Below are 101,174 nucleotides of genomic sequence, written 5' to 3'. Positions count from 1 at the left end.
ACGGGCCTTGGCGTGCCCAGGGCCAAGCGCGCCGCCACCATCTATGACGTGGTGGTCGAGGGCATGCCGCTCTCGCACGCGGTGGTTCAGACTCAGGTGCCGGGCCTCGACATCATTCCGGCCCACCATGACCTGTCCGGCGTCGAGATAGAGCTGTCCCAGGCGGACCGTCGGTCCTACCGTTTGAAAGACGCGCTCGCCAAGGGCCGCGCCGATGGGTCGATCAATCATAGCTATGTGTTGATCGACTGCCCGCCATCGCTCAACCTGTTGACGGTCAACGCCATGAGCGCGGCCGACGCCATCCTGGTGCCGCTGCAGTGCGAGTTCTTCGCGCTTGAGGGCCTCAGCCAGCTATTGAAGACGGTGGATCTGGTGAAGGGGAGCCTGAACCGCGCCCTGGAGATCCAGGGTATCGTGCTGACCATGTATGACCGGCGCAACGCCTTGTCCGGCCAGGTGGCCGCGGATGTCCGGTCGCATTTCGGCGGGCTGGTCTATGAGACGGTCATACCCAGGAACGTGCGCGTGTCTGAAGCGCCGTCCTTCGGCAAGCCGGCCCTGATCTATGATCTGAAGTGCGCGGGCAGCCAGGCCTATCTGAAGCTGGCTCGCGAGGTGGTGGCGCGCGAAAGGCGCCGTCGCCTGAGCCAGGAGGAACAGACGCGATGAACGAGCGCCATCGGGGATTGGGCCGGGGCCTTTCGGCCCTGCTGGGCGAAGCGGAAGAGGCCGATGACGGCGATGTGCGGCCGGCGCGCCCTGACGCCAGCGCGCCCATTGAGCTGCTGAAGGCCAATCCGGACCAGCCGCGCCGACACTTCAACGACGCCGACCTCGAAGAGCTGACCGCCTCGGTCCGCGAGCGCGGCATCCTGCAGCCGATCCTGGTCCGGCCGGATCCCGAGGGCGGCGAAGGCTATCAGATCGTGGCGGGGGAGCGCCGCTGGCGCGCCGCCCAGCGCGCGGGCCTCCGCGACGTGCCGATCCTGGTGCGGACGCTCGACGACGCCCAGGTGCTCGAGCTGGCCATCATCGAGAACGTCCAGCGGGCCGACCTGAACGCACTGGAAGAGGCCGCCGCCTATCGCGACCTGATGGAGCGCTTCGGCCATACCCAGGACGCCGTGGCCCAGATCGTCGGCAAGAGCCGCAGCCACGTGGCGAACACTCTGCGACTTCTAGCCCTGCCCAAGAGCGTCGAGGAACACCTGCTGGCGGGCCGTCTAACGGCCGGTCACGCCCGGGCCCTAATCAACGCCCCGGATCCAGAGGCGCTGGCGGAGCGGGTCGTCCGCGAGGGCCTGAGCGTTCGCCGCACCGAGGCGCTGGCCCGCGAGGAAGAAAGGCCTCGGAAGCCTCCGACGGGGCCTAGGCGGACGGAATCCGACCCCGACAGCGCCGCCCTGGCCGGGGATCTGTCCGACGCCCTGGGCATGTCCGTGGAAGTCAGAGACCGCGGCGGCAAGGGCGAGCTGGTCCTGCGCTACGCCTCCCTGGAGCAGCTGGACGACCTGGCGCGGCGTCTGATGCGTTCGTGAGGAGACGGCTGCCGACAGAATATCCCATTGAGATATTGGGTATATTCTCAGCTCCAGCCTAGAGTCCCTGGCGCCTGGCCTTCAGCGCGATCATCAGGAACAGACGCTCGGCCAGAAGGGCGTCCGGGCTGCCGGCGCGCTTGCAGGCCCGGTCGGCCTCGGTGATTTCCAGGCGCACGGCCTCGATCTCGGAGGGCGTCCAGCCGTTCACCTGGCGCAAGAACTCACGCTCCTGCTTCCAGAAGACGCCGGCGGCCTTGGCCGCCTCCTTCAGCCCGGCGCCGCTCTTCGCCAGAACCATGACACGGTGGAGCCTGGCCAGATGCTGACCGGCGGCCCGAACGGCGGCCGGGCCGGACTCGCCCTCGTCGAAGGCGCGGCGCAGGCCCGATTGGGCGGGCCCCGGACGGCCGCCGAAGGCGTCATTGGCGGCCTCGAACAGGCTGGCCTCCGGCTCGACGCCCAGCACCTCCTTGACGGCGTCCAGATCCAGCGTGACGCCCGAGCCTGGCCCCGCATAGAGCGCCAGACGCTCGATTTCGCTGCGGGCGACGCCGCGCTCCTTGGGCAGGCGGGCGACAAAGGCGTCCAGCGCCTCGGCCGTGATGGAAATGCGGTCCGCCGCCAGCCCTTCGCGCACGAGCCGGGCGAGATCACCGGCCTCGTCCTCGTAGCAGGGCACGCAGGCGCAGGCCGACAGCTTCTCGGCCGCCTTGCGCAGGGCGGACTCGCGGCCCAGGGCCCCCGCCTCGATGAGGAAGAAGGCCCCCTCCGCGCCGCCGGCCTGGTCCGCATGGGCCTGAAGCGCCGCCGCCGCCGCCTTGTCCGGGCCGGCCTTCTCGGTCGAGAGCTTCAGCCGGACCAGACGCCGGCCGCCGATCATGGACAGGGCGGTCAGCTCCTCCTCCAGACGAGCGGGATCGGCCTCCACATCCGTGTCGGTCAGGACGGCGACCCGGAACGGATCGTCGAGGTCGGGGGCGATGCGTTTTGCGAGCGTGGCGGCCCGCTCGGCGGCCACGCCCCGGTCACGGCCGTAGAAGAGCGCGGCGGCGAACTCCGGTCCCGGCCCCTTGAGCAGGCGCTCGACGTCCGGGCGTTTGGACAGAATCACGGCTGGGCGGGCGCCAGCGTGCCGTCGGCGAAGCGCGTCGCCAGCTCGGAGCGGATCATGTCCGCCGCCAGCGCCGCGGCGCGGTCCTGGCCATCCTGGCGGGCGATGAGGCCTGCGTAGGGCTGGTCCGAGGCGGCGTAGGTGACGGTGGCGGTGACGCTGCCGGCGGCGGCCTGACTGCTCCCTCGGGACAGGGTCCATCCCACGATCCAGGCCAGTTCATAGCGCGTGGCGGAATCATCGGCGCGCGCGCCGATCCCGCTGCGCAGTTCGGAGATGGTGGTGGTCAGCACCCAGTCCGCGCGGCCCGTGGCGCCCAAGGCGTCATCGAGACGCTCCTTGAGGATCCGGCCTTCGCGGGTGTCGGGCGTAACCACCTGAATATCCCGGAGGTTTTCGACCACGCCCGGCTCCGCGTAGAGCGGATGGAATCCACACCCCGCGGTGAGGGCCCCTGCCGCCAGGGCGGCGGCGAGGAGGCTGCGGCGGATCATTCGACGTAGCGCCACGGCGGCTGCTCCCAGGCGGGCCGGGGCCTTACCCGGCGACCAGATTGACGATGCGGTCCTTGACCACGACCACCTTTCTGATGGTCAGGCCCTCCAGTTTGGACCGAACCTCGGCGTCGGCCAACACCCGCGTCTCCACCTCGGCCGGATCGAGGCCCGGCGGAACCTGGATTTCGGCGCGGCGCTTGCCGTTCACCTGAACAGGCAGGGTGATCAGTTCGTCAGCGGCGAGGGCCGGGTCGAAGCTGGGCCACGGCGCGTCCACCACCATGCCGGGCTGGCCCAGGCGGGTCCAGGCCTCTTCGGCCAGGTGCGGGACGAAGGGCGCGATCAGCCGGGCGAAGGCGCTAAGGGCCTCAAGCCGAGCTTCGCCGCCCGCGCCCGCGTGCTGGCGCAGGATCGGCAGGAACGCGTAGAGCCTGGCGATGGCGGAGTTGAAGCGGAAGCCCTCGACCCCCTCGGTGACGGCCTTGATGGTCTTGTGGGTCTCGCGGCGCAGGACGATGTCCCGCTCCGGATCCGCCGGGGCGCCCGGCGCGAAGCTGTCGAACTCGGTCCAAGCGCGCTGAACGAAGCGGCTGGCGCCCTCAATGCCGCCCGGCGTCCACTGCACGTCCCGCTCGGGAGGGCTGTCGGACAGGACGAACAGGCGCCCGGCGTCGACGCCGTAGGCGTCGACGATCTCCTGCGGCGCGACGACGTTCTTCTTGGATTTGGACATCTTCTCGATGTCGCCAATGGAAAGGGCGGCGCCTGTGGAGACGCGCGTCGCCGAGCGCTTGCCGTCCACCGTCTCGATCCGCACGTCGGCGGGCTCGACCCAGCGAGGCTTTCCGCTCTCGTCGCGGCCCTCGAAATAGGTCTCGTGGACGACCATGCCCTGAGTAAAGAGGCCGGCGAAAGGCTCGCGCACCTTCATCAGCCCCTGGTCGGCCAGGGCGCGGGTGATGAAGCGGGCGTAGAGCAGATGCAGGACCGCGTGCTCGACGCCCCCGATATACTGGTCCACCGGCAGCCAGAAGTCGGCTGCCGCGCCGTTGATCGGCGCATCCGCATGCGGGTCGGCGAAGCGCGCGAAATACCAGGAGCTGTCGACGAAAGTGTCCAGCGTGTCGGTCTCGCGCCGGGCCTGACCGCCGCACTGGGGGCACGCGGTGTGCTTCCAGGTAGGATGGCGCTCAAGCGGATTGCCCGGCTGGTCAAAGGTCACGTCCCTGGGCAGCTCGACCGGCAGCTGGTCGTGGGGCACGCCCACCGGACCACAGGCCTCGCAGTGGATGATGGGGATCGGACAGCCCCAATAACGCTGGCGCGAGACGCCCCAGTCGCGCAGGCGGTAGACGGTGGCGCCTTCGCCCTGCCCTTGCGCTTCCAGGCGCGCGATGGCGGCGGCCTTGGCGGGTTCGACCTCAAGCCCGTCAAGGAAATCCGAGTTGAAGATGACGCCCGGACCCACATAGGCCTCGGTCCCGACCTCGAAGGTCGCGGGATCAGCGCCGGGCGGCAGCACCACGGGCGGAACGGGCAGGCCGTACTTGCGGGCGAAATCCAGATCGCGCTGATCGTGGGCGGGACAGCCGAAGATGGCCCCCGTGCCGTAGTCGGACAGGATGAAGTTGGCGATCCACACCGGCACGGCGCGGTCCGCGTCGAAGGGGTGCTGGACCCGCAGGCCCGTGTCGCGGCCGATCTTCTCGGCCTGCTCGATCTCGGCCTGGGAGGCGCCGCCCTTGCGGCACTCGGTCAGGAAGGCCGCCAGCTCGGGATCATCCTTCGCCAGCAGCTCGGCGACGGGATGGTCCGGCGCCAGGCCCAGGAAGGAGGCTCCGGACAGGGTGTCGGGCCGCGTGGTGTAGACCTCGAGGCCATCCTCGAAACCGGCGGGGGCTTCGCCCGCCCAGCGCCAGGTCAGCCGCGCGCCCAGCGAGCGCCCGATCCAGTTCTCCTGCATCAGGCGGACCTTGTCAGGCCAGCGATCAAGGGTCTTGAGCCCCTCCAGCAGGTCGTCGGCATAGTGGGTGATGCGCAGGAACCACTGGGTCAGCTTGCGCTTCTCGACCATCGCGCCTGACCGCCAGCCACGACCGTCGATGACCTGCTCGTTGGCCAGCACGGTATTGTCGACCGGGTCCCAGTTGACCAGGCTCTCCTTGCGATAGGCCAGGCCCCGCTCGAACAGCTTGAGGAACAGCGCCTGCTGGCGGCCGTAGTAGGCGGGGTCGCAGGTGGCCAGCTCACGCGACCAGTCGATGGAAAGGCCCAGCAGCTTCAGCTGGTCCCGCATGGCGGCGATGTTGGACCAGGTCCAGTCGGCGGGATGGACCCCGCGTTCCATGGCGGCGTTCTCGGCCGGCATGCCGAAGGCGTCCCAGCCCATGGGGTGCAGCACCTCGAACCCCTGGGCCCGCTTGTAGCGCGAGACCACGTCGCCCATGACGTAGTTGCGCGCATGCCCCATGTGGATGGCCCCCGAAGGATAGGGGAACATCTCAAGCACGTAGTACTTCGGCTTGCCCGAGGCCGAGTCGGCCCGGAACGTGTCAGCCGCCTCCCACCGGGCGCGGTGGCGAGGCTCCACCGCCTTCGGATCGTAGCGGGTCATGTGGGCTGATCAGCCCTCCTGGCCGGACAGGCGGATCTGCCGGGCGCGGGTGAGGACGGCGTTCTCAAGATCCGTCTCGGTTTGACCTGAGACGGCGGCGTCCACCCACTCGCCGGCCGCATTGCGGGCCTGCTTGTTGATGGTGATGTTCAGGGCGTCGGCGCGCAGGCGCGAGTCCAGGATGAACACCGCCACCTTGAAGCGCTCGTTCGGCTGCTCGGGATTGGCGTACCAGTCATAGTTGATGACGCCGCCGAAGGGATCGGCCGATTCCAGCGGCAGGAAGCTCAGCGTCTCCAGCGAGGCGCGCCACAGATAGCCGTTGACGCCGATGCCCGCCTGGCTCTGGACGTCGGCGGCGCTGGCGTCGTCGCCCCCTCTGCCGAGCAGGCGCGAAAAGACGCCGCGGTCGTCGCCGGCGGCGTCGTTGGAGCGGGAGGCGCAACCGCCCAGCGTCAGGGCGACGGCCACTGTCGCAAGACCCAGGCCGCGAATGAAAGTCATGTCTGCCAAACTCCGCCTCTTAAGCGCCGGTCTGGTTCGCGCGCGGCGAACCGGCCAGGGCCTGCTCGCCCCTTGAAACCCCTTGCTCTATAGGCGGGGCCGGGCGGGGCTGACAAGCCTTGCCCCAGGCGGGATGCGGAGCGCCGGAAATTCGCCCCGAAGGGGAACGGCCGCGGTTCGGTCTCCCGTGGCGCGTGAGACACAGCGCCGCAGGGAACGGCGCCGCCCCAACTTCGTTCGGTTGACCATCAGCGGAATTTGCCGCCAATGCGTAGGGTCTTACGCCACGCTCCAGCCACGAACAGCTGTCAGCTTGGCGAATGTTGAGATCGGTGGGCCTTTTCGAGTGACGACCCGCACGGCCATGATTGTTGTGGCGCTTGGCGCCGGCCTCGCCTTCACCGGCGTGGCGCTGGACGCTCATGCCCAGTCGCGGACGTCGCCCGCAGGCGTCCAGGCTCCGCCCCAGACCTTCAACCTGACCGAGGGCCAGTCCCAGCGCCGCTCCCTGCAATGGGATCGCAACGGCCGCTGGGGGCTGAACCTTGAAACTCGCCAGCCCGTCGGCCGTGAGGCCGATTGGAGCGATGTGGACGCCGGCGCCTACTTCCGCCTGTCCCCGTCACTGCGCGTGGGCGGCTCGGTCGGCCTGGGCGAGCGTCGCCCCGACCCGGCCCGGCCCGCGCCGGAGGCCCGCACCCAGCCGCGCGTGCGGCTCGAGACCACCTTCAAGTTCTAGGGCTGAAACGGCCGGGCTGGACTCGCCCCAGCGAGGCTCAGATGTCGGCGCCTACTCCCTACCCAGCCAGTCGCTGACGGCGTCGATAGCGGCCAGGCCGACCGCGCTCGTCTGGGCGAGCTCGGCTGCGTTATCGGCGGAGATCCCCCCTAGAGCATAGGCCGGAACGCCCGCCAGCTCAGCCAGGCGTTCGAAGCCGGCGGGGCCCAGCGGGGGACGGCCCGATGCGCTGCGGGTGGGGAAGACTGGCGACAGGACCACGGCGTCGACCTCCGCCGCTCCAGCCATGCGCGCGCCCATCTCGTCGTGGGCGGCGCTGGTAATGATCCACTCCGGATGAGCCTGGCGGCAGGCCGGGGCGTCAGCCACCCGCCGTTGCGGCAGGTGCAGCCCCTCGGCGCCGCAGGCCTCGGCCAGCCCTGCGTCCTCACCCATCAGAAGAGCCACGCCCCGCGCCCTGCAGGTCGCCGCAACGTCACGCGCCGTCTCGAGGGCGTCGTCGGCCCCGAACAGGCGCAACACCAGCCCCGCGCCGGGCGGCAACCGCTGGGCCAGGACAAGGGGCTCAAGGCCGCGGTCGGGTTCGGTGAAGGCGAGGAGGGGCGGCAGGCCCTTAACAGCCGGACCCCGGCGGCCTAGAGCATGGGCCTTCAGTTCACCGGCGATGCGCCAGATGTCGTCCGCTCTTCCGCCCATGACCTCTTCTGCTGAAACGACCGGGATGGCTCCGGCTCTGGACCGGATCAGGTTCGCGATCAACCGCGCCGAACGGCTCGCGGGCCGCCCGCCGGGAAGCGTGACCCTGACCGCCGTGACCAAACAGCAGCCGTGGGAAAAGGTTCTGCCTGTGCTTCAGGCGGGGCAGCGGGCGTTCGGCGAGAACCGGGTGCAGGAGGCCTTGGGCCGCTGGGAAGGCGCACGCGAGGCCTGGCCGGGGCTGGAGTTGCGCCTGATCGGGCCGTTGCAGTCGAACAAGGCCAGGGAGGCGGCCGAGCTGTTCGACGTCATCGAGACGCTTGATCGTCCTTCCATCGTGGCGGCTCTGGCGCGCGAGGCCGAGCGTCTCGGCAAGGCCCTGCGCGTGCTGGTGCAGGTGAATACGGGCGAGGAGGCGAGCAAGTCGGGCGTCGCGCCGCGCGACGCCGACGCCTTCATCGCCGAGGTGCGCCGCCACGAAGCCCTGCGGCTCGAAGGGCTGATGTGCATTCCGCCAGTGGACGAGGAGCCGGCCATGCACTTCGCCCTGCTGCGCAAGCTGGCGCAGCGCAACGGACTTTCGGTCCTGTCGATGGGCATGAGCGGCGACTTCGAGACGGCTGTCCGGTTCGGCGCCACCCATGTGCGGGTGGGATCGGCCCTGTTCGGCGCGCGTTAGGCAGTCGAGGCGGTTTAGGGCAGGCGCTTTGCGGTTTTCAGCGGATCAGGTCATCTAGGGGCGATGGCGCCATCCAAGACCCTTCTCATCGTCGACGACGACCAGGACCTGCGCGAGGCGCTGGCCGAGCAGCTGGAGCTGCACGAATCCTTCAAGGTCGAGCAAGCCGAGACCGGCGCAGAGGGCCTGAGGCGCGGGCGCGAGCTGCGCGCCGACCTGATCCTGCTGGACGTGGACCTGCCCGATATGGACGGGCGCGAGGTCTGCCGCATGCTGCGCCAGGCCGGCGTGAACACCCCGATCCTGATGCTGACGGGCCAGAGCGGCGACAGCGACACCATCCTCGGGCTGGATTCCGGCGCCAACGACTACGTGACCAAGCCTTTCCGGTTCGCGGTGCTTCTGGCGCGCATCCGCGCCCACCTGAGGAGCCACGAACAGAGCGAGGACGCGGTCTTCCGCCTCGGCGGCTATGAGTTCCGCCCCGCCAACAAGTCGCTTGTGGACCAGGCGGGCAAACGCATTCGCCTGACGGACAAGGAGACCTCGATCCTGAAGTACCTCTACCGCGCCGGCGGCAAGCCGGTGTCGCGCGAGGAGCTGCTGACCGAGGTGTGGGGCTACAACGCCGGGGTCACCACCCATACGCTGGAGACTCACGTCTACCGGCTGCGGCAGAAGATCGAGCCCGAGCCCGGTCAGGCGCGGCTGCTGCTGACCGACGTCGGCGGGTACCGGCTACAGGTCTAGACGGCCAGCTCCACCACGACCGGCGCATGGTCGCTGGGCCGCTCCCACTCGCGCACGTCGTCGAGGATGCGCGCCGAGCCGGGTGTGACGGCCGGCGTCAGCCCGGGCGAGGTCCAGAGATGGTCGAGGCGCAGGCCCCGGTTGGACTTTCTGAAATCCAGGGCGCGATAGCTCCACCAGGAGAACAGCTTCTGCGGCTCTGGCGTCTGGGCGCGAACGACATCCGTGAAGCCCAGCGAAGCCTGGAGGGCGGTCATGGCCTCGACCTCGATGGGCGTATGGCTGACGATGCGGGACATCTGCTTGTGGCTCCAGACGTCGTGCTCGCCCGGCGCCACGTTGAGGTCGCCGGCCACCAGCAGCGGCGCCTTGGGGTCTCGCCGGCCAAACTCCGTCGTGAGCCGCTCGTAGAAGTCCAGCTTGTGGTCGAACTTGGGATTCAGCGCCCGGTCGGGCACGTCGCCGCCGGCGGGAATGTAGAAGTTCTGGATCTCGACGCCTTTCACCACAGCCGAGACGCAGCGGGCATGCCCCTCGCGGCAGGCGTTCAGCGGCGGCGCATCTTCGATCGGCAGGCGCGAGGCGATGGCGACGCCGTGCCAGCCCTTCTGCCCGGCGATCCTCAGATGCGGCAGACCCATGGCTTGGAAGGCGGCCACGGGAAACTCGCCCTCGCGGCACTTGATCTCCTGCAGACACAGAACGTCAGGTCCCCGCTCGGCGACGAAGCGGGCGACCTGATCGATGCGCAGGCGGACGGAGTTGATGTTCCAGGTGGCGACGCGAAGGGGCATGGCCGCCTTCTAGCCGCGCCGGCGCCTCTGGCCTAGTTGCGCGAGCGGCGGCGTGTGGGATCGCGCAGGATGAACAGGTTGCGATCCAGGCCGCCGGCGTTCTGCAGGCTGGTCAGCTGGACCCGCGTGCGGCCGCCCTGGGCGTCGACGATGGTCCACTCACGCAGCCGCATGGGGCTTTCGGCGAAGGTCAGGACGATCTGACCGTCGCGCGGGCGCCGGGCGTCGCGGGCGACGATGGCGAAGCCTCCGGACACGTCACGTACGTCCTCGATGCGCACGCCCTGATCGACGCGGATCTCGCGGCCGAGGAACAGGGACAGCGGCGTCTGGCCCAGCGGCACCTGCTGGAAGGTGTTCAGGCGCGGATCGTAACGCTTCACGTTCGAGCCGTCGGAGACGACGAGCAGACGCGAGGGGGCGTCATACTCGAACCGGGCCCGGCCGGGCCGCTGCAGGTAGTAGTCGCCCTGCTGGGTACGCCCGCGCGAGCTGGTTTCGGTGAAGCGCCCGCGCACGGACGACAGGCCCTGAAGATAGGCGACGGCGCGATCGACGCGCGCACGGTCGGCGGCGGACAGGCCGCTCTGGGCCAGGGCCGGAACGGCCGGCATGAGGGCCGCGGCGGCGGCGGCGAAGATCAGGGCGCGGCGAGTCTGGGTCATGGTCGTTCCTTCCTGCCGTTAAAGCGGATCGTCAGGCAAGCGCACCCGATTGACGAGGCCATGACCGCTCCATGACCTTATTCCGGCCCTGGGATGAACCCCTGTTCAGGCGCCGCGATCAGGAAAGATCAGACGACGGGCGGGGGGCCGGCCAGGATGTCGCGCTTGCCCGCGTGGTTGGCGGGTCCGACAACGCCCTCCTGTTCCATGCGTTCCATGAGGGTGGCGGCGCGGTTGTAGCCGATCTGCAGGCGCCGCTGGATGTAGCTGGTAGAGGCCTTGCGGTCGCGGGTGACCACGGCGACCGCCCGATCATAGAGATCGTCCGAGCCCATGGACTCGCCGTCCTCGCCCCCGCCGTAGACCTCCTCGTCGTCAGCGGTGACCTCTTCCAGATAGCGCGGCTCGCCCTGGCGGCGCAGGTACTCGGCCACGGCCTCCACCTCGCCGTCCTCCACGAAGGGGCCGTGCAGGCGGGTGATGCGGCCGCCTCCGGCCATGTAGAGCATGTCGCCCTGGCCCAGCAGCTGTTCGGCGCCCTGCTCGCCCAGGATGGTGCGGCTGTCGATCTTGGAGGTGACCTGGAAGCTGATCCGGGTCGGGAAGTTGGCCTTGATGGTGCCGGTGATCACGTCCACCGACGGGCGCTGGGTGGCCATGATCAGGTGGATGCCGGCGGCGCGCGCCATCTGGGCCAGACGTTGGACGGCGCCCTCCACATCCTTGCCTGCGACCAGCATCAGGTCGGCCATCTCGTCCATGACCACGACCAGATAGGGCATGGGCTCGGGCCGGATTTTCTCTGTCTCGTAGGCGGGACGACCCTGCTCGTCGAAACCGGTCTGGACCGTCCGCTCGAAGTGCTCGCCGCGCTCCAGCGCCTCGCGGGCGCGCTGGTTGTAGGAAGCCACGTTGCGCACGCCGATCTTGGACATGCGGCGATAGCGGTCCTCCATCTCGCGCACGGTCCACTTCAGCGCCACGACAGCCTTTTTGGGGTCGGTGACCACCGGCGCCAGGAGGTGCGGAATGCCGTCATAGACCGACAGCTCCAGCATCTTGGGGTCGATCATGATGAAGCGGCACTGCTCGGGGCTGAGCCGGTAGAGGATCGACAGGATCATGGCGTTGACCCCCACCGACTTGCCCGAGCCGGTGGTGCCGGCGATCAGCAGGTGGGGCATGCGAGCCAGGTCCGCCACATAGGGCTCGCCGCCGATGGTCTGGCCCAGGGCGAGCGGCAGGACGAGGCCGGGCTTGTCGTAGTCGGCGCTGGCCAGAAGGTCGCGCAGATATACCGTCTCGCGCGTGCGGTTCGGCAGCTCGATGCCGATGGCGTTGCGGCCCTGCACGACGCTGACGCGGCAGGCGCGGGCGCTCATGGAGCGGGCGATATCGTCGGACAGGGCCACGACGCGAGCGTGCTTGACGCCGGGGGCGGGCGACAGCTCGTAAAGGGTGACGACTGGGCCGGGCCGGATATGGTCGATGGTCCCACGGACGCCGAACTCGGCCAGGACACCCTCGAGCAGGGCCGCGTTCTGGCGCAGGGCGGCTTCGTCCACGGCGGCCGAGCGCGCGGGCGGGCGCTTCAGCATGCCTAGCTCAGGCAGCGGGAAGGCGGCCTGGTCGCTGAAGGGCAGGGTCTTCTGCACCTCGCGCACCTCGCGGGTGGAGGCGCGGACGGGCTTGGGGTCGGCCACCTGAATGGGAGCGGGCGCGGCCTCGGGCTCAAGCGCGGGCTCGGCTGCGGTGCGTGCGCGGCGCGGCGCGGCGGCCTTGCGGACGGGGGTGGCGGCGCGGCGCGATTGCGGCGCGCGCGGAGGCGCCGGGCGATGGACCATGCGGGTCAGCCAGGCGGCCAGACGCTTCAGCTCGTCGCGGCCGATCTTGAGGCCGTAGGCCAGGCCGGGCAGGGCGGCCGCCAGCCACAGCACGGCGGCGATGGCGCGGGGTCCGGGCAGGCGCAGGAACTGGAACAGGGCCTCTGGCGCGCCGATCAGCCAGTGACCCCAGAGGCCGCCCAGGCCCAGCCCCAACCGCCACAGGGCCGGCGGCGCCGGCGCCGCCAGGGCGGCCGAGAGGGCCAGCACGCCTCCCATTCCCGCCAGGGCGCGGAGGCGCAGCTCGCGGCGTCGGGCGCGGGGCTCCACGTCCAGGGCGCGCAAGAGCCCCAGCCGGACCAGCAACAGAACGCCGAACCAGGCGGCGAGCCCAAGCGACTGCATGGACAGGTCCGCCAGCACGGCGCCGAAGCCGCCGACCGGGTTGGTGGGCGCCAGGGCGCTGGAGACGTTCAGGCTGGGATCAGCCGGGTTCCAGCCCGCAAGGGACAGGGCCAGGGCGCCGCCCAGCACGACGGCGGCCGCGCCGCGAAAACGCATGAGCGGTCCCGCGTCCCAGACCAGCCGGGCGCTGTCCCAAAGTCGCGTGCCGATCACCGCCGCGGCGGAGGTCATGGAGGGTTCCCCGAAAGCCAGCCTCCATCCCTGCGCCAGGGCGGTTAACAGGCCGTTCACCACGGGTGAGGGGGACGGGATGCGCACCCATTCTTCCCCACTGATGTCACGGTGGAGCAAAGCCGATCCGGCCGTCCGGGAGGATCGCCGCCAAGCGATGAATGGGTTGATCTCCTCGCTTACGAGGACTGCGGGACACCCCACTTATCCCCGCCCTCTCACGGCGCCCCACACTGTCCTCCTGGAACTCTGGAGGACCGTCCCGTGAAAGAAGCCCCTCTGCGCTATGGCCTGGCCGCGCTGATCGTCGGGGCGCTGGTGCTGTGTATCGGCACCTTCGCCTGGTTCCGCGTACCGCCGGAGAACCGCGAGCTGCTGGTGGGCCTGACCAGCGGCCTGTTGCTGATCGCGCGCGACGCTGTGCGCTGGATCTTCCCGTCGCGGGAGCCTGAGCAGTGACCCGCCTGTTCAGCAACCTGGCGGCCCGCGGCCTGCTCGCCTGGGCCGTGGCGGCGACCCTGGCCGCAGGCGCGCAGACCTGGCGCGTGGACAGACTGAAGGCGGATGCCGGCCGCGCCGAAGCCGCGCGGGCCCGGGAATTGGCCGACGCCCGCGTCGCTGAAGCCAGACAGGTCGCCGAAATCATCGAGCGACAGCGATTGATCAATGTGGATTCCGACCGCGCGGCCCTGGCCGCCGAGCGCCGCATCGCCGCCGCCTCCCGTTCACTCAGCCAGCAGGTGGAGAGCCATGCTCCGTCCAGCGACCCTGATCATTGCCCTGTGCCTGTGGGCCTTGTGCGCCTGCACGACGCCGCGGCCCAGGGTCTGTCCTCCCCCTTACCCGACCCCGCCGGCCGTTCTGATGACGCCGCCTCAGGCCTTGAGTCTTCTGCCCTCGCCGCGACGGTCGTCGAAAACTACGGCGCCTGCCACGCCGTCGCCGACCGCCTGACGCGGCTGCAGGCATGGGTCGCGGACCAGGCGGCGGAGTAGCCTCTTTACGCCCGCCTCCGCCGGGCGCATCTAGCCGGGCATGAGCGACGAAGCCTTCGACGTCATCGTGGCTGGGGCCGGCATGGCCGGCGCCACCTTCGCGCTGGGGGCCGCGCAGGGCGGCCTGAAGGTGGCGGCCATCGATCCGCTGCCCCTTGCCGACCAAGTGGAGGAGAGCTTCGACGGCCGCGCCTCGGCCATCGCTTACTCGTCGTTCCGTCAGTGGCGCGCCCTGGGTGTGGAGCGTTTCCTGGACGGCGCGGTCTGTCCGATCCGCCGCATCCTGGTGACGGAGGGCAGCCGTCCCGGCGCGGGCGCGCGGCCCCAGCACCCGGCCTTTCTTCGTTTCGACGCCGAGGAGATCGCCGACCGGGCCGCAGGCGAGCCGCTGGGCTACATGGTCGAAAACCGCTGGATCCGTAAGGCCGTCGGCCAGGCCCTGCTGGACTCGTCGGTTCGCATATTCGCGCCAGCTGGGCTGAAGGCTGTGCGGCGTGAGGGCGGCGCCGTGCTGGCGGAGCTGAGCGACGGACGTGTGCTGCGAGGCTCGGTGATCGTCGGCGCCGACGGCCGCGCCTCGACCGTACGGCAGGCCGCGGGAATTGGCGTGAACGGCTGGGCCTATCCGCACTGGGGCGCTGTGGCGACGGTGAAGCTGGAGCGGCCGCATGGGGGGGTCGCCTACGAATACTTCATGCCGGACGGCCCCCTGGCCATCCTGCCGCTGACGGGGGACCGGGCCAGCCTCGTCTGGACCGAGCCGCCCGCAAGGGCGCGCAGCCTTTCGCAGGCCTCCCCGGAGGCGTTCGAAGCGCATCTGATCCGCCGCTTTGGCGAGTTTCTGGGCCGGGTCGAGGTCACAGGACCGCGTTTCGTCTATCCGCTGGCGCTGCAGTTGGCCGAGCGCATGAGCGCGCCCCGGATGGTCCTGATGGGCGACGCCGCCCATGTGATCCATCCGCTGGCCGGGCAGGGTCTGAACCTGGGCCTCAAGGACGCGGCCGCTTTGGCGGAGACGCTCGTCGAAGCGCATCGCCTGGGTCAAGACATCGGTTCAGAGACCGTGCTGGAGCGCTATGCCCGCTGGCGGCGCTTCGACAACACGGTGTTGGCCGGCGGCGTGGACGTGTTCCAGCGCCTTTTTTCGAACGATCAGCCGGTGGTCCGCACCGTCCGCAACCTCGGCATGGCCGCGGTCAACAGCCTCCCGGCGGCGAGGCGGTTCTTCATGCAGGAAGCCGGCGGCGCGGTGGGCGATCTCCCCCGCCTGCTGAAAGGCCAGGCGCTCTAGCCGCTGCGACGTGTGCGCCGCAACGGCCCGAAAACCGTCTGCATTCCACAAAAACCTTACGTTACGGCATCTTGCATCGCGCGGTGAACGGCGCACAGTCCTCCCATACGCCGGTCGCTATTCACTGAACCGCGCGGGGGAGACACTCATATGAAGCTCAAGGCTTCCATTTCCATGGCTGCGCTGGGCGCGGCCCTCCTGATGGCCGGCGCCGTTCAGGCCCAGAGCTATGATCGCGTCGTCGTCTTCGGCGACAGCCTGTCCGACGTGGGCAACCTGCCCCCAGCGAACCAGCCCCCCTCGCCGCCCTATTTCGGCGGCCGCTTCTCGAACGGCCAGGTCTGGATCGAGCGCCTGGGCTTCACTGTGGGCGGCGCCACGGGCGTCAGCGGCAGCCGCAGTTTCGCCTTCGGCGGCGCCTGGACGGCCAACGGGGGCCTGACTCCGACCCTGGCCCAACAGATCGCCATGTACGGCGGCTCGGGCGGCACGCTAGGCGGCGGCGACCTGGTCATCCTCTGGGGCGGCGCCAACGATATCTTCGGCGGCGTCGGGCCCGCCTCGGTCACGGCCAACCCCTTCGCCACCATCTCCGCTTCTGCCCAGGTGGCGGCCGCCAACATGGGTGCGCACATCAACAGCGTGGCCAACGCGGGGGCGGGCACGATCCTCGTGGCCAACCTGCCGAACCTGGGGGCGACGCCGCAGTTCAACTCAGGCCCGGGCCTGGCGGCCCAGGGCATCGTGGTCCAGGCGACCAGCGCCTTCAACGCGGCCCTCTTCGCCCAAGCCCAGGCCCAGGCGGCGGCGCATCCGAACACCAACGTCATCTATATGGACGTGGACCGGGCCTATCAGACGCTTCTGGCCGCGCCGTCGGCCTTCGGCCTGACGAACGTGAGCCAGGCCTGCTTCAACGGCGTGACGGTCTGCACGGGCGCCGACGGATATCTGTTCTGGGATGGGGTGCACCCCACCGCCGCGGGTCACGCCCTGCTGGCCCAGGTGGCCGACGGCTACCTGTACTACGGCGACGACGGCGCCCAGACGACGCTGCAGGGCGAGACCGGCCTTCGCCGGCGCTCCGAAGCTCTGGACGACGCGCTGGACCGCCTGAGCACGCGGGAGTTCGGACCGGAGGGCTGGGCCCTGGTGTTCGACCTGCACCACGACATGGCGGACTACGACGCGCGCGGTCCCGTGTTCGAGGCCGAGACCGAGACCACCGGCCTGACCATCGCCGTGGAGGGCCGCCGCGCCTCGGGCATGCGCTACGGCGTCGCCTTCACCACTGATGACAGCGACGTGCAGGTGGGTCCGGTCAGCTTCAACGCCGCCAACGTCGGCTTCGACGTCTACGGCGGCTGGAACTCGGGCAGCCTGTTCGTCGATGCGGCCGCGGGTTGGTCGAGCGACTCCTATGACGGCATCGAGCGCATTACGGCCCTGGCGCCGATCGTCACCGAGGGCCGGACCGAAGGCTCGACCCTCGGCGCCAAGGTCCAGGCCGGGTTCAACATGCCGATGGGCGGGCTGACCGTGTCGCCGCGCGCCGGCCTCTCATGGGTGCGCACCAGCGTCGACGGCTATTCCGAACAAGGCCCGGCCGTCGCCCTGCACCAGTACGACGACCGCGAGATCTCCGCGACCTCGGGCGAGGTGGCGGTGCGCCTGACCGCCGGCATGGGCGAGCGCGCCTCGGCCGTGTTCGACCTGGGCTATCGCGACAGCCTGTCCTACGACGACGACGGGGTGAGGGTGCGCATCGCCGGCAACACGGCCCAGCCGATCACCAACATGATCGAGGAGGCCGAGGGCGGCCAGACCTTCGTCGGCCTGGCCATCGAGGGCGAGGTGGCCCAGGGCTGGACCTGGTCCATCGGCTACCGCGGCCGCTACGCCGACGGCATGGAGAGCCAGACGGCCCGTATCGGCATGGGTCTGCGCTTCTAAGCGGTATCCAATCGGCAAGAAGAAGGGCCGGAGGCGGCGACGCCTCCGGCCCTTTGACTGTCTGGAGCGGGTGAGGGGAATCGAACCCCTGACATTCAGCTTGGGAAGCTGACGTTCTACCTCTGAACTACACCCGCGCCCCTTCCGCATAGCCGCGCGGCGATGCGCGCTCAAGCCGGATCAGCGGCGCTCGACGGTCACGCCGCGCTGCTCAAGCATCGCCTGCACACTGTCCGGGCCCGCCAGGTGCCCGGCGCCCACGGCGATGAAGCTGGTGCCCGAGCCGCTGAGCATCTCCTGAATCTGGTTCACCCAGTTGGCGTTCCGCGCGGTGAACATGGCCGCGTAAAAGGCCGGCTCGTCGCGGCGCATCTCGGCCAGGGCGGCGCTGTCGAGGGTCTCATGATCGCCGCGACGCCAGGCGTCGGCCATGCGGTCGAGCAGGGCTACGCCCTCCTCGGCGTTGTCCATGGACTGGCGCAGAAAGCCCAGCTGCGCCTCCTCGGGCATTTCGGCGAAGAGACGGATCTGGTCCTCCATCTGCTCCAGACCGCGCACGGGCTTGTCCGCCTCGCGGGCCCAGCCGCGCACGACCATGTCGATGCCCTGGGACGGGTCGAACCCGACCTTCTGCAGGCTGAGATTGGTCAGGAGCAGGCCGGCCAGCCAGGGCCGCATGGGCTCCAGCGCCTGGGGCGTCAGGCCCAGCTCGCCCGCCACCTGGGCCAGACGCGCATTTTCCTCGGCCGACAGGCGGCTGGACAGCGGCGTCTGCGGCGACAGGCCGTACTGCTGGATGAGGGGCGCTGCGGCCGCCTGATCATCGACGTTGGTGATCTCGAGCCACAGCTCGGACGAGGCGTCGAAGGCCTGGCGAATTTCCGGGCGGGCCCAGTCGTCGCCAGGGCGCATCAGGTGGACGGTGCCCATCAGGTAGATGGTCGAGTCGTGGTCGCGCACGATGAAGAGGGCGGGCCCAGAGCCGGCGGCCGGCGTTTCGGCGGCGGCTTCGTAAGCCAGGGCCTGCTGAGGCAGGGCGGCGATGGTCAGGCCGAGGCCGAGGGCCACGCCGGCGGCGCCGCGCATCAGGCGGGCGGTAAGGGACTGGAAGGAAAGGCTCATGGATGTCTCCAAGGGTTCGGGAGGGGTTGGATCAGGACAGACCGCGCCGGACGCTGGTGACGGCCGAGGCGAGGATGTAGAGCGCCATCAGGACGCTCATCAGGGTCCAGGCTGACACCTCGGCCACGAGATCGAGGCGGGCGGCGGCGGCGTACAGAAACAGGGCGAGCTGGCCCACCCAGAAGGCGACGGCGCAGGTCTCCCACATCACCCGGCGCAGCATTTCGTCGGCCCGCCGCCAGAGCATCAGGTTCGCCAGGCTCTGCACGGCCAGCAGCGCCGCCACGAGGGCGAAGGCGAGGGCGGGCGAAAGCGGCGGCGACGCCACAACCGGCAATGCAAACATTACGCCGGCGAGCGCCAGCACCACCGTCTGAAGCAAACCGCAACCCTTGGGGATCGAGGCCGGGCGCACGCCGAGCATGATCAGCGCGGCTGCGGCGCTGACCAACAGAAGGGCGGCCATGAAAAGGGCGGCGGCGTCCTCGAAGGGCAGGTTGAGGCCGATTCCCGCCCTTGCCAGGGCGAACCCGGTGGCGCCCCCCGCCAGAGCGAGGACGGCGGCGGTCGCGACCTTGATGTTGCGCTCTCGCCGCGCCGTGGCTTGCTCATCCATGATCAGGCTCCTGCCGAGAAAATGGCTTCGATGGGTTGCTCAAAGACCTGCCCGAGCTTGAAGGCCAAGGGCAGCGACGGGTCGTACTTGCCGGTCTCGATGGCGTTGACGGTCTGGCGCGAAACCCCCAGCCGGTCGGCCAGATCAGCCTGGCTCCAGCCGCGTTCAGCGCGCAGCACGCGAAGGCGGTTCTCCATGCTCAACGCCTCCTCAACCACCAGATGGCCCAGGCGATGGCGTAGCCGACCACCTGGACCATGAGGGTCACGAAGGCCCCGGACGCGAAAGCCGCGGCCTCGGATTCGCCCTCGACGCCCGCCGGCAACGGCAGGAGGTCTGGATTGGTGACGGCTACGGCGAGCCACACGGCTCCGAGGGCCAGGGCGATGTTGGCGCCCCAGAACCAGGCGGACTTGTGCGCTTCACGGGCGGCCTCATCGACGCTGCGCCACCAGACGAGGCCGATGTAGAGGACCACGGCCATAAGAGCGGCCATGACCAGCCCCGCGCCGACAGCGCCGAGGCTCCGGAACCAGCCCGGCCAGATGGCGAGGCTGGCCCCCAGGGCGAAGCCTAGGCCGCCGATAAGCAGCGCCTTTGTCCAGGGTGGTGCGAGTCGTCTCACGGAAAGCTTCCTTGTCGATATGACAAGGGTCCTTTACCTATCAGGCCAGGACGTGTCAAGCGCCCTTGTCAGAGTGACAACGAACCTTGTCGCTCAGCCCCAGGGGCGGAAGTGCTTGGAGAGTTTCAGGCCCTGGCGCTGGTAATGGCTGCCGCCCTCGCCATAGAGGCGCGCCGGGCGCGTGATGAGAGGCTGATAGACCAGGCGCGCCACAGTCTGCCCGTCTTCCAGCAGGAAGGGCGTTTCGTGGCTGCGCACCTCCAGCACGCCCCGGCTGCCCACCGCGCCCGCCTCGGCCGTGCCGAAGCCGGGATCGAAGAAGCCGGCGTAGTGGACACGGAACTCGCCAACGGACGGGTCGATCGGCGTCATCTCGGCGGCCTGATCGACGGGGATCTCGACCGCTTCTTTCGACGCCAGGATGTAGAACTCGCCGGGGTCCAGCAGCAGCTCGCCCCGGCGCGCCGTCAGCGGCTCCCAGAAATCCCGCGGATCGTGGCCGTCCACATGGTCCAGATCGACGACCCCCGCGTGGCGGCGGCCCCGGAAGCCGACGATGTCGCCGGTCAGATCGACGCCCACGTCCCGGGTTTCCAGGACCGGCGGCTCGCCAGCCTTCAGCCGCAGCTGATTGAGGCGCGTGCCCGGCCGCACCAGGACGGAGAAGGTCTGGGGTGCGATCTCGAGATAAAGCGGCCCCGAATAGCCCTCGGCCACGTCATCGAAGCGGCCTCCGTGATCCGTGAGAAGCCGAACGAAAACGTCCACCCGGCCGGTGGAGCTCTTGGGGTTGGCCCGGGCCTGAACGCCGCTGGGCAGGCGCAGCCCCTCCTGGAGTTCGGCGATGTAGACGCAACCCTTCTCCAGCACCGCGCCGCCCGACAGGTCGATCTGGTGCATGGCCACGTCGCGGACGCGGTCCTCGACGCGATGGGCGCCCGGCAGGAACGAGGCGCGCACCCGCCAGGCCCGCCGGCCAAGCCGCAGATCAAGGCTGGCGGGCTGGACCTGGTCCGCATCCCAGGGCGTCGCCGAGGCGATGGCCCCCTGTTCGATCAGGGCCTCGATGGACTGACAGGGCAGGATACCGGTTTGGGCGGGCTGAGACATGCAGGCCTTGTAAGGGCGCCGCGGCGCATCGCGCCAGCCTCAAGGGCGCCGGTTGGAGAGGACGGGGTCGCGTCAACCCGGAGAAACGCGACCCCCATCCACCGCCCCGTCCCGGCCGTCGAAAGACGAAAGCCCGGTCGCGGACGGACCTTTCAGGGCTTAACGCCCCTCGGGGATCAGATGTAGCGCCGAAGCGAGCGAGCCAGCTCCGACGCCCCGTCCCGGCCGCCCTTCTTCTGCTGCGGCTGATAGGCGACGCGGGCGTGCTCGACGCAGTAGGGGCCGGTCTCGCCGGCGCGGCGACCGCAGAAGCTGAACTCGTTCGAGGTCGGATCGCCGATCGGCCACTTGCACATGTGGGCGCCCAGGGTCAGCACCGTGGCCGTGCCCGGCAGGTCAGGCATCGGCGCCGGTGGAGGAGGAGCCGGCTGTTGCGGCGCCGGACGCGGGGCGGCCGCGGCTTCAATGCGACGCGGCGCACTCGGCTGGCTGGGGCGCGGCCGCGTGGTCCGGAACGCGGGGCGCGAAGGCTGCGACGGCGCCGCCCGGCCCGAGAGGCCCAGGCGGTGCACCTTGCCGATGACGGCGTTGCGCGTGACGCCGCCGCCCAGCTGCTTGGCGATCTGGCTGGCGGACAGGCCGTCCAGCCAAAGCTTCTTCAGGGTCCCGACCCGTTCCTCCGTCCAGCCCATAATCCCGCCTCCCGGATTCAATATCTTGTGCCGGGGCGAAAACTGGAGCCGCCCGGCTACTAGGGATCGTAAACGAGCGGTTAAGAGGCGCAAGATGTGGCGCCGTCCCTGTCCACAGGAACCAGATTTAGATTCGATCGGTTTGCAAGGGGCCGGGTCGACCACTGAACCGTGTTCTCTGTCGCGCGTTTGGCGAAAATGACGCGCTTCCTCCCCCTCGCCATGATCGCCCTGGGCGGTCTCGCCCTCGTCGTCACGCCGGCCGAGGCCGGTCGGCCCCACGCGTACGGTCCCCGGCTCGCCTGGGACGCGCACTATTATCCCGGGTACGGATATTACGCCGGGAGCGGATATGGCCGCGGCGATGGCTACGGTTACGGCGACCGCTATGGTCACCCGCACAGCGTTCACCACCAGGGCTATGGTCACCCGCACCGCGCCCATCATCGTGATCATCGCTCACGCGGCCATGGCCACGGGTACGCATCGGCGCGCCCTGATCACGGGTATCGGGACTGGTACGGCTATAACGACGACCGGCCTCCCAGCTCCTGGCGGTCCTGGACGCCACGCCACTCGGGCGCCCATTATCGCGGCTGCGGGTGCCCGCCGCCCATGATCCTGGACGATCGCTAGAGCAGAACCATCTCGTCGGTGATGGCTTGGGCGGCCGTGCGAGGGTCGGCCGCGGCGATGATGGGCCGCGCCACCACCAGATGGCTGGCTCCGGCGGACAGGGCGTCGGCGGGGGTCGCCACACGGGCCTGGTCGTCCAGCGACGCGCCTGAGGGGCGGATGCCGGGCGTCACTACCAGAAAGCCCTCAGGGACCATGGCGCGGATGGCCCTGGCCTCCAGCGCCGAGGCTACGACGCCGTCGACGCCGCAGTCGACCGCCTGCCGGACGCGCCGGATGACCAGCTCCTCCGCCGGGGCCGCATAACCGATCTCGATCAGATCCTCGTCGGTCAGGCTGGTCATAACCGTGACGGCCAAGATCTTCGTCGGCCGGTCCCCACGACCCTTTACAGCCGCCCGCATGACCTGGGGCTCGGCGTGGACGGTCAGCAGGTCGCAGCCGCCCTCGGCCACCGATCGCGCGGCCCCCTCTACCTGGGCGCCGATGTCGTGCAGCTTCCAGTCCTGAAAGATCCGCTTGCCTTGATCCCGCAGGCGATGAGCGAAGGCGACGCCGCCCGGCCGCGCCAGCAACGTCAGACCGATCTTGTAGAACACCGCTGCGTCGCCGATGGTCTGGACGGTCTTTTCGGCGGCTTCGACGCTGGGCAGGTCGAGCCCCACGATGAGGCGTGGATCAGCGGGACGGTTGACGTTCATCGGCGGGCGTGGCCTTGCAGGGGGTGCGACAAATCGCGCGCGAGGGGAGACGGGCCGGTGATGAACGCGGTGGAGCTGGGGGTCAACTTCTTCGTGGCCCTGTTCGCCCTGCTCGATCCGATCGGCAACGTGCCGATCTTCGCGGCGGCGACGGCGGGGGGCAGCAAGGCCGGGCGCCGGCTGACGGCGGCCTATATCGGCATCTTCATCATCGGCTTCATGCTGTTCTTCTACGCGTCGGGCGTGGCGCTGCTGGAGTTCTTCGGCATCTCGCTGCCGGCCTTTCGGATCGCAGGCGGCATCCTGCTGTTCATGCTGGGGCTGGACATGACGAGGGACGACTTCCTGAAGATCTTCGCCGACGCGGAAGAAGCCGGGGCCGCCACCGATACGCGCGGCTATGCCCGGCGCAGGTTCGAGCGCCTGGTGGTGCCCTTCGCCATGCCGCTGCTGATCGGGCCGGGCGCCATCTCGACCGTGATCATCCAGGCCGGAGAGGCCCAGCGGCTGGGCGCCCAGGGGACCATCGCCGGCGTCGTGGCCATCGTGCTGGCGGGCCTGGCCACGGTGCTCAGCTTCTGGGCCGCGGGCCCGATCAGCCGGGTGCTCGGCAATATCGGCATGGTGATCATCGTGCGGGTGCTGGGCCTGATCCTGTGCGCCATGGCCATCCAGTTTATCATCGCCGGACTGGGTGAGGCGACCCAGGGGCTGATCACGCCGGGCGTCGCGCGGCCCTACGCACACTAGGTCCTGGATACGCGTCCCAGCCGGCCGGCGTGGCGGCGCACCTGGGCGTAGGCCAGCGACGGCGGCAGAAGGCGCATGAGGTCGGCTACGACCCGGTTGTGCGCGCCGGGAATCGAAATCGGTTTGCCCGCCTCAAGGGCGTCCAGACCCTCGCGCGCCACCTCGTCGGCCCTGGACCAGGCCCAGGCCGGATAGGCCGAGGAAACCTGATCGCGCGACCCGTTCACGTCGTGAAATTCGGAAAGAACATAGCCGGGGCATAGGGCGGAGACCTTCACCCCCGACCCTTCGGTCTCCATGCGCAGGCCCAGGGTCGCCTTGATCAGAAAGCTCTTGATGGGGCCATAGAGGGTGTCACCCCCCGTGGCCGGCAACAGGCCCGCCACCGACGCCACATTGAGAATCCGCCCGAAGCCCTCGGTTTTCATCGTCGGCGCCAGCCGGTGCGTCAGCTCCATGGGGGCCGTCAGCATCACCTGCAGCATGGCCTGATGCTGGACCCATGGCGTGTCCGAGAAGCCGGTGGTGCGGCTGAAGCCGGCGTTGTTGATCAAGGCCAGCGCCGGGCGACCGCGCGCCGCGATCGCCGCCTCGATCCGCGCGGGCGCGGCCGGATCAGTCAGGTCTTCCGCGAGGATGAGGCTTGAGGCGCCGTGGTCTCGCTCCAGCTCGGCGGCCAGGGCCTCCAGCCGTTCGGCGCGGCGGGCGGCCAGCGCCAGATCCCAGCCCCGAGCGGCCAGTTCCCGCGCCAGCGCCTGACCAATGCCGGCCGAGGCGCCGGTGACAAGGGCGAGCCGTCGCCCGCTCAAATGGGCCGCGCCTCGTCCAGCAGGTCGGTGATGACGATACGGGAAAGCCGCTCCGAGGCGGCCTGGTCCGCGGCCGTCAGCACCTTCTCCACCTGACGGGGAATGCGTTCGCCGACCGGACAGCCGCTGACCCCCGCGTTGGGGCAGCCGAGATTGGCCGCGCCGCCCACAGCCCTCAGCACCCGGTCAAGGGTGATGCCCTGGGCCGGCTCGAGCAGCCAGGCTCCGCCGTGGGCGCCGGGGCGAGTGGCGATAAGTCCTGCCTTGGCCAGCATGCCGGCGACCCGGCGAACCACCACCGGGTTGGTGGGCACCGACGCCGCCAGGGTGGCGCTGGACACGGCGCGCGCGGGCGCGTCGGCCTGACTATGCGCCAGGTAGGCCAGGATGTGGGCGGCGACGGGAAAGCGTTGGCTGTCGGACATGAAAGTGAGCCGTTCGCCCTAAAGGTAGGCCCGCGCGCCGCGTAGCGCCAGCGCCGGGATGAGATTGAACCGCCCAACGAAAGGGTCTATGGCCGCCTCCGCATCGTATGGAAGCCCGCGCTTGGGCCTTCCGGAGGTAGTAAATGGCTGGGGAAACCCCCGGCGACCAGAGCCCTTCCCCGGGCCCGGCGCCGACCAGCGCGGATCATCCCGCGCTCAGCACCCCCGACAATCCGCACGGAGACGCCAGGAAGGCCGGCTTCCTGACGCTGATGGTCGGCGCAATCGGCGTGGTGTTCGGCGATATCGGCACCAGCCCGCTCTACGCCATGCGCGAGGCGCTGGCCCATTCGCGCTCGGGCGGGACGGCCGAACTGGCGGTGCTGGGTGTAGTGTCGCTGGTTTTCTGGGCCCTGATCCTGATCGTCACGCTCAAGTACATCGTCTTCATGATGCGAGCCGACAACAAGGGCGAGGGCGGCACGCTCGTGCTCATGGCCCTGGCTCAGCACGCGCTGGGGCGCCGCTCCAGCGTCGTCTTCTTCCTGGGCATGATCGGGGCGGCGCTGTTCTACGGGGACGGCATCATCACCCCGGCTGTTTCGGTGGTGGGCGCCATCGAGGGGCTCAAGGACGCGCCGGGTTTCGGCGACCGGCTGGCGCCCCTCATCATCCCGATCTCGGCGATCATCCTGATCGGGCTGTTCATGGTGCAGTCGCGCGGCACGGCAAGCGTGGCGCGCTTCTTCGGCCCGATCACCACCGTCTGGTTCCTGGCCCTGGGCGCCCTTGGCGTGCTTCACATCAGCGATGACCTCTCGATCCTGAGGGCCCTGTCGCCGCACTACGGCGTGCTGTTCCTCGTGGATAACGGGATCATCGGCTTTGTCATCCTCGGCAGCGTCTTCCTGGCGGTCACGGGGGCCGAGGCGCTCTACGCCGACATGGGCCATTTCGGCAAAGCGCCCATTCGGGCCGGCTGGCTGGCGGTGTGCCTGCCCTGTCTGACGCTCAACTATTTCGGTCAGGGCGCCATGGTGCTGGCGGACCCGGAGACGCGCAGCAATCCGTTCTTCGCCATGATCCCGGAGATGGTCTACTGGCCGGTGCTGCTCCTGGCGACCCTGGCCGCCATCATCGCCAGCCAGGCCGTGATCACCGGCGCCTTCTCCCTGACCCAACAGGCGGTGCAGCTGGGGCTGCTGCCGCGCCTGGACATCCGCAGAACCAGCGAGACCCAGGCGGGCCAGATCTTCGTGCCCTCCATCAACCTGGCCCTGATGGTGGGCGTGCTGATGCTGCTGGTCATCTTCCCCAGCTCGTCGAACCTGACGGCCGCCTACGGCATCGCCGTGACCGGGGCCATGTTCATCGACACCCTGCTGGCCTTCGTCATCCTGCGCTACCTGTGGAAGCGGCCGCTGTGGCAGGCGTGGGCGGCGGTGGGCTTCTTCGGCTTCATCGACGTGGTGTTCATCGGCTCGAACCTGCTGAAGATTCCGAACGGCGCCTGGCTGCCCCTGCTGCTGGGCACGGGCCTGGTGCTGCTGATGTTCACCTGGCAGCGCGGCACACAGCTTCTGGCCGAGAAGACGCGGCGCGACTCGCTTTCGCTGACCGACCTGATCGAGATGCTGCAGGCGCGGCCGCCGCACCGGGCCCCGGGCACGGCCATCTTCCTGACCTCGGACCCGGACGCCGCGCCGGTCGCCCTGATGCACAACCTGAAGCACAACAAGGTGCTGCACGAGAAGAACGTCATCCTGACGGTGCGCACCTCGGACCGTCCGCGTGTGGCGGCCGAAAACCGGGTCGAGATCGAGCAGATCAGCCCCGACTTCAAGCGCGTGGTGCTGAACTACGGCTTCATGGAGACGCCCAATGTGCCCAAGGCGCTGGGGCTGTGCCGCAAGCAGGGCCTGAAGTTCGACATCATGTCGACCAGCTTCTTCCTCGGCCGCCGCTCGGTGGTGGCCAGCGCCCAGCAGGGCATGCCCATGTGGCAGGACAAGCTGTTCATCTTCCTGATGCGCAACGCGGCCAACCCGACGGACTTCTTCCACATCCCGCCGGGGCGCGTGGTGGAGCTGGGCGCCCAGGTGACGGTTTAGGACGCGACTGCCTAGCCCAGGCGCTTCTTGGCCAGTCGGAACCCGCGCGACAGGGCGTGGCGCTGATCCTCGTCCAGACCCGCCAGGAGCGCGGGGACGGCCTCGTCCTCGACCAGGCTGGCGTGACCGTCCAGCAGTGGGACCAGGGCGCGCAAGCGGGCCCGGGCCTCATCTCCTTCGGCGGCCCTGATGGCGCCCGCCGCGGCGGCGAGGGCCTGCCGGTCGGCTTCGAGGGCTTCGGCGGTCGGGGGATTCAGCCGGCCAAGACGCGGACCGAGAATCGCGGCCTCGCGGCCGAGATAGGCTTCGAGCGCCTCGAGCAGCCGCGCCTTGCGGCGCGCGAAAAGGGTGGGCAGCGAACCGGAGGTGTGCAGGGCCGCCTCAAGCCGCTCGGCCAGATGCAGATGGTCCGCCACCAGCTGTTCGCGCCAATCGCCCAGCAGGGCGTCGGCGGCCCGCCCCTGACTGCCGGGAAGGCGGGCGGCGACAACTCCCGCTATGGCGGCGGCGGCCCCCAGAAGCGGCAGGGCCAGGCCAAGGCGGGATCGGGGGCGGCTAGATACGACGGCTGCGGACATAATGGCGCTCTCTGGTGGCGGAGCGTCAAACCCGCGGGATCGCCGCCGGTTCCGGCCTTGCCAGCCGCGCCATCCTGGCCCATGGACGCCGCCCATGTCGCGCCCTCCTTTCCGCAAGCAGAATGCCGCGCCGCCGCAAAAGGCGCCAAACGAATCCGGCACGGACGGCGGCATGCGCGCCCGGCTGGCGGCGCTGGATCTGATCGTGGCGGCCCAGGCGCGTCGCGGCGGGCTGGACGAGGCGCTGAACGCTCATGCCTTTCGCGCGCTGAGCCCCGAGGATCGGGGTTTCGCCCACGCCCTGACCCTGGCCTATCTGCGCCGCCGCGGCCTGATCGAGGCCGAGCTGCAGAAGCGGTTGCACAAGGTCACGCCCGAACCGGTGCTGGCCCTGCTGCGGCTGGGCGTGGTGCAGCTGACCGCTCTGCGTACGCCCGCTCATGCGGCGGTGGCCACGACCGTAAAGCTGGCCGAGCGGCGCAACGAAACGAGGCCCTATAAAGGGTTGATCAATGCTGTGCTGCGCGGGATCGCCCGCGAGGGCGCGGCGGAGCCCGACCCGGCCCTGGCCGTCCCGGATTGGCTCTTGCAGCGCTGGTCGCAGGCGCACGGGGCAGAGCGGGCGCTCGCCACGGCCGCGCGCCTTCTGGACGAGCCGCCCACCGACCTGTCGCTGAAGCCCCAGGCGGACGCCGCCGCCGTGGCCGAGGCCCTGCAGGGCCGAGTGCTGGCCGGCGGAACGGTGCGGTCCTCATTGCGGGGGGATGTGACGGCCTGGCCAAGGTTTGCGGCGGGCGACTGGTGGGTGCAGGACGCGGCGGCGGCTTTTCCCGCGCGGCTGCTGGCGGTGAAGCCCGGCGAGACGGCGCTGGACCTCTGCGCGGCGCCCGGCGGCAAGACCCTGCAGCTGGCGGCGGCGGGCGCGGAGGTGGTCGCCCTCGACCGCTCGGCCTCGCGGCTGAAGCGGCTGACCGCGAACCTTGAGCGCACCGGCCTTGCCGCCGAGGTCGTGGTCGCAGACGGCGAGACTTGGGACGACCCGCGTCTTTTCGACGCCGTACTGCTCGACGCCCCGTGCAGCGCCACGGGCACCTTCCGGCGTAACCCGGACGTGCTGTGGGCCACGCGGCCGACCGACATCGCCAAGCTGGCGGACGTGCAGCACCGTCTGCTGGACGCCGCGGCGGCGCGGGTGAAGCCCGGCGGGCGGCTGGTCTATTGCGTCTGTTCACTGGAGCGAGAGGAGGGCGAGACCCAGGCGCTGGCCTTTCTGCGCCGCGCGCCTCAGTTCCAGCTGGAGCGCATCGCCCCGCTCGCGGTGGGGGCTCCGCCCGCTTCGGCGACCGAGCAGGGCTGGCTCCGCATCCTGCCGGGCGACGGACCAGAACCCGAAGGTCAGGACGGCTTCTTCGCCGCCCTGTTCACTCGCCAATCCTGAGCGCCGCCTTGCCCCTCAAGGCGAGGGGCCGTAAGTCGAAACCATGGCTCAACCCGCGCCCCTCATCTGTCCGTCGATCCTGGCCGGAGATTTCGCCCGCCTCGGCGACGAGGCCAGGGCTGTCGAGGTCGCCGGCGCCGACTGGCTGCACCTGGATGTCATGGATGGGCACTTCGTCCCCAACCTGACCATCGGCCCGGACATCTGCCGGGCGCTGAGGCCCCTGTGCGGCCTGACCTTCGATGTCCATCTGATGTGCGCTCCAGCCGATCCGTGGATCGAGGCCTTCGCCGAGGCGGGCGCCGACGTGCTCAGCATCCATCCTGAGGCGGGGCCGCACCTGCACCGCTCGCTTCGCCGAATCCGACAGCTGGGCAAGAAGGCGGGCGTGGTGCTGAACCCGGCGACGTCCGTGGACGTGCTGGACTGGGTCATCGAGGACCTGGATCTGGTGCTGATCATGTCGGTGAACCCCGGCTTCGGCGGTCAGGGCTTTATCGAAGGCGCCCTGAAGAAGATCGAGGCCGTTCGCGCGCGGCTGGACGCCGCCGGATCGTCCGCCGTGCTCCAGGTGGACGGGGGCGTGAAGGCCGAGAACGCGCGCGCCTGCGTGGATGCGGGGGCCACGGCGCTGGTCGCCGGAACGGCCGTGTTCAAGGGCGGCGCGGGCGCCTATGCGGCGAACATCGCCGCGCTGAAGGCGTGAATCTGCAGTCGCTGATCGAGCGGGTTCGGCCGGGCGCCGGCGGCGGCCTGCCCGCCGCCGCACAGGCGCCGAGGGACGGCGGCCGTTCGCCCATGAGGCTGCGCTGGCCACGCGTGGCGGCGCGGCTGGCCGTCCGGCAGCTGGCCGCCGAGGTGTTCGGGGCGCCGGGCTATGCCTTGACGCTCAGAAAGCCGCCGGCCGAGGGCTTCGCCGCGGCGCCGCGTGACCCCCGGCCCGCCGACGCGGAGCTGGGCAAGACGCTCCTGACCGGGCGTTTCCTTCTGGCGGGCTCGGTCATGGACCTGGGGCGGCGGGCCGATCCCGCCGGAGTCGTCACGGGCGGCGTCGGCGACCCCTGGAACCGGCCCAGCCCCACACGCCGCTTCGCCGTTGAACTGCACCGCTTCGAATGGTTGCCGCACCTGATGCTGACGGGCGAGCGGGGCGCGCGCGAGGCCCTGCACCTCATCCTGAGCTGGGGGCAGGCCTTCCGACGGTGGTCGCCCTTCGCCTGGGGCCACGAGACCCTGCCGCGCCGGGTCTTCAACCTGGCGTGCGCCGCGCGCCGCCTGTCGGCGCAGGCGTCAGCGGCGGACCGTCAGGCGCTGGCGGACCTGCTGGCGATCCAGGCGCGGCACCTGCTGCGCCTGCCGGACGACCGGGCTTGGGCGGCCGAGCATGTGGCGGCGGCGGCGCTGGCCGGCTGCGTCCTGAGCGGCCAGGCGGGCGACCGCCTGCTGGCCCGGGCCATGCCCCGCCTGAAGCGGGCCCTGACCCGCAGCGTCCGGGCCGATGGCGTGCACGCCTCGCGCAGCCCGGAGGCGGGGCTTGAGCTGCTGCTCGATCTCCTGACTCTGGACGACGCCCTCCTTCAGCGGGGCCTCGGGTCGCCGCCCGAAATTCTGGCCGCCATTGATCGGCTCGGCTTGGCGGTGAACGCCCTGACGCTGAACGACGGGCGACTGGCCTGCTTTCAGGGGGGCGAGCCCTCCACTCGCGCCCGGGTGGCCGCCGTCGGCGTCCGCGAGGAGCCGGCCGCCGACGTGGCGCCTGAGACCAAGCCCAACGCCTTGGGCGGCTATCAGCGGCTCAGCGGCCAGCTGCTGGAACTGCTGGTGGATGTGGAAGCGCCGGCCATCCCCGCCTTTGCCGACACCGCCTGCGCCCAGCCCCTGGCCATTGAGGTCGTGTGCGGCCGTGATCGGCTGATCACCAACGCCGGATGGAGCGAGCGCGCCGCCGACCGCCAGGGCCTGCGTCTGGCCGCGGCCGCCTCGACCCTGACCCTGGGCGAGGCCAGCTTTCTTGAGCCCCTGGCCGGCTGGTCAGCGCGAGTGCTTGGCCCGCGCCTGGAGGGCCGGCCGCCGCGGGCGGCCTGCGCGCGCCAGGACGGAGACGGCGCTCACTGGATCGAAGCCAGTCACGACGGCTGGGTCGGCCAGTTCGGCCTTACGCATACGAGGCGACTGTATCTGGACGTGCGGCTGGACGAGCTGCGGGGCGAGGACGTGCTGGCGCCCCCTGGCGAGCCGGCGCCGTCGGCTGCGCCTTTCGCGGTCCGCTTCCATTTGCATCCGGGCGTCAGCGCCTCGCTGTCCCGGGACCGGAAGAGCGTCCTTCTCCGGGGCGCGACTGGCCGGGGTTGGTGGTTCCGCACCGACGCCAAGGACGTGGCGATAGAGCCCTCGGCGCATCTGGAGCGCGGCCTGACCCGCCGCACCCTGCAGATCGTGTTGCGCGGCGCCGCGCGGCCCGACGGCGAGACGCGCGTACGTTGGAAACTGAGCCCCGCTGGAGGCGGCGCCGAGGCATGACAAATCGGCTGCATACGCTGCTGGCGCGCAACGCGCGCGATCTGGAAGGGGGGCCGGGCCGCGAGCTGATCGAGGGGCGACGGGTGCTGGTCACCGGCGCCGGCGGCACGATCGGCTCCGAGCTGACCCGTCGGGTGGCGCGCATGTCGCCGGCGCGGCTGATCGCCTACGACGCTTCGGAGTACAACCTATACGCCGTCGACCAGGAGCTTTCCGAGATCGGACGTGGCCGCCTCAACTGGACCGCGGCGCTGGGGGATGTGCGCGATGAGACCGCCCTGCGCCATGTCTTCGAGGACGAGCGTCCGGAGGTGGTGCTGCACGCCGCAGCCCTGAAGCACGTGCCCCTGATGGAGCGGCACCCCTGCGAGGCCGTGCTGACGAACGTGGGCGGCACCGTCAACGTCATGCGCATGGCGCGCGAGACCGCCGACGCCTTCCTCTTCATTTCGACCGACAAGGCCGTGAATCCGACCAACGTCATGGGCGCCACCAAGCGGGTCGGCGAAAAGGTGGTTCAGGCCCTCAGCCAGGGCGCCAAGAGCCACGCGGCCATCGTGCGCTTCGGCAACGTGCTGGGCTCGACCGGTTCGGTGGTCCCGCTTTTCGAAAAGCAAATTCAGCGCGGCGGGCCGGTGACGGTGACTCACCCGGACATCACCCGCTGGTTCATGACCGTGGAGGAGGCCGCGGGCCTGGTGCTGCAGGCCGCCGCCCTGCCGGCCGAGCCCGGCCAGGCCGATGTGTTCGTCCTCGACATGGGAGAGCCGGTCCGGATCGACGATCTGGCGCGGTCCCTTATCCGATTGCACGGGCTGAGGCCCGACCTCGACATCCCTATCGCCTACACGGGCCTGCGGCCCGGCGAGAAGCTGACCGAAGAGATCTTCTACAGCGCCGAAGGCGTCAGCCCCACGGCCATCGAAGGGGTTCTGAAGGCCAAGGCCAACGGCATCGACTATCCGCGCCTGGAGGAGGCGGTGGACGCCCTCCTGGCCGCGGCGGCGCAGCGCGACGAGGCTGAGACCTTGCGCCTGCTGCACGCGCTGGAGCCCGCCTTCCGGCCTGACTGAGCCCGTGTTAACCGGCGGCGCCCGTTCGACCGCCCCTTGATGAGTGATCCATGCCCGCCCCGCCTGACTTTCCGCCGCCCCCCGACCTGATCCAGCCGAAGCGGGCGCTGATCTCCCTGTCGGACAAGGCGGGTCTGATCGAGGCGGCCAAGGCGCTGGCCGAGCGGGGCGTTGAGCTGATCTCCACGGGCGGGACGCGCGCGGCCATCGCGGCGGCCGGGCTGCCGGTGCGGGACGTGGTCGAGGTGACCGGCTTTCCCGAGATGATGGACGGGCGGGTCAAGACCCTGCATCCCAAGGTGCACGGCGCGCTTCTGGGCGTGCGCGACGCTCCTGACCACGCCAGGGCCATGGCCGAGCACGGCATTGAGGGCGTCGATCTGGTCTGGGTCGATCTCTACCCCTTTGAGGCGACGGTGGCGGCGGGCGGCGGTTTCGAGGCCGCGGTGGAGAATATCGACATCGGCGGGCCGGCCATGATCCGTTCCTCGGCCAAGAACCACGGCTATGTGGCGGTCTGCGTGGACCGGGCCGGCATGGACGAGGTGATGGCCGCGCTGGAAGGCTCCGGCGGCACGACCCTGGAGCTGCGCAGGCGGCTGGCGGCGCGGGCCTTCGCCCGTACGGCCGCCTATGACGCGGCGGTCTCCGGCTGGTTCGCCGGCCAGGTGGGCGATGAGGCGCCGCCGCGCATGACCATAGCCGGCGCTTTGATCCAGACCATGCGCTACGGCGAGAACCCCCATCAGAGCGCCGCCTTCTACGCCACGGGCGAAGACAGGCCCGGCGTGGCGCGCCTGACCCAGTTGCAGGGCAAGGAGCTATCCTACAACAATGTCGCCGATACGGACGCCGCCTTCGAGTTGGCCGCCGAGTTCGACGAGCCGGCTTGCATCATCGTCAAGCACGCCAATCCCTGCGGCGCGGCCACGGGCTCCAGCCTGCTTGAGGCCTACGACCGCGCCCTGGCCTGCGATCCGGTCTCGGCCTTCGGCGGCATTGTCGCGGTGAACCGGCGGCTGGACGGCGCGACCGCCCGGCGCATCGTCGAGACCTTCACCGAGGTGGTGATCGCGCCGGAGGTGGACGAAGAGGCGAAGGAGGTCTTCGCCGCCAAGAAGAACCTGCGCCTGCTGACCACGGGCGGCATGCCCGATCCGCTGGAGCCGGGGCGCACCTTCCGCTCAGTGGCCGGCGGCTTCCTGGTGCAGTCGCGGGACGTCGCCCGCATCACGGCGGCGGACCTGAACATCGTCACCAAGCGCAAGCCGACGGATGACGAGGTGCGGGACATGCTGTTCGCCTTCACCATCGCCAAGCACGTCAAGTCCAACGCCATCGTCTATGCGCGCGGCGGTCAGACCCTGGGCGTGGGCGCCGGCCAGATGAACCGCAAGGATTCGGCCCGCATCGCCGCCCTGAGGGCCGCCGACTTCGGCCTTGATATGCAGGGATGCGCCTGCGCGTCCGAGGCCTTCTTTCCCTTCCCCGACGGGCTGCTTGAGGCCGCGGGCGCGGGCGCCACGGCCGTGATCCAGCCCGGCGGCTCCATGCGCGACGCCGAAGTGATCGCCGCCGCCGACGAGGCGGGTCTGGCCATGGCCTTTACCGGTGTGCGGGTCTTCCGCCATTGAACCAGACCCTTGCCGATCGTTGGGCCCAGCTTGAGCCGCACGTGCAGGCCTTCGGGCCCGATGATGGATCCGTGCGCCCGGCGGTGCTGCTGTTCCACGGTTGCGGCGGGCTGAGGGCCCACCTGCCGCGCTACGCCCAGGCGGCGGTGGCGGCCGGCTTCCGCGCCTACATCATCGACAGCTACGCACCGCGCGGCTGGGGTCGGGAGCTGGCCCTCAGCATGGTCTGCACGGGCATTCTGCTGCGCGGAGTCGAGCGGGCAGGCGATGTGCTGGCGGCCCTGTGGGGCGTGGGTCAGAGGCCCGAGGTCGATGCTGATCGCCTGGCCATGGCGGGCTGGAGCCACGGCGGCTGGTCCATCATGGACCTGATGACCCTGGGACTGAACCAGCCCGGCGACGCCTATCTGGCCGACCCCACGCCCGCGCCGCTTGAGGGGGTCAGGGCGGTGGCCTGTTTCTATGCCTATGTGGGGCCAGGCGCCCTCAGCCGGGTCCGGCCCTGGCTGCGTAAGCCCAGAACCCTGGCCGTCAGCGCCCGGCGCGATCACCTGACGACGCTCGGCGCCGCGAACCGGCTGTGGGATCGCATTGAGGACGGCGGCGTGCCGGTCCAGCGCTGGGTCGCGGAAGGCACCCACGCCTTCGACGAGCCTACCGGCCTCCCGCCCATGCGCCATGACCCGGTCCTGGCCGCCGAAGCCGAACGGCGCTTCGCCGAATTCCTGAAGGCGGCCCTGGCCTGATATCTGATGCAGCCCAGGCTCTGAAAAAATACAGTCCAAGTCGTCCGACACGTCCGACTCGTCCGGATACGGCGATGTCAAAGACCCGAGCCCCGAGGAGCGCGCCGGTCAGACTAACTCCGCGGGAAAGGGACGAGCGTAAGTCAAGGCGACGGGCTGCTCCCCTACCCTCCGCGCCCCTACTGGGGCGTCGAGGGATCCTGAACGACGTCGAAACGCACCGGCAGGGTCAGGCCGCTTTCAAAGGTCAGCGTCGCCTCGACCGCGGATCCGGCCTCCAGCGGAGAGGTGAGTCCCAGGAACATCAGGTGATCGCCGCCGGGCTGGAGCGTGAGGGCGCCGCCGGCGGGAATGTCGAACCCTTCCACCTGGGCCATGCGCATCATCTGTCCGTCCACGGACATGGTGTGCATCTGCACCTCGCCGGCGCAATCGCAGGCCGCCCCGACCAGCCGGTCGGCATTGGGGCCGGGGTTGGAGATGGTCAGCCAGCCGCCGGTGTTGGGCGCGCCGTTGAGGCTGGCCCGAACGCGCGCGTTCTCGACCCGCAGGGTCTGCTGGGCGGGCGCCGGGGCGGCCGCGTCGGCCGGGGCCGAGGCGGGCTCCTGGTTCGTGCCGGGCTCGCCCTGGCTGCAGGCGGCGAGGGTAAGAACAGCGGACGCGACGAGGACGCTACGGATCATGGCTTGCTCTCCTTCAGGCGTTCCAGAAGCCGACCAGGCGGCGGGTTTCGGCCAAGACGGGTTCGGCCACGGCGGCCGCGCGCTGGGCGCCGTCCTTGAGGACGCGATCGATCTCGGCCGGATCGTTCATCAGGCGGCGCATCTCGGCCGTGACGGGACCCAGGGCGTGGACCGCCACCTCGGCCAGGGCGGGCTTGAAGGCGCCGAAGCCCTGGCCCGCGTACTCGGCCAGCACGTCGGCCTCGGACCGGTCAGCCAGGGCGGCGTAGATGGCCACCAGGTTCTTGGCCTCAGGCCGGGCCTCCAGCGCCTCGAGGGTGTCCGGCAGCGGTTCGGGATCGGTCTTGGCCTTGCGGATCTTGGCGGCGATGGCGTCGGCGTCGTCGAGCAGGTTGATGCGCGACAGGTCCGAGGGGTCGGACTTGGACATCTTGGCCAGACCGTCGCGCAGGGACATGACCCGCGTGGCCGGCCCCTGGATGACCGGCTCGGGCAGGGGGAAGAAATCCGGTTGTCCGGCCGGCGCGCCGTAGTCGTTGTTGAACTTGGCCGCCACGTCGCGGGTGAGCTCCAGATGCTGCTTCTGATCGGCGCCGACGGGCACGTGGGTGGCGCGGTAGAGCAGGATGTCCGCCGCCTGCAGCACCGGATAGGTGTAGAGACCCACCGACGCGCGCTCCTTGTGCTTGCCGGACTTCTCCTTGAACTGGGTCATGCGGTCCAGCCAGCCGAGGCGGGCGACGCAGTTGAATATCCAGGCCAGCTCGGTATGGGCGCGCACGGCCGACTGCGGGAAGATGGCGGCGCTCTTGGGGTCGAGGCCCGCGGCCAGATAGGCGGCGGCGATCTCGCGCGTCTGGGCGGCCAGGAGGGCCGGATCCTGCCACACGGTGATGGCGTGCAGGTCGGCGACGAAGACGAAGGTGGGCTGGTCGTGCTGACCGGCGACGAAGCGCTTGAGCGCGCCCAGATAGTTGCCCAGGTGCAGCGACCCGGAGGCCTGGATGCCGGACAGGGTCAGCGGCTGGGGCTTGGCGGAGGAAGCGTCAGACATGGCGTGGCGATAGAGCCTGCCGACCTTCGCCGCAAGCTAGTCCGGGCTGGGGCCGCCCGGTCCGGTTTCCCGTCCTGCGCCCGGCTCGCGCCTCAGGGCGGCCTTGAGTTCGGACAGGCTGGCCGCGCGCAGCGCCAGGACCATGACGCCGTAGAAGGCCGCGCCCGCGCCGGCCACGGCGACGACCGCGATCTCCTTGCGCCAGAGCAGGTCCGACAGGAGGCGGTAGTTCCACGCCGCCACCAGCAGGAGCCCGGCCATGGCCATGACGGCGGCGGACAGGCGGGCCAGCCGCCCGGCCAGGGCCGCATCGGGGCGCCAGGCGCCCTCGCGCACCAGCGTCCAGGCCAGAAGCCCAACATTGACCCAGGCCGCCGTGCTGGTGCCGATGGCCAGGCCCAGAACGCCGTCGCCGCCGTTGGCGGAAAGCCAGAAGAAGAGCCCGGCGCCGATCACCACGTTAACGCCGACCGAGGTCACTGCGTAGCGCATGGGCCGTCGCGTGTCCTGACGGGCGAAGAAGGGCGGGGTCAGCACCTTGGCCAGCACGAAGGCCGGTACGCCCCAGGCGAAGTGGCGCAGGACCGCCGCCGTGCGGGCCGCGTCCTCGCTGGTGAAGGCGCCGCGCGTCATGGTGGCGTCGATGAGGAAGAAGGGGATGGTGAGCAGGGCCGCCGCCGCCGGCAGGGTCAGGGCCAGGGCCAGCACCAAGCCGTCATTGAGGGTGCGCTGGCCGAGGGCCTCGTCACCGGCCACGAAGGCGCGGCTGAGCCGCGGCACCAGCGCCAGGCCGATGGCCACGCCCACCAGTCCGAGGGGCAGCTGATAGAGGCGGTCGGCGTTGTAGAGCACCGAGCGCGCGCCGGGGTCCGAGCCGGTCAGCAGCTGGCTGACCAGGGTGTTGATCTGCATGGCCCCGCCCGCCGCGGCGCCGGGCACCGCCAGGCTGAGGGTCCGCTTCACCGCGGGCGTCAGGCGCGGCAGGCGAAGTCGCAGGCGCACCCCAACGCGGCGGACGCCCCACCACAACAGACCGGCCTGCAGAATGCCGGACACCGTCACGGCCAGGGTGGTCCACAGCAGCACCGATTCCGCCCCGATTCCCGGCAAAAACAGCGGGGCGAGCAGGGCCGCCAGGGTGCAGAGGTTGAGCAGGATCGGCACGCCGGCCGACAGGGCGAAGCGGCCGCTGGTGTTGAGGACGCCCGAGAGCAGGGCGGCGATGGTCATGCAGGCCAGGTAGGGCATGGCCAACTGGGCGGCGAGCACGCCCAGGCTCATGACCTGATCGTTCTGCGCCCATGCCGACAGCAGCCACGGCATCAGCCAGGGCATAAGCAGTTGCAGCAGGATGGTGACGGCGGCGACAGCGGTGAGGATGAAAGCCAGGGCCTCGGAGGCCATGCGCGCGGCGGCCTCCTCGCCCTCCGCCTCGACGGCGCCGGCGTAAAGCGGCACGAAGGCCTGGGCGAAGGCGCCCTCGGCGAACAGCCGGCGGAAGAAGTTGGGCAGCATCAGCGCCGTGGACCAGACGTCCATCAGCGGCCCCTGGCCGAAGCGGGCCGCGAGCGCCAGGTCGCGCGCGAAGCCGAGCACGCGGCTGCCCAGGGTCAGGGTGGCCTGGACCAGGGTGTTGCGCGCCAGGCTCATGGACGGGCGTCCGGCTGAAGAAGCGTCAGATTTCGGTCGGGCATCTTGGCGAGAGCCTGGTTCACGGCGCCGGTGAGATCGCGAATTCGACCCCGCCTCACCCCATCAGGCTCTAGCGCCGCATGCGCCGGGGGGAAAGGCGTCATCTGGCCGTCACCGGGCGCGGCTGGCGCGGGCGCGCACCGCCGGGCGGGCGGCGGGTTCGGGCTCGCGGCGCAGAACCTCGGTCAGGCTGAGGCGCAGGCGGGCCAGAAGGTCCGGATCGCTCAGTTTCGCGCCGTCGGTCTGGGTCACGTAGAAGGCGTCGACGGCCCGCTCGCCGAGGCTCTCCACGTGGGCCGAGCGGATGGACAGCCCTAGGGAGGCAAGGGCCGCGGCGAGCTCGGCCAGAAGGCCGGGCCGGTCGGGCCCGGACACCTCCACGATGGTGGCCGCGCCGGTGGCCTCGTTGTCGATCATCACCGAGGGCGCCACCTCGAAGGCGGCGCGGCGGCGGCTGGGCAGGCCATGCGACGGCGCCGGGGGCGCAGCGCCGCCGGCCAGCGCCTTCTTCAGCTGACGCACCAGCAGCCGGAGCTGGGGCGGGTGGCCCTGGCCGAAGGGGGCGCCGGTGGCGTCCTGGATGTAGATGATCTCGCTGGCTCGGCCGGCCTCCGAGGTTTCAAGCCTGGCCCCCACCACGTCGGCGCCGGCGGCCGCCAGGGCGCGGGTGACGTCGGCGAACAGGCCGGTCCGGTCGGGCGCCGACAGGATCAGCTCGGTGGCCTCCAGGTCCCGGCGCAGGGCGGTCTCGACCGTCGGCGGGGCGTGGGGATCGAGATCGGGCGCATCGCTGGAGGCGAAGGCCGCCTTGATGTGCGGACCGCCCTGGAAGCGGGCCTCCACGGCGGCGTAGAGATCGCGCATCAGCTGGCCCTTCCAGCCGTTCCAGACGCCCGGCCCGACGGCGCGGATGTCGGCCACGGTCAGACACAGGAGCAGACGCAGGCGCTCCGGATCGCCCACCTCGCGCACGAAGGCCTCGATGGTGTCGGGGTCGGAGACGTCGCGCTTCTGGGCGTAGTCCGACAGGATCAGGTGGTGGCGCACCAGCCAGGCCACCAGCTCGGCGCGGTCAGGCGGCAGGCCGAGCCGCTCGCAGGCGCGCCGCGCGGCGATTGCGCCGTCCTCAAGCTGACCGCGCGAACCGCCCTTGCCCACGTCGTGCAGCAGCATGGCGAGGAAAAGCGCCTCGCGGTCCGAAAGGCGGTGGATCAGGCGCGTGGCCAGGGGGTGGTCATCCTTGAGCAGGCCCCGCTCGATGTCGTTGAGGACCCCTATGGCCCTGAGCGTATGCTCGTCCACCGTGAAGGCGTGGTACATGTTGAACTGGGTCTGGCCGACGACCCGGGCGAACTCGGGCAGGAAGCGGCCCAGAACGCCGATCTCGTTCATGAGGGACAGCACCCGATAGGGTCGCCCGCCGCCCGCCAGCACGTCGAGGAAGGCGCGCGCCGCCGCCGGATCGCGGCGCAGGGCCGGGGTGATCAGCCCCATGGACCGGGCCGCCGCGGCCAGGGCGTCGGGGTGCAGGTCGAGGTCCAGCCGGTCCGCTTCTCGGAAGATGGTCAGAAGGCGCACCGGTCGCTCTCGGAACACCTCGGGACCCGCCACCGACAGGCGCCCGCCTACGGCCACGAAACCGGGGTCGTCCAGCCGCCGGGCGCGCGGACGCCCGGCCCGGCGCAGCAGACGCTCCAGCCCGCCTGCCGACTTCTGGCCACGCTCCTCCAGCTTGACGCACAGGGCGCGCGTCAGGGCGCCTACATCGCGGGCCACGACGAAGTAGCGGCGCATGAACCGCTCGACCGCGGCCTCGCTGCCCCGCGCCGACCAGCCCATGGTCCGGGCCACCTCGGGCTGGAGATCGAAGCTGAGGCGCTCCTCGGGGCGGCCCGCGACCAGATGCATGTGGATCCGCACGGTCCACAGGAACTCGAAGGCCTGGTCGAAGGCGCGGCGCTCGCGGCCGGTCAGCACGTCGTCCATGGCGGCGCGGCCCAGCTCGCTTTCGGGCGCCAGGTGCTCGGCGATCCAGAACAGCGAGTTGAGGTCGCGCAGGCCGCCCTTGCCGTCCTTGACGTGGGGCTCGACGCGATAGCGGGTCGCCCCGGCCTTGCGATGGCGCAGATCGCGCTCCTCCAGCTTGGCCTCGATGAAAGGACGAGGGTCCAGGCGGCGCACGTCGCGCCGGAAGCGGGTCAGAAGGTGCGCCGAGAGGCGCGCGTCGCCCGCCAGGGGCCGCGCTTCCAGCAGGGTGGTGCGGATGGTCATGTCCTGGCGCGCCAGCTTGAGCGTCTCGTCCAGAGTGCGCGCCGCCCAGCCGACCTTCAGGCCCAGGTCCCACAACACGTAGAGCACGAACTGGATGACCTGCTCGGTGCGCTCGGCCCCCCTGGTGGGACGCAGGAACAGGAGGTCCAGGTCCGAAAAGGGCGCCAGCACGCCCCGACCGTAGCCCCCCACGGCCAGCAGGGCGCTGCGCTGGTCCTTGGGCGCGCCCCGGGGTGGAAACAGGACCTGGTCCGCCAGATCGTGGAGGGGAATAAGGACGTCGTCGGCGGCCTGGGCGTAGGCGCGCGCCGCCGCCTGGCCTCCGCCGCCGCTCTTGAGCCTGCCCTGCGCTCTGCGCCGGCCGTCCTCCAGCTGGGCGCGAAGATGCTCCACCAGTTCGGCCCGCACGGCGGAGTCATCCGCGGCCCGGGCGAAACGGTCGAGATCGTGTCTGCCGTCGACGCGGTCCGCCATCAGCGCAGAAAGCGCCGCTCCAGTTCGGCGACGTGATCCATATCCTGCAGCTCGAAGATGCGGGACAGGGGGGCGATATCCGGCTCGACCTCCGCCGCATGTCCGGCCTCGCGTATGGACCGGAAGGCGGACTCCATCGCGGCCGTCGCGGCGCGCAGGCCGTGATTGCCGTAGATCACCATCGCGATCTTTCCCACGGCCCGGGCCGCCTCACGCCCGAAGCGCGGGTAGGTGGTCGGCACGACCACGAGCGGACAGGCCGGCTTCCAGCGGTCGCAGAAGGCCAGGACTTCAGCCGCGTCCTGCGCCTTGGAATGGATAAGCAGCAGATCACAACCGGCCTCGGCATAGGCCTCGCCCCGGCGCACCGCCTCGTCCAACCCGGCGCCGGCGATGAGGGCTTCGGTTCTGGCCACGATGACGAGGCCCTCATCCCGCCGAGCGCCGCGGGCGGCGGCGACCTTGCCGACGCACTCTTCGATGGGCGCCAGATCCTGCCGCGTCGAGCCCGATGCGAGACTCGTCATCTTGGGAAAGGTCTTGTCCTCGAAGACTACGGCGGCGACCCCAGCCGCTTCGTAATCCCGTACGGCGTAGCTCAGGTTCACGGCGTTTCCGAAGCCGGTGTCGAGGTCGGCGACGAGCAGCGCCCCCGCCCGCGCCGCCATGCGCCGGCACAGCTCGAGATGCTCTCCGGGCGAGACCAGACCCACGTCGGCCCGGCATTCCGACGCCGCGAGCTCGAAGCCGCTCGCCCAGACGGCCTCGAACCCCGCCTCGACCGCCAGGCGAGCGGACAGGGGGTTGTGCGCGGCCATGGCCTCGATGACGCCCCGCTCGGCGATGAGGCTTCTGAGGCGGGCGCCGGGGCTCACAGCAACAACCCCTTGAGGCGATAGAGCTCGTCCAGAGCCTGGCGCGGCGTCAGTTCATCGGGCTCGATCCGGGCCAGCTCGCGCTCGAGCGGCGACGGCTCGGCGGCGAGCGCGACGGGCGGGACCGCGAACAGCGGCAGGTCCTCCAGCCGGGCCTTGCCGACCCCCTCGCTCTCCAGTCGATCCAGGACCTCCCAGGCGCGGGCCACGACGGCAGGCGGCACGCCAGCCAGTTTCGCCACCTGAACCCCATAGGAACGGTCGGCGGCGCCGGGGACGGCCTCGTGCAGGAAGACGAGGTCGCCGTTCCACTCGCTGGCCTTCATGGACAGGTTGCAGACCCGGTCCAGCCGCGCCTCCAGCTCGGCCAGCTCGTGATAATGTGTGGCGAACAGGGTGCGGCAGCGGTTGGTCTGATAGAGGCCCTCGGCTGTGGCCCAGGCGATGGCCAGGCCGTCATAGGTGGCCGTGCCGCGGCCGATCTCGTCCAGCACCACCAGGGAGCGGTCCGTGGCCTGCACCAGGATGGCGGCGGTCTCGATCATCTCCAGCATGAAGGTGGAGCGGCCGCGCGAGAGGTCATCGCCCGCGCCCACGCGGCTGAACAGCCGGTCCACCAGGCCCAGGCGCAGCGAGCGCGCGGGCACGAAGCTGCCGGCCTGCGCCATTACGGCCAGAAGGGCGTTCTGGCGCAGGAAGGTCGACTTGCCCGCCATGTTGGGGCCGGTGACGATGGCCAGGCGCGCCGCTTGATCTCCTGATCCGTCCAGGCGGCAGTCGTTGGGCGTGAAGGCCTGGCCCTCCCGCGTCACCGCCGCCTCGACGACGGGGTGCCGACCGCCCTCGACGAGAAAGACGGTGGAGTCTTCGACCTGGGGGCGCACGGCGCGCGCCTCCTCGGCCCACTCGGCCAGGGCGGCGGAGCAGTCCAGCTCGGCCAGAGCCTCGGCGGCGGCCTGAAGGGGGGCGGCGCTAGCGCCGGCGGCGGCGCGGAGGGCCTCGAAGGTCTCCAGCTCCATGGCCAGGGCGCGCTGACCGGCCTGGGCGATGGCGGCGTCAAGCTCGACCAGCTCGGTGGTGGTGAAGCGCACCTGGTTGGCCAGGGTCTGGCGGTGGATGAACTGGGCGTTCAGCGGCGGCTTCAGAAGGGGCTCGGCCTGCTTGGCCGAGGTTTCGAGGAAGTAGCCCAGCACGGCGTTGTGTCGGGCCTTGAGCGGCACGCCGCTGGCGACCTGCACGCGGCCCTCCAATTCGACGATGGCCTGACGGCCGTGGTCACGCAGACGCCGCGCCTCGTCCAGTTCAGGCCTGAAGCCCGGCCGGATGAAACCGCCGTCGCGCGCCAGGTGCGGCGGACCCTCGATCAGGCCTGCGGCCAGATCCGCCTTCAGCCGGGCCGTGTCGGCGGTGGGCGCCAGCGCCGCCAGATGGCTTTCGAGCAGGGCCGGAGGGCCGCTCAGCGGATCGGGCCGGCTGGCGAACAGGGCCAGCGCCTGTTCAGCCGCCTCCAGACCTCGCCCAAGCGCCTCGAGATCGCGTGGGCCCCCGCGGCCCAGGGCCAGGCGGGCCAGGGCGCGGGCCATATCCGGCGCGCCCTTGAGCAGGGTCCGCAGATCGCGTCTCAACGCCCTATGTTCCGCCAGCCAGCCGACGGCGTCCAAGCGCGCTTCGATCGCGGCGCGGTCCATCAGGGGGCGGGCCAGCCGCTCGGCCAGCCGGCGCGCGCCGGGGCCCGAAACCGTGCGGTCGATGCAGGCCAGCAGCGAGCCCTCGCGGCCCCCGGCCTGGGCCCGGTCGATCTCCAGGGCTGCGCGGGTCGAGGGGTCGATGGCCATATAGGCCGCCTCGACGGCGCGCCTCGGCGGCTTGAGGGGCGGCAGGCGTCCGGCCTGGGTCGTCTCGAGATAGGCGGCGATCAGGCCGAGGGCCGATATTTCGGCAGGCTCGAAGGCGCCGAAGGCGTCCAGTGTCTCCACCCCGTAAAGACGTCTGGCCCGCGCCTCGGCGGCGGAGGGTTCGGACAGGGCCGCCGCCATCGGCTGAACCACCCCGCCTGAGGCCTTGAGCGCGTGGGCGGCCGTTTCGTCGGCAAACAGGCGGTCGGCGGCCAGCACTTCGGAGGGGCGCAGGGCTGACAGGGCCGAGGCGAGACCGGCGGGGTCAAGCGCCAGACTTTCCACCTCCCCCGTGGAGACCTCGACGGCGACCACGGCGGCCCGTCCGCGCCGGATCGCTACGGCCGCCAGACGGTTGGCCCCCCGCGCGTCTAGCAGCGCCTCCTCGGTCACGGTGCCCGGGGTGACGACACGAACCACCTCGCGCCGAACCACGGCCTTGGAGCCGCGCTTCTTCGCCTCGGCCGGATCCTCGACCTGCTCGCAGACGGCGACGCGGTACCCCTGGCGTATCAGGCGGGCGATATAACCCTCGGCGGCGTGAACCGGCACGCCCGCCATGGGAATGTCCTCGCCCAGGTGCTTGCCCCGCTTGGTGAGGGTCAGGGCCAGGGCTGCGGCGGCCTTTTCAGCGTCCTCGAAGAAGAGCTCGTAGAAATCGCCCATGCGGAAGAACAGCAGCGCGTCGGGATGCGCGGCCTTGGCCTCCAGGAACTGGGCCATCACCGGCGTGACGGCCTCGGCCTTGGGAATCGGGGTCTGGGCGTTCATCGAGGGCTGAAAATTCCTTGCGCCCAAGGTGACGGCTTACGGTCGTTCGCTCAAGCGGCTTGCCCCGAAGCATCCCCAGGCGGATAAGGAACGCAGGCGGTTAAGGGAACGCGGTCGAAAACCGCGGCTGTGCCCGCAACTGTAGGCGGAGAGACGCCCAACCGATCCGGAGCCTTCGACGGCTCCGGCGCCACTGGCCCCCCAAGGGCCGGGAAGGCGGGAGGGGCGCCGGCGACCCGCAAGCCAGGAGACCTGGCCGCCGATGTCGCCCGTTCGACGCCCGGGCCCAGGCGCGCGAACCGGACCTCTCCGCAGAGGCGACGCGCGACCCGGCGTGGCGTGGGGGATCAATCCCGCGTGGGTCGTCGCCTGAACCCGGAAGGACGCGCGCCGCGCCCGCCGATCACTGGAGATGCGGGCCATGACCCGAACCCTTCTGTGCGCCGCCGCCCTGGCGGCTCTCACCCTTCCGGCCGCCGCTCAGGACCCGGCGACCGGCGTCGCGGAGATCATCGTCACCGCCACGCGCCTGCCGGCGGTGGCGCTGGATACGCCCGGCGCCCGCGTCATCGACGAAGACGACATTCAGCGGCGTGGCGCCGTGTTCGCCGCCGATGTTCTGGCCGACGTTCCGGGCCTGTCGGTCTATCGCTCGGGGCCCGGCGGCGTGACCTCGGTGCGCATGCGCGGCGCCGGCCAGGACAAGTCCCTGATCCTGGTGGATGGCGTGCCGCTGAACGACGCGTCCCAGCCTGCGGGCGGTTTCGACTTCGCAGGTCTGGACCTGGGCGATGTGCGGCGCATCGAGGTCCTGTCCGGGCCGCAGTCCTCCCTGTGGGGTTCGGACGCCATCGGCGGCGTGATCGCCTTCACGACGCGGGAGCCGGACGGCCTGGCCGCCGAACTCGAGGCCGGCGCCTACAATACCCGTCGCGGACGGATCTCGGCGGGCGTGGCGGACGCCGACCGCGCCGTGGGCGTCTACGCTTCACGCTTCGAGACGGACGGCGTATCGGCCGCCGACGGCGGCCTGGAGACGGACCCGTCCGAGAACACCACCGTGGGGCTGAATGCGCGCAAGGCGCTCAGCGCCGCCTTCAGCCTCGACGCCCGACTGCGCTGGTCCGACAGCTTCGCCCAGCTGGACGGCTTCGGCCCGGTCGATGACCCGAACGAGGCGGCGGCGACGGAGAATCTGTCGGGCCATGTGCGTCTCAGCGCCGACCGGGTGGCGGGACTTGATCACCAGTTGACGCTGGCTGCGTCACGCATTGATCGCGACAGCCGCGGCGCGTTTCCCGCCGTCTATGGCGGCGACCGGCGGATCGTGCGCTGGCAGGCCATGCGGTCGGACCGGGACGCCCCGCTCGACTACACCTTCGGCCTTGAGCGGGAGGAGGTGGAGGCCGACCTCAACGGCAACCTCGGCGACCAGACCCTGAACGCCGCCTTCGGGGTGGCCCGCTGGGCCGCGAGCGAACGGCTCGCCCTGACCCTGGGGCTGCGCCATGACGACATCAGCGGCGTAGGCGCCGAGACCACGGGGCGGGCCTCGGCCGCCTTTGAGCTGGGCGGCGGCTGGGTTCTATCAGGGGCCTATGGTACGGGCTTCAAGGCGCCCAGCGTGGCGCAGGCCTTGTGCGACTTCTGCTTCGTACTGCCGGGGACGATGATCGCGGCCCTGCGGCCCGAAAGCGCGCGGGGCGGCGAGATCGCCCTGGCCCACGCCTCGCCCGATGGCCGCTGGACGGGCCGGGCCACCCTCTATCGGCTGGAGGTGGAGGATCAGATCGACGGCTTCTTCGATCCAGGGACATTCGAATTCTACTACGTGAACATCGACCGCACGCGTACGAACGGCCTGGAACTGGAGGGTCGTGCGGACCTGGGGCGCGGGCTTGACCTGACGCTGGCCTACGCCTTCACCGACGCCGTGGATGAGGCCACCGGGGTCCCCATCCTGCGCGTGCCCGAGCATGCAGGCTCCGCGACCCTGGCCTGGGCGGGCGAGCGCCTGTCAGGCGCCTTGACGGTGCGGGCCGAGAGCGAAATGCCGGACGCAGCCGGCACGCGCGACGGCTTCGTGGTCGCCAATCTGACGGCGGGCTACGCCTTGACGTCCAGGGTCGACCTGACTCTGCGCGCCGAGAATCTGGGCGATGCGGGTTACCAGCAGCTGCACGGCTTTGGCGAGCCAGGACGCAGCGCCTGGGCGGGGGTCAGGCTGCGCTGGTGACAGTGCGCGGCGTCCAGGCGCGGGCCTGGGCGCCGCCCTCGTCGAGCGCGAAGGCGCGGAAATCCAGGCGCGGCGACGGCGCGAAGGAGGCCGCGATCACCGCGCGCAGCTCCGCCGGCGAGGTGGCCCCCACCAGCACCGCCGAAACGCCCGGCAGCGTCAGGGCGTAGCTGAGGGACGCCGCCAGGGGATCGGCGCCGGCCTCGGCCAGGCCCCGACGAATGCGCGACAGGCGCGGGCCCACATGAGCCAGTTCGGGCGGCAGCACCTGGCGGTCCTGGAACAGCAGGGCGCCGGACAGGGGCGAGCGCAGGTGAACCTCGACGTTCAGCCCGGCCAGCTCGGCGATCACGCCCTGCTGGGCCGCACGCTGGTCGAGCAGGCTGCAACGGGTCTGGACCACGTCGGGCTGGTAGCGGCGAGCGAGGGCGACCGGCTCGTCCTCCACGTCGGCGCAAAAACCGATCTGCCGATAGAGACCTTCGTCCTTGAGGCGCTGGAGCCGGGCCCACAGGGCGCGGCCGTCCGAGCCCATCAGGTCCTCCGGCTCGGCGACCAGAAGGGTCTGGGCGCGCGCGAGGCCCAGCCGCTCGAGCGACCGGCGGGCGCGCGCCTCCAGCCGGTCCAGACCGTCGGCCAGCCGGGTGGTCTTGGTCGCCACCTGGAAGGGACTGGGGAAGGGCCAGGAGCGGCCCAGCATGCGCTCCACCTCGCCGTCCAGGGCCGAGGCGTCGACCAGGTCGAGCCGGGCGTCGGCGGCAGTCTGCAACAGATCGCGGAGAGTCTCCTCCGCTCCGCGCTGGCCTGCAGGCCAGCGGCCGGACGGGCCGAAGCGGCGCGTGGCGATGCCGAGGCGGGCGCGGATCATCGTGCGGCGGCCCTCAGGCGGCCACGGGCCATGCGCGCGGCGGCGCGGGGCAGGACCGCCTCATAGGCGCGCACCAGTTGGGCGACCTCGGCTTCGCCCATCGCCAGGGACGGCACGTGGGCGCCCAGGCAGAAGACGCCCTCATCGAGCAGCAGCTCGGAAACCAGATCGCACGCGGCGGGGTCGCCGGCCAGCACGCTCCAGCAGGGGTCGCCCTCGACAGAGATCAGCTCGGACAGGCCAGCCGTCTGCAGCAGGCGACCGACCTCGGCGGCGATCTCGGCCCCGGCGACGTTCAGCGCCTGGGAAGCATCAGCCTCCAGCGCGCGTTCCAGGGTGGCGCAGGCGGCGGACAGGGCGTGCGGAGAGGCTGAAGCGCCGCCCGCATCGGCCGCGCGCATCAGATCGATCCGGCCCATCAGGGCGGCGGCCGGGTGACCGTTGGCGATGCTGGGACCGAAGACCGTCAGGTCCGGATGAACGCCGTGCAGGCCTCCGGCGCCCGCGCGATGCACGCGCAAGGCCGTGCGGCTCTCCTCGAAGATGAGCGCCGCGCCGAACGCGTCGCAAAGGGCGCGCACCCCGGCCAGAAAGGCGCCGGGCGCGTCCAGCGGCCGGACCACGACGGCGGCCAGGGCGCTAGCATTCTCCGTGAGCCCGCGCTGCACCTGGGCCAGGTCGCCGTCGACCACGCAGGCGTCGTCACAGAAGAAGGCGCCGTCGCGCCCCGTTGTGCGGGCGGCGGCGGTCAGAGCGTCGGCGAGAAGTCCGCCCACACTGGGGCCGAACAGAACGGCCTCGGCATAGGGCACCAGGCTGGACAGGCGTTCGGCCGCCTCGGCTTCGCAGTGCCGGGCCGGCTCGGCGGCGGCGGTCTCGACGGCCAGTTCGCCCCAGCCCAGCAGCACCGCCCCGTCGGCGTTGCAGAGATCCAGAAAGGGCCGGCCGCGTTCGTCCCGCAGCCGCGCGCCCTGACCCGACCGCGCCAGGCATGCGCGCGCGTAGGTTTCCGCAGCGGACCACCGCCGCCGCGACGGGGGCGGACTGAGCAGGGTCAGGGGTCGCGTCTGGGCGCGCGCCATCATGGTCTCCAGCCAGGGTCCATGACTAATGGCGTGGAAACCTTAAGGGACGCTGAGCGAAACCCTTATGGGAACTTAAGAAGCCGGGGCGTCGGCGTCGGGCTGGCGGTCGGGGTGGGCGGCTGCGAAGGCCGGGTGATCGGCGGCGCGGGCCTCGATGGCGGTCAGGTTGGTCCAGCCGCTCATGTCCACGCCGAAGCGGCGCGCCGAATAGATCTGCGGGATAAGATAACAATCCGCCAGGGTGGGGGTGTCCCCGAAGCACCAGTCGCCGCCGTGCCGGCGGGCCATGGGCGCGAAGATGTTGAAGGCCTGCTCGATCCAGCCCTGCGCCCACCGATTGACCCCGTCCTCGTCGGCGCCAAGGGCGCGCACCGCCTTGAGGACCCGCAGGTTGTTAAGGGGCTGAACATCGCAACCGATGACGGCGCACATGGCGCGCACCGTGGCCCGGTCTCGGGGCGATCGTGGCAGCAGCGGCGGCTGGGGATGCGTCTCCTCCAGCCACTCGAGGATCGCCGGGCTCTGCACCAGAACCTGTCCGTCATCCAGCTCAAGCGCGGGCACCAGGGCCTGCCCGGACAGGCCGCGGTAGGTCTCGGCCGACTGCTCGCCCTTGCGCAGGTCCACCGGCTGCTGATCGTAGGCGAGGCCCTTCAGATTGAGCGCGATGCGGGTGCGATAGCTGGCGCCCGAGCGCCAATAGCCGTGCAGGATCATCAGACCACCCTGAAACGAAGCGGCGAAAGGCCGTCGCACAGCGCCTCGACCTTATCGCCACGCACCAGCGGACCCACGCCCTCCGGCGTGCCGGTGAAGATCAGGTCGCCGGGCGCGAGACGCCACAGTTTCGAAGCCTGGGCCACCACCTCTGCAGGCGACCAGATCATGTCGGCGAGGTCGCCCTCCTGGCGCAGCGTCCCGCCCACGCGGAGGCGCAGACGCCCCCGCGGTTGATCCAGCTTGAGCCTGGGTGTGACGGCGCTGATCGGTCCAGAGAAGTCGAATCCCTTGGCCGCGTCCCAGGGACGACCGCTGGCCTTGGCCTCAGCCTGGAGGTCGCGGCGGGTCAGATCGACACCGACGGCCCAGCCGAAGATGGCCGCGTCCGCCTGCTCGGGCGTGAAGTTCGAGCCGCCGTGCGCGAGGGCCACGACCAGCTCCACCTCGTGATGCAGGTCCGCTGTGGCGGAGGGATAGGGAATCTCACCGCCGCCCGGCGCTAGGCCGTCCGCCGGTTTGGAGAAGAAGAACGGCGCCTCGCGGCCGTCTCCGCCCATCTCGCGCGCATGGGCGGCGTAGTTGCGGCCCACGCAGAAGACCCGCCGCACCGGAAAGACCGCGTCCTCCTCCACGATCGGCAGGACGACGGACTCGGGACGCGGGACAGCATAGGCGATCATGGCGCCGGTCTTACGCCCCGAGGGCGCAAAGGCCAAATCCGATGAGGGAGATCAGCCGCGCAGGTTCTCGGCGGCGCGCTCGGCGCCCTGCTCGACGGCGTCTCCGGCGCTGGCGACGGCCTCGCTGGCCTCGACCCGCGCCTCGCCGGCGGCTTCGGCCGCGGCTTCGTCAGCCTCGGCGGAGGCGCCGCGAATGGTCGACCAGGCGCTGGAGATCCAGCCGTCGATGACGGCGCCGCCTTCGGCCACGGACCGCTCCTTGATCGCCAGACCCAGGGTCACGGCCCCGAACAGCGCCAGCAGCACCACCAGAATCCCCACCAGTCCGCCGCCGCCGCCCCGGCGCGAGCTGCGCGCCCACACCGGGCCGCCCGAGCCGTGATGTCCGTCGTCCATGATGCGTCCCCTCGCAATCAAATACCTGTGTAGTCGCGGTCCAGTCTTCGCCCGAATTAGAGACGAAGCTTGGCCGTGGAGGCCGCGTCCAGAAGCGACCGTCCGTGTCCAGCTTAACAGTCAGGCCGGAACCGGCCCAGCTTTTCCAGCGTTCTCCCCCTCGGGGCGAACACAGGCACACGAGGATCAACCGATATGAAACGCACTCTTATCGCCATCGCCGGCTTCGGTCTGATGGCTTCCGCCTGCTCGAGCTATGGCGGTCCGTCCGACAACGTCGTGCGCAACGCCGCCGGCGGCGCGGCCCTGGGCGCCGTCGCGGGCGCCATCGTCGGCAATAACGTGGGCGACGGCGACGCCGGCCGCGGCGCGGCCATCGGCGCGGCCATCGGCGGCGTTGCGGGCGCGATCCGCGGCTCGCAGCAGGACCGGGCCAACCAGTCCCGCTACTGGGACGCCAACGCCCGCGCGTACTACTATTGCTACCCGCAAGGCGACTGCTACTGGGAGAACGGCACGCGCCGCAACTAAGGCGGGCGTAGTCGACTGACGGGGCGGTCTTCCGACGCGGAGGGCCGCCCTCGTCATGTTTGGAGGGGTGGGAAATGAAGTGGGCAGTACTTCTTGGCGTGGCGCTCGCCGTGGGCGGGTGCGCGGAGACGCGGCGGATCCTGAGCCGCGCGGACCTGGTGCGCGAGCCCATGGCCTGCGCCGACCGGGTCGTGCCGGTCTATTTCGCCGACAGTCAGGCCGCGCTGACGCCGCCGGCGCGGCAGGCGCTGCTGACGGCGGCGCGTGAGCTGAAAGCGTGCCCCGTGACGGCGGTGGAGATCATCGGCCTCGCCTCGGCGCGCGGCGGGCCCGAGGCCAATCTGCGCCTGTCGGAAGCCCGGGGGGCTCAGGTGGCGCAGCTGTTGACGCGCGAGGGGCTGCCCCAGGCGCAGGTGATGGCCGCGGGCGAGGCCGGATCGGTCAATCCGGACGGAACGGAGGAGCCGGTGCGGCGCCGCGCCGAGGTGCTGCTGCGCGTGGCGCGTCCGGCCTGACGAAAGCGAGAGAAGCCCAAAAAAGAGGGCGGCCCGCCTAGGCGGGCCGCCCTTTATCTCCCTGTCAAAAAAGGCGGCGACCCGGGGGGAAACGGGTCGCCGCCTCGCTTGACAATCGGCGGGGGCGGCAGGTCGAGGATATCGACCTAGTCGGGGGGGCGTCGCCGCCACCGCACACAGAAAACACCGATCAAAAAGGTCGGTTCCCGCCGCCGGAGAAAAAAAGTGCGTGGCCCAGCCGGGTCCCGGCGGGAGCCGTTTCGGCGCCGTCCAGAAGGGTCTGTCTCGCCCTGCGGCGCGCCGACCGGCGGAACAGCCAAGGCAGGCGGGCGTTCTTGGGTCAGACCTCAACGACAGGAGCCGCCATGTCCACGGAGCCGCCCCGCCCAGACGCCGCCGACCCCCACGCTCACGCCCAGCACGGCGTGGACACCGGTCAGCCGATCGAGGCGCAGTACGCCCGCCAGGGCCGCAAAGGCCTGCGCATGCCCCTGGTGCTGGGCGTCTCGTTCGCGCTGGTGGTCCTGGTCCTGATCGGCATGTGGGCCCTGAGCAGCCCCGGCTTCAACGCCACCGAGCCGGACAACGCCCGCCAGACGATCGACGCCGTTCAGGCGAGCTGAGGCCGGCTATCCCGTCCCTGTCAGAGATGGGCGGGGGACAACCCGCAGGGTAGTGGAGGGGTCGGCCGTCGCACACCCTTCCGTCTGCTCGCCACGAGGCTCGCAGCCACCTCCCCGTCGCTGAGGCGACAGGGAGGAGACAGGTTCAGGCTAGGCCGCGTGGCGGTCCCGGGCCGGGTGGAAGAACAGGGCCTGACCGATGGCCGCCTTCACCGTTTCCGGCTGGAAGGGCTTGGTGATCAGGAAGGTGGGCTCAGGCCGCTCGCCCGTAAGCAGGCGCTCGGGGAAGGCGGTGATGAAGATCACCGGCACGTCGAACTGCTTGAGGATGTCCTTGACCGCGTCGATGCCCGAGGAGCCGTCCGCCAGCTGGATGTCGGCCAGCACCAGGCCTGGCCGCTGGTCGCCGGCCAGCTTGACCGCCTCGTCGTGGGTGGCGGCGACGCCGGTGATGCGGTGGCCGAGCTCGCGCACCAGAGCCTCAATGTCGGCGGCGATGACCGGCTCGTCCTCGATGATGAGAACCTCGGTGGCCAGTTCGGCGTCGATCTCGGCCTGGGCGGCGGCGATGAGCTGCTCCACCTCGGAGACGTCGGTGTCCAGGATCTGGGCCGCCTCGGAGGGGGTGAAGCCCTCAAGCGAAGTCAGCAGGAAGGCCTGGCGCGAGCGCGGCGCGATCTTGAGCAGGCGGCGCGAGGCGTCGCCGAAGCTTTCCAGCGACTGATCCGAGGATTCGAGATTGGCGCCGGTGGTGCACCAGATGGCGTGGAAGACGTGATAGAGGGCCACGCGCGGAGTCATGCTCTCGGAGAGCTGGCGCTCTCCGGCGGCCAGGGCCTCGAGCGCCACGCGCACGTAATTGTCGCCCGTGGATTGATCGCCGGTCAGCGCGCGGGCGTAGCGGCGGACATAAGGCAGGTGCGGCGCAAGTCTGGCCAGTAGGCTCATAGGCGGTAGATCCCCGACAAATTCGAACAAGGCGGCCCTGGAGGGGCGTCCTCTCATTCGCCCAACGCGTTACCCGCAAGCCGGGTTCCCATGCGGGCGAGAAAGCTTGACCATTTTTTCCGCAGGAGGGAACCAGACCCTGCAAGCGCCGTTAATGCGGCATCGGTGGGGGGTCTCGCCGGGGGAAACAGCGTCTGATCATGACTGAAAAAACTTCGCCGAAGCCGGGCGACCGCACCTCAGAGAAGGACGCCGCCGGGCTTGAGGAGGCGCGTCTGCGCCAGCAAGCCATCGGCATCAAGCTGAGGCACATGTTCGACACGGTGGTCAACGAGCCGGTGCCGGACGAATTTCTCGAAATTCTGAAACGCGCCGACGAGAAGCGCCGATGAGGGCTTCCGAACGCAGCGCGGGAGACGATGAGGCGTTCAAGAAGGAGTTGGTGGGACTGATCCCGCACCTTCGCGCCTTCGCCCGCACCCTGACCGGCGATCCCACCGCCGCCGACGACCTGGCCCAGGACGCCATGGTCAAGGCCTGGGACGCGCGCGCCAGCTATCAGATGGGCACCAACATGAAGGCCTGGACCTTCATGATCCTGCGCAACCAGTTCTATTCGGACCGGCGCCGGTCCTGGCGCCAGTCGCAGCTGGACCAGGAGGCGGCCGAGCGCACCCTGGTGGCCGTGGACGATCCCGAAAGCCCCGTGGCCCTGGATGAGCTGCGCCTGGCGCTGAACGGCCTGCCGGCCGAGCAGCGCGAAGCGCTGATCCTGGTGGGCGCCGGCGGCTTCGCCTACGAGGAGGCGGCCGAAATCTGCGGCTGCGCCGTGGGTACGGTGAAGAGCCGCGTCAGCCGGGCGCGCCGCGCCCTGCAGGGCGCGCTTGAGCGCGGCGATTACGAACGCGACGGCCAGGCCGCGGGCGACGCCATGGGCTCGATCCTGGCCCAGGCGGACCGGCTGAGCGGCGCCGGCTAGGATCGTGCGCGCCCTTCGCAGCCGCCTGCGCATGCCGCGGTTCGAGGGCATCCGCTTCCGCATGGGTGTGGCCCTGGCCCTGGCCATGGCGCCCCTGCTGCTGCTTAGCATCGTCCAGTCCCAGGCCGCCTTTCGCCGCGAGGCCCATGACCGCCGCGCCGACCTGACGACGGCGGCGCGCCTGAGCGCGGCCACGGCCCAGGCGCGCATTGAGAGCGCCTCGGTCCTGCTCGAAACGCTGCAGCCCGATACGGTGGGTCTGAACTGCGTGCCCCGCCTGCGCGCCCTTCGTGAGCGGCTGGAGGGCTACGAGACCCTGGCCCGCTTCAGCGCCACGGGCCGCGTCACCTGCGCCGCCAGCAGCCTTGAGGTGGTGCGGGCGGTCACGGGCGACGGCTGGTTCGAGCGCCTGCGCGCCGGCGAGCCCATGGTGGTGCGGCCCAGCGGGCTTAGCCTGTCGGCGGGACCCGGTGTCCTGGTGGCCCAGCGGGTGGAGCAGCCGCGTGGGCGTTTCAACGGCGCCGTCGTCGCCGTGCTGTCGGCTGACGCCCTGGCGCCCCGGCCCTATCGCGGTCACGGGGATCTTGGCCCGGCCGAGGTGGCGCTGGTGGACGACGGCGGGCGTATGCTGGCCACCACCAATATCGAAGCCTTCGCCGGGGCTCCGGCGGGCTGGACGGCGCGCGCCGCCGCCGAGGGCTCGGTGGTCATGGTCGAGCGCGACGCGAGTGGCGAGCGGGTCGTTCTGGCGGGCGCGCCCATCGGCTCGACGCGCACCTTCGTCCTGCTCAGCCAGCCGGACCCCGGCTGGCTCAACTGGGCGCGCCTGAACGCCCTGGTGGTGCTGTTCCTGCCGTTGCTGGCCTGGGTACTGGCGCTGGGCGCGACCCTGGTGGTGTCCGAGCGGCTGATCATCCGCTGGCTGGCCTATCTGGAGCGGGTGGCCGGCATCTACGCCAAGGGCAAATTCAACGTGAGGCCCGTCCAGGCCCGCTATGCGCCCGCCGAAATCCGGACCCTGGCCTGGACGCTGGATCAGATGGGCGATGCCATCGAGAGCCGCGACCACCGCCTGCGCGACTCCCTGGAGGAGAAGGACGCGCTGATGCGCGAAATCCACCACCGGGTGAAGAACAACCTGCAGGTCATTTCGTCCCTGCTGAACATGCAGCAGCGGGCCCTGACCGACCCGGCCGCCCGTAGCGCCGTCAACGACACGCGCCAGCGCATCTCGGCCCTGGCTCTGATCTACCGGGCCCTCTACCAGTCGGAGGAGCTGCGCCACGTGGACGTGCGCCAGTTCCTCGAGGACCTGACGGCCCAGATGATCGCCACCGAGCAGACGCGGGGCGCCGTCGTGCGCACCGAACTGTCGGCAGACACGCTGGTCATCGACCCCGACAAGCTGGCCCCCCTGGCCCTGTGGACGGTGGAGGCCATATCCAACGCCCAGAAGCACGCCTTCGCCGGGCGCGGCGGCTCGCTGTGGGTGACCTTCCGCGTCATGGGCGAGGAAAGCGTCCTGACAGTGCGCGACGACGGCCCCGGCGCCGATCCCGAGGCCGTGGGCCAGGGGGTGGGGCGCACCCTGATGACGGCCTTCGCCCGCCAGTTGCGCGGCGCCACCGAGATCGAGCAGTTGCCGGAGGGCGGGACCCTGACCACCCTGCGCTTCCCGACGCCGGAGGCGGCCGGAACCCGCCCCTAGCGTAGGCGTTGTCTTGGCCGACAAGGCCAAAGGAGATTCCCATGCGTAAGATCGTCGTGCTTCTCGCCGCCGCCGCCGCCCTGACCGTCGGCGCCTGCAACACCATCGCCGGCGCCGGCCGTGACGTGGAGGCCGCCGGTGAAGCGGTCACCGACACCGCCAACGACGCCCGCAACTGATTTCAGACGGGATCGGATGCGAAAGGCCCCGGGGACGCTCCGGGGCCTTTTTGCCGCCTGGTCAGGCGATCATCACCGTGCCGAGCAGCAGGCGCGCGCCGGAGCGGCCGAGCGTGCGGTCGGTGGCGGCCTGAAGTTCGCGTGAGAGCCGCTCCACATCGGGCGGGAAGCCGGGCCGGACCGAGGGCGCGAAGCGGCGCAGCACCTCGCTATAGGCCGCCGTCAGGCGCGGCGCGGACTGGGCGGCGCGGGCGCGCAAGGCCTCGGGCGGGCAGTCGACCCCCGCCTCGACCGTCATGACGCCCATGCGGCCGTCGCCGCGCCGGACGCTGGCGGTGATGGTGTTCAGCCGCGTGTAGCTGGGCGGGGCCGAGCCGCCCCCGCTGGGGCCGCCGGCATGGGCCGACCCGGCCGCGGCCAGGGGCGCCAGGACGGCGGTGGTCAGGCCTAGGGTGAGGGCGTCGCGGCGGCGCATGGCCCAGCCTTGCCTCCGCCCTGGTTGACGTGCGGTTTACGCCGCTCCGGAGTGGGGCGCGGCTTCCGCCATGGGCCGCAGGCCCAGGTCGGCGAAGAGGGCGGCGTCCTCGTCGCGCTCCGGGTTGTCGGTGGTCAGCAGGCGCCCGCCCACGAAGATGGAGTTGGCGCCGGCGATGAAGCACAGGGCCTGGGTCTCGCGGCTCATGGCCTCGCGGCCGGCCGACAGGCGCACGACCGCCTTGGGGCACACCAGCCGCGCCACGGCGACGGTGCGCACGAACTCGATGGGATCGATCTGGCCGCGCGCCAGAACCTCGTCGCCCAGCGGCGTGCCGGGCACCGGCACCAGGGCGTTGACCGGCAGGCTGTCCGGGTGCTCGGGCAGGGTGGCCAGGGCGTGCAGCAGCCCGGCGCGGGCGCGGCGCGTCTCGCCCATGCCGACGATTCCGCCGCAACAGGTGTTGAGGCCGGCGGCGCGGACCGCCTCCAGCGTATCCAGCCGTTCCTGATAGGTGCGGGTGGAGATGACGCGAGCGTAGTCGTCGGGCGCGGTGTCGAGGTTGTGGTTGTAGTAGTCCAGCCCGGCCGCCTTCAGCCTTTGGGCCTGGTCACCGGTCAGCATGCCCAGGGTGGCGCAGGTCTCCATGCCCATGGCCTTGACCCCCGAGATCATGGCCTCGAGCGCGGCCATGTCGCGTTCCTTCGGCTCGCGCCACGCCGCCCCCATGCAGAAGCGCTGAGCCCCGCCGGCCCGGGCGTCGGCGGCGGCCTTGAGCACCGCCTCGACCTCCATGAGCTTCTCGGCCTTCAGCCCCGTCCTGTGATGGGCTGACTGGCTGCAATAGCCGCAGTCCTCGGCGCAGCCGCCCGTCTTGATGGAGAGCAGCTGGGATAGCTGGACCTCGGCCGGATCGAACCAGCGACGGTGTACGGCCTGGGCCCGGAAGATCAGCTCGGGGAACGGCAGGTTGAACAGGGCCAGCACCTGGTCCAGCGTCCAGTCGTGGCGCGGCTGGGCGGGGTCGCGGGCGCCGTCGGGCGTATCGGCTGGGGCGGGGGCGGGCGTCATGTCCATGGGCCGATGCATAGCGGCAAGCGCGGCGACAGGCGAGAGCGGGGCGGGGTTCGCCAACGTGTCACATGGCGGGGCCGGCGAAATGACGGGAAGCTGAGGGCCGTAGGTTACGATCGTTCGTCGGGAGGGCGATCATGCGTCAAGCGGCGGCGGCCCTGGTCGCCCTAACCCTGGCCTGCGCGGCCGGAGCGGCGGCGGCGACGCCTGCGCCGACCCTCTATGAGGTGACGCCCGAGCCCGGGGCCCTCAGGGTGTCGATCCTGATCGAGGGCGACCGCGACGGCGAGACCGAGCTGATGCTGCCCAACCGCTGGTCGGGGGCCGAGGGCCTGTGGCGCGCGGTCGAGGAATTCCGCGTCGAGGGCGCCGAGGTGGCGCGCGAGGCGGGGCCGTTCCGCACCCTCAATCACGCGCCCGGCGCCGCGCTGCGCGTGACCTATCGCGTGCGCCAGGCCTTTGAGGGCCCGGCGCGGCCGGGCCCGGAGCGGCCGTTTCGCCCGGTGATCAACGAAACCGGCTTCACCGCCGTGGGCTGGACCGTGCTGGCGGTGGTGGCCGACCGCGCCGACCAGCCCGCCGTGTTCCGCTGGGGCGAGGCGCCCGAGGGCTGGACCCTGGCCTCGGACCTGGATCACCGGCCGCAGGTCGAGGGCGTCGCCCTGATGGACAGCGTGCTGATCGGCGGGGCGGACGTGACGGTGGCCGAGCGCCAGGCGGCGGGCGGGCGGATCCGCGTGGCCGCCCACGCGGCCGATTGGCGGTTCGCGCCGGACGAGCTGACCGCCGTGCTGGGCCCCGTGGCCGAGGCCTCGGCCCGCTTCTGGGGCGACGAGGGCGAGTCCTTCTTCGTGGCCCTGACGCCCCTGGACGCCCCGACCGCCAAGGTGCAGTTCGGGGTCGGGCTGGGCGACGGTTTCTCCCTGTGGGTGACGCCCAACATGACGGCGGCCGAGCTGCGCCACATCCTGGCGCACGAACACCAGCACGCCTGGCTGCCGGACCGGGTGGGGGGGCTGAGGCGCGGGCCGGACGAGGCGCTGGACTACTGGTTCTCCGAAGGCTTCACCGAGCTCTACACCCTGCGGATGCTGGTGCGGGCGGGCCTGATGAGCCCCGAGGACTTCGCCGAGGACCTGAACCGCTCGCTCAGCCGCTACGCCCTGTCGCCGGCCAGGAACGCCCCGGCCCAGCAGGCGGCGCGGGCCTTCTGGGGCGATCCGGCGGCGGCCGACCTGCCCTACCAGCGGGGCCTGGTGCTGGCCCTGGCCTGGGATGCGCGGCTGAAGGCGCGCACGGGCGGGCGCAAGGGGCTGGACGACGTGATCCTGGCCATGCGCGAGGGCCGCGGCACGGCGCCGGAGCGGCTGCGCGCCGCCTATCGCCGGGCAGGGGGCGGCGACCTGCGCGGCGACATCCGGCGGCATGTGGAGGCGGGCGAGGACCTGGCCCTGCCGGCTGACCTGTTCGGGCCCTGCGGCCGGATCGAGACCTCGAGGGCCGAGGCCGCCGACGGCCGCGCCGTCCAGGTGCAGCAGCTGGTCCTGGGCGAGGGGGCGGGTTCGGACGCCTGCCGCGCGGCGCTGGCCGGGATATAAGGATATCCTTATATGCGCGGTTGCCGGGCTGGGGCGCGAGGTCTATAGAGCCGCGATCCCGCCCTGCCCCTCAAGGACGCGCCCCTCATGACCGACTACATCGTCAAGGACATCTCCCTGGCCGACTACGGCAAGAAGGAGATCGCCATCGCCGAGACCGAGATGCCCGGCCTGATGGCCCTGCGCGCCGAGTACGGCAAGGCGCAGCCCCTGAAGGGCGCGCGCATCGCCGGCAGCCTGCACATGACCATCCAGACGGCGGTGCTGATCCAGACGCTGGAGGCCTTGGGCGCCGAGGTGCGCTGGGCGTCGTGCAACATCTTCTCGACCCAGGACCACGCCGCGGCGGCCATCGCGGCCAACGGCACGCCGGTCTTCGCGGTCAAGGGCGAGACGCTCTACGAGTACTGGGAGTACGCCCATAAGATCTTCGAATGGGCCGACGGCGGCTACCCGAACCTGATCCTGGACGACGGCGGCGACGCCACCCTGCTGACGGTGCTGGGCCCCAAGGCCGAGCAGGACCCGACGGTCCTGGACAGCCCGCAGAACGAGGAGGAGGAAGCCCTCTTCGCGGTGATGAAGCGCTACCTGGCCGACAAGCCGGGCTTCTATTCGGCCATCCGGCAGGCCTGCACGGGCGTCTCGGAGGAGACCACCACGGGCGTGCATCGCCTGTATCAGATGGCCGAGCGCGGCGAACTGCCCTTCCCGGCCATCAACGTCAACGACAGCGTCACCAAGTCCAAGTTCGACAACCTGTACGGCTGCCGGGAATCCCTGGTCGACGCCATCCGCCGCGGCACCGACGTCATGCTGTCGGGCAAGGTGGCGGTGGTGTGCGGTTACGGCGACGTGGGCAAGGGCTCGGCCGCCAGCCTGCGCCAGGGCGGCGCCCGCGTGAAGGTCACCGAGATCGACCCCATCTGCGCCCTGCAGGCCGCCATGGAAGGCTACGAGGTCGTCACGCTGGAGGACGCCGCCGCCGAGGCCGACATCTTCGTCACCGCCACGGGCAACAAGGACGTCATCACCGTCGAGCACATGCGGGCGATGAAGAACAACGCCATCGTGTGCAACATCGGCCACTTCGACTCAGAGATTCAGGTCGCGGGTCTGAAGAACTTCAAGTGGGACGAGATCAAGCCCCAGGTGGACCACGTGGAGTTCCCGGACGGCAAGAAGATCATCCTGCTGTCCAAGGGCCGGCTGGTGAACCTGGGCAACGCCACGGGCCACCCGTCCTTCGTCATGTCGGCCTCGTTCACGAACCAGACCCTGGCCCAGATCGAGCTGTGGACCAACGGCAAGGCCTACGAAAACAAAGTCTACACCCTGCCCAAGCATCTGGACGAAAAGGTCGCCGCCCTGCACCTGGAGAAGCTGGGCGCCAAGCTGACCAAGCTGAAGCCGGACCAGGCCGCCTATATCAACGTGCCGGCCGAAGGCCCCTTCAAGCCCGAGCACTACCGGTACTGACCCGTCCGCGGCCGCCGGCGCGAGCTTGCGCGGCGGCCGCGAATGGCCTTCTATTCCAAGCCTATGACCGGGAGGGGAGGCCTGGATGCGAAGCGGGTTGATGACGGCCGCCGTGGCGGCGCTTGTGACGGTGGGATCCCTTGCGGCGCAGCCCGCCCTGGCGCAGTCCGGCGGCGTGAGCGGCCGGGTGTCCGGCGTGGCCCAGCGCATGCTGAACGACATGATGTGGCGCGAGGCCAACCGGCCCATCGGCCAGGGCCACACCTACTTCCACGGCGAGGTCGGTTCTCTGAATGACGACCAGACGCGGGAGTCGCGGGTCATCGGCGGCTGGGGCGGGACCGTCACCGTGGCGGGCTTCTGCGACGACGTCTGCCGCGACCTGGACCTGGAGATCCTCGACAGCCAGGGCGATGTGGTGGCCTCGGACGTGCGCATCGACACGACCCCGGTGGTGACGTTCACCAGCCTGGCCAGCGAAACCTACCAGCTGCGAGTGCGCATGTACGACTGCCCGGCGGGCGCCACCTGCTACTACGCCGTGGGCGCCTATTACGCCTCCGCGGCCAGCAAGTAGATCGGCTAGGCGAAGCGGCCAGCTCTGGGCCGGCGATCGCCGTCTGATTGTCAGGGAGAAGGTGGAGACTGGACAGCGACCCGAAGGGGAGCTCGTTGCGGCTGCTTCCTTCCGGACCTGACCGAGTTGGCGAGGCCTTCGCCCGCGCCAGTCTCCACGCACAATATCGGCCGCCGCGAGGGCGGAATCAAGGCCGGCGCCGCGACAGGGCCCACAGCAGCGCGACGTTTATGAGGATGAAGGCCACGGCCAGGGCCGCCACCAGCCACACGGCCCCCTCTTCGCCCCACAGACGCTGGACCGGGTCCTGGCCGAGGAAGAAGGCGGCCAACAGGACGATGTCGCTGAGAAGGGCGGCGATCAGCACCTGATTGCGCGACATGGGCGGTTCACTCCCTTGCGAAGGCGGCGCGCCTGTCCCAGAGGGAGGCGCGGGAGAACGGTCATGCCGCTGGACGCCTTCGTCAACACCTTCGCGGGCGGAACGCTCGACCGGGGCGGCGACGCCCGGAATGAACCCGCCTGGGTCGAGGCGCGGCTGGCGGACCCCTCGGCCCTGGCGGCGGTGCTGTGGGAAGGCCGTGCGATGATCGCGGGCGAAGCGCTGGCGCGGGTTCCGCTGGCCATGGCGCTGGCCGCGGCCGGCGACCGCTGGGCCTTTCTGGGTTTTGAGGGCGAGAGGCCCCTGTTCGCCGTGGAGCTGGAGGGGCCTGCCGATCCGGCCGAGGGGCCCTTTGCGGGGCGGGGCGGCTTTACCGACATGCGCTCGGCCGCGGCCCTGCTGCCGGGCGAGGAGGCCGCCGTGGCGGGCCTGGCCAAGAGCCTGTTCGACTGGAGGCGGCGTCACGGCTTCTGCTCGGCCTGCGGCCAGGAGAGCCGGAACGCCTGCGCCGGATGGAAGCGGGTCTGCCCCGCCTGCCGGACCGAGCATTTTCCGCGTGTGGACCCGGTGGCCATCATGCTGCCCGTGCAGGGCGAGCGCTGCCTGCTGGGCCGCCAGCACGGTTGGCCCGAGGGCCGCATGTCGGCCCTGGCCGGCTTCATCGAGCCGGGCGAATCCATCGAGGAGGGCTGCGCCCGCGAGCTGCTTGAGGAGGCGGGCCTGAGGGCGCGGCGCGTGATCTATCACTCCAGCCAGCCCTGGCCGTTTCCCTCATCCCTGATGATCGGCCTGATCGCCCAGGTGGAGCCGGGCGAGGCGGCGCCGGACGAGGCGGAGCTGGAGGAGGTGCAGTGGTTCACGCGCGAGGAGGCGCGGGCCGTGGTGCGCGGCGAGCATCCGCAGATCAAGGCGCCGCCGCCCTTCGCCATCGCCGCCCAGCTGCTGAAGGCCTGGGCGGAAGACGGGTTCGGCGACTGACCTTCAGGTCGACCGGATCAGGCGCGGGGATAGTTGAGGATCGGCGACAGCCAGCGTTCCGCCGTGGCCAGGTCCCAGCCCTTGCGCCGGGCGTAATCCTCGACCTGATCGCGGTCGATCTTGCCGACGCCGAAATAGTGGCTTTCCGGATGCGCGAAGTAGAGGCCTGAGACCGAGGCCGGCGGGGTCATGGCGAAGCTTTCCGTAAGCGCCATGCCGGCGTTCCTTCCCGCGTCGAGCAGCCGGAACAGGGTGGCCTTCTCCGTATGGTCGGGCTGGGCCGGATAGCCGGGCGCAGGGCGGATGCCCTCGTAGGTCTCGGCGATGAGCTCCTCAATGGTGGCGGCCTCGTCGGGAGCGTGGCCCCACAGCTGGGTGCGCACTTCCTTGTGCAGCCGTTCGGCGAAGGCCTCGGCCAGACGGTCGGCGAGCGCGGTGGCCAGGATGGCGGAATAGTCGTCGCCCTTCGCCCTGAACTCGGCCGCCTTTTCCAGCTCGCCGTGGCCGGCGGTGACGGCGAAGGCGCCCAGCCAGTCCTCGCCGTCCTCGGCCACGAAATCGGACAGGCACAGGTTCGGCTTGCCGTTCGACTTGGCGATCTGCTGGCGCAGGCCGTGGAAGCGGGCCAGCTCGGACGTGCGCGTCTCGTCGGCCCAGACCACGACGTCGTCGCCGCGGGCGTTGGCGGGCCAGAAGCCGGCGACGCCGCGCGCGGTGAACCAGCGCTCGTCGATGATCCGCTTCAGCATGGCCTGCGCGTCCTTGAACAGGTCGCGCGCCGCCTGGCCCACCACCTCGTCCTCAAGGATCAGGGGGTAGCGGCCGATCAGCTCCCAGCTGGCGAAGAAGGGCGTCCAGTCGATGTGGTCGGCCAGGTCGCCCAGGTCCCAGGCGTCAAACGCCTTCACCCCCAAGAAGGACGGCCGGGGCGGCAGGGCGTTGTTCGAGGGCCGGAAGCGGTTGGCCCGCGCCCGGTCGAGGCTGAAGCGCGCCTTGACCTCCTGGCCCCGGGCATATTGCTCGCGGATGCGGGCGTACTCTTCGCGCGTGGCGGCCTCGTTGGACGCCCGGTCGGCGGGCGACAGCAGGCCCGCGACCACGCCCACGGCGCGGCTGGCGTCGATGACGTAGGTGGTCGAGCCCCGCCGGTAGGCCGGTTCGATCTTGACCGCCGTGTGCGTCCGGCTGGTGGTGGCCCCGCCGATCAGCAGCGGGATGTCGAAGCCGCGGCGCTCCATCTCGGAGGCCACGAAGACCATCTCGTCCAGGCTGGGCGTGATCAGGCCCGACAGGCCGACGATGTCGACCTTGTGCTCGATGGCGGCGTCCAGGATGCGGTCCGCCGGGACCATGACGCCCAGGTCGATGACCTCGTAGTTGTTACATTGCAGGACCACGCCGACGATGTTCTTGCCGATGTCGTGGACGTCGCCCTTGACCGTCGCCATCAGGATGCGGCCGGCCTGCTCGCGCGGCCCCCCTTTAGCTTCCTGGCCGGCCTTTTCGGCCTCCATGTAGGGCTCGAGCCAGGCGACGGCCTGCTTCATCACCCGCGCCGACTTCACCACCTGGGGCAGGAACATCTTGCCCGCGCCGAACAGGTCGCCGACCACGTTCATCCCGTCCATCAGCGCGCCTTCGATGACGTGCAGCGGCCGCTCGGCCTGAAGCCGCGCCTCCTCCGTGTCCTGCTCGATCCAGTCGGTGATCCCGTGGACCAGGGCGTGCTCGATCCGCTTGCCGACCGGCGCGTCGCGCCACTTCAGGTCGACCACCTGGGCCTGACCCTTCTCGCCCTTGTAGCGCGGGGCCATGTCGACCAGCCGCTCGGTGTTCGAGACATTGGTCCGCTGCGGCCGGTTGAGGATCACGTCTTCGACGGCCTCGCGCAGCTCCGGGTCGAGATCGTCATAGATCGGCAGGTCGCCGGCGTTGACGATGCCCATGTCCATCCCCGCCTGGATGGCGTGATAGAGGAACACCGAGTGGATCGCCCGGCGCACCGGCTCGTTGCCGCGGAAGCTGAACGAGACGTTCGAGACGCCGCCGGACACCCGCGCATAGGGCAGGGTCTGCTTGATGACCCGCGTGGCCTCGATGAAGTCCACGGCGTAGTTGTCATGCTCCTCGATCCCCGTCGCCACGGCGAAGATGTTGGGATCGAAGATGATGTCCTCGGGCGGGAAGCCGATCTCGTCCACCAGCAGGCGGTAGGCCCGGGTGCAGATCTCGATCTTGCGCGCCGCCGTGTCGGCCTGGCCCTGCTCGTCAAAGGCCATGACCACGACCGCCGCCCCGTAGCGCAGGCACTTGACCGCCTGTTCGCGGAACTCGGCCTCGCCGGCCTTGAGGCTGATGGAATTGACGATCGGCTTGCCCTGGACGCATTTCAGCCCGGCCTCGATCACCTCCCATTTGGAGGAGTCGATCATCACCGGCACGCGGGCGATGTCCGGCTCGGCCGCCATCAGGTTGAGGAAGGTCGTCATGGCCTTGGGCCCGTCGAGCAGGCCCTCATCCATGTTGATGTCGATGATGGCCGCGCCCGCCTCGACCTGCTGGCGCGCGACCGACAGGGCGGCGGGGTAATCGCCCTCGACGATCAGCTTGCGGAATCTGGCCGAGCCGGTGACGTTGGTGCGTTCGCCGACGTTGATGAAGGTGGGACGCAACTCAGGCTACCAGTTCAAACGGTTCGAGGCCGCTCAACCGCATGGCCACCGGGCGCTCCGGAATCTGGCGCGGCTGAACGCCCGCGACCTCCTCGGCCACGTGGCGGATGTGATCCGGCGTCGTGCCGCAGCAGCCGCCGACGATGTTGACGAGGCCCGACCTGGCCCACTCCTCGAGGAAGTGCGCCGTCTCGTGCGGCTGCTCGTCGTACTGGCCCATGGCGTTGGGCAGGCCGGCGTTCGGATAGGCCGCGACCAGGGTGTCGGCCACGCGGCTGAGCTCGGCGATGAAGGGCCGCATCAGGTCGGCGCCCAGGGCGCAGTTGAAGCCGACGGCGAACGGCTTGGCGTGGCGCACGCTGTTCCAGAAGGCCTCGGCCGTCTGGCCCGACAGGGTCCGGCCCGAGCGGTCGGTGATCGTCCCCGAGATCCAGATCGGCAGCGGCTCGTAGCCCTCGTCCTCGAGGTCCTTGATGGCCTTGATGGCGGCCTTGCAGTTGAGGGTGTCGGTGATGGTCTCGATGAGGAACAGGTGCACCCTGCCCTCGTGCAGGGCCCGCACCTGCTGGCGGTAGGCCTCATAGACCTGGTCGAAGGTGACCAGCCGCGCGCCCGGATCGTTCACGTCCGAGGACATGGACAGCATCTTGTTCAGCGGCCCGATCGAACCGGCGGCGAAGCGGGGCTTGTGCGGCTCCTTCTCCGTCCAGCGGTCGGCCGCGGCGCGGGCGAGCCTGGCGCCCTCCAGGTTGATGTCCCGGACCGCCTGGGCGTCGAGGCCGTAGTCCTCCTGGGCGATTGTCGTGGCCGAGAAGGTGTTGGTCTCGGAGATGTCGGCGCCGGCGGCGAAATAGGCGTCGTGCAGTTCGGCCACGATGTCCGGCCGGGTCAGGCACAGGATGTCGTTGTTGCCCTTCATCTGGCCGTTGTGGGCCGCGAAGCGCTCGCCCCGGTAGTCGGCCTCGGTCAGACCCTTGCCCTGGATCATGACGCCCCAGGCGCCGTCCAGCACCAGGATGCGCTCGCGGGCGGCGGCGTGGAGCTGCCGGATGCGATCGGCCCGGCTCATTCCGCCGACGCCTTGAGGGGCTGGCGCACGCCCAGCATGCGGCAGATGGCGTAGACCAGCTCGGCCCGGTTCAGGGTGTAGAAGTGGAACGCGCTGAAGCCCTCCTCCTCGAGGCGGGCCGACATTTCGCAGGCCACCGAGGCCGCCAGCAGCCGCCGGATGTCGGGGTCGTCGTCGAGGCCCTCGAACAGGCTGGCGAGCCAGGCCGGGAGCGCGGTCTGGCAGCCGGCCGCCATGCGCTTCAGCCCCTGATAGTTGCTGACCGGCATGATCCCCGGGACGATCGGAATGGTCACGCCCGCCGCGCGCACCCGGTCGTGGAAGCGCAGGAAGGCGTCGATATCGAAGAAGAACTGGGTGATCGCCCGCGTGGCGCCGGCGTCGATCTTGGCCTTCAGGACATCGATGTCGTGATCGATGGAGGGGCTCTCGGGGTGCTTCTCGGGATAGACGCCGACGCTGATCTCGAAGGGCGCGATGCGGGCCGCGGCCTCGGTCAGCTCGGTGGCGTTGGCGTAGGATCCCGGCCCGGGCGCATAGGCCCCGCCCAGGCTGGCGCCGCCGGGCGGGTCGCCGCGCAGGCAGACCAGATGGCGAACGCCCGCCTCCCAGTAGTCGCGCAGGACCTCGTCCACCTGCTCGCGGCTGGCGTCGACGCAGGTGACGTGGGCGGCGGGCGTCAGGCCCGTCTCGCCCAGGATGCGCTGGATGGTGCGGTGGGTGCGCTCGCGCGTGGAGCCGCCGGCGCCGTAGGTGACCGAGACGAAACTGGGATTCAGCGGCTCCAGCTTGCGCAGGGAATTCCACAGGACGCCCTCGGCGGCCTCGTCCCTGGGCGGAAAGAACTCGAAGGAGACCGCGACCGATCTCTGCCGTCCGGCGGCGCGGGCGACGGGGCCTACGGCGTCATGGAGTGGAAGGGTGATCATGCGAGGTTGCCCGGCCAAACTCGGCGTCGCCGCCCGCCAAGCGGCGTACGGATCCGACGTGAGGCCGCACCTTAAGCCAAGCAGACCAAAGCGTCCATTGGGATATAAAGAAGTCCTTATATGTTTGCGCGGCCCGCTCTATGGGGCGGCTGACCTTCAAAGACCCGACGCCGCCTGTATGATCACGCCCGCCGTCGCCCCGGACGGGGCGCGTCGGAACCTTCCTCGAAGGAAACGTTCGGAAACGCGGCTTCAGTGGATTGGCGGCGCGGCTCTGCTAAGGGCAGTCCCCCCAAGGAGGATCGCGAAATGTGCGGCATCATCGGCATCGTCGGGACCAGCGACGTGGGCCCGCGCCTGCTTGAAAGCCTGCGCCGGCTGGAATACCGCGGCTATGACTCCGCCGGGATCGCCGGCGTAACGTCCTCAGGGCTGGCGCGCCGCCGCGCGCCGGGCAAGATCCGCGCGCTGGAAGAGGTCGACGCCGCTGATCCGCTGAAGGCGGCGGTCGGGATCGGCCACACCCGCTGGGCCACGCACGGCCCGCCGACGGAGGCCAACGCCCACCCTCACCGCGCCGGCCGCGTCATGCTGGTGCACAACGGCATCATCGAGAACTACGCCGAGCTGAAGGCCGAACTGGCCGCGCGCGGCCGCGCCTTTGAGAGCGACACCGACACCGAGGTGGTCGCCGCCCTGCTGGACGAGACCCTGGAGACCGAAGCCGATCCGGTGAAGGCCTTTCAGTCGGTCGTCGGCCGCCTGCACGGCGCCTATTCGCTGGCGGTGCTGGTGGACGGCCATCCGGACCTGATGCTGGGGGCGCGCCGCGGCAGTCCGCTGGTGGTCGGCTGGGGCGACGGGGAGATGTTCCTCGGCTCGGACGCCCTGGCGGTTGGCCCCTTCACCCAGCGCATCACCTATCTCGAGGACGGCGACAGCGTCGTCATCGACCACGCCTCGGCCCGCATCTTCGATGAGGCGAACCGCCCGGTCGAACGGCCCATGGTCACGGTGCCGGCCTCGGCCGCCCTGGTCGAGAAGGGCAACTACCGTCACTTCATGGAGAAGGAGATCCACGAGCAGCCCGAGAGCTGTCAGAGGACCCTTTCGGCCTTCGCCAATCCCGTGAGCGGGCAAACCACCGTGCCGGGCGGCCTGAACTTCGCCGAGGTGGAGCGCATCCAGATCATCGCCTGCGGCACCGCCTTCTACGCGGGCGAGATCGGCCGCTACGCCTTCGAGAAGCTGGCCGGCCTGCCCTGCGACGTGGAGGTGGCCTCAGAGTTCCGCTACCGCCAGCCGGCCCTGACCAAGGGAACGCTGGCCCTGGCCGTGTCCCAGTCGGGCGAAACCGCGGACACCCTGGCGGGCCTGACCTGGTGCAAGGCGCAGGGTTTCAAGACGGCCTGCCTGGTCAACGTCCATACCTCGTCCATGGCCCGCGAGGCTGAGATCGTGTGGCCCACCTGGGCCGGGCCGGAGATCGGCGTGGCCTCGACCAAGGCGTTTACGGCGCAGGTGTCGGCCCTGCTGGCCCTGGCCGTGGCGGCCGCCCGGCAACGTGGCCGCATCGACGCCGCGGAAGAGACGCGTCTGGTCGCCCGCCTGTTCGAGGCGCCGGGCCTGATCGCCCAGGCCGTGGCCGACCACAGCGAAGCCATGACCGCCGTCGCCCACGACCTGGCCGGCGCCCGCGACGTGCTGTTCCTGGGCCGGGGCGCCATGTTCCCCCTGGCCATGGAAGGGGCGCTGAAGCTGAAGGAGATCAGCTATATCCACGCCGAGGGCTACGCCGCCGGCGAGCTGAAGCACGGTCCCATCGCCCTGATCGACGAGGCCACGCCCGTGGTCGTGCTGGCTCCGCCGGACGAGGTGTTCGAAAAGACCGTCTCGAACGTGCAGGAGGTGGCCGCGCGCGGCGCCGAGGTGATCCTGATCACGTCCCAAGACGCCAAGGTTCCCCACGCGCCGGGTCTGCGCCGCATCGTCGCGCCGGACTGCGATCCCTTCATCGCCCCGCTGGTCTATGCGGTGCCGGTGCAGCTGCTGGCCTATCTGACCGCGGTGCAGAAGGGTACCGATGTGGATCAGCCGCGCAACCTGGCCAAGTCGGTGACGGTGGAATAAGGCGCCGCCCGTCCGGGCGATAACCGGCCTGAGCTAAGGGCCTATGCTCTCATCGATCCGTGAGCCGGTCGCGCTTGGCCGGCCGCCGATCCGTGGGTTTTCACCGGTTTGCGACGGCGGTCCCCCGTAGGCGGACGAGGCCCGGGGAGGGCTTATCCCCGGTCCGGCGGGGGCCCGGACAATGGGGGCGCAATCACCGGAGCCCGCCATGCAGACGCCCCGCCTTCACCTGCCGTTCCTGATCGAGAACCAGGCGCGCAAGCACGTCACCCTGAACGAATCCCTGGCGGCGCTGGACGCCCTGATTCATTGTCGGGTGCTCAGCCGCACCCTTGAGGCCCAACCCGAAGCGCCCGCCGACGGCGACGCCTATCTGCTGGTGGACGACCCGGCCGGCGACGCCTGGTCGCTGATGACGCCCGGCTCCGTCGCCGTCTTCCTCGGCGGGTGGCGCGAACTCAGTCCGCCCCTCGGCATGTGCCTCTTCGTGGCGGACGAGAGCCTCTTGCTGGTGCGCGGCGAGGGCGGGTGGACGGCGCTGGACGAGACGATCCGTGAGCTCGCGCTCGACCGCCTGGCCTTGGGCAGGGCGCCGCTGGACCCCGACCTGGCCCTCAGCGCCCGGCTGAACACGGCGCTGTTCTCCGCGCCGGACAGTCCTGCGCCGGGCGATGTGAGACTGGTGCTGGACCGTCGCACCTCCGAGGCCGTGGCCTCCCTCCTTTTCCAGACCGACTACGAGGGCCAGGCCGAGATCTGCCTGACCGACGGCGGCCGGCTCCGTGTCCGGGCCGCCTCGGAGCCGGAAGTCTGGCGCGACGTGCTGGTGGCCGACCCGCAGGGGCGCGTCGGGGTGAACCTGTCGGCGCCGGCCGCAGCCCTCGACATCCAGACCACCGATGTGAGCGCGCCCACGGTTCAGGCGGCGATCTACGCCGAGAGCTCCGCAGGCATCAATGTGACGGGCGCCAAGAGCCGCGGAACGCCCGAGGCGCCCGGCGGGGCCCTGGCCGGCGACCGCCTGCTGGGCTTTTACGGCCGGGCGCAGCACAGCGGCGGGGCGCTGAGCGGCAACGCCGTGGCCTTTCAGCTGATCGCCGAGGAGACCTTCACCGCCACGGCCCACGGCACGGCGATCAGCTTCGAGACGACCCCTCTGGGCTCGGTGGCTCGGCGGACGACGGTCCGCTTCCAGCCCAATGGCGCCTTGCGGCTCATGCCCCTGTCGTCGCCGCCCGACGCGCCCCAGGCCGGCGAGGTCTATTTCGACTCGACCCTATCAGCCTTCCGGGGATTTGACGGCGCAGCCTGGGTCGCCCTGGGCTGAGGCTGATCCCCAGGCGTGGCGGCCCCGGCGAGATCGGGCTATCCAGTCCGCCATGTCCTCGACCTTCGACTATCCGACGCTGAACGCCTTCCTGGCCGAACATGGCGAGGCCCTGGCGGGCCTGAGGCGCCGCGACGACATCGCCCGTCTGCTCAAGCCTGGCGGCATAGGGGTGGAGCTGGGCGTGGCCGAGGGCCGGTTCTCGGCCAAGATTCTGGCCCGCTCGCGCCTGTCCTTCCTCTACAGCATCGACATGTGGTCCGGGGATCGGGGCCCCGACGTGGAGGAGTACAAGAAGGCGCTGCGCAATCTGGAGCCCTTCCGTGAACGGAACGGCGCCCTGCGCCTGCGCTTCGACGAGGCGTTGGACCTGTTTCCGGACGGCTATTTCGACTTCGTCTATGTGGACGGCTACGCCCACACCGGCGAGGAGGGCGGCCGCACCTTCCGTGACTGGTGGCCCAAGTGCCGCTCGGGCGGCATTTTCGGCGGCGACGACTATCACGAGACCTTTCCGCTGGTCGTCCAGGCGGTGGACGCCTTCCTGGAACAGCACGGCTGTCCCCGCTACGTGATTGAGCCGCTGGAGCCCGCCGAGGACTGGGCCTCGCACTACCCCACCTGGTTTACCGTCAAGCCCTAGGCGCAGAACGCTTTTCCTCGTGGCGAGGTTGTGCGGGGACGGCTACAAGGAAGGGTGGAGGTGACGGCGTGCAGGACGAGGCGATGAAGGGGATCATCCTGGCGGGCGGGTCGGGCACGCGGCTGTATCCGGCCACCAAGGCGGTCAGCAAGCAGCTGATGCCCATCTACGACAAGCCGATGATCTACTACCCGCTGAACACGCTGATGCGGGCGGGCGTCCGCGACATCCTGATCATCTCGACTCCCAACGACCTGCCCCTGTTCGAGCGGCTGCTGGGCGACGGGACGGACTGGGGCGTCAGCTTCTCGTACGCGGTTCAGGAGGAGCCCAGGGGCATCGCCGACGCCTTCCGGGTGGGCGAGGCCTTCGTGGCCGGAGGGCCGGCCGCCCTGATCCTGGGCGACAACATCTTCTTCGGGCCGCGCCTGAGCGGCCGCATCGCCGACGCCGCCAAGCTGGGCGGGGCCACCGTCTTCGCCTATCGGGTGAGGGATCCGGAACGCTACGGCGTCGTGGAGTTCGACGCGGACGGCCGGGCGATCTCGCTGGAGGAAAAGCCGAAGACCCCGAAGTCGCCCTGGGCGGTGACGGGGCTCTATCTCTACGACGCGGCGGTCACCGAACTGGCGAAATCGATCACCCCGTCGGCGCGGGGCGAGCTGGAGATCACCGACCTCAACCGCCTCTATCTGGAGCGGGGTCAGCTGAACGTGGTGAAGCTGCCGCGCGGCTACGCCTGGCTGGACACGGGCACGCACGCCTCTATGGCCGAGGCCTCTGATTTCGTGCGGGCGGTGGAGCATCGGCAGGCGCTGAAGGTGGCCTGCCCCGAAGAGACGGCCTTCGAGCGCGGCTATATCGACGCCGAACAGTTGAGCCGCCTGGCCCACGAGATGCGCAACACCGAGTACGGCCAGTACCTTTACGGCCTGATCGGCTGAACGCGGTGGCGTCCGATCGGATCGACCTGCTTGGCCTCGGGGTCGCGGCGTCGCAGGGGGCGGAGATTCTGGGCGACCGGGTCCGCTGCGCCCGGCCCTGGAGCCGTATGGACCTTGAGCCGGTGCGATTGGCGCCTGGCTGGTGGCGCCTGAGCCTCGAGCGCGACGAGGGCGGCGACCTGACCCTCGACCTCTGGGGCGAGGAGACCGGCGACTGGGCCAGCCTGACCCTGCGTCCGGGGCAGAGCCGCATTTTCCGCACCGCCGGCGGCGCCCAATCGGTTCGGCTGTGGCTCCAGGAGGGCGCGGGCGAGCGCCGCCTGCCCGGCCTGCGGCTGGAGCGCCTGGGGCCGGCGGCTCGGCTTGGGCTTTTCGCCGCGCGGGTTCTTCGCCTGATCGCCAGCGGCGATCCCAAGCGGATCGCGCGCGCCCTCGGCGCGGCCCGTCGGCGGGACCAGCCCCTGGCCCTGAGGCCGGTGGGGCAGACCGCTGGGGGTCCAGACGGATCGATATCGTCACCGGAGGCGCCCGACTTCAGCTTCCGCGTGGACGTGGTGGGCGACGAGGCGGAAGGCCGCGCGCGCACCCTGGCGAGCCTCGAGCGGCAGACCCTGAAGGCCTGGTCGCTGGGCGCGGCGCCCGCGGACGCGGCCGTGCGCGTGGCCGCCGGGGACGTGCTGCGTCCCGACGCCCTGGCGGCTCTGGCGGCCGAGCTCCAGCAGCGGCCCGAGGTGATCGCCCTCTATGCCGACGAGATCATCGACGGTGTCGAGACGGCCAAGCCCGAGTGGGACGTCGATCTGGCGCAGCAGGTCGCCTACAGCGGTCGGCTCACGGCCTTCCGCGGACCCGCGCCCGCCGACGGCCATCGGGCGCTTCTCAAGCTTGACCGTCAGGGCCAGGGCGCGGCGATCGGACGGCTGGCCCTGCCCCTGCTGTCGCGGTCCGGATCGCCGCCGGAGCCGCTCGACCTGCGGCCGCCCGCCCCCACCGCCCTGCCCCCCGTCAGCGTCATCATTCCCACGCGTGACCGGCCCGAGCTGCTGCGCGTGGTCCTGGAGGGCGTGCTCGACCGCACGGACTATCCGGACCTTGAGCTGATCATCGTCGACAACGGAACACAGGACGTCGAGGCCCTGAGGCTTATGGACGCGCGGAGGGACGACCCGCGCGTGCGCATTCTGCGCGACGACGGGCCCTTCAACTTCTCGCGCCTGAACAATCGCGCCGTTGCTATGGCCTCCGGCGAGGTTCTCGCTCTGGTCAACAACGACATCGAGGTGGTGGACGGCGGCTGGCTCAAGACCCTCGTCGGAGAGGCCCTGCGGCCCGACGTCGGCGCCGTGGGACCGCTGCTGCTGTTTCCGGACCGGACCATTCAGCACGCGGGGGTGGCCCTGGGCGTCGGCGGCGTGGCGGGCCACCCGTGGCGCGGACTCCCGGAAAGCGCGGTCGCAGGCCATGCGCATCTGGCCTACGTGCAACGGCGGTCGGCCGTGACCGCCGCCTGCCTGGTGGTGCGCAAGGCGGCCTATCTGGCGGTCGGCGGCATGGACGAGGCGCGCTACCCAGTCACGCTCAACGATGTGGACCTCTGCCTGAAGCTGGACGCGGCGGGGCTGAAGGCGATTTACACGCCCCACGCCCGGCTCATTCACCACGAAAGCCAGTCCCGCCCCAGCGACCGGGCGCCGGAGCAGCGGCGGCGCACGCTAGCGGAGCAAACGGCCTTCCGGGCCGCCTGGGGAGACCGGATCGCGGACGATCCCTGGTATTCGCCGCGCCTGACGCGCCAGGACGAGACCGGCCGACCCCGCGGCTGATCGCGTGTTGCGGACGACGGCCCACCCCCCTATACAGGCCCCCGTCCTCGCGAACCTTCGAAATCCCTTATGCAAAGCGCTTTTTCCAACACCGTTCTAGGTGACCTCCGGCGTGGCTGGTCGCTGCGGGACATCTGGGGGACGATGGCCTGGAGCGATACGGTCGCCCGCTATCGCCGTTCGATTCTCGGCCCCTTCTGGACCGCCGGCACCATGGCGGGGACGTCCATCTCGCTGGCCTTCGTTTTCGGCAGCATCTTCGGGGAGCCCCTGCATGAAGTCCTGCCCTACATCATGGCGGGCCTTGTGACATGGCAAATCGCCGCACTTTACCTGTATGAGGGACCAGAGGTGTTCATCGGCCAGGCGGGCGCGATCCAGAACAACGCTCTGCCGACCTCCTTCTATCTCTTCCGCTACGTGACGCGCGCCCTGATCACCCTGGCGCACAATCTTGTGGTGCTGGGCGTAACGCTGCTCGTGCTCCGCTATTTCGTCGGCATTCACTGGCAGGTGATCCCGGGGCTCATCCTGCTGATCATCTTCGCCACGTTCGCGAGCGGACTGGCCGGACTGGTGGCCGCGCGCTTCCGGGATGTTCGCTTCATGCTGCCGCAACTGGGCCAGCTGCTGTTCTTCCTCACGCCCATCTTCTGGCGCCCCGAGGCGGTGAGCCCCGAGCGGGCCGGGGTCTACCTGTACAATCCCATGTACTACATGCTTTCGATCGTCCGTGATCCGCTGCTCGGCAAGGGTCTGCCCCCCACGGTCTGGGCGGTAGCGGCCATCATCGTAGCCGTGACGATCGCGGCCTATTTCATCGCCTTCGCCCTCTATCGGCGGCGCCTGCCGTTCTGGCTCTAGTAGGTTTGGAATTGTCATGAGCGCGCCCGTCATTGAGGCAGAACACCTGCGGCTCCACTATCCCGTGCTTTCCATGCGGGCCCGGTCGCTGCGCAACGCCGTCCTGAACCGCGCCGTGGGCGGCCGGCTGCTCAAGGCCAAGCACGAGACCGTGACGGTGCTGGCCCTGGACGGCATCAGCTTCACCCTCGAGGAGGGCGACCGTCTGGCCATCATCGGCCCCAACGGCTCGGGCAAATCGACGCTGCTGAAGGTGCTGGCCGGCATCTATGAGCCGGACACGGGGCGGGTGTCCGTGCGCGGCAAGGTGTCGTCCTTCCTCGACCTGTCCTTCGGACTGGAGCACGAGGCGACCGGCCGCGAGAACGTCAAGACCATGCTGCGGCTGAAGGGCCTGAAGAAGGACGAGATCGAGGCGCGCATCCCCGAAATCGTGGCCTTCTCCGGCCTCGAGAACTACTTCGAGCTGCCCGTTCGCACCTACTCATCGGGCATGTTCGCGCGGCTGCTGTTCTCGACGGCCACGGCCATCGACACCGACGTGCTCGTCATGGACGAGTGGCTGTCGGCGGGCGACGCCGAGTTCGTGGAGCGGGCCACGGCCCGGATGAATGCGATGTTCAGCTCGGCGCGGGTCGCGGTGCTGGCGACGCACAACCCCAAGCTTGTCGATACGGTGTGCAACAAGGTGCTCGTCCTGGAGAAGGGCAAGCCGCTGTACTTCGGTCTGGTCAAGGACTCGCCCGGCAACTTCTAAGCCTGGGTCAGCCGATGATGCGGTGGCTCCAGAGGTAGCCCATAAGGGCCGCCTGGGACGTCTCCTCGAGCCTCATCTCATCGAACAGGCTGTTGAACTCGCGCAGCAGGTGGATCTGGTCTGCGGCAAGCGGGTCGCGGCCGCCGTCGAAGGCCAGCGTCTCGCCAGCCAGGCGTCGATCCAGAAGGCGGCGCGCCGCAGCGTGGTCATCAAGCCGGTGGACGACGCTTCTCGCCCCAGCCTTCGGCGCGATGGCCTCCACGTGGCGGCGCCTCGCCAGATTGGTCAGCCACATCTGCGCGGTCTGCTGGCCGCTGGTGACAGAGCCGGCGTGGACCCGGTGGCGGTAGAGCGGCTCAGACAGATGGGTGAAGCGGGCGCGTCCGATCAGGCGCAGGGCCAGCTCCCAGTCCTGAACGCCGGAGAAGGCCGGGTCGCAGCCGCCCGCCTCCAGATAGGTCGAGCGCCGGATGACCTTCCAGTGGGAGGCGACCATGCCGAGATAGAGGTCGCGCTCGATGCTTCCTGACGGCGCCAGCCAGGGATAGCCGCCGTAGCGCGCCACCCGAACCTCGGAGCCTTGGGGATCGATATCGGTGCGGTCCGTGAACAGATAGTCGGGGCCCTCGGCGTCCAGCGCCCAGAGCACACGCGCGGCGGCGCCAGGCTCAAGCTCGTCGTCGCAGTCCAGGAAGCCCACGAACTCGCCCGAGGCGGCCTTCACCGCCCGGTTCTGGGTCTCGGACACGCCCAGGTTCTCAGCGTTGCGGAAGACCTTCAGCCGGGGCTCACGCGCAGCCCAGGCCTCTAGAAACGGCCACACGCGAGGGTCCGTCGAGGCGTCGTCGAGCGCGATCACCTCGTGCGCTTCGGGCTGGGCCAGGGCCGAGGCGATGCAACCGGCCAGATGCTCGAGGTGATTATAGACCGGGATGACGATGGACAGGCGGCCGTCGGGGGCGGGTCGATCCGGAACGGCGGGGAAGACCGTCAGCGCCGCGACAGCAGCGGGGGCGTCCACCGCCGCCGCCCTGTCAGCCTGGGCCGGACGGTCGGTCTCGGCGACGATGCGCGGCGCGTAATAGCGCTCGAACCAGCGTTGGGCGGCGGGTGCGAAGGCAGGATGATCCTGACCCCAGAGGGTCTCGATCCTGGCGGCGGCGGCCCGGAAGGCCTGACCCATGCGGGCGTATGCGCGGGTCATGCCCCGGCCGTGCAGGCGATAGATCGCCCCCAGCACCGGCAGGTAGCCCAGCCCACGCGGATGGCGTCTCAGCAACTCGCACCAGAAGACCCAGTCCTCCTTGCCCGCCAGCGCTTCGTCGAAGGTGGGCGTCGCCAGCGCTTCGGCGCGGAACAGGGCCGTGTGAATGGGCACGGAGAAGCCCCGCTCCCAATGCATCAGGAAGCTGTCGATGCTGAGCCGGTACGGGCCGATGGAGTCGTGATCGAGACCGAACTCGGTCATGCCCGGATCGGCCGAGGCGTAGTGGCTGATGGAGGCGACAAGATCGGGCCGAGAGGCCAGGTGCGCGACCTGCTGATCGATTTTGCCGGGAACCAGCGCGTCGTCGCAGTCCAGGAACTGGACGAAGTCGCCCCTGGCCTCGGCCAGCCCGGCGTTGCGCGCCGAGGAGAGCCCGCCATTGGCCTTGCGGATGATCCGGACCTGATCGGACAGGGCCGCCGCGTTTCGGAGGAACGTCTCCCGACCCGGTTCGGTGCTACCGTCGTCGACGATCAGGACCTCAAGCGGTCCGGCGTAGGCGGCCAGAGCGGACTGCACGGATGTCTGCAGCCAGGCCCCCTGATTGAAATAGGGGATGACCACGCTTACGAGCGGCGCGCTCATTCGGCGCGCGGATAGGCAACGGCCAAGGCCTGTTCGAAGGCCGCGAGACTGTGCCGGCTGTGGGTCCGCTCGATCAGGGCGGCGGCGCGGCGACGGGTATCGCCGGACGCGGTCGCGGCTTCGTTCAGGGCGGCGAGATAGTCGGACGCCTCGGCCTCGGGCGGCAGCGGCCAGCCGGTCACCGGATCGATCAGGTCACCCACGCCGCCCACGTCGGTAGCCACCACGGGGAAGCCCAGCCAGCCCGCCTCCACCAGGGTGTTGGGCAGGCCCTCGATCGACGAGGTGAAGAGGAAGAGCTGGGCGGCGCCGTCCTCGTCCCATGCCAGGGGCGAAGCGTAGGGGCCCATCACTCGCACGTTGGGCAGGTCGGCTAGGCGACGGCCCCAGTCGCTGCGGTCCATGACCTCGGCGCCGTAGATCCGGAAGTCGAAGCGATCGGCGCCCAGACGCGCGACCTCGTGCAGCAGGTCGACGCGCTTCTCCAGGTCCAGCCGCCCGGCCCAGACCACCGTGATCCGTCCGGCCTCGCCCAGACCCGCGATCCGGCGCTCAAGCCGCGCTTGGGCGTCGGCCTGATCCACCGCATCCTCAAGCCGGCACGCGTTGTGAACCGCGCTGATCCTGTCGGGATCAAAGCCGATTCCAGGCAGCACCTGCTCGGCGAAAACCCGATTGTCCGTAATCAGACGATCGACCTTGTCCCCGGCCCGAACCATCAGCGCCGAATAGCCGATGGGCGCGCCGGTCTTGGGGTCTTCCTGCAGGGCGTAGGCGCTGGCGACCACCGACTTGACCGGCAGCAACGGCCTCGGAACGGCCAGCAGCATCCGCCAGGCCGCATCGCAGTTGACGATATGCAGCGTCTCCGGCGCCAGCGCCTGCAGCAGCAGGAACAGCAGGGTCTGGCGCTCTTCCGCGTCGAGGTCCGCGTCCAGGGCCTCGAAGTCCAGAGCCGTGACGCCTTCGGGTAGAACGGGCAGCACGCGGCGCGGACCGGGATCGGTCAGGATGACCGCCGCATGGCCGCCCTCGTCCGCGAGGGCCCGGGCATAGGCCAGGGCCGTGCGTTCGGCGCCGCCGCCGCCGTAGAAGTTCAGCGCCACCACATGGCGGATGGGACCGCGCTCCACGCCCGCCGCCAAAAGCGTCTTGCAGGCGCGGCTTACGGCCGAGCGTGTGCGCGGGTGCGCGAACAGATTCCTGAGCTCGAGCACCGGCGCGCCCGGCGCCGCCGAGACGCCCTGGAACCGTATGGTCTCCAACCGTCCGTCGCGGTGGGCCAGGGAGGGCCGGCCCCGCAGCTTCTGGATCAGGTCGTAGAGGCCGGGCAGGTCGCCCCTGAGGCCGGCTAGGGCTCGCGTCCGGGAGACAGGCCGACGCCATCCGATGAGATAGGCCGCCCCGTAGACGGCCAGGTCGACCAGCCCACCGATCCAGCGTCCCGGCCCGGGTCGCGGCGAGCGCAGGCCCTCCAGCCGTTCGGCGTTCGACAGTTGCGCGAGGACCACGCCGAACCGCTCCCGCTGGCGCTCCACCTGCGACGAAAGCCGCACATGCGCCTCGGCCAGGGCGTCGTAGCGCGCCTGGAGGTCGGGGTCGGCTTGGGGCGGCTGACGCTTCACCATCGGCTCAGCACCACCGCGACCTTGAGGAAGGCGATGGACCGGACCGGCAGACAGACGTCGGTGGGCGCATCGGGGCCGGACGCGGCCACATGGTCGGCCAGCGCCTTGAGGAAGCCCGCCGCGCCCTGGTCGGAAGAGGCCGTCCGGGCGCTCGCCGGGGCCATGCCGGCCCAGGCCATGGGCCGATGATCAGCCGGGGACGAGGCGAGTTCAGGCCCGGCCCAGCCGGTCACCACATAGCGTCCGCCCGACGCCAGCCGATCGGCGAACAGGCGCAGCAGGACGCGCGAGACCTCACCCGCATCAGGGCTGGCGGCATGGACGATCAGATCCAGCGGCTCGGCGCCCACGCCCAGGGTCAGGCGGTCCAGGGCCATGTCGTCGTCCGGCCCGCCCGCGTGGTCGACGATGCACTCATGGCCCACGTCCGGGCCTTCGGCCAGGCGATGAAAAACGCAAAGCGGCAGGCGCCGGGTCCAGGCCAGGGCGTCCTCCACACTCCCGCCGATGAGGACGGCGCGGCCGGGACGCCGCGTCAGCGGGCCCAGCGCCTCCAAAAGAGGCGACCCTTGATCAAGGGCCTGAGCCTCATGCGGCTTCAAGGGCGGCCCTCAGCTTGCCCAGCCCCTCGGCCAGGGTGGTCCGCGGCCGATAGCCCAGCGCCGCCTCCAGCCGCGTGGCGTCACCCCGGGAATGGCGCACCTCGCCGCTGAGGCCGTCCACATGGTTGATCACAGGGGGGCGATTGAAGGCCTCGGCCATGACCCTGGCCAGCTCCAGGATCGTCACCTCCGACCCGGTGCAGATGTTGAGCACGCGCGCCCCGGTCTCATCGCTTCTGGCCGCGCGGACCAGGCCCTCCACCACGTCGGCCACATAGACGAAGTCGCGCGACTGCAGCCCGTCGCCGAAGATGGTCACGGGCTGGTTCGCCAGCAGGCGGTCGGCGAACTTGGAGATGACCCCCGAATAGGGAGAGGTGGGGTCCTGGCCGGGCCCGTAGACGTTGAAGAAGCGGAAGCCCGTGGAGGTCACCCTGCACACCTCCCAGGCCGCACGGGCGTGCAGCTCGCAGCCCAGCTTGTCGGCCCCGTAGGGCGACAGGGGCGTGGTCGCCGCCGTCTCGGCAAGGGGCAGGTCCTGCGAGGCCCCGTAGACGGCCGCGGACGACGCGTAGACGAGGCGGATCGGGCGGCCCGCCGCCGTGATGGCCTCGACCATCCGCAGCATGCCGGTGACATTGACCATGTGCGAGGCGATCAGCGCCTCGTTGCAGCGCACCACCGAGGCCACCGCCGCCAGATGAAAGCAGGCTTGGGCGTCCTCCATGGCTTCGGCGACCGCGGCGGGGTCCAGCACATCCCCCTGGATGAAGCGCGCCTCGGGGGGCACGGTCTCGCGCTTGCCCGAGCTGAGGTCGTCCAGAACCGTCACCTCGACGCCTTCGGAGAGAAGCCGCCGCACCAGATGGCCGCCGATGAAACCGGCGCCGCCGGTGACCATTGCTCGTTTCATGAGGCCCTCTTGCGAACGGGGGTGTCTTAGCGGGCGGGCCAAGGATTTTCCAGCCGTTGCGCGGCTCAGGGTTTCATCCGGCGAGGCCTTCGCCTAGTAGGAAGCCGTCCGTTTTGGAGGCGCAAATGAAAGTCGACGGCCGGCCCTACCGCACCATCTGGCCGGCGGATGACGGCCGCACGGTGGTGGTCATCGACCAGCGCCTGCTGCCGCACCGCTTCGAGACGATCGAGCTGAGGTCGTTGGCCGACGCCGAGGTGGCGATCCGCGACATGGCCGTGCGGGGCGCGCCCCTGATCGGGGCCACGGCCGCCTACGGCATGGCCCTGGGCATGGTGGAGGACAGTTCGGACGAAGGTCTGGCCCGCGCGGGCGAGGTGCTGATCGCCTCGCGCCCGACGGCGGTGAACCTGGCCTGGGCCGTGCGCACCGTGCAGCAGATTTTGCGGCCTCTGGCGCCCGCTGAGCGCGTCGAGCGCGCCTATGCCGAGGCCTCCCGCATCGCCGAGGACGACGTGGAGAGCTGCGCCGCCATCGGCCGGCACGGCGCCGACATTCTGGAAAAGCTCTGGAAGGGCGGCGAGCCGCTGCAGGTCCTGACCCACTGCAACGCCGGCTGGCTGGCCACGGTGGACTGGGGCACGGCGCTGTCGCCCATCTACGCCGCCCACGAGCGCGGCGTGCCGATCCATGTCTGGGTGGACGAGACGAGACCGAGGAACCAGGGCGCGGCCCTGACCGCCTGGGAGCTGGCCAGCCATGGCGTGCCCCACACCCTGATCGTCGACAACGCCGGCGGGCACCTGATGCGCCAGGGGCGGGTGGACGCCTGCATCGTGGGCTCGGACCGCGTGGCCGCCAACGGCGACGTCTGCAACAAGATCGGCACCTATCTGAAGGCCCTGGCCGCCCACGACAACGGCGTGCCCTTCTACGCCGCCATGCCCCACTCCACGATCGACTTCGACCTGGCCCACGGCGATCTGATCCCCATCGAGGAACGCGAGGCGCGCGAGGTGACCCACATTTCGGGCCGCGCCGCCGATGGAACTGTGACCGAGGTCCTGCTGGCGCCCGAAGCGACGCCCGGCGCCAACTTCGCCTTCGACGTGACCCCGGCGCGCCTGGTGACCGCCCTGATCACCGAGCGGGGCGTCTGCGAGGCCAGCGCCGAGGGCCTGGCCGGCCTCTATCCCGAACGCGCCGGAAAGGCCGCCTGATGCAGAGCCGCTGGAACGACGCCGACGCGCGTCAGATGATCGAACATTACGCCAAGCAGGGTTTCGCCGAGGACGTGGCCCTGCGGGTCTATACCTCGCGCCTGCTGGGCAACGACCCGGAGCTGGTCCAGCACGGCGGCGGCAACACCTCGCTCAAGACCACCGACACGGACATCACGGGCGAGACCATCGAGGTCATCCGCGTCAAGGGCAGCGGCTGGGACCTGGGCGACATCGAGCCCGCGGGCCTGCCGGCCATGCGACTGGACAGCCTGACGCGACTGACCGCCGTGCCGGAGATGTCCGACGAGGCCATGGTCAACGCCCAGCGCGGCGCCCTGCTGGACAGCGCCTCGCCCAATCCGTCGGTGGAGACCCTGCTGCACGCCTGGATCCCCCACAAGGTGATCGACCACACCCACGCCAACGCCGTACTGGCCCTGACCGACCAGCCGGACGGCGAGGCCCTGGCGCGCGAGGTCTACGGCGACCGCATGGCCATCTGCCGCTACGTCATGCCGGGCTTCGGTCTGGCTCATGTGGCGCGCGAGACCTTCGAGGCGAATCCGGACGCCGAGGGGATGATCCTGCTCAAGCACGGCATCTTCACTTGGGGCGCCGACGCGCGTCAGGCCTATGAGCGGATGATCGAGATGGTCACCCTGGCCGAACGGAAACTGGCGGCCAGTCCCCGCCCGGCCGAGACCGCGCCTGAGGCCGACGAGGCCGCCGCTCGGGCCCTGGCCCCCATCCTGCGCGGGGCCCTGGCGATCAGATCCGCCGACGGCTCGGCCAAGCGCTTCGTGCTGGACCGCCGCGCGACGCCGGAGGTCATGGCCTATCTGGCCCGGCCCGAGATCGAACGCTTCAGCCAGTCCGGTCCGGCCACGCCGGACCACGTGCTGCGCATCAAGCCCTGGCCCATGGTGCTGCCGGACCTGACCGGAAAGAGCGCGGACGAAATGGCCGCCGCGGTCGAGACGGCGCTGGCCGACTATCAGGCGCGCTACCGCGCCTATTTCGACCGCAACAACGCGCGCGTGGGCGGGGACCGCAAGGCGCTGGACCCCATGCCGCGCGCAATTCTGGCGCCGGGCGTCGGCCTGTTCGGCGTAGGGGCGAAGGCGTCTGACGCCCTGATCGCCGCCGATGTGGCCGAGACCAACGTCAAGGTCATCTCGCTGGCGGAGGCCTCCAGCCGCTTCGAAAGCATTCCCGAGGCCGACGTCTTCGACGTGGAGTACTGGTCGCTGGAGCAGGCCAAGCTGGGCAAGGCCAAGCCGGCCAGGCTGGCAGGCCAGGTGGCGGTGGTCACAGGGGGCGCCTCCGGCATCGGCGCTGCGACCGCCAAGGCGCTCGCCGTCCAGGGCGCCGAGGTGGTGGTCATGGACCGTGACCTGGAGGGCGCCAAAGCCGTGGCCAAGTCGATCAAGGGCCGCGCCGTGGCCTGCGACGTGACCGACGACGCCTCGGTGAAGGCGGCTTTCGACCAGGTGGTCGATCAGCTGGGCGGGGTCGACATCGTCGTCTCCAACGCCGGCGCCGCCTGGTCCGGGAGGATCGGCGAGGTCGACGACGCGGTCCTGCGTCAGAGCTTCGAGCTCAACTTCTTCGGCCACCAGCGCGTGGCCCAGGCCGCCGTTCGCGTGATGAGGGCGCAAGGGACAGGCGGCTTGCTGCTCTTCAACGTCTCGAAGCAGGCGGTGAACCCCGGCCCCGACTTTGGACCCTACGGCCTGCCCAAGGCGGCCCTAATGGCGCTGGTCCGTCAGTATGCGGTCGATTACGGCGCGGAGGGGGTGCGCTCGAACGGCGTCAACGCCGACCGCATCCGCTCAGGGCTTTTGACCGACGAGATGATCGCCAAGCGGTCCACGGCCAGGGGCCTGAGCGAGAAGGACTATATGGGCGGCAACCTGCTGGGCCAGGAAGTCCGGGCCGAGGACGTGGCCGACGCCTTCGTCAGCCTGGCCCTGGCGGAACGGACCACGGGAGCAATCCTGACGGTGGACGGCGGGAATATCGCGGCGGCGCTGCGCTAGGAGGTGGCTTGGAGAGGTCCCACGGCTCTCGAGCGCTCAAGAACGGCAGACGCTCTCTCATAAAACGGTCTTTGATCTTCATGCTCAGCGGTCCAGCCTGCTTCTGAAGCATCTCGAAGGGAGCAAGGCGAAGTTGGGCGTTCGACAAGCCTAAATAGGACCGAACTTTCTGGAGGCATCCCAGCACGTCGCGGTCGATTTCCTCATAGGAAATCATTAGGGGTTTGATTTCGAATAGAGAAAACAGAGCGTCCCAGCCTGCTCGCGCTTTGAAGAGTGTGATGAGGTTATTCTCCACCTGATCAAGATCAACGTCTCTAACAGAACTAGCCCTCGCGCGCTCGATCGAATGCCACTCTCCGGTAACTTGCGCCAGGGTGAACGAGATGGCTTGGGCGATAACATCTTCGCGGTACAGATACACCCACTTCCAACCACGCGGTCCGAAGGGCAAGGCGTCATACGCGACCAAGGAAAAGACATTGCGTAGGTTGAGCTTTATGCCAAAGGGTGTGCCCTGAGCTGATGCAGCATGAAACCGGCCGTCCCAATAATCGTTCAGCGATGGACGCCGGGTGCTTTCGGACCGGTCGCGGTAGAAGTTCTCTATCTCCCATGAGCCTAAGTATTCTAATGGCGAGCCGGACCCGGAATTCCCTAAAAGTTGCCCAAGATAATGGCCGCCGACGCGAGATGTCGTAGCCAAGGCATAACGGGTCAAGCCACTGTATTTGTTATTGTTGTAGGGTTGGCCGATGTGATCAAAGTGCTTTTCAAGCTGTTTGATCTCATCATTGACCTCGCGCTCAAACTCCTGGGGCGACATGCGCAATCCAGCCGTCAGCGAATACGAGTTCTTGAATTTCTCAAAGACGGAGGCGGCTCCACCCATCGTGCGTCACACCGGCTACTGCCATCTAGAAAGGGAGCTTTGGCTATAAGGCCGCGCTTTCTAGCGCAAGGCCTTTGTCGCGCCAGGGGTACGCCCTTCAGGTTAGCGCGCTTGGCGCAGTGAGGGCTGCGTGTTAGGCGACGGGCCCGTCGCCGGGCGAGCACCGGCAATCAGACGGGTCTTGGCCCGCCTCAAGGAGATCGCCGTGTCGCAATGGACCCTGGGCGTCATCGGCGGCTCCGGTCTCTACGAGATCGACGCGCTGGAGAACCGCGAGACGCTGCGCATCGAGACGCCCTGGGGCCAGCCCTCCGATGAGCTGCTGGCGGGCTCGATCGGCGATGTCAGGATCATCTTCCTGCCCCGCCACGGCCGCGGGCACCGCGTGCCGCCATCGCAGCTGAACTTCCGCGCCAACATCGCGGCGCTCAAGATTGCCGGCGTCACCGACATCCTGTCGGTGTCGGCCGTGGGTTCGTTGAAGGAGCATCTGCCGCCCGGTCATTTCGTGGCCGTGGACCAGTTCATCGACCGCACCTTCGCCCGGACCAAGAGCTTCTTCGAGACCGGCTGCGTGGCCCACGTCTCGGTGGCCGACCCGGTCTGCGAGCGCCTGAGCAAGCTGGCCGCCGACAGCGCCCGGGCCACGGGCTCCGAGGTTCAGGACGGCGGGACCTATCTGGTGATGGAAGGGCCGCAGTTCTCGACCCGCGCGGAGAGCCTGCTCTACCGGTCGTGGAACTGCGACGTGATCGGCATGACGAACATGCCGGAGGCCAAGCTGGCCCGCGAGGCCGAGCTGCCCTACGCCTCCATCGCCATGGTCACCGACTATGACTGCTGGCACGAGGAGGAGGGCCCTGTGGACATGGCCCAGATCGTCGCCTGCATGCACGACAACGCCGCCCGCGCCCGCGCCATGATCGTGGAGCTGGCCGGCAAGCTGCAGGGCGAGCGCCCGGCCTCGCCAATCGACACGGCCCTGGACACGGCCGTCGTGACGCCGCCCGATGCGCGTGACCCGGAGGTGGTGCGCCGCCTGGCGGCCATTGCGCCGCGCCTTTTCGCCTGATCAATAGCCTTTGCGAGTTCACCCTGGGGGGACACCGATGAAGCTCGAAGACCACATCCGCACGATCCCGGACCACCCCAAGCCGGGGATCATGTTCCGCGACGTGACCACCCTGATGGCCGCGCCCGAAGCCTTTGCCGAGACCATCCGGCGCCTGGCCGAGCCCTATTCCGGCAAGGTGGACGCGGTGGCGGGCATTGAGGCGCGCGGCTTCATCTTCGGCGCCCCGGTGGCCGTGGCCTTGGGCGTGGGCTTCATCCCCCTGCGCAAGCCCGGCAAGCTGCCCTACGCCACGAGCTCGGTGGAGTACGAGCTGGAGTACGGCACTGACGCCCTGCACATGCACACCGACGCCTGCGGCCATCCGGACCGGGTGCTGGTCATCGACGACCTGATCGCCACGGGCGGCACGGCGCTGGCGGCCATCAAGCTGCTGCGCGACGCCGGCGCGGTGGTGGAGCACGCCGCCTTCGTGGTGGACCTGCCCGACCTGCCGGGCGCCGGGCGCCTTCGTGAGGCGGGCGTTGAGGTCCGCGCGCTGTGCGCCTTCGGCGGGCACTAGCCCCAGCACTTACGTTTAAATCTTCTGCGCGACGATGGATACCTGCGCGAAGCCACGGTCACTCTGGTCGTCGAATTCCATTATCCGCCAACCAGTCCGCTCCACCATCTCTCTCAGGGTTGAGAGCGTAAAATGATGAGGGTGGTAAAGGGGATGGATCATGGCTCCATCGGGATCGAAGTCGTCCACGAAGGTTTTGGTGGCCAGAAGGCCTCCGGGCGCAGCCATGCTATGAAGTTTCAACAGATCGGTTCGCGGCGAATAGGATTGCTCTAGTGCTCCGTAAGCCGCAATGAGATCATAGCGGCCGTATTGATCCGCCGCCACCTGGTAGCTTCTCAGCGTTTGGCCCTGTACGTTAAGGCCGTTCCGCTCACGTGCCAAACGGGCGCTGAAGATATTGACGTCGCAGCCAGCCGTGTCGAAGCGCCCCCATTGCGCCACGGCGCGATCCGTGGCTGCGCGAGAAAACCATCCGACGGAAGCGCCGACTTCAAACATGCTTCGCGGTGGGCGGCCGTTCGCGGCTAGGTACCGCTCGCACAACTGATCGAAAATCTCTGTGTAAACCGCTTTCAGCCTCTTGATCTGGCTTTCCGGGCCTCCGGCAGGCTCACCGAAGAGCAGCCCCTTTTCGATTAAGCTGATCGCTTCTTCTTCGGCGCCATCCTCGAGTTGAGTGCACACCGCATATTCTTCTTCCAGGCGAGGCGAATAGAAGCGCAGGCCGCAGTCTTCACATTCGACGAAGGTGCAGCCCCACGTCTCACGAAGACGCGCGGCGTCTTCATTGGCGGGCATCGGCATCACACGGCGACTGGCCGAGCCGCACATAGCGCAGGCCGCATCCGTTTCGTACTTATGCGCGGGTACGAGGGGGACGACTGTGGACATGGGGGCCTCTTTCAGCATGGCCTTTTATAGAGACTGAGCCATCCGGGGCCAATGCCGAGAGCGGATTCGGGCGCTTCTCGTGGCGCGCTTGCTGACCGCCCTTTTGGGCCCCTCCCGGCTCAACGGGGTCCGCGCCCGGCCGCGTCAGCAGACGGAGAGTCGGGGCTTCATGCTGCGAAAGCCCTAGCCGATCTTTTCGGCGAAGACGGAAACCTGGGCGTAGACCGCCTCGCTCGTGTCGTCGAACTCCAGGATACGCCAGCCGGACCGCTCGATGATCTCGCGCAGGGTGGCCCGCGTGAAGTGGTGGTGGTGGAAGACGGGATGGATCATCGACCCGGTCGGGTCCAGGTCATCGACAAAGGTCTTCACCGCCAGCATGCCCTTGGGCGCCGCCAGGCCGTGCAGCTTCTTCAGGTCCGTGAACGGCGAGTAGGTGTGCTCAAGGAAGTCGTAAGCGACGATGAGGTCGTAATGGCCCTGCTGTTCAGGGGCCGCCTTGTAGGCGCTGAAGACACAGCCCTGGACGTTCAGCCCGTTGCGTTCGCGGGCCATCCGGGCGCTGAACACGTTGGCGTCGCAGCCGGCCGTCTCGAACCGCCCCCAGCGCTCTATGGCCCGCTCCGTGGCGGCCTTGGAGAACCAGCCGACCGAGGTGCCCACCTCGAACATGGTGCGCGGCGGGCGGCCGTTGGCGGCGATGTACTGTTCGCAGATCCGGTCGAAGATGCCGGTGTAAAGCTGCTTGAGCAGAGCGATCTGATGCTCGGCGCCGCCTTCGGGCTCCCCGAAGAAGACGCCCTTCTCCATCATGCTGATGGCCTCGGACTCGGCCTCGCCGCCTTCCAGATAGGTCTGAACGGCGTAGGTTTCGTCCAGCCGGGGCGAATAGTACCGCAGCCCGCAGTCCTGGCACTCGACGAAGGTGCAGCCCCAGGCCTCGCGCAGCTTGGCCATGTCAGCGTTGGCTGAGGGCGGCAGGACGTGCTGGCGCCTGGAGCCGCACATGGCGCAGGCCACGTCCGTTTCGTACGTGTGCCCGGCGACGAGCGGGAGAACCGTGGACATGCGCGACCCCTTTGGATTTCGAGCGCTTATAGGAGGTGAGGCGGCTCCCGCCAATCCGAAGGGCATGGCGGCCCCAACGCGCTGGCGCGGCGAAACCGCACTCATGTGGGGCAGGCGGTGTTCTTAAGGGCGCGCCTGTGGCATGTAGCCCATTGCTCTATGATACGGCCAAAGATGATCCACGCTGAATGGTAACGCTTATCGACACGGTTACGCCCTCGGAGGAGTCGCCAAATGATGCGACAGCCGTACGCGCCGAGGCGCTGAAGAACCATGTTTATCCCCTGGATGGAACCAAGCGGACGCCCCTATGTATGCTGGCGTTCACTACGCCCTGTCAGGAGCCGGACGGCTCCATCCGCCTGTGCTCGGCCTCCAGCACCTTCGGCTATGCGCGCGAAACCAACATGGGCAACGCCCAGAAGATCGGCATGGCCGAGGTCTGGGCCGGCGAGAAGTACCGCCACATCCGCAAATCCCTGATGACCGGGGATCAGCTGGAGCCCTACTGCGCCGCGTGCGAGTACCGCTTCCACGGTGAAGCCTGGATGTTCCAGCTGCACCTAGCCCTGTTCGCCTATAGTTCGGGCGTCCGTGACGCTGAAACCCTGGGACTGATCCGGCGCTGGTGTGACCGGTATGCCGAGTATGCGGCTCAAGCGCCGGACTTGGGCCTTGAGGTTCATCCCCTTCCCGAACTTGACAGACCCGCCCCAGCCGAGCCTCGAAAGGGCGGCCTCACTCGACTGATGCATTTCCCAGGCTGGCGGCAGGCGGCCGCCGACTCTCTTGAGTTGGGCGAAACGACCTTCAACACCGCCCTGCCGGAATCGATCATCGCCGGCCGCGAACTGCCGGTCTACATCGACTTCAACACCCTGAACCGCTGCAACGTCTCGTGCATCATGTGCCCGCCGGCGGTGCTGCACGACGACAAGGGCGTCGCCCGCGACGAGTACTACCGCCTGTCGCTGGAGGAGTTCACCGAGATCTGCGGCGCCATGAACGTCAAGACCGCCCACTTCGTGGGGGCCTATGCCGAGCCGCTGCTGAACAAGGACATCTTCGACCTGATCGCCCTGGCCAAGTCGAAGGGCGCCTTCACCGCCATCACCACCAACGCCACGCCGCTGGTGCCCGCCTTCGCCGAGAAGCTGCTCGACGCGGGGCTCGACATGATGACCGTCTCGCTGCACGGCGCCACGGCCAAGACCGCCGAGTCCATCATGCGCAAGTCGTCCTTCGAGCGCGTGGTCGCCAACCTCAAGCACCTTCAGAAGCGAAAGAAGGAGCGGGGGATGACCAAGCCCGACGTCTTCATCAACTTCGTGTCCCAGCGGGCGAACGTCGAGGAGATCCCCGACTTCATGAACCTGGCCCACGAGATGGGCGTGGAGCACGTCCACATCATCCACCTGATCGATGGCGGGCTCGACGACAAGTCGACCAACCTGATCTACTATCCTGAGCTTCTGGGACCGGCCATTGTCGAGGCCAAGCGCCGCGCCAAGGCCCTGGGCGTCAACGCCTATATCAGTCCCGCCTATACCGAGATCGTCTCGGCCTATGAGGCCAGCCTGAACGGCGCCGGCGCCGCCTGATCGGACAACATCGCAATGACTTTCATCGTCACTGACGCCTGCGTGAAGTGCAAGCTGACCGACTGCGTCATCGTCTGTCCGGTCGACTGCTTCTATGAGGGCGAGAACTTCCTGGCCATCAATCCGGACGAGTGCATCGACTGCGGCGTCTGCGTGCCGGAATGTCCGATCGACGCCATCAAGCCGGACACCGAGGACACGCCCGACGGCAAGTGGCTGGCCATCAACACGGAATATTCCGCCAAGTGGCCGCGCATCACCAAGAAGAAGCCCCATGCCCCGGACTGGGAGCTGTACAAGGACCAGACCGGCAAGTTCGAGGCCTACTTCTCGCCGGAGCCCGGAGCAGGGGACTGATTCGCAGGTCCCCAAAACGCGACCTAGTTCAGCCCTGCGCCCCTAGTCCAGCATGCTGACCGACCCGAAGGCGAAGGTTGTTGACCGGGTAATCACCGCCCCGGTCACTCGGCTTTGCGGCGGCAGAGAGACAGCTCTATCTGACCTTCGGTACACGCGCTCATCGCGCAACGCTCCAGTCGGGCGTCGCGGATACATCGAATGATGTCGTCCCGACCTCTTCGAGGTTCCACCCATTCTGGTACCGGCTCGTCTGAATGGGGGAAACTGTAGCTAAACAGGACTAACGGAACACGAGCAGATAGCCTTTCCAAGGCTGCCGCAGGCGCCTCAATATACTCAAGTACCCCCAAGCACACGGCCACATCAAAAGCCTGATCTGGCAGATAATCAGTCGTGATATCGAACTGTTGGACCAGAACGTCCTGTGGAAGGAGATCGAACCCCGCCCAGGTCCAGGGACGGTCAAGCGCACCTAGTGCAATCTTAAGTTTTCCGTCGCCGCAGCCAACATCTGCGATCCGCAAGGTCCCTTCCAAGGGCACCGCTTGTAGCAACTCCACAGCTGTAGTTGCCCGCTCCACCCAGACGGGCGACTGTTGATGCTCAAGATTGAACGCCATCAAGCCATTCCAGTATGCTCTAATGTCGGAATCTGTCGCCGTGAAGGAGGCTAAGATTCGCCAACTGAAGCCGACACGAAGCGTGCGATCGCTGACATAAGTGGTCCGCCTAGAGGTGTATTCAACAACAACATCAAGCCGATGGCCAGAAAACCCGTCAAGCCGAGGCACCAACGCGCAAACGCTACGGGATGCTTCCATGGCTTTGGCGGCCAAGGTAGGCCGTAGTTTGGTTCGCCCGGCATCGTTGCGTCTTCCCCACGAGCACAGAACCTGCCCAAGGTACGGTCCGTTTCACACAGGGCTGTGCGATAAGTCGAGCCCCGCGACACCCTAGTGACCCCCACGGTGCCATGCCCGCCTCATTTGGACTTATAACCTTTCCCCGTTCGGAGAACGCGGGCGATGCAATCCAGTCTCTCGCTGCGCTGCGCTTTCTGCCGCGCGTGGACTTTCTGCTAGACCGAGAGTCACTCGACGTGCCTTGGGGGGGCGCCCCCGGCTCCGTCAAGGTCGTCGGCAACGGTTGGTATGCCCACGACCCCGAGCGCTGGCCTCCCGCGCCAGAGATCGAGTTGCTGCCCATAAGCATGCACTTCAGCCCGCGCGCTCTCGACGGATTCTTCTCGGAGAAGAATCGAGATTGGTGGAGATCGCTTCCCCACAAGGTGGGGGCTCGAGACCTGTTCACATTGGAGGCGGTGCAAGCCCGGGGGGTTGAAGCCTACTTCTCGGGGTGCCTGACACTGACGCTGACTGCCAAGACAGCCGGCTTGGCGTCCGGCCGCATTATCCTCTGCGACGTTAGCGAGGCGGTTCGGCGTCACGTCGAACGTAAGAGCGGTCTGCCGGTCGAGGTCATCACTCACGCTCAGTCTTCGAGAACGGAAATTACCACTAAGCTCGCTGATGCGGAGCGCTTACTGGCGACCTATGCCGGGGCCGCGGCAGTAGTGACGACACGAATCCACGCCGCACTTCCTTGTCTCGCACTTGGCACCCCGGTATTTCTCATTAACGATGCTGAAGACAACTATAGGTTTTCGGGTCTGGCGGACTTTCTGCACTACGGCAGCGAGGCGGAACTGCTTTCCGGTGCAGCGAAATTTTCCTTGAACGGGGAAACGGAAAACTCTACCCACCACCTTGCCGTGCGGGGGGAGTTGGAGCGTGCGACAAGTAATTTCATCAGTGGCGCACCGAAGCCGATGACCTCGAAGAAGACACCTGGCAACAAAGCCGCTGCGATGCGGGCACCGTCTGGGTCTGGCAGTGAGGCCGACTTTGGCCGCACCAAGGACGGGGATCCCGGCGCGCCCCACCATGTTCCGGCTGTGTCATCGAATGCCGTCACCTCCCCCGACGCCGTGCTGTTGGCAGAGATTGCGCGTCTGCGGGCCGAACAGGGCAGTCGAGACCGGGAACTGGAATCCTTGCGAGCGCGGCTGAAGGCCGATGAAGATGCTCTGATCGGCGCCCGCACAGAGGCGGCACGTCTTCAGGCCCGCTACGAGGTTCTCCAGGAGACGCAGGCCGAGCGCGCCGCGCGGCTGGCGGAACTTGAGGCGCTGCGCCCCGCCCTGCTGGACGCCGAGGCCCGCATCCGGATCAAGGACGACTACATCGGCCAGCTGGAGCGCGCGCGTGACCAGGTCGCGTCCGAACTGGCGCGCGCGCGGGAGGCCGTCGACAAGGACTCCGACGTCTGGATCGAGGACGTGCGCCGGCTGGAGCAGGCCCGCGATGAGGCGCTGGCTGAACTGGAGAAGGCGCGGCGGAGCCAGGGCGACGACGTGGCGGAACTGGAGAGGGCGCGGGACGCCCTGAATGCGGCTCTGGCCGCCCGGGACCAGGAGATCCGTCGCCTCGAGCAGGCGCGGGACCAGGCCCTGGCCGAGCTGGAGCAGGCGCGCGAAGCGGTCGTGAAGGCTACGTCGGGCCTGCCGGCCGAGGCCCTGGCCGCCGGCGGGGCCCGCGCCGCGAGCCTGGCCAAGGCCCGCGACCAGGCCTTGGCCGACCTGTCCGCCGCGGAAAAAGCACGTGACGAAGCCCTGGCCGAACTGGAGCGGGCGGCTGAAGCACACGCCGGGGTTCTCTCTGGAAAAGACGCCTACATCGCCGAGCTCGAGCGGGCTCGGGACAACTTGGGCAACGAGGTGGCCGTTATCCGTAAGGAGCAGCGGGCAGCTGTCGAGGCGCGAAACGAACTGGCTGGCCGCATCGACGAGAAGGACGCCTATATCGCCGAACTGGAGCGAGCGCGCGATCACTTGGCGAGCGAGGTCGCTCGTGTGCGGAAAGAGCAGCGGACGGCTGAAGACGAGTGTTCGAAATTAGTGGCTCAGCTGGAGGACGCCGCCGAACAGATGACTGTTTTGGAAGGCCAGATCTCCGAACTGGCCCGGCGGGACGGCGTCGGCGCCACCAATCGCTCGGATATTGAACGGATCGCCGAGCGCCTCGCTGCGCTGGAGGAGCAGGCCGCGGCCCTCGAGGCTTTGGACCGCGCCCTCAAGGCCATGGCCGACCTGCACGATGCCCCGGATGGGGACGGTTCACTGGAGCGGCTCGAGCGGCTGGTCGAGGAGCTTCGCACCGGGACCGGTTCGGACATCGCCGCCGAATTGCGTGCGGCGGAGATGCGCGCCGCGGGCGCCATGGCCGAGAACCTTACGCTGCGGGACAACATCTGGCGCAAGGACAACCAGATCGCCGGCCTTACCAGCCGGCTGGAGGAGGTGGAGCGGGAGGCCGCCGCCGCCGCGGCTGCGCTGGACGTGCGCCTGGAGGAAGCGCAGCGCGCCTTTGACGTGCGCCTCGAAACGGCCGAGCGCGACACCGCCAGGGCCACGGCCGCGCTGCAGGCCGAACTGCGCACCATCCGGATGAAGTATGTGGGAGCGGCGGCCGAGAATCTGACGCTGCGCGACTCGGTGTGGCGCAAGGACCTGCTCCTGGAGGAGCTCCAGCGCAAACCGCCCAGTCTGGTGCGGCGGGTTTATCTGAGGCTGCGGCCCTTCATTCCCCGCCCGATCCTGTTCCGCGCGGCGCATCTTTACCACCGCCTGCGCAATCAGCGGAGCGCCTGATGTCCGACGTTGAACTGATCGAAGGCCTCAAGCGGCTGACCTACGCCTACCTGCCGCAGCACAAGTACCTGGCCGAAGGGTTCGAGCGCGTCGAGGGGCCCAACATCGGCTCGTCCGGCGAGCACCTGACCATCATGTTCCTGTCCATGGACCGGCCGGGCATGAGCGAGCGGCTGTGCAAGAGCGTCGCCGAGCACATCCCCCACTTCAAGGGCGAGATACTGGCCATCGACAACGGCTCCCAGCCCAAGGAGCTGGCCGAGCTGGAGAAGATGCTCGACGAACTGCCGCTGCGCACGCGGCTGGTGAAGATGGGCGAGAACTTCGGCGTGGCGGGCGGGCGTAACCGCGGCGTCGATCACGTCAACACCCAGTGGGTGATGAGCGTCGACAACGACATCTACTTCACCCGGGACCCCTTGCGGCACTGGCAGGAGGAGATCGCGGCCATCGGCTGCCGGTTCTTCTCCCTGGCCCTGTTCGATCCGGGCGAGCAGACCGTATTCCTGCGCGGGGGCAACCTCTACGCCCATTATGCCGAAGGCGAGATCCACCTGGGCGGCGGCTCGGCCGGCAAATCCACGGACTCGCGTCCGGTCGCCGGCGAAGTTTTCCTGGGCACCTGCATGATGGGTGGGGCGTCGATCTTCGACGTCGAGCACTTCAAGCGGATGGGCAAGTTCGACGACAACATGTTCGTCGGCTTTGAGGACATCGAGTTCTCGGTCCGGCTGTTCCGCGAGGGCTACAAGGTCGGCTGCAGCGCCCTGGCGGCCCTGGTTCACGACCACGCCGCGCCCGAGACCGAGGTCGACAAGGCCTACGAGCAGGTCCGCTTCCGCCGCAACTATATCGAAGAATCCGCCGCCTACTTCGAGGCCAAGCACGGCTTCAAGGTCTGGAACCAGGGCGTGGACCGCTGGCTGGCCGAGCGCGAGCAGGCCCTGGGCCTGGAGAGCAGCGCGTCGTCCGCGAGAGCGGCTCCGGATGCGGCGGCGGGACAGTCGCCTTCAAGGCCGAAACTTCTGCTTATTCCGGATACGGACAACTGGGCCTTCGCCAACATTTCGCGGCAGATCGAAAAGCACCTGTCGGACCGCTACGACATCACGGTCGTGGCGAGCAGCGCCCTGGACAACTTCGCGCAGATTCCGCTGATGGCGCGGGGCATGGACCTGGTCCACATCTTCTGGCGGCCGTCGATCCCCCAGCTGATGTCGGACTACGCCTGCGCCTACGGGCGGGGCGTCGGCTTCAGTCGGGACGAGGACTATCTGGGCCTGCTGATGGGCACCCGCGTCACCACGGCGGTTTACGATCACCTGTTCCTGGACGGACCCGAGGACCGGTACGGCCGGCTGCTGACCGAGTTCGTGGACGGCTACTACACCTCGTCGAACAAGCTGGACCGGATCTACAGGGACCGTTACGCGGCGGCTCCGCCCATGGACGTCATTCCGGACGGTGTGGACACCACCATCTTTGGCCCCCGCAACGTGCAGCGCTTGTCGGAAACGGACGGACGGCCTCTGCGCGTGGGCTGGGTGGGCAACTCCAAATGGGCGGCCGAGGAAGAGGACTTCAAGGGCCTGCACACCATCATCCTGCCGGCGCTGGAGAAGCTGAAGGGAGAGGGGGTCGAGATCGAGACCCATTTCGCCGATCGCCAGACCGGCTTCATCCCGCACAGCGAGATGCCGCGCTATTACGCGGAGATCGATATTCTGCTCTGCGCCTCCAAGATCGAGGGCACGCCCAATCCGGTGCTGGAGGCCATGGCCTGCGGCGTGCCGGTGGTCTCCACCGATGTGGGCATCGTGCCCGACGCGCTGGGGCCGATGCAGCACGATTTCATCCTGCCGGAACGGTCGGTCGGCGCCATGGCCGACGCCCTGCGGCGGCTGGACCGGGACCGCAGCCTGTTGCCGCGCCTGTCGGCGGAAAATCTGGAGCAGGTCAGGGCCTGGGACTGGGCCGAGCGCGTCAAGCCGTTCGCCGCCTTCTTCGATCGCGTTCTGGCCCAGGCCCCGCGCCACAAGCCGCGCCTGACCGAATAGGCGCCAGCCGCTCCCAGGCGTCGGCCAATAAAAAAGGGGCCGCCTTCTGCACGAAGGCGGCCCCTTTGTCGTCGTCGGTCGACGTCCTAGAAAATGGTCCAGTCGGACGTCTGCAGGTGCGACCGTCCACCGAACATGTCGCCGCCCAGGCCCCAGCCGTTAGCGTAGCCGCCCCTCAGGTCGAAGCCGCCGCCGTGGAAGTCGTCGAACTGGAAGCCCCCGAAGCCGCCCAGGTCATGGATACGGCCGAAGCCTTCGTCTCCAAACGGCCCGATGTGACCGCCGCCGCCCGACAGATCCTCGGCCTTCTCCGTCGGACCCCCGCAGATCTCGAGGCCGCCGTCGTCCTCCGCGAGGGGGCTGACGTCCGGTCCCTCGCTCTTGCCGAGCACGGCCGGCAGAATGTCGGGCAGCTCCTTGGCCCCGCTCCATGCGGGAAGCACGTCGGGTCCCTCGATCTCGTCGCTGATCAGCGGAGTCCCCGCGATCCAGGCGTCCTTGCCGTCCTGCCCGGGAGCCGCGCTGACGAAGATGAAGTCGCTGGCGTCCAGCGTGCCGGCCGCGCCGACCACGGTGCAGATGACCTGGCCGTTCAGATAGACGACCGCGTCTGATCCTGCGGTGAGGATCGAAACGGCGGCGAAGTTCGAGCCAAAGGCGCTGAGGTCGATCTTGTCGATGCCATGGACGAAATCATAGACGGCGTCGGCATGGGCCGCGCCGGCTTCGCCGAAGCGGAAGACATCCTGAACGCCGTCGCCGGCGCCGCCGTAAAGCGCGTCGTTGCCGAGACCGCCGTAGAGGGTGTCCAGCCCCGCGCCGCCGATCAGACGGTCGTCGCCGCCGTTGCCGTTGAGAACGTCATTGCCCCCGTCGCCGAAGACCACATCGCCATAGGCCGAGCCGTCCACGGTGTCGTTGCCGGCGCCCGCCGCCGCGTACAACGCCTGGGTCATGGTGGAGGCCAGTATGGTGTCGTCGCCGCCGGCCAGGTCCTGGATGAACTCCAGGGACGAGGCGCCCATGTCGATGATCACCCCGGATCCGCCGGTGGCCAGGATGTAGCCCGCGTCATAGCCGCCGGCGCCGAAGACGAAGCTGTCCTGGGCGTCGAAGTAGATGCGGTCGTTGCCCGCGCCGCCGTCCAACTGGTCGACGCCGGCCTCGCCGACGATGGCGTCGTCGCCGTCGCCGCCGACGATGACGTCGTTGCCGACGCCGCCGAAGATCAGGTCGTTGAAGCCGGACCCGATAACGCCGTCGTTGCCGCCGGACGCGTAGACCTGCACGCCCACCGTCTGGCCGGACGCGTTGATGTTGTCGTTGCCGAAGTCCATCTGGGCCAGCTCGATGGAGGTGGCGGCCATGTTGAGCGTGAAGTCGTAGGCGTTGACGGCGATCAGGACGTCGAAACCGGCGCCGCCGCTCAGCGTATCGACGTTCTCGCCATAGAGGGTGTCGTCGCCGTTGCCGCCGATAAGGGTGTCGGCCTCCTGCACGAAGATCTGGTCATTACCGACCAGCACGTCGTTGCCGTCGCCGCCGGACAGCGTGTCCTGGCCGTCGGCCCCGAAGAAGGTGTTGGCGGCGCCGTCGCCGGTGAAAGTATCCGCGAAGGCCGAGCCGTACAGGATCTCGATCGATGACAGGACATCCCCGGCCGCGTGGCCGCCCGCTCCGGCGCCCGTGACCAGGCTGACCGTGACGCCGGCGTTGGACGAGGCGTAGCTGACGCCGTCGATCCCCGCGCCGCCGTTGAGCTGGTCGGCGCCTGCAAGCCCGATCAGGGTGTCGTTTCCGTCGAGCCCGTTGAGCGTGTCGTCACCCTCCGTGCCGTTGAGAACGTCGCCGTTTGCGGTGCCGTTGAGGGTCACGCCCGTCGGGGCCCCGAGGACCACCAGCTGATCGGCGAACTGGGCCCGCTCCACGCCGGACAGGGTGTCCGAGCCATCCGGGCCGGTAATCGTGGTGACGCCGTTGACGGTGGTGATGGTGTAGGCGGCGCGGTTCCCCGCATAGACGGCGGTGTCCGTGCCCGCGCCGCCGTTGAAGGTGTCGGCGCCGGCCGAGCCGTGAAGGGTATCGTCGCCGTCGCCGCCGTTGAGTGTGGAGCCGGTCAGGGTCGGGGCGACCACACTGTGGCCTGGGACCGACACATTGAGCGTGTACGTCCCCCCTGCGGGGACGCCCGGCCCGGGCGTCGTGTCGTTGGTGCTGGAGTCCACCCAGCGGTTGACCATGATGTAGTAGGTGCCGCCGGTGGCGAAGGTGTAGGTCAGCAGCGAGTCCGTCGCCGCGCCGTCGCTGTCGCCGCCGTCATCATTGGCCGCCAGCAGATTCCCCGCAGCGTCATAGATGTAGAGGTAGGCGTCGAAACTCGCCCCGTCGATATCAAAGCGGCATTCGGCGCCCGCCGCCACGGTGACGGCATAGTATTCCGGTCCGCCATGGCCGGTGCCGCGGATAACCGCGTGCGGCGTGGTCGTGGCGTTCAGGACCCCCGCGTCGTTGCCGAGATCGAAGTTGGCGTCGATGTTCACCGCGGTGGCGATGGAGTTGTTCACCGTGCCCTGGGCCTTGACCACGTCCGCGGCGGCCTGGCTGGCCGGCGCTCCGGCGCGGAGGACGTCGTTGCCCCCGCCGCCGTTCAGGACGTCGATGCCGCCATTGCCATTGATCTCGTTGGCGCCGGCATCGCCCGTGAGGGTGTCCGAGAAGGCGCTGCCGATCAGATTCTCGATGCTGCTGAGGGTGTCCGAACCGGTGCTCGCGCCCGTGTTCTGGGCGACGGTGACCGACAGATCCACCGTCACGCCGGCGCGCGCGGTGCTGTAGCTGGCGGTGTCAACGCCGGCGCCGCCTGACAGGGTGTCCGTGCCGCGCCCGCCGTCCAGGATGTCGTCGCCGTCACCGCCGTTCAGCGTGTCGTTGCCGCCCAGGCCGCGCAGCGTATCCCCGAACGCGGTGCCCGTGATGACGTTGTTGAGAGTGTCCCCGGCCACGTTCAGTCCGCCCGTCGTTCCGGCGGCGATGAGGGTGTCGGCGAACTGGAGGAACTCTACGTTCGTCAGGGTGTCCGTGCCGTCCGGCCCCGTCACGGTCACGGTCTGGCCGTTGACCGTGATCGTGTACTGGTCGCGGTTGCCCGAGAAGACAGCGGTGTCCGTGCCCAGCCCCCCGTCGATCGTGTCGTTGCCGCCGTTGCCGCGCAGGCTGTTATTGCCGCTGTTGCCCCAGATGGTCTCGGCCCCGGAGCCCCCGATCGCGTTCTCGATGGCTGCGCCCAGGGCGATGGACACATTGCCGACAAGACCGCCGACGCTGGAGAAGGCGGTCTGCCGAAGATCGATCGTGCCGTCTTCGCTGTAGCCGGAGAAATCGAAGGTGTCGTTGCCGCCCGCGTCCCAGACGGCGAAGATCAGCTTGTCAGTCGAGGCGGACGCGGAATACCAGCCGCGATCGGTGTTGGAGTTGAAGCCGTAGGTGGTGTCGCCCGTCCGGGTCGTCAGGTTGGCGCCGTAAAGGCGCTGGGCCGCGGAGATGTCGTCCAGGAGGGGCGCGGCGGCCCAGCGTGCGCCGAACTGGGCCCCGGTGTTGGTTTCGTCGAAATAGCTCATCACCGTATACTGGCGGGAGTCCTCGTAATACTCCGCCTGACCGGCATAGGTGATCGGGCCGCCGCCCTCGCTGGCGTTGTAGGCGCCGGGGTGGCGCAGGCCGATGGCGTGACCGATCTCGTGGGTCATCGTCTGGGTCCCGTAGCCCAGCAGGGTGAGGGTCGAGTTGTTCGTCTGGCTGATGTTCACCCAGACGTCGCCCGCTGCGTCGCCGGCTCCCGTTCCTCCGGGCAGGAATGCGAAGGCCGCCGCCCCCGACTGGCCATTGGCGTAGTTGGCCAGCAGGATCGTGGCGTTGTCCGCATAGGCGCCTTCGCCGCTCGTTCCCGTACCGACCCGCGAGAAGGTGATGTTGGCCACATCCGACCAAGCCTGGAACGAGGCCAGGGCTACGATGATCTGGGCCTCGGTGAAGCGGGAATAATCGGTAGCCGTGCTGCTCGGGATGGATCCCGGCATGGTGGCGCGGAAGGCGAACGTCACCGTCACCGGCAGACCCAGGCCCGCGGCCCAGGTGTGATTGGTGCGGGTGATGTGAGCGCCCGCCTCCTCGGTGCTGAACGAGGTCTTGCCGTTCGGCTGCAGGACGCCGTCGCCGCGGTCATCCCCGTTCAGGAAGAACTGGGGCGCATCGCTCTCCCGCTGTCCATTCTGACGGAAGCCGGAGCCGATCTCACCCGGCAGGAAGCCGCCCTGGCGAAGTTGGCCGGAAATATTGGCGCAGATATAGCACATGGGGCGGTCTCCTTTTGGGCGTCCGCACCCTGCCTTTCAACCGAGGCCCCCGCAAGTGGGCAGACGGTCGCGCGCCGTCCGCTGCGCCGGTAAACGCGCAACGCTTTCCGGGCCTTAACGGTGAAGTTTCGCCGCGTTTTCAGTTTGGCCGAAGGCCTCGGCGGCCGCGCGGACCTCCTGCAGGCGGGACCGATGGCAGATCAAGATTCCGCGAGGCGTGTTCACGACGACCAGCCCCGGCGCGCCGATGACGGCGATCGGCCGATCCTCGGTCCAGACCAAGGTCCCGTCGGAGGCTGAGAGAAGCACGCGGTCCGACTCCGCGCCCCGGTCCGCCACCACCAACAGCTCCTCCCAGCCGCCCACATCGCTCCATTCGATGTGGCAGGGCGCGACGGCGCCGCGGGCGGTCGATTGCATGACCGCGTGGTCGAAGGAGACCGAGGGGCAGGCCGCCAGGGCGTTGGGATCAAGCACGGTCGTCCCGCCGACGTGGCGCGCGCTTTTAAGGCTCGCGACCGCCGCTTCGCCCACCAGGGGCGCCAGACGCCCGATCTCGGCCAGCGCCG

91 protein-coding genes, 1 tRNA gene, 1 other RNA gene and 1 riboswitch (1 of these 94 cut by a window edge) are annotated in these 101,174 nt (G+C 69.5%); of the genes, 45 read left to right on the top strand and 48 right to left on the bottom strand.

The annotated features are described in order from the left end of the window. Positions 1-672, top strand: a 672-nt coding sequence (locus tag Q0812_RS06575; protein ID WP_302109515.1) for a ParA family protein, incomplete at its 5' end; no start/stop codon positions are given. Further along, positions 669-1,541 (top strand): ParB/RepB/Spo0J family partition protein, encoded by an 873-nt coding sequence (locus Q0812_RS06570; protein ID WP_302109514.1) that lies wholly within the window; start codon positions 669-671, stop codon positions 1,539-1,541. The genes Q0812_RS06575 and Q0812_RS06570, both read left to right, overlap by 4 nt. A 58-nt stretch (positions 1,542-1,599) precedes the next feature. On the opposite strand, the gene holA is transcribed toward Q0812_RS06570, so the two are convergent. The 4 genes from holA to Q0812_RS06550 are packed head-to-tail and all read right to left on the bottom strand — an operon-like array spanning position 1,600 to position 6,270. Beyond that, on the bottom strand, positions 1,600-2,655 hold the full coding sequence (gene holA, locus Q0812_RS06565; protein ID WP_302109513.1) for a DNA polymerase III subunit delta: 1,056 nt from the start codon (positions 2,653-2,655) through the stop codon (positions 1,600-1,602). Continuing rightward, positions 2,652-3,164, bottom strand: coding sequence for an LPS assembly lipoprotein LptE (locus tag Q0812_RS06560; RefSeq protein WP_302109512.1), 513 nt, complete (start codon positions 3,162-3,164; stop codon positions 2,652-2,654). The genes holA and Q0812_RS06560 overlap by 4 nt, the downstream gene beginning before the upstream one ends. Positions 3,165-3,192: 28 nt before the next feature. After that, positions 3,193-5,766, bottom strand: a complete 2,574-nt coding sequence (gene leuS, locus Q0812_RS06555) for a leucine--tRNA ligase (RefSeq protein ID WP_302109511.1) — start codon at positions 5,764-5,766, stop codon at positions 3,193-3,195. Between the two features lie 9 nt (positions 5,767-5,775). Next, positions 5,776-6,270 (bottom strand): DUF3576 domain-containing protein, encoded by a 495-nt coding sequence (locus Q0812_RS06550; protein ID WP_302109510.1) that lies wholly within the window; start codon positions 6,268-6,270, stop codon positions 5,776-5,778. A 346-nt stretch (positions 6,271-6,616) separates the two neighbouring features. On the opposite strand from Q0812_RS06550, the gene Q0812_RS06545 reads away from it, so the two are divergent. Further along, positions 6,617-7,009, top strand: a complete 393-nt coding sequence (locus Q0812_RS06545; RefSeq protein WP_302109509.1) for an NtrZ family periplasmic regulatory protein — start codon at positions 6,617-6,619, stop codon at positions 7,007-7,009. A 51-nt stretch (positions 7,010-7,060) separates the two neighbouring features. On the opposite strand, the gene Q0812_RS06540 is transcribed toward Q0812_RS06545, so the two are convergent. Continuing rightward, entirely contained in the window at positions 7,061-7,705 is a 645-nt protein-coding gene (locus Q0812_RS06540; protein ID WP_302109508.1) for a thiamine phosphate synthase, read from the bottom strand. Between Q0812_RS06540 and Q0812_RS06535 the strand changes: the two genes are divergently transcribed. Next, positions 7,704-8,384, top strand: coding sequence for a YggS family pyridoxal phosphate-dependent enzyme (locus Q0812_RS06535; protein ID WP_425281555.1), 681 nt, complete (start codon positions 7,704-7,706; stop codon positions 8,382-8,384). The two genes, Q0812_RS06540 and Q0812_RS06535, sit on opposite strands and share 2 nt — an antisense overlap. 63 nt (positions 8,385-8,447) lie before the next feature. Next, positions 8,448-9,134 carry a response regulator transcription factor gene (locus Q0812_RS06530; RefSeq protein WP_302109507.1) on the top strand — a complete coding sequence of 229 codons (687 nt, stop codon included), beginning with the start codon at positions 8,448-8,450 and terminating at the stop codon, positions 9,132-9,134. Here Q0812_RS06530 and Q0812_RS06525 read toward each other — a convergent pair. The 3 genes from Q0812_RS06525 to Q0812_RS06515 form a co-directional block, all read right to left on the bottom strand. Further along, positions 9,131-9,928, bottom strand: a complete 798-nt coding sequence (locus tag Q0812_RS06525) for an exodeoxyribonuclease III (RefSeq protein ID WP_302109506.1) — start codon at positions 9,926-9,928, stop codon at positions 9,131-9,133. The genes Q0812_RS06530 and Q0812_RS06525 overlap by 4 nt on opposite strands. A 32-nt stretch (positions 9,929-9,960) precedes the next feature. Then, positions 9,961-10,593: a LolA family protein gene (locus Q0812_RS06520; RefSeq protein WP_302109505.1), complete on the bottom strand. Its 633-nt coding sequence runs from the start codon at positions 10,591-10,593 to the stop codon at positions 9,961-9,963. A gap of 128 nt (positions 10,594-10,721) precedes the next feature. Then, the gene (locus Q0812_RS06515) at positions 10,722-13,052 is read right to left on the bottom strand and encodes an FtsK/SpoIIIE family DNA translocase (RefSeq protein WP_302109504.1); all 2,331 of its coding nucleotides are present in this window, start codon (positions 13,050-13,052) and stop codon (positions 10,722-10,724) included. A gap of 264 nt (positions 13,053-13,316) precedes the next feature. Here Q0812_RS06515 and Q0812_RS06510 point away from each other — a divergent pair, with 264 nt between their 5' ends. The 4 genes from Q0812_RS06510 (at position 13,317) to Q0812_RS06495 (ending at position 17,291) form a co-directional block, all read left to right on the top strand. Beyond that, a complete protein-coding gene (locus Q0812_RS06510; RefSeq protein WP_302109503.1) occupies positions 13,317-13,511 on the top strand; it encodes a hypothetical protein in 195 nt (64 codons plus the stop codon). After that, on the top strand, positions 13,508-14,047 hold the full coding sequence (locus Q0812_RS06505; RefSeq protein ID WP_302109502.1) for a hypothetical protein: 540 nt from the start codon (positions 13,508-13,510) through the stop codon (positions 14,045-14,047). Before Q0812_RS06510 ends, Q0812_RS06505 begins: the two co-directional genes overlap by 4 nt. 40 nt (positions 14,048-14,087) lie before the next feature. After that, a complete protein-coding gene (locus Q0812_RS06500) occupies positions 14,088-15,338 on the top strand; it encodes a UbiH/UbiF/VisC/COQ6 family ubiquinone biosynthesis hydroxylase (protein ID WP_302109501.1) in 1,251 nt (416 codons plus the stop codon). A 150-nt stretch (positions 15,339-15,488) separates the two neighbouring features. Beyond that, entirely contained in the window at positions 15,489-17,291 is a 1,803-nt protein-coding gene (locus Q0812_RS06495) for an autotransporter domain-containing protein (RefSeq protein ID WP_302109500.1), read from the top strand. 62 nt (positions 17,292-17,353) lie between these two features. On the opposite strand, the gene Q0812_RS06490 is transcribed toward Q0812_RS06495, so the two are convergent. The 7 genes from Q0812_RS06490 to gcrA form a co-directional block, all read right to left on the bottom strand. After that, positions 17,354-17,428: transfer RNA gene (locus tag Q0812_RS06490), tRNA-Gly, on the bottom strand. A 43-nt stretch (positions 17,429-17,471) separates the two neighbouring features. Further along, on the bottom strand, positions 17,472-18,413 hold the full coding sequence (locus tag Q0812_RS06485; protein ID WP_302109499.1) for a TraB/GumN family protein: 942 nt from the start codon (positions 18,411-18,413) through the stop codon (positions 17,472-17,474). A gap of 31 nt (positions 18,414-18,444) precedes the next feature. Next, on the bottom strand, positions 18,445-19,029 hold the full coding sequence (locus tag Q0812_RS06480; RefSeq protein ID WP_302109498.1) for a hypothetical protein: 585 nt from the start codon (positions 19,027-19,029) through the stop codon (positions 18,445-18,447). A 2-nt stretch (positions 19,030-19,031) separates the two neighbouring features. Continuing rightward, positions 19,032-19,226, bottom strand: a complete 195-nt coding sequence (locus Q0812_RS06475; protein WP_302109497.1) for a helix-turn-helix transcriptional regulator — start codon at positions 19,224-19,226, stop codon at positions 19,032-19,034. Positions 19,227-19,228: 2 nt separating this feature from the next. After that, positions 19,229-19,654, bottom strand: coding sequence for a hypothetical protein (locus Q0812_RS06470; protein WP_302109496.1), 426 nt, complete (start codon positions 19,652-19,654; stop codon positions 19,229-19,231). A gap of 93 nt (positions 19,655-19,747) precedes the next feature. Further along, positions 19,748-20,764, bottom strand: coding sequence for a 2'-deoxycytidine 5'-triphosphate deaminase domain-containing protein (locus Q0812_RS06465; protein ID WP_302109495.1), 1,017 nt, complete (start codon positions 20,762-20,764; stop codon positions 19,748-19,750). A 176-nt stretch (positions 20,765-20,940) separates the two neighbouring features. Continuing rightward, positions 20,941-21,456 (bottom strand): cell cycle sigma 70 cofactor GcrA, encoded by a 516-nt coding sequence (gene gcrA / locus Q0812_RS06460; protein ID WP_302109494.1) that lies wholly within the window; start codon positions 21,454-21,456, stop codon positions 20,941-20,943. Between the two features lie 198 nt (positions 21,457-21,654). Here gcrA and Q0812_RS06455 point away from each other — a divergent pair, with 198 nt between their 5' ends. Then, positions 21,655-22,092 (top strand): hypothetical protein, encoded by a 438-nt coding sequence (locus Q0812_RS06455; RefSeq protein WP_302109493.1) that lies wholly within the window; start codon positions 21,655-21,657, stop codon positions 22,090-22,092. Here Q0812_RS06455 and pyrF read toward each other — a convergent pair. Further along, positions 22,089-22,793 carry an orotidine-5'-phosphate decarboxylase gene (pyrF, locus tag Q0812_RS06450; RefSeq protein ID WP_302109492.1) on the bottom strand — a complete coding sequence of 235 codons (705 nt, stop codon included), beginning with the start codon at positions 22,791-22,793 and terminating at the stop codon, positions 22,089-22,091. The two genes, Q0812_RS06455 and pyrF, sit on opposite strands and share 4 nt — an antisense overlap. Before the next feature lie 60 nt (positions 22,794-22,853). Between pyrF and Q0812_RS06445 the strand changes: the two genes are divergently transcribed. Continuing rightward, entirely contained in the window at positions 22,854-23,543 is a 690-nt protein-coding gene (locus tag Q0812_RS06445) for a MarC family protein (RefSeq protein ID WP_302109661.1), read from the top strand. Here the strand turns inward: Q0812_RS06445 and Q0812_RS06440 are convergent. Together Q0812_RS06440 and Q0812_RS06435 are read right to left on the bottom strand one after the other, a co-directional pair. Then, positions 23,540-24,352 carry an SDR family NAD(P)-dependent oxidoreductase gene (locus tag Q0812_RS06440; RefSeq protein ID WP_302109491.1) on the bottom strand — a complete coding sequence of 271 codons (813 nt, stop codon included), beginning with the start codon at positions 24,350-24,352 and terminating at the stop codon, positions 23,540-23,542. The genes Q0812_RS06445 and Q0812_RS06440 overlap by 4 nt on opposite strands. Then, complete coding sequence (locus Q0812_RS06435; RefSeq protein WP_302109490.1) at positions 24,349-24,777, bottom strand: Rrf2 family transcriptional regulator; 429 nt, start codon at positions 24,775-24,777, stop codon at positions 24,349-24,351. The genes Q0812_RS06440 and Q0812_RS06435 overlap by 4 nt, the downstream gene beginning before the upstream one ends. Before the next feature lie 143 nt (positions 24,778-24,920). Between Q0812_RS06435 and Q0812_RS06430 the strand changes: the two genes are divergently transcribed. Continuing rightward, positions 24,921-26,888, top strand: a complete 1,968-nt coding sequence (locus Q0812_RS06430; RefSeq protein WP_302109489.1) for a potassium transporter Kup — start codon at positions 24,921-24,923, stop codon at positions 26,886-26,888. 11 nt (positions 26,889-26,899) lie between these two features. Here Q0812_RS06430 and Q0812_RS06425 read toward each other — a convergent pair whose 3' ends face one another. Further along, positions 26,900-27,466 carry a hypothetical protein gene (locus tag Q0812_RS06425; RefSeq protein WP_302109488.1) on the bottom strand — a complete coding sequence of 189 codons (567 nt, stop codon included), beginning with the start codon at positions 27,464-27,466 and terminating at the stop codon, positions 26,900-26,902. Between the two features lie 94 nt (positions 27,467-27,560). Here Q0812_RS06425 and Q0812_RS06420 point away from each other — a divergent pair, with 94 nt between their 5' ends. The 6 genes from Q0812_RS06420 to Q0812_RS06395 are packed head-to-tail and all read left to right on the top strand — an operon-like array spanning position 27,561 to position 34,877. Further along, complete coding sequence (locus Q0812_RS06420; protein WP_425281554.1) at positions 27,561-28,904, top strand: RsmB/NOP family class I SAM-dependent RNA methyltransferase; 1,344 nt, start codon at positions 27,561-27,563, stop codon at positions 28,902-28,904. A gap of 43 nt (positions 28,905-28,947) precedes the next feature. Then, positions 28,948-29,610 (top strand): ribulose-phosphate 3-epimerase, encoded by a 663-nt coding sequence (gene rpe, locus Q0812_RS06415; RefSeq protein WP_302109487.1) that lies wholly within the window; start codon positions 28,948-28,950, stop codon positions 29,608-29,610. Continuing rightward, the gene (locus Q0812_RS06410; protein WP_302109486.1) at positions 29,607-31,424 is read left to right on the top strand and encodes a heparinase II/III family protein; all 1,818 of its coding nucleotides are present in this window, start codon (positions 29,607-29,609) and stop codon (positions 31,422-31,424) included. The genes rpe and Q0812_RS06410 overlap by 4 nt, the downstream gene beginning before the upstream one ends. Beyond that, the gene (locus Q0812_RS06405) at positions 31,421-32,497 is read left to right on the top strand and encodes a UDP-N-acetylglucosamine 4,6-dehydratase family protein (RefSeq protein WP_302109485.1); all 1,077 of its coding nucleotides are present in this window, start codon (positions 31,421-31,423) and stop codon (positions 32,495-32,497) included. The genes Q0812_RS06410 and Q0812_RS06405 overlap by 4 nt, the downstream gene beginning before the upstream one ends. Before the next feature lie 50 nt (positions 32,498-32,547). Continuing rightward, positions 32,548-34,131: a bifunctional phosphoribosylaminoimidazolecarboxamide formyltransferase/IMP cyclohydrolase gene (gene purH / locus Q0812_RS06400; RefSeq protein WP_302109484.1), complete on the top strand. Its 1,584-nt coding sequence runs from the start codon at positions 32,548-32,550 to the stop codon at positions 34,129-34,131. Continuing rightward, the gene (locus tag Q0812_RS06395) at positions 34,128-34,877 is read left to right on the top strand and encodes a dienelactone hydrolase family protein (RefSeq protein ID WP_302109483.1); all 750 of its coding nucleotides are present in this window, start codon (positions 34,128-34,130) and stop codon (positions 34,875-34,877) included. Before purH ends, Q0812_RS06395 begins: the two co-directional genes overlap by 4 nt. Before the next feature lie 179 nt (positions 34,878-35,056). On the opposite strand, the gene Q0812_RS06390 is transcribed toward Q0812_RS06395, so the two are convergent. From Q0812_RS06390 to mutS, 6 genes are all read right to left on the bottom strand, one after another. After that, complete coding sequence (locus Q0812_RS06390) at positions 35,057-35,560, bottom strand: copper chaperone PCu(A)C (RefSeq protein WP_302109482.1); 504 nt, start codon at positions 35,558-35,560, stop codon at positions 35,057-35,059. A gap of 13 nt (positions 35,561-35,573) precedes the next feature. After that, positions 35,574-36,614, bottom strand: coding sequence for a tryptophan--tRNA ligase (gene trpS, locus Q0812_RS06385; protein WP_302109481.1), 1,041 nt, complete (start codon positions 36,612-36,614; stop codon positions 35,574-35,576). A gap of 36 nt (positions 36,615-36,650) precedes the next feature. Beyond that, the gene (gene murJ / locus Q0812_RS06380; protein WP_302109480.1) at positions 36,651-38,264 is read right to left on the bottom strand and encodes a murein biosynthesis integral membrane protein MurJ; all 1,614 of its coding nucleotides are present in this window, start codon (positions 38,262-38,264) and stop codon (positions 36,651-36,653) included. Positions 38,265-38,417: 153 nt separating this feature from the next. Then, a complete protein-coding gene (gene glnD / locus Q0812_RS06375) occupies positions 38,418-41,051 on the bottom strand; it encodes a [protein-PII] uridylyltransferase (RefSeq protein ID WP_302109479.1) in 2,634 nt (877 codons plus the stop codon). Further along, the gene (locus Q0812_RS06370; protein ID WP_302109478.1) at positions 41,051-41,926 is read right to left on the bottom strand and encodes an isocitrate lyase/phosphoenolpyruvate mutase family protein; all 876 of its coding nucleotides are present in this window, start codon (positions 41,924-41,926) and stop codon (positions 41,051-41,053) included. The genes glnD and Q0812_RS06370 overlap by 1 nt, the downstream gene beginning before the upstream one ends. After that, on the bottom strand, positions 41,923-44,592 hold the full coding sequence (mutS, locus tag Q0812_RS06365; RefSeq protein WP_302109477.1) for a DNA mismatch repair protein MutS: 2,670 nt from the start codon (positions 44,590-44,592) through the stop codon (positions 41,923-41,925). The genes Q0812_RS06370 and mutS overlap by 4 nt, the downstream gene beginning before the upstream one ends. Positions 44,593-44,673: 81 nt before the next feature. Continuing rightward, positions 44,674-44,866: riboswitch (cobalamin riboswitch) on the top strand. Positions 44,867-45,013: 147 nt separating this feature from the next. Here mutS and Q0812_RS06360 point away from each other — a divergent pair. After that, complete coding sequence (locus tag Q0812_RS06360; protein ID WP_302109476.1) at positions 45,014-46,828, top strand: TonB-dependent receptor plug domain-containing protein; 1,815 nt, start codon at positions 45,014-45,016, stop codon at positions 46,826-46,828. Here the strand turns inward: Q0812_RS06360 and Q0812_RS06355 are convergent. The 5 genes from Q0812_RS06355 to Q0812_RS06335 all read right to left on the bottom strand — a co-directional run bounded on the left by Q0812_RS06355 (position 46,812) and on the right by Q0812_RS06335 (position 50,577). Next, positions 46,812-47,696, bottom strand: coding sequence for an aldo/keto reductase (locus Q0812_RS06355; RefSeq protein ID WP_302109475.1), 885 nt, complete (start codon positions 47,694-47,696; stop codon positions 46,812-46,814). The genes Q0812_RS06360 and Q0812_RS06355 overlap by 17 nt on opposite strands. Beyond that, positions 47,693-48,778, bottom strand: a complete 1,086-nt coding sequence (locus tag Q0812_RS06350; protein ID WP_302109474.1) for an aminotransferase class III-fold pyridoxal phosphate-dependent enzyme — start codon at positions 48,776-48,778, stop codon at positions 47,693-47,695. The genes Q0812_RS06355 and Q0812_RS06350 overlap by 4 nt, the downstream gene beginning before the upstream one ends. Positions 48,779-48,853: 75 nt before the next feature. Next, on the bottom strand, positions 48,854-49,498 hold the full coding sequence (gene maiA, locus Q0812_RS06345; protein WP_302109473.1) for a maleylacetoacetate isomerase: 645 nt from the start codon (positions 49,496-49,498) through the stop codon (positions 48,854-48,856). Then, positions 49,498-50,181, bottom strand: a complete 684-nt coding sequence (locus tag Q0812_RS06340; protein WP_302109472.1) for a fumarylacetoacetate hydrolase family protein — start codon at positions 50,179-50,181, stop codon at positions 49,498-49,500. The genes maiA and Q0812_RS06340 overlap by 1 nt, the downstream gene beginning before the upstream one ends. A 51-nt stretch (positions 50,182-50,232) precedes the next feature. Further along, on the bottom strand, positions 50,233-50,577 hold the full coding sequence (locus Q0812_RS06335; RefSeq protein ID WP_302109471.1) for a hypothetical protein: 345 nt from the start codon (positions 50,575-50,577) through the stop codon (positions 50,233-50,235). Positions 50,578-50,772: 195 nt separating this feature from the next. On the opposite strand from Q0812_RS06335, the gene Q0812_RS06330 reads away from it, so the two are divergent. The 3 genes from Q0812_RS06330 to Q0812_RS06320 all read left to right on the top strand — a co-directional run bounded on the left by Q0812_RS06330 (position 50,773) and on the right by Q0812_RS06320 (position 52,246). Then, positions 50,773-51,108 carry a YMGG-like glycine zipper-containing protein gene (locus Q0812_RS06330; RefSeq protein ID WP_302109470.1) on the top strand — a complete coding sequence of 112 codons (336 nt, stop codon included), beginning with the start codon at positions 50,773-50,775 and terminating at the stop codon, positions 51,106-51,108. Positions 51,109-51,182: 74 nt separating this feature from the next. Continuing rightward, complete coding sequence (locus Q0812_RS06325; protein WP_302109469.1) at positions 51,183-51,623, top strand: OmpA family protein; 441 nt, start codon at positions 51,183-51,185, stop codon at positions 51,621-51,623. Positions 51,624-51,988: 365 nt separating this feature from the next. Continuing rightward, complete coding sequence (locus Q0812_RS06320; protein WP_302109468.1) at positions 51,989-52,246, top strand: hypothetical protein; 258 nt, start codon at positions 51,989-51,991, stop codon at positions 52,244-52,246. A 150-nt stretch (positions 52,247-52,396) separates the two neighbouring features. Here the strand turns inward: Q0812_RS06320 and phyR are convergent, their stop codons facing one another. Next, on the bottom strand, positions 52,397-53,194 hold the full coding sequence (gene phyR, locus Q0812_RS06315) for an anti-anti sigma factor/receiver protein PhyR (protein ID WP_302109467.1): 798 nt from the start codon (positions 53,192-53,194) through the stop codon (positions 52,397-52,399). A 200-nt stretch (positions 53,195-53,394) separates the two neighbouring features. Between phyR and nepR the strand changes: the two genes are divergently transcribed. From nepR to Q0812_RS06295, 4 genes are read left to right on the top strand one after another with little or no spacing between them, the layout of a single operon-like run. Next, the gene (nepR, locus tag Q0812_RS06310; protein ID WP_302109466.1) at positions 53,395-53,586 is read left to right on the top strand and encodes an anti-sigma T factor NepR; all 192 of its coding nucleotides are present in this window, start codon (positions 53,395-53,397) and stop codon (positions 53,584-53,586) included. After that, complete coding sequence (locus Q0812_RS06305; RefSeq protein WP_302109465.1) at positions 53,583-54,173, top strand: sigma-70 family RNA polymerase sigma factor; 591 nt, start codon at positions 53,583-53,585, stop codon at positions 54,171-54,173. Before nepR ends, Q0812_RS06305 begins: the two co-directional genes overlap by 4 nt. A 4-nt stretch (positions 54,174-54,177) precedes the next feature. After that, positions 54,178-55,881: a sensor histidine kinase PhyK gene (gene phyK, locus Q0812_RS06300; protein ID WP_302109464.1), complete on the top strand. Its 1,704-nt coding sequence runs from the start codon at positions 54,178-54,180 to the stop codon at positions 55,879-55,881. A gap of 41 nt (positions 55,882-55,922) precedes the next feature. Beyond that, positions 55,923-56,060 carry an entericidin A/B family lipoprotein gene (locus Q0812_RS06295; RefSeq protein WP_302109463.1) on the top strand — a complete coding sequence of 46 codons (138 nt, stop codon included), beginning with the start codon at positions 55,923-55,925 and terminating at the stop codon, positions 56,058-56,060. Positions 56,061-56,121: 61 nt separating this feature from the next. Here the strand turns inward: Q0812_RS06295 and Q0812_RS06290 are convergent, their stop codons facing one another. Both Q0812_RS06290 and bioB read right to left on the bottom strand, forming a co-directional pair. After that, complete coding sequence (locus Q0812_RS06290; RefSeq protein WP_302109462.1) at positions 56,122-56,535, bottom strand: Tat pathway signal protein; 414 nt, start codon at positions 56,533-56,535, stop codon at positions 56,122-56,124. 36 nt (positions 56,536-56,571) lie between these two features. Further along, positions 56,572-57,606 (bottom strand): biotin synthase BioB, encoded by a 1,035-nt coding sequence (bioB, locus tag Q0812_RS06285; protein ID WP_302109659.1) that lies wholly within the window; start codon positions 57,604-57,606, stop codon positions 56,572-56,574. A 140-nt stretch (positions 57,607-57,746) separates the two neighbouring features. Here bioB and Q0812_RS06280 point away from each other — a divergent pair, with 140 nt between their 5' ends. The 3 genes from Q0812_RS06280 (at position 57,747) to Q0812_RS06270 (ending at position 61,263) form a co-directional block, all read left to right on the top strand. Further along, positions 57,747-59,207 (top strand): M61 family metallopeptidase, encoded by a 1,461-nt coding sequence (locus Q0812_RS06280; protein ID WP_302109461.1) that lies wholly within the window; start codon positions 57,747-57,749, stop codon positions 59,205-59,207. An 87-nt stretch (positions 59,208-59,294) separates the two neighbouring features. Beyond that, positions 59,295-60,686, top strand: a complete 1,392-nt coding sequence (ahcY, locus tag Q0812_RS06275; protein WP_302109460.1) for an adenosylhomocysteinase — start codon at positions 59,295-59,297, stop codon at positions 60,684-60,686. A gap of 100 nt (positions 60,687-60,786) precedes the next feature. Next, positions 60,787-61,263 (top strand): hypothetical protein, encoded by a 477-nt coding sequence (locus tag Q0812_RS06270; protein ID WP_302109459.1) that lies wholly within the window; start codon positions 60,787-60,789, stop codon positions 61,261-61,263. Positions 61,264-61,322: 59 nt separating this feature from the next. Here Q0812_RS06270 and ffs read toward each other — a convergent pair. Next, an RNA gene (gene ffs, locus Q0812_RS06265) (signal recognition particle sRNA small type) lies at positions 61,323-61,420 on the bottom strand. 30 nt (positions 61,421-61,450) lie between these two features. Next, a complete protein-coding gene (locus Q0812_RS06260; protein WP_302109458.1) occupies positions 61,451-61,645 on the bottom strand; it encodes a hypothetical protein in 195 nt (64 codons plus the stop codon). 63 nt (positions 61,646-61,708) lie between these two features. Here Q0812_RS06260 and nudC point away from each other — a divergent pair, with 63 nt between their 5' ends. Beyond that, on the top strand, positions 61,709-62,623 hold the full coding sequence (nudC, locus tag Q0812_RS06255) for an NAD(+) diphosphatase (RefSeq protein ID WP_302109457.1): 915 nt from the start codon (positions 61,709-61,711) through the stop codon (positions 62,621-62,623). A 17-nt stretch (positions 62,624-62,640) separates the two neighbouring features. Here nudC and metH read toward each other — a convergent pair whose 3' ends face one another. The 3 genes from metH to metF are packed head-to-tail and all read right to left on the bottom strand — an operon-like array spanning position 62,641 to position 67,293. Beyond that, positions 62,641-65,295 carry a methionine synthase gene (metH, locus tag Q0812_RS06250; protein WP_302109456.1) on the bottom strand — a complete coding sequence of 885 codons (2,655 nt, stop codon included), beginning with the start codon at positions 65,293-65,295 and terminating at the stop codon, positions 62,641-62,643. A gap of 1 nt (position 65,296) precedes the next feature. Further along, positions 65,297-66,364 (bottom strand): homocysteine S-methyltransferase family protein, encoded by a 1,068-nt coding sequence (locus Q0812_RS06245; RefSeq protein WP_302109455.1) that lies wholly within the window; start codon positions 66,362-66,364, stop codon positions 65,297-65,299. Further along, positions 66,361-67,293, bottom strand: coding sequence for a methylenetetrahydrofolate reductase [NAD(P)H] (gene metF / locus Q0812_RS06240; protein WP_302109454.1), 933 nt, complete (start codon positions 67,291-67,293; stop codon positions 66,361-66,363). Before metF ends, Q0812_RS06245 begins: the two co-directional genes overlap by 4 nt. Before the next feature lie 309 nt (positions 67,294-67,602). On the opposite strand from metF, the gene glmS reads away from it, so the two are divergent. The 7 genes from glmS to Q0812_RS06205 all read left to right on the top strand — a co-directional run bounded on the left by glmS (position 67,603) and on the right by Q0812_RS06205 (position 75,781). Then, positions 67,603-69,423 (top strand): glutamine--fructose-6-phosphate transaminase (isomerizing), encoded by a 1,821-nt coding sequence (gene glmS, locus Q0812_RS06235; RefSeq protein ID WP_302109453.1) that lies wholly within the window; start codon positions 67,603-67,605, stop codon positions 69,421-69,423. A gap of 208 nt (positions 69,424-69,631) precedes the next feature. Continuing rightward, positions 69,632-70,750: a DUF2793 domain-containing protein gene (locus Q0812_RS06230; protein ID WP_302109452.1), complete on the top strand. Its 1,119-nt coding sequence runs from the start codon at positions 69,632-69,634 to the stop codon at positions 70,748-70,750. A 52-nt stretch (positions 70,751-70,802) separates the two neighbouring features. Then, a complete protein-coding gene (locus tag Q0812_RS06225) occupies positions 70,803-71,393 on the top strand; it encodes a class I SAM-dependent methyltransferase (RefSeq protein WP_302109451.1) in 591 nt (196 codons plus the stop codon). Between the two features lie 83 nt (positions 71,394-71,476). Then, complete coding sequence (gene rfbA, locus Q0812_RS06220) at positions 71,477-72,337, top strand: glucose-1-phosphate thymidylyltransferase RfbA (protein ID WP_302109658.1); 861 nt, start codon at positions 71,477-71,479, stop codon at positions 72,335-72,337. Positions 72,338-72,342: 5 nt separating this feature from the next. Beyond that, complete coding sequence (locus tag Q0812_RS06215) at positions 72,343-74,160, top strand: glycosyltransferase family 2 protein (RefSeq protein WP_302109450.1); 1,818 nt, start codon at positions 72,343-72,345, stop codon at positions 74,158-74,160. 144 nt (positions 74,161-74,304) lie between these two features. Next, complete coding sequence (locus Q0812_RS06210) at positions 74,305-75,024, top strand: ABC transporter permease (protein WP_302109449.1); 720 nt, start codon at positions 74,305-74,307, stop codon at positions 75,022-75,024. 16 nt (positions 75,025-75,040) lie between these two features. Further along, positions 75,041-75,781: an ABC transporter ATP-binding protein gene (locus Q0812_RS06205; protein WP_302109448.1), complete on the top strand. Its 741-nt coding sequence runs from the start codon at positions 75,041-75,043 to the stop codon at positions 75,779-75,781. 7 nt (positions 75,782-75,788) lie between these two features. Here Q0812_RS06205 and Q0812_RS06200 read toward each other — a convergent pair whose 3' ends face one another. From Q0812_RS06200 to Q0812_RS06185, 4 genes are read right to left on the bottom strand one after another with little or no spacing between them, the layout of a single operon-like run. Then, positions 75,789-77,633, bottom strand: coding sequence for a glycosyltransferase family 2 protein (locus tag Q0812_RS06200; protein WP_302109447.1), 1,845 nt, complete (start codon positions 77,631-77,633; stop codon positions 75,789-75,791). Then, positions 77,630-79,261 carry a glycosyltransferase family 4 protein gene (locus Q0812_RS06195; RefSeq protein ID WP_302109446.1) on the bottom strand — a complete coding sequence of 544 codons (1,632 nt, stop codon included), beginning with the start codon at positions 79,259-79,261 and terminating at the stop codon, positions 77,630-77,632. The genes Q0812_RS06200 and Q0812_RS06195 overlap by 4 nt, the downstream gene beginning before the upstream one ends. Beyond that, complete coding sequence (locus Q0812_RS06190) at positions 79,255-79,863, bottom strand: hypothetical protein (protein ID WP_302109445.1); 609 nt, start codon at positions 79,861-79,863, stop codon at positions 79,255-79,257. Before Q0812_RS06190 ends, Q0812_RS06195 begins: the two co-directional genes overlap by 7 nt. Continuing rightward, a complete protein-coding gene (locus Q0812_RS06185; protein WP_302109444.1) occupies positions 79,850-80,776 on the bottom strand; it encodes an NAD-dependent epimerase/dehydratase family protein in 927 nt (308 codons plus the stop codon). The genes Q0812_RS06190 and Q0812_RS06185 overlap by 14 nt, the downstream gene beginning before the upstream one ends. Positions 80,777-80,901: 125 nt before the next feature. On the opposite strand from Q0812_RS06185, the gene mtnA reads away from it, so the two are divergent. Both mtnA and Q0812_RS06175 read left to right on the top strand, forming a co-directional pair. Then, positions 80,902-81,996, top strand: coding sequence for an S-methyl-5-thioribose-1-phosphate isomerase (gene mtnA, locus Q0812_RS06180; protein ID WP_302109443.1), 1,095 nt, complete (start codon positions 80,902-80,904; stop codon positions 81,994-81,996). Then, positions 81,996-84,038, top strand: coding sequence for a bifunctional aldolase/short-chain dehydrogenase (locus tag Q0812_RS06175; protein WP_302109442.1), 2,043 nt, complete (start codon positions 81,996-81,998; stop codon positions 84,036-84,038). Before mtnA ends, Q0812_RS06175 begins: the two co-directional genes overlap by 1 nt. Here Q0812_RS06175 and Q0812_RS06170 read toward each other — a convergent pair. Continuing rightward, positions 83,959-84,930: a Stf0 family sulfotransferase gene (locus Q0812_RS06170; RefSeq protein ID WP_302109441.1), complete on the bottom strand. Its 972-nt coding sequence runs from the start codon at positions 84,928-84,930 to the stop codon at positions 83,959-83,961. The two genes, Q0812_RS06175 and Q0812_RS06170, sit on opposite strands and share 80 nt — an antisense overlap. Before the next feature lie 205 nt (positions 84,931-85,135). On the opposite strand from Q0812_RS06170, the gene Q0812_RS06165 reads away from it, so the two are divergent. Together Q0812_RS06165 and Q0812_RS06160 are read left to right on the top strand one after the other, a co-directional pair. Then, on the top strand, positions 85,136-86,002 hold the full coding sequence (locus Q0812_RS06165) for an S-methyl-5'-thioadenosine phosphorylase (protein ID WP_302109440.1): 867 nt from the start codon (positions 85,136-85,138) through the stop codon (positions 86,000-86,002). A 37-nt stretch (positions 86,003-86,039) separates the two neighbouring features. After that, positions 86,040-86,564, top strand: a complete 525-nt coding sequence (locus Q0812_RS06160) for an adenine phosphoribosyltransferase (protein WP_302109439.1) — start codon at positions 86,040-86,042, stop codon at positions 86,562-86,564. A 15-nt stretch (positions 86,565-86,579) separates the two neighbouring features. On the opposite strand, the gene Q0812_RS06155 is transcribed toward Q0812_RS06160, so the two are convergent. Continuing rightward, positions 86,580-87,458, bottom strand: a complete 879-nt coding sequence (locus Q0812_RS06155; protein ID WP_302109438.1) for a class I SAM-dependent methyltransferase — start codon at positions 87,456-87,458, stop codon at positions 86,580-86,582. Between the two features lie 183 nt (positions 87,459-87,641). Continuing rightward, on the bottom strand, positions 87,642-88,526 hold the full coding sequence (locus Q0812_RS06150; protein ID WP_302109437.1) for a methyltransferase domain-containing protein: 885 nt from the start codon (positions 88,524-88,526) through the stop codon (positions 87,642-87,644). 188 nt (positions 88,527-88,714) lie between these two features. Between Q0812_RS06150 and Q0812_RS06145 the strand changes: the two genes are divergently transcribed. Together Q0812_RS06145 and fdxA are read left to right on the top strand one after the other, a co-directional pair. After that, positions 88,715-90,127 (top strand): radical SAM/SPASM domain-containing protein, encoded by a 1,413-nt coding sequence (locus tag Q0812_RS06145; RefSeq protein WP_302109436.1) that lies wholly within the window; start codon positions 88,715-88,717, stop codon positions 90,125-90,127. Between the two features lie 15 nt (positions 90,128-90,142). Continuing rightward, positions 90,143-90,484 (top strand): ferredoxin FdxA, encoded by a 342-nt coding sequence (gene fdxA, locus Q0812_RS06140; RefSeq protein WP_302109435.1) that lies wholly within the window; start codon positions 90,143-90,145, stop codon positions 90,482-90,484. Positions 90,485-90,588: 104 nt separating this feature from the next. Here the strand turns inward: fdxA and Q0812_RS06135 are convergent, their stop codons facing one another. After that, positions 90,589-91,107, bottom strand: a complete 519-nt coding sequence (locus Q0812_RS06135) for a class I SAM-dependent methyltransferase (protein ID WP_302109434.1) — start codon at positions 91,105-91,107, stop codon at positions 90,589-90,591. 353 nt (positions 91,108-91,460) lie between these two features. Here Q0812_RS06135 and Q0812_RS06130 point away from each other — a divergent pair, with 353 nt between their 5' ends. Then, a complete protein-coding gene (locus Q0812_RS06130) occupies positions 91,461-94,196 on the top strand; it encodes a polysaccharide pyruvyl transferase family protein (protein ID WP_302109433.1) in 2,736 nt (911 codons plus the stop codon). Continuing rightward, positions 94,196-96,253, top strand: coding sequence for a glycosyltransferase (locus Q0812_RS06125; protein WP_302109432.1), 2,058 nt, complete (start codon positions 94,196-94,198; stop codon positions 96,251-96,253). The genes Q0812_RS06130 and Q0812_RS06125 overlap by 1 nt, the downstream gene beginning before the upstream one ends. An 86-nt stretch (positions 96,254-96,339) precedes the next feature. Here the strand turns inward: Q0812_RS06125 and Q0812_RS06120 are convergent, their stop codons facing one another. Together Q0812_RS06120 and Q0812_RS06115 are read right to left on the bottom strand one after the other, a co-directional pair. Continuing rightward, on the bottom strand, positions 96,340-100,605 hold the full coding sequence (locus Q0812_RS06120) for a M10 family metallopeptidase C-terminal domain-containing protein (protein WP_302109431.1): 4,266 nt from the start codon (positions 100,603-100,605) through the stop codon (positions 96,340-96,342). Positions 100,606-100,719: 114 nt separating this feature from the next. Beyond that, positions 100,720-101,174 carry the final stretch of a mannose-1-phosphate guanylyltransferase gene (locus tag Q0812_RS06115; protein WP_302109430.1) on the bottom strand. Its footprint extends 598 nt past the window's final position, so the window shows 455 of its 1,053 coding nt (coding positions 599-1,053); the start codon falls outside the window, past its right edge — the gene reads right to left on this strand; its stop codon occupies positions 100,720-100,722.

This window comes from Peiella sedimenti (genome assembly GCF_030504955.1).
GTDB lineage: Bacteria > Pseudomonadota > Alphaproteobacteria > Caulobacterales > Caulobacteraceae > Brevundimonas > Brevundimonas sedimenti.
The sequence above is the reverse complement of the archived record's forward strand: the minus strand, read 5'-3'. Positions and strand labels throughout refer to the sequence as shown.

Bases quoted from the DNA above. Each gene is read 5' to 3' on its own strand.
- purH (WP_302109484.1), top strand. From the start codon at position 32,548: ATGCCCGCCCCGCCTGACTTTCCGCCGCCCCCCGACCTGATCCAGCCG.
- Q0812_RS06305 (WP_302109465.1), top strand. From the start codon at position 53,583: ATGAGGGCTTCCGAACGCAGCGCGGGAGACGATGAGGCGTTCAAGAAG.
- metF (WP_302109454.1), bottom strand. From the start codon at position 67,293: ATGATCACCCTTCCACTCCATGACGCCGTAGGCCCCGTCGCCCGCGCC.
- Q0812_RS06515 (WP_302109504.1), bottom strand. From the start codon at position 13,052: ATGACCTCCGCCGCGGCGGTGATCGGCACGCGACTTTGGGACAGCGCC.
- Q0812_RS06390 (WP_302109482.1), bottom strand. From the start codon at position 35,560: ATGATCCGTAGCGTCCTCGTCGCGTCCGCTGTTCTTACCCTCGCCGCC.
- Q0812_RS06230 (WP_302109452.1), top strand. From the start codon at position 69,632: ATGCAGACGCCCCGCCTTCACCTGCCGTTCCTGATCGAGAACCAGGCG.
- Q0812_RS06355 (WP_302109475.1), bottom strand. From the start codon at position 47,696: ATGATCCGCGCCCGCCTCGGCATCGCCACGCGCCGCTTCGGCCCGTCC.
- Q0812_RS06425 (WP_302109488.1), bottom strand. From the start codon at position 27,466: ATGTCCGCAGCCGTCGTATCTAGCCGCCCCCGATCCCGCCTTGGCCTG.
- Q0812_RS06170 (WP_302109441.1), bottom strand. From the start codon at position 84,930: ATGGGTGGAGCCGCCTCCGTCTTTGAGAAATTCAAGAACTCGTATTCG.
- Q0812_RS06150 (WP_302109437.1), bottom strand. From the start codon at position 88,526: ATGTCCACGGTTCTCCCGCTCGTCGCCGGGCACACGTACGAAACGGAC.
- Q0812_RS06135 (WP_302109434.1), bottom strand. From the start codon at position 91,107: ATGGCGTTCAATCTTGAGCATCAACAGTCGCCCGTCTGGGTGGAGCGG.
- leuS (WP_302109511.1), bottom strand. From the start codon at position 5,766: ATGACCCGCTACGATCCGAAGGCGGTGGAGCCTCGCCACCGCGCCCGG.
- Q0812_RS06155 (WP_302109438.1), bottom strand. From the start codon at position 87,458: ATGTCCACAGTCGTCCCCCTCGTACCCGCGCATAAGTACGAAACGGAT.
- Q0812_RS06475 (WP_302109497.1), bottom strand. From the start codon at position 19,226: ATGGAGAACCGCCTTCGCGTGCTGCGCGCTGAACGCGGCTGGAGCCAG.
- Q0812_RS06570 (WP_302109514.1), top strand. From the start codon at position 669: ATGAACGAGCGCCATCGGGGATTGGGCCGGGGCCTTTCGGCCCTGCTG.
- Q0812_RS06435 (WP_302109490.1), bottom strand. From the start codon at position 24,777: ATGTCCGACAGCCAACGCTTTCCCGTCGCCGCCCACATCCTGGCCTAC.
- mtnA (WP_302109443.1), top strand. From the start codon at position 80,902: ATGAAAGTCGACGGCCGGCCCTACCGCACCATCTGGCCGGCGGATGAC.
- Q0812_RS06280 (WP_302109461.1), top strand. From the start codon at position 57,747: ATGCGTCAAGCGGCGGCGGCCCTGGTCGCCCTAACCCTGGCCTGCGCG.
- Q0812_RS06540 (WP_302109508.1), bottom strand. From the start codon at position 7,705: ATGGGCGGAAGAGCGGACGACATCTGGCGCATCGCCGGTGAACTGAAG.
- Q0812_RS06480 (WP_302109498.1), bottom strand. From the start codon at position 19,029: ATGGATGAGCAAGCCACGGCGCGGCGAGAGCGCAACATCAAGGTCGCG.
- Q0812_RS06430 (WP_302109489.1), top strand. From the start codon at position 24,921: ATGGCTGGGGAAACCCCCGGCGACCAGAGCCCTTCCCCGGGCCCGGCG.
- Q0812_RS06260 (WP_302109458.1), bottom strand. From the start codon at position 61,645: ATGTCGCGCAATCAGGTGCTGATCGCCGCCCTTCTCAGCGACATCGTC.
- Q0812_RS06225 (WP_302109451.1), top strand. From the start codon at position 70,803: ATGTCCTCGACCTTCGACTATCCGACGCTGAACGCCTTCCTGGCCGAA.
- Q0812_RS06130 (WP_302109433.1), top strand. From the start codon at position 91,461: ATGCCCGCCTCATTTGGACTTATAACCTTTCCCCGTTCGGAGAACGCG.
- Q0812_RS06160 (WP_302109439.1), top strand. From the start codon at position 86,040: ATGAAGCTCGAAGACCACATCCGCACGATCCCGGACCACCCCAAGCCG.
- Q0812_RS06350 (WP_302109474.1), bottom strand. From the start codon at position 48,778: ATGGCGCGCGCCCAGACGCGACCCCTGACCCTGCTCAGTCCGCCCCCG.
- Q0812_RS06420 (WP_425281554.1), top strand. From the start codon at position 27,561: ATGTCGCGCCCTCCTTTCCGCAAGCAGAATGCCGCGCCGCCGCAAAAG.
- Q0812_RS06360 (WP_302109476.1), top strand. From the start codon at position 45,014: ATGACCCGAACCCTTCTGTGCGCCGCCGCCCTGGCGGCTCTCACCCTT.
- bioB (WP_302109659.1), bottom strand. From the start codon at position 57,606: ATGACGCCCGCCCCCGCCCCAGCCGATACGCCCGACGGCGCCCGCGAC.
- rpe (WP_302109487.1), top strand. From the start codon at position 28,948: ATGGCTCAACCCGCGCCCCTCATCTGTCCGTCGATCCTGGCCGGAGAT.
- ahcY (WP_302109460.1), top strand. From the start codon at position 59,295: ATGACCGACTACATCGTCAAGGACATCTCCCTGGCCGACTACGGCAAG.
- Q0812_RS06520 (WP_302109505.1), bottom strand. From the start codon at position 10,593: ATGACCCAGACTCGCCGCGCCCTGATCTTCGCCGCCGCCGCCGCGGCC.
- Q0812_RS06330 (WP_302109470.1), top strand. From the start codon at position 50,773: ATGAAACGCACTCTTATCGCCATCGCCGGCTTCGGTCTGATGGCTTCC.
- Q0812_RS06465 (WP_302109495.1), bottom strand. From the start codon at position 20,764: ATGTCTCAGCCCGCCCAAACCGGTATCCTGCCCTGTCAGTCCATCGAG.
- pyrF (WP_302109492.1), bottom strand. From the start codon at position 22,793: ATGAACGTCAACCGTCCCGCTGATCCACGCCTCATCGTGGGGCTCGAC.
- Q0812_RS06405 (WP_302109485.1), top strand. From the start codon at position 31,421: ATGACAAATCGGCTGCATACGCTGCTGGCGCGCAACGCGCGCGATCTG.
- glmS (WP_302109453.1), top strand. From the start codon at position 67,603: ATGTGCGGCATCATCGGCATCGTCGGGACCAGCGACGTGGGCCCGCGC.
- Q0812_RS06530 (WP_302109507.1), top strand. From the start codon at position 8,448: ATGGCGCCATCCAAGACCCTTCTCATCGTCGACGACGACCAGGACCTG.
- Q0812_RS06535 (WP_425281555.1), top strand. From the start codon at position 7,704: ATGACCTCTTCTGCTGAAACGACCGGGATGGCTCCGGCTCTGGACCGG.
- Q0812_RS06455 (WP_302109493.1), top strand. From the start codon at position 21,655: ATGACGCGCTTCCTCCCCCTCGCCATGATCGCCCTGGGCGGTCTCGCC.
- Q0812_RS06525 (WP_302109506.1), bottom strand. From the start codon at position 9,928: ATGCCCCTTCGCGTCGCCACCTGGAACATCAACTCCGTCCGCCTGCGC.
- Q0812_RS06325 (WP_302109469.1), top strand. From the start codon at position 51,183: ATGAAGTGGGCAGTACTTCTTGGCGTGGCGCTCGCCGTGGGCGGGTGC.
- Q0812_RS06340 (WP_302109472.1), bottom strand. From the start codon at position 50,181: ATGATCGCCTATGCTGTCCCGCGTCCCGAGTCCGTCGTCCTGCCGATC.
- Q0812_RS06175 (WP_302109442.1), top strand. From the start codon at position 81,996: ATGCAGAGCCGCTGGAACGACGCCGACGCGCGTCAGATGATCGAACAT.
- Q0812_RS06245 (WP_302109455.1), bottom strand. From the start codon at position 66,364: ATGAGCCGGGCCGATCGCATCCGGCAGCTCCACGCCGCCGCCCGCGAG.
- maiA (WP_302109473.1), bottom strand. From the start codon at position 49,498: ATGATCCTGCACGGCTATTGGCGCTCGGGCGCCAGCTATCGCACCCGC.
- nepR (WP_302109466.1), top strand. From the start codon at position 53,395: ATGACTGAAAAAACTTCGCCGAAGCCGGGCGACCGCACCTCAGAGAAG.
- murJ (WP_302109480.1), bottom strand. From the start codon at position 38,264: ATGAGCCTGGCGCGCAACACCCTGGTCCAGGCCACCCTGACCCTGGGC.
- Q0812_RS06270 (WP_302109459.1), top strand. From the start codon at position 60,787: ATGACGGCCGCCGTGGCGGCGCTTGTGACGGTGGGATCCCTTGCGGCG.
- Q0812_RS06320 (WP_302109468.1), top strand. From the start codon at position 51,989: ATGTCCACGGAGCCGCCCCGCCCAGACGCCGCCGACCCCCACGCTCAC.
- gcrA (WP_302109494.1), bottom strand. From the start codon at position 21,456: ATGGGCTGGACGGAGGAACGGGTCGGGACCCTGAAGAAGCTTTGGCTG.
- Q0812_RS06200 (WP_302109447.1), bottom strand. From the start codon at position 77,633: ATGAGCGCGCCGCTCGTAAGCGTGGTCATCCCCTATTTCAATCAGGGG.
- Q0812_RS06295 (WP_302109463.1), top strand. From the start codon at position 55,923: ATGCGTAAGATCGTCGTGCTTCTCGCCGCCGCCGCCGCCCTGACCGTC.
- Q0812_RS06205 (WP_302109448.1), top strand. From the start codon at position 75,041: ATGAGCGCGCCCGTCATTGAGGCAGAACACCTGCGGCTCCACTATCCC.
- Q0812_RS06500 (WP_302109501.1), top strand. From the start codon at position 14,088: ATGAGCGACGAAGCCTTCGACGTCATCGTGGCTGGGGCCGGCATGGCC.
- Q0812_RS06485 (WP_302109499.1), bottom strand. From the start codon at position 18,413: ATGAGCCTTTCCTTCCAGTCCCTTACCGCCCGCCTGATGCGCGGCGCC.
- Q0812_RS06550 (WP_302109510.1), bottom strand. From the start codon at position 6,270: ATGACTTTCATTCGCGGCCTGGGTCTTGCGACAGTGGCCGTCGCCCTG.
- Q0812_RS06335 (WP_302109471.1), bottom strand. From the start codon at position 50,577: ATGGACGACGGACATCACGGCTCGGGCGGCCCGGTGTGGGCGCGCAGC.
- nudC (WP_302109457.1), top strand. From the start codon at position 61,709: ATGCCGCTGGACGCCTTCGTCAACACCTTCGCGGGCGGAACGCTCGAC.
- Q0812_RS06445 (WP_302109661.1), top strand. From the start codon at position 22,854: ATGAACGCGGTGGAGCTGGGGGTCAACTTCTTCGTGGCCCTGTTCGCC.
- rfbA (WP_302109658.1), top strand. From the start codon at position 71,477: ATGAAGGGGATCATCCTGGCGGGCGGGTCGGGCACGCGGCTGTATCCG.
- Q0812_RS06120 (WP_302109431.1), bottom strand. From the start codon at position 100,605: ATGTGCTATATCTGCGCCAATATTTCCGGCCAACTTCGCCAGGGCGGC.
- fdxA (WP_302109435.1), top strand. From the start codon at position 90,143: ATGACTTTCATCGTCACTGACGCCTGCGTGAAGTGCAAGCTGACCGAC.
- Q0812_RS06495 (WP_302109500.1), top strand. From the start codon at position 15,489: ATGAAGCTCAAGGCTTCCATTTCCATGGCTGCGCTGGGCGCGGCCCTC.
- Q0812_RS06145 (WP_302109436.1), top strand. From the start codon at position 88,715: ATGGTAACGCTTATCGACACGGTTACGCCCTCGGAGGAGTCGCCAAAT.
- Q0812_RS06290 (WP_302109462.1), bottom strand. From the start codon at position 56,535: ATGCGCCGCCGCGACGCCCTCACCCTAGGCCTGACCACCGCCGTCCTG.
- mutS (WP_302109477.1), bottom strand. From the start codon at position 44,592: ATGAACGCCCAGACCCCGATTCCCAAGGCCGAGGCCGTCACGCCGGTG.
- Q0812_RS06185 (WP_302109444.1), bottom strand. From the start codon at position 80,776: ATGAAACGAGCAATGGTCACCGGCGGCGCCGGTTTCATCGGCGGCCAT.
- trpS (WP_302109481.1), bottom strand. From the start codon at position 36,614: ATGTCTGACGCTTCCTCCGCCAAGCCCCAGCCGCTGACCCTGTCCGGC.
- Q0812_RS06210 (WP_302109449.1), top strand. From the start codon at position 74,305: ATGGCCTGGAGCGATACGGTCGCCCGCTATCGCCGTTCGATTCTCGGC.
- glnD (WP_302109479.1), bottom strand. From the start codon at position 41,051: ATGGCGGACCGCGTCGACGGCAGACACGATCTCGACCGTTTCGCCCGG.
- Q0812_RS06195 (WP_302109446.1), bottom strand. From the start codon at position 79,261: ATGGTGAAGCGTCAGCCGCCCCAAGCCGACCCCGACCTCCAGGCGCGC.
- Q0812_RS06125 (WP_302109432.1), top strand. From the start codon at position 94,196: ATGTCCGACGTTGAACTGATCGAAGGCCTCAAGCGGCTGACCTACGCC.
- phyR (WP_302109467.1), bottom strand. From the start codon at position 53,194: ATGAGCCTACTGGCCAGACTTGCGCCGCACCTGCCTTATGTCCGCCGC.